The following is a 112543-nucleotide window of genomic DNA, read 5'->3' on the forward strand; positions in this document are numbered from 1 at the left end:
AGGCAGCGGCCGTAACCATTGCAGTCGAGGCCAAAGCTCTGCCACACCTGACCCACATCGGGCAGGGTCTGGGCATCGTCGCGATTGACCAGAATGTGTTTGGAGTGCTGATGGATCTCCATCTTGGCGGCGCGATAGTCGGCCATGCCCTGATAGCGATCCATGTGATCTTCGGAGAGGTTCAGCACCACGGAGGCGGCAGCACGCAGGCTGTAGGTGGTCTCGAGCTGGAAGCTGGAGAGCTCCAGCACGCAGAGATCCATCGGATGCTTGAGCAACTCCAGCGCCGGTGTACCGATATTACCGCCCACTCCGACATTGAGTCCCGCCTCGGCAATCATCTCGCCCACCAGGGTAGTGACGGTGCTCTTGCCGTTGGAGCCGGTGATGGCGATGACCGGGGTCTGGGTCTCGCGGACAAACAGCTCGATATCCCCGATGATCTGCACGCCACGCTCGGCGGCGGCTTTCAGTTCGGGGGTCGCCAGCGCGATACCCGGGCTCGCGACGATCATGTGCGCCTGCTTGAGCAGCGCCTCGTCGAGCCCATGGATCAACTCCACTTCCGGCGGCAGTTGATCCTTGCCGGGCGGGTTGGCGCGGGTATCCATCACCAGTGGCGTGACGCCACGGCCGAGGAAGTAATCGACACAGGAGAGTCCGGTTTTGCCCAATCCGATGATGATGACCATGGTCTTACCTCACCTTCAGGGTGGCAAGACCCAGCAGCACCAGCACGAGGGTGATGATCCAGAAGCGCACGATGACGCGCGGCTCCGGCCAGCCCTTCTTCTCGTAGTGGTGATGGATCGGCGCCATGCGGAAGATCCGCACGCCGCGCAGTTTGTATGAACCCACCTGCAGGATCACCGAGACGGTCTCCATCACGAAGACACCGCCCATGATCACCAGCAGGAACTCCTGACGGACCAGCACGGCGATGGTGCCAAGCGCGCCGCCCAGTGCCAGGGAACCAACGTCCCCCATGAAGACCTGGGCCGGATAGGTGTTGAACCAGAGGAAGCCCAGACCCGCCCCGACGATGGCAGTACAGACGATCACCAGCTCGGAGGTATAGGGCACGTAGGGAATGTGCAGGTAGTTGGCAAAGTTGACGTTACCGGTGGCCCAGGCGATCAGGGCAAAGCCCCCTGCCACCATCACGGTCGGCATGATGGCCAGGCCGTCAAGACCGTCGGTCAGGTTGACCGCGTTGGAGGTGCCGACGATGACAAAGTAAGTCAGCACGATAAACATCAGGCCAAGCTGCGGCATCACATCCTTGAGGAAAGGCACCACCAGCTGGGTCTGCCCCTCATGGGTTGCAGTCGCATAGAGGAACACCGCCACCGCGAGCGCTACCGCGGATTGCCAGAAGTACTTCCAGCGTGCGATCAGACCGTCGGTATTCTTGCGCACCACCTTGAGGTAGTCGTCGGCAAAGCCGATGGCGCCGTAGGCTCCGAGCACAAACAGCACCAGCCAGACATAGGGGTTGTCGAGGCGGCACCAGAGCAGTACAGACGTGAAGATCGCAGCAATGATCATCAGGCCACCCATGGTCGGGGTGCCCCGCTTGCTGAGGTGGGACTCGGGACCGTCGTTGCGGATCACTTGGCCGAATTTCAGGATCTGCAGGCGGCGGATCAAGCGCGGCCCCATCCAGAGGGCAACCCCCAGTCCGGTGATAATCGACAGGATGGCGCGAAACGTCAGGTAGGAGAAGACGTTGAAGAAGGTGAAGTGCGGGGTGAGCAGTTCAGCCAGCCAGACTAGCATGTGGCTGACTCCTGATGGCCTTTGACCATCTCGACGATATCTTCCATGCGGGAGCCACGGGCCCCCTTGACCAGAATCGAAATTTCCTGATGTGTATTTATCATTTGCGCAAGCACTTCAAACAACGATGCCTTGTTATCGAAATGTCGGCCCGCCGCGGCATCTGCGGTGTGGCGACTCTGTTCCCCCACTGTCAGCACGGCATCCAGGCCGCGCTCGCGGGCATGACGGCCAACCCGGGCGTGTTGCTCGGCAGACTCCTCACCCAGTTCCCGCATATCACCGAACACCAGCACCTTGAAGCCACCCATGGCGGTCAGGGTATCGATGCCCGCCAGCACGGATTCCACGCTGGCATTGTAGGTATCATCCACCAGGGTCAGACCGCCCCAGCGCTGGACGCAGAAGCGTCCCTTGACCGGCGCCATCTGCTCCAGCCCCGCTTTGACACAAGCGAGGGATGCGCCGAGGGCCAGACAGCCCGCGGCGGCAGCCAGCGCATTCGCCACGTTGTGGCGACCCGGGATCGCCAGAGTCAGGCTCAGCTCGCCCTGCGGGGTCACCATCACGAACTCGGCGCAGCCTTGCTCGTTGAGCGCCATGTCGCGCGCGTGGAACGGCTGGCTCTGATCTTCGATAGAGAAAGCGCACTGAATGCCGCGCTCCCGCCACTTCGGCCAGAATTCGTTGTCGGCATTGACGATGGCGGTGCCACCCTCGCTCAACCCCTCAAAAATTTCGCTCTTGGCGTGGAACACCCCTTCCAGCGAGCCGAAGCCCTCCAGATGGGCCGCCGCCACGTTGTTGATGATGGCGGCATCGGGTTTGGCCAGTGAAGTAGTCCAGGCGATTTCGCCAGGATGGTTGGCACCCAGCTCCATCACCGCAAACTTGTGCTGCGGCTCGAGGCGCAGCAGGGTGAGCGGCACGCCCACCTCGTTGTTGAAGTTGCCAGCGGTGGCCAGCACCTCCCCTTCGTTGCGCAGGATGGCGGTCGCCATCTCCTTCACCGTGGTCTTGCCACAACTGCCGGTAATGGCCAGCACTTTCGGATTGATGCGCTCGCGCACCAGCTTGCCGAGTCGGCCCAGCCCCTTGAGGCTGTCGGCCACCACCAGCTGGGGGATGGCCAGCGGCAGCTCGCGCTCGACCAGCAGGGCAGAGGCCCCTGCCTGAACGGCCTGCTCACAAAAATCATGGGCATCGAAGCGCTCGCCGCGCAGGGCAACGAACAGGGCACCCGCGCCCAGAGTGCGGGTGTCGGTACTGACGACGGTGATCTCGCCATCGTCACCAATCAGACGGGCATCGAGTACCTGCGCCAGCTCGGCAAGCCTGAGGGTCATCATGTGAATGACTCCAATAATGTGTGCAAGGCGGCCGCGACGGTTTCCCGGTCGCTGTAGTGCCGCTTGTCGGTTCCAATGATCTGATAATCCTCGTGGCCCTTACCGGCCACCAGGATGATGTCCTGTTTGCTCGCCTGACCGATGGCCAGCGCAATCGCCTTGACCCGGTCGTGCTCCACCTGCACCGCAGCAGGATCGCGAAGCCCCGCCACCATGTCGGCCATGATCCGGGCCGGCTCCTCGGTACGGGGATTGTCGTCGGTCAGGATCACGCGATCCGCATACTGTTCGGCCATGGCCGCCATCATGGGGCGCTTGCCGCGATCGCGGTCGCCACCACAGCCGACCAGACACCAGAGCTGGCCTGTGCAGTGCACCCGCAGGGCCTGCAATGCCTTTTCCAGCGCATCCGGGGTGTGGGCGTAATCGACCACCGCCAGCGGCGTATCGCCACCGCCAAAACACTCCATGCGACCGGTCACCGGCTGCAATTGAGGCGCAGTCGCCAGCAGCTCGTGGAAGTCGTAACCGAGCACCAGCATCACGCCCATCGCGGCCAGCACATTGCTGACGTTGAAGCGCCCGAGCAAGGGGGCGGATAATACACCATTCCCCCAGCTGGAGTTAATCTGCGCGCGAAAACCTTGCTGGTGAAAATCGAGCTGCTGCGCCGTTAATTGACGACCAGAATGGTGTTCAATCGGGCCATCCACACTGAAGGCCACCGCAGCCGGGTATTTTTCGAGCCACCTGGCACCCAACTCGTCATCCTGGTTGATCACCGCATTCGACTCATCGACCAGTTGCAGCAACTGCTCCTTGGCGGCGCCATAGGCTTCCATGGTGCCGTGATAGTCGAGGTGATCCCGGCTCAGGTTGGTGAAGACAGCGGCGGCAAACGGCAGCGCGGCGACACGGTGCTGCACCAGACCGTGGCTGGAGACCTCCATCGCCACCAGATCCGCCCCCTGCTCTTGCAGGGCCGCCAGATTGGCTTGTACCTGCACGGCGCTGCCGGTGGTGTTTTCCGCTTCGATCAGATGGCCAAACAGGCCGTTGCCGATGGTGCCCATCACGCCGGCCTTGCCACCCAGCAGGGTGCGCCAGTTGGCGACCAGCAGCGCGGTGGTGCTCTTGCCGTTGGTGCCGGTGATCCCGACCAAAGCCAGTTTTTTTGCTGGCTGGTCGTAGAAATAGCCGGAGAGCGCAGAGAGGTGAACGGGCAGATCCCGCATCCCGATACAGGGAACGGAAACCGCTGGCGCGATAAATTCACCATCCTCCTCAAACACAACAGCGGTCGCTCCCTGAGCCACCGCCTTTTCGATAAACCGTCTGCCATCCACCTGATGACCACGAATGGCCACGAAGAGCGAGCCGCGGCCGACCCGCCGACTATCCAGCTGGATATCGGTCAGGGTGAGCGCCGGCGCCTGGATACCGAAGGGGCGCAGTAATACATCAAGTGCGCGGGACAAGAGAGGCCTCCGTACGGGCAAGTTTGGTGGGCACCACTGGCGGCACCGCATCGGGACGAATATTGAAGAGCTGCAGCACCCCGCCCATGGCCTCTGCAAACGGCGGGGTCGCCACGGCGCCGCCATAATAGGCGCTGCCTTTTGGCTCGTTGATCACCACCACCATAACGAAACGGGGATCACTGGCGGGTGCGAAACCGGCAAACCAGGCCATGTAATCCTTGCCGTAGCCACCGGCGACGGCGACCTTGGCGGTACCACTCTTGCCGCCGACCCGATAGCCCGGGATCTTGGCTTTCGGAATGGCGTTGTCGACCACATACTCGAGCGCCTGCAACATGGCAGAGGCGTTGTTGTGGTCGATCACCTGCTCACCCTTGGGCGGCGTGGTCACCTTGACGATAGAGAGCGGCACCCGTTTGCCCTTGTTGGCCAGGGTGGCATAGGCGGAAGCCAGCTGCAGCGGAGTGACCCGCAGGCCATAACCGAACGAGAGGGTCGCCCGCTCGATATCGGACCAGCGACGACGCTGGGGCAGCATGCCGCTGCTCTCGCCCATCAGCCCGCTGCCGGTATCCATCCCGAAACCGAACATGCTGAGGGTGTTGATCATCTCCTGCGCCGGCATCCGCAGCGCGATGCGCGACATACCGATGTTGGAGGAGTAGCGCAGGATGTCGTAGAGGTTGGTCGCCTTGTGGATACTGACGTCCTTGATCTGCTTTGCCCCGATAAAGAGCGGCCCGCCCTGAATGGTGTCTTTCCAGCTGGTCACGCCAGCCTGCAAGGCACTGAGCAAAATCAATGGTTTGATGGTAGAACCCGGCTCGTAGGTATCGGTCACCACCCGGTTGCGCACCCGGAAGCTCTGGTACTGGCCGCGGTTGTTCGGGTTGTAGGAGGGGGTGTTGACCATGGCCAGCACTTCACCGGTCTTGATATCCAGCATCACCATGGAGCCGGAGGTCGCCTTGTTCTCGTCGGTTGCCCGCTTGAGCGCGCGGTAGGCCAGCGCCTGCACCCGCTGATCGATACTGAGTTGCAGATCGTTGGCGTTCTTGCCCTCTTTGACGAGGCCAAGTCGCTCGATGACTCGTCCCTGACGATCCTTGCGCACCCGCATCTCGCCGGGCGTCGCAGTCAGCCACTCGTTGTAGCTGCGCTCAATCCCTTCAATACCGCTGCCATCGATATTGGTCACCCCCACCAGATGGGCGCTGATCTCGCCGGTCGGGTAGAAGCGGCGCGCTTCGGGACGCAGGTAAATGCCACCCAGCTTGAGCCCCTTGATATATTCCGCCACGGCAGGGGTCACCTGACGCTGCAGATAGACGAAGCGCTTGCTGGGGTTGGCAATGCGGTGTTTGAGGGTATTGATGTCTAGCTTGAGCACGGCGGAGAGCGCCAGCCAGGCTCGCTCATTATTGATGGCACCGGATTCGTGGACGGTCTTGGGATCGGCCCAGACTGCTTCGACCGGTACCGAAACCGCCAGCTGCTCGCCGTTGCGATCGGTGATCATGCCGCGCACCGCCTGGGTGGAGGTGGTTCGCAGGGAGCGCATGTCCCCCTCCTGACGCAGACGATCCGGATTGATCACCTGGATCCAGGCCAGACGCAGGATCAGACCCACAAACGCGATGCCGATAAACACCGCAAGCGTGCGAAAGCGCCACGGATAGATCGATGGCGCTTTGACAGTCGCTTTGGCAGCTTTGGCTGTAGCCTTGCGTTTCATGGTTGGGTAATTACCTTCTCGGTGGTCACCAGCGGACGCCCCATCTGCAACTTGTCCATCGCCAGACTCGCCACCCGGGAGTGTTCAGCCAGGGTGCCCTGCTCCAGCAGCAGATGGCGCCATTCGATATTGAGGCGATCCTCTTCTGCCATCAGATCGTTCTGCTGGGCCGTCAGACCTCGGGTCATGTTGGTCACCAGAATCACGGCAAACGCGGTCACCAGCACGGCGACCGACAGAAAAATCTGCAGCTTGTGCCGCCAGAGATCGGCAACGATCTCCTTGGCCAGATGAACACGCACTTCGCTCATCGCTTACTCCGCCAGCCGCTCGGCAACGCGCAGCACCGAGCTACGTGACCGGCTGTTTTCAGATACTTCATGATCAGAAGGCTTGAGCGCCTTGCCGACCGACTTCAATTTGCGACCGCCAGCGAGCTGAGCCTCGGTCAACGGAATGCCGTAAGGCACTTCCGGCCCCTTCTCGTGCTTGCGGATAAAATGCTTCACCAATCTGTCTTCCAGCGAATGGAAGCTGATCACCGACAGACGGCCGTGCGGTGCCAGCACCTCCAGCGCACCGTTGAGCGCGGTTTCGATCTCGTCCAGCTCGCTGTTGATATAGATGCGGATGGCCTGGAAGCTGCGGGTTGCCGCATGCTTGCCCTTCTCCTTGCTCGGATTGACCCGGGCAATCATCTCCGCCAGTTGACGGGTACGCACATAAGGTTCGGTCACGCGGTCATGCACGATGGCACGGGCGATCTTCTTGGCAAAACGCTCTTCACCGAAGGTCTTCAGCACCCAGGCGATGTCATCCACATCGGCCTTGGCCAGCCACTCGGCGGCGCTCTGGCCGGAAGTGGGGTCCATCCGCATATCGAGCGGACCATCTTTCATGAAGCTGAAGCCGCGCTCGGCATCATCCAGCTGGGGTGAAGAGACCCCCAGATCCAGCAGGAAGCCATCCACCTTGCCCAGTAAACCGCGCTCATCCAGATAGGAAGCGATGCCGGAGAAGGGACCATGCACGATTTCGAAACGGGGATCCTGGATCTTGGCCGCTTCGGCGATCGCCTGCGGATCGCGGTCGATGGCGATCAGGCGGCCATTGGGGCCAAGGTGCTGCAGGATCAGACGAGAATGACCACCACGGCCAAAAGTACCGTCGACGTAGACACCGTCCGGCTTGATGGCCAGACCTTCAACGGCTTCGTGCAGCAGCACTGTGATGTGTTCAGCGGCTTGGGTCATTTATAAAGAGAAATCCTGTAGTCGTGGTGAGCTTGCCCAATCGTCCCCGGGCAGACCCAAGATGTCGTCATTGACCTGTTGTTGCCAGCGGGCTTCATCCCACAACTCAAACTTGTTGAGCTGGCCCACCAGCATGATTTTCTTGTCCAGCCCCGCATGGTTGCGCAGTGGCTGACTGAGCAGCAGACGGCCATTGCCATCCAGCTCGCATTCGGTTGCATGTCCCAGCAGCAGTCGCTGCAAACGGCGCTCTTGCGGATTCATGCTGGAGAGGGTCTTGAGCTTGCGCTCGACCTCTTCCCATTCAGTCAGGGGATAAAGCAGCAGACAGGGATGGGCAATATCGATGGTGCAGACCAGCTGGCCGTCGCTTTCATCGCGCAGCCAATCACGGAATTTGGTCGGAATAGCCAGCCGCCCTTTACTGTCCAGGCTGATGGCATGAGCGCCACGCAACAAATTGCAGTCCCTGAAGGTGAGTGAGCAGGCAGATTGCCCCTCTAAAAACCACTTTGATCCACTTTTCCCCACGTTGAAGTTTAAGGACGTGCAGGGGGCTTTTCAAGCAAGGAGATGGGACAGAGGGAACATATTGACGCAGCATTTGCATACTGCGGATTGAGTGGGTTGATTTTCCACAAGTTATTTGGCGTTAAACTCTGGTGATTAATTGAAATAAGTGAATGAACTGAGAACAGACACAATATGCGGGTGCGAACAGCCATCCGGTGTCCTATCACTATCTATCGCTGCCATTGCGCTAAATACGAGACTATTCGACTGATTTAAAACATATAATTTCATTCAACATGGCGAGACAAAAAATATCCGACCAACAAAGCCATATTTTCTCATGCATAAAAAAGAGCCCCGCGATAAATCGCGAGGCTCTTCGGAATGAGGTCGGAGTCGGCCTGTAAGCCGGGTTCTGTACCGGGTTGCCCCGGGTAGCAATCATTCCTCTAGGCCAGCAATCGCTCGCTGGCTCAAGCAACCTACCCGCCCCCAACGCGGGCCGCGCCAATAGGGGCCTATTTGGTCTTGCTTCGGGTGGAGTTTACCGTGCCACGAACTGTTGCCAGTCGCGCGGTGCGCTCTTACCGCACCCTTTCACCCTTACCTGATCCCTTGCGGGCCATCGGCGGTCTGCTCTCTGTTGCACTGGTCGTAGGCTCACGCCCCCCAGGCGTTACCTGGCACCCTGCCCTATGAAGCCCGGACTTTCCTCCCCTCCGCCCGTCTGTCCCGAGGGACACAACGACGAAGCAGCGATTGCCCAGCCAACTCCGAGCGCGGATTATAGCCTTGCGATACACACGGGGTAAACCGGCAATTCCCGTTTACAGCCATTTATCGCGCTTTGACCCCCGTTGACAGGCTGAATGCTTGCCGGTTCGGGGGATTGCACAGGTCAGAAAACAGTCTGCTGGCCTATTTCATCGGCTCAATGGTGTTCGAGACCGTATTTGTAGAGGGCATTTTTCTTCACGCCGTGGATCTCGGCGGTCAGGGCAGCCGCTTTCTTCAGTGGCAGTTCGGCTACCAGCAGCCCCAGAGTGCGGATCGCCTCGGCCGGCAGATCCTCTTCATCTTTGGAGGCGCCAGCCACCACCAGCACGATCTCACCGCGGCAGCGGTTGTCATCCTCACCGAGCCAGGTCAGCATTTCGGACGCTGGTAGACCGTGGATCGACTCAAAGGTCTTGGTCAACTCGCGGCACACCACCACCTGGCGCTCGCCGAGAATGCGAGCAATCGCTTCCACCGTATCCTTCACCCTGCGTGGCGACTCGTAAAACACCAGCGAGCGGGTGTCTTCGATAACCGCTTGCAGACGATCGTCGCGTCCCTTGCTCTTGGCGGGCAGAAAACCTTCAAACGCAAAGCGATCGGTGGGCAGACCAGCGGCGCTCAGGGCGGTGATGGCGGCACAAGGGCCAGGCAGCGGCACCACCTTGACCCCGGCTTCACGACAGCGGGTGACCAAGTGATAACCGGGGTCGCTGATGAGCGGAGTGCCGGCATCGGAGACCAGCGCAACACTCTTGCCCTCTTTGATCCGGCCGATCAGCACATCGGCCTTCTGCTGCTCGTTGTGATCGTGCAGGGCGAAGGTCGGCACCGAGATTTGGTAGTGGCTGAGCAGGATACCGCTATGACGGGTATCTTCTGCTGCCACCAGATCGACACTGCGTAAAATATCCAATGCACGCTGGGTGATGTCCGCCAAATTGCCGATCGGAGTGGGGACTATATACAGGGTTGGGATGTCACTCATGGGATCTCCGAGTGCCCCGACAATTGTGTCGCCATATTGGCCCGTTTACACTATGGGGAACTTCAACACTGGTCGGGGAATGAACTTGAACCGGGTTACAAAGCAGCTAAGTGTATCACGACTCTTCGGCATCATACTCGCGGCAGTACTGCTCGCCGCCTGTGCGTCGGAGCCCAATCAACCGTCAGGGCAGTCAGGCATGCCCTCTGCGTTCTCCAATCTGACCAAGAATGCCCAGTGGTATCTTGAGCAGGTGGACCCGGCCAAGCCGGCTGAAGCCTTTACTTGGCAGATGCTGGCGGCACGCAGCTATCTGGCGCTGGGCCAGGCCAAACCGGCCTCGGCACTGTTCCAACAATTGCAGAAGCAGGCCAAGGAGCCCGCCCAGAAGGCGCAGCTGCAACTGCTGCAAGCCCATCTGTTGCTGGCGCAGGGCCACGCCAATCAGGCGCTGATCCTGCTGGAAGGCAAACCCGAGGTGGTGCTGGATGCCGATACCCAGAAGAATTGGTATCGCCAGCGCGTGGTGCTACAGCTCGACATCAACAACAAGTTTGGCGCAGCCAAGTCGTTGATTGCACTGGAACCCTACCTCAATCAGAGCGAGCAGGCCACCAACCATCAGCAGATCTGGTCGTTGCTCAAAAGCATGACCCCCTCCACCCTGCAAGCACTGGAAGAGGCACCGGCTCCTGATGTGACTACCGGCTGGTTGCGACTGGCGGCACTGGTCAACGAGTTTGGCGCCCAGCCGAACCTGCTGGCGCGGCAGCTGGCAGGCTGGAAACGCGACTTCCCCAACCATCCGGCTCAGAAAGATATGCCGGCAGGATTGGGCGATCTGGCTACCACTGCCAGCACCTCGGTACAGCAGATCGCCGTGCTGCTGCCCCTCTCCGGTAATCTGGAGCCGCAGGGCGCCGCCATCCGCAACGGTATGCTGATGTCCTACAAGGAGAATCAGGGGCAATTTACCCTGAACTTCTACGACACCCAGAGCAAGTCGACCGGCGATCTTTACAAGCAGGCGATTCAGGAAGGGGCGGACATGATCATCGGCCCGCTGCTGAAAGACCGGGTCGAGGAGCTGCTCAAGGCCAATCCGAGCGTGCCGGTGCTGGCGCTCAACGAGCTGGACAAGCCGATCGTCAACGATACCACCTACTACTTCTCTCTCTCTGCCGCCGCAGATGCCGCGCAGGCAGCCCAGTACCTCTACACACAGGGCTACCGCAAACCGCTGCTGATCGCCGCTCAGGGGCGGATCGGTTACAGCAGTATCAAGGCGTTCGAGCAGAGCTGGGCCACCCTGAGCCAGGATAAACCGGTCGTTGCCACCTTCGGTGCCCGCAACGAAGTTCAGGGGATGGTCAAGAATGCCCTGAGCGGCCGCTCTACCGCCCGTGCTGGTGAAGTGGTGCAACTCTCTGATGCCGCACCGCGCAGCATCGATGCCGTTTACGTGGTGGCCAACAGCCTGGAAACCCGGATGATCAAGCCCTACGTGGATGTCTCGGTCAATCCGATGGGCAGCCTGCCCATCTACACCAGCTCCCGTGGCTACGACAGCGCTGCCACCGAGGTCGCCTCCGAGCTCAATGGCATGCATATCGCCGATATGCCGCTGCTGCTTGGCGGCTACGAGAAACAGCGCGAGCAGATCGCCCTGCTCTGGCCGCAGACCCAGGGTGACCTGCTGCGGCTGTTTGCCATGGGTTACGATGCCGTCAGCCTGGCAGAGAACCTGCAGCAGATGCGCAAGGTGGGTGGCATTCAGCAGGCTGGCATGAGCGGTCAGCTGAGCGTGGATGCCCAGGGCAATATCGTGCGGATGCTGAGCTGGGGTACTTACCAGAACGGCAAACTGGTCGACGAGAACGCCGTTCAGCAGCTGGAGGAGCCCTCCAATGAAGGAACTATGGAAACGGATGCGCCAGCAGTTGCCGAGCCTGTTCTCCTCACCGACGAGCAAGGGACAGCACTTTGAACAAGTCGCTGAACGCTGGTTGCAGGCCCGGGGCCTGCAACCGGTAGCGCGCAACTACCGCTGTCGTGGCGGTGAAATAGATCTCATCATGCACCAGGGCCAGACCCTGGTGTTTGTTGAGGTGCGCTACCGGGCCACAAGCAGCCATGGCGGGGCCGCCAGTTCGGTCACCCGCAGCAAACAGCACAAGATCATGCTGGCAGCGCGCCACTATTTGAAGCAACATGCCATCAACGAGGCCAATCAGGCCTGCCGATTCGATGTGATTGCGTTCGAGGGCGACCAGCCAGCCTGGATCCAGAACGCATTTTAAGAGGACCCTATGACTGACCGCATCAAAGAGAACTACACCGAAAGCATCCAGACCAAGATAGCCGCCGCCGAGGCGCTGCCGGATGCCATCCATACTGCAGCCCAGATGATCACCATCTGCCTGCTCAATGGCCACAAGGTGCTGGCATGCGGTAACGGTCCTTCTGCCGCACTGGCGCAACTGTTCATCTCCGAGCTGGTCAACTGCTACGAGACCCAGCGCCCCTCCCTGCCCGGCATGGCCCTGACGCCCGACATGGCGACCATCAGCGCCATCGCCACCGATCACGGTTTTGAAGAGGTCTACGCCAAGCAGATCCGCGCGCTAGGCCAACCCGGCGACATTCTGGTGGTCATCACCACCTCCGGCCACAGCCGCAGCCTGATCAAGGCTGCCGAGGCCGCCCTCTCCCGCGACATGACCATAGTGGTGCTGAGCGGGGGTGACGGTGGCGAAATGGCAGGTCTGCTCGGTCCGAATGATGTGGAGATCCGCGTGCCATCCGCCCGTCGGCCTCGCATTCTGGAAGTGAACCTGTTGACCCTGCACTGCCTGTGTGATCTCATCGACCAGACACTTTTCCCGCAACAGGAAGATTGAAACCATGAAAAAGCACACTATCCTGCTCGGTCTGCTGGTGAGCAGCCTGCTGCTGCAAGGCTGCGCAGCCGTGGTTGTTGGCGGCGCCGCAGGGACTGCCAAGGCCTCTGGCGATCGCCGAACACTGGGCGCGCAGTGGGATGACCAGACCATCGAGCTGAAAGCGGCCAATCTGCTGGCCGACAACAAACCGCTCAGCGCAGCCAGCAAGATCAGCGTCTATAGCAACAATGGCCGCGTGTTGCTGGTCGGCCAGACACCTTCTGACGTTTACAAGATTGAGGCGGGCAAAATTGTCAGTCGCATCGAAGGGGTCCGCCACGTCTACAACGAGTTGCGCCTTGGCCAGCCCGCCAGCTTCACCACTCGCAGCAATGATTCCTGGATCACCTCCAAGGTGAAGGCCGACATGTTCGGTACCAAGAACTTCGACAGCACCAAGGTCAAGGTGGTCACCGAGAATAGCGAGGTGTTCCTGATTGGGCTGGTGACGCGTCAGGAGGGGGAACAGGCAGTACAGATTGCCCGCCACGTTGAGGGCGTGAAGCGCGTGATCAAGGCCTTCGAGTTCGCCCAGAACTAAAACCACGCGGCATAAAAAAACGCAGCCAATCGGCTGCGTTTTTTATTTGATCACTTTCAGGGTCGGACGACCGCTGGGGCGCGGCGGTTCCGGCTCAGGCTCCACCGGCGCTTCGGCCTGTTCCAGCCAGATGTCATAACCCGGCTCGGGCGGGAACATGGTGCCCACGCCGTTCTCCCGGGCATGGATAGCCAGCACGGCCGCCATCGGGATATAGACCTGCTGGGATACCCCGCCAAAGCGGGCGCTGAAGCTGATGGCCTCATTATCCATATGAAATTGCATCACGGCACGGGGCGCAATGTTCAATACAATCTGACCATCCTGGGCAAACTGCATCGGCACCATCACATGAGGAATGTTGACGTTGACCACCAGATGGGGGGTCAGGTCATTGTCCAGCAACCAGTCAAAGAACGCCCGTAACAGGTACGGGCGGCTCGGTGTCATTGTCGGTTCCATGCTCATACGCCAGAACGGATCTCGCGCTCGGCTTCGGTCAGAGAGGCCTGGAAGGATTCACGCTCGAACAGACGAACCATGTAGGCCTTCAGCTCTTTGGCGCCACGACCGGTCAGGTCGATGCCAAGGCTCGGCAGACGCCACAGCAGCGGTGCCATGTAGCAATCCACCAGACCGAACTCTTCGCTCATGAAATAGGGCATTTCACCGAAGATCGGCGCGATGGCCAGCAGGTTGTCACGCAGTTCGTTGCGTGCCGCTTCAGCATCGGTACCGGCCATGATCTTGTCGGCCAGGGAGTACCAGTCCAGCTCGATGCGGTGCATCATCAGACGGCTGTTACCACGAGCAACCGGGTAAACAGGCATCAGGGGCGGATGCGGGAAGCGCTCGTCCAGATACTCCATGATGATGCGTGAGGTATAGAGTGCCAGCTCACGATCCACCAGGGTCGGTACAGAGTTGTACGGGTTCAGCTCGGCCAGCTCATCCGGCAGATTGGCTGGGTCAACCTGGCAGATATCCACGCTAACACCCTTCTCCGCCAGGACAATACGCACCTGATGGCTGAACATATCGTTGGCACCGGAAAACAGCGTCATTACCGAACGCTTATTGGCAGCTACAGCCATTGAACCCTCCCGTCATAAAAAAGCAGAAACGGCAATGAAGCATCTTGGTCTTCATTGCCGTGCATTATATTACCCGTATCTGGTCGCTTAGTGAACGTCGCGCCAGAATTCCTTCTTCAACAGCACAGTGAAGATGAAGAAGATCACGATGAAGCCAAGCACCCAGAAGCCCATACGTTCACGCTCCTGTTGTACCGGTTCAGCCGAGTAGACCAAGAAGTTTACCAGATCCAGCACCGTCTGATCATACTCTTCGTTATTCATTTCACCATTGCCGTCAGATTTGATGCTGACAACCTGATGGGTTTCCACGCCATCGACCGTGTGAGTGGCAAACTCGGCGCGCGGGGTTCCCTGCAACGGCTCCAGTACATGGGGCATGCCCACGGACGGGAATACGGCGTTGTTCACCCCGAACGGACGGGTTTCATCCACATAGAAGGAGCGCAGATAGGTGTAGATCCAGTCTGCACCACGCACCCGGGCAACCAGCGTCAGATCGGGAGGCGGCGCACCAAACCACTTGGCGGCGTCCTTCTCCGAGACCGAGTTTTCCATCAGGTCACCAATCTTGGCGCCATTGACGATCAGATTGTCAGCCATCAGATCGGCCGGGATCCCCAGATCCTCTGCCACCCGGTTGTAACGCTGGTACTGGGTGCTGTGGCAACCAAAGCAGTAGTTCATGAAGGTGGCGGCGCCACGCTGCAGAGAAGCCTTGTCGCTCAGGTCATAGTTGGCCTTGTCCAGATGCACGGCCCCGGTATTGGCAAACACCAGTGAAGGCAGCAGGGTCAGCACTGCAAATATTATTCTTTTCATTTAAATGTCACCCTCTCCGGCAGCGGCTTGGTGCTTTCGTTCTTGCTATAGAAGAACAGCAGGACGAAGAACCCGAAATAACCCAAGGTACAAATTTGGGCAATCAGCGTCAGAGTCGGCGTCGACGGCAGCACCCCGAGGATCCCCAGAATCACGAAGCACACCACAAACTGGGCAATGTTCAGTTTGTGCAGCTTGCTGCGATAGCGCACCGAGCGCACTTTGCAGCGATCCAGCCACGGCAGCAGGAACAGCACCACAATGGAGAGGCCCATCATGATGACGCCAAGCAGCTTGTCCGGCACCGCCCGCAAAATGGCGTAGAACGGCGTGAAGTACCACACAGGCGCAATATGCGCCGGGGTCTTAAGCCCGTTGGCCACTTCAAAGTTCGGCTTCTCGAGGAAGTAACCCCACATATCCGGCTTGAAGAAGATGATGGCGCAGAAGAAGAACAGAAAGCCTGCCACACCGATCATATCCTTGACGGTGAAGTAAGGGTGGAACGCCACCGCATCCAGCGGCCAGCCGTTTTCGTCCTTGTGCTTCTTGATGTCGATACCATCCGGGTTGTTGGACCCTACCTCATGCAGCGCCAGAATGTGCATGGCAACCAGCATCACCAACACCAGCGGCAACGCGATGACGTGCAGCGCGAAGAAGCGGTTCAGGGTCGCGCCGGAGATGACGTAGTCACCGCGGATCCACAGGGTCAGATCGTCACCGATGACCGGAATGGCGCCAAACAGCGAGATGATGACCTGGGCACCCCAGAATGACATCTGGCCCCAGGGCAGCAAGTAGCCCATAAAGGCTTCCGCCATCAGTACCAGGAAGATCAGCATGCCGAAGATCCACAGCAGTTCACGCGGCTTCTGGTAAGAGCCATAGATCATGCCGCGGAACATGTGCATGTAGACCACGATGAAGAATGCAGACGCGCCGGTTGAGTGCATGTAACGCAGCAGCCAGCCGTACTCCACATCACGCATGATGTACTCCACGGAGGCAAACGCACCTTCCGCGGAGGGGTTGTAGTTCATGGTCAGCCAGATACCGGTGATGATCTGGTTGACCAGCACCAGCATGGCCAGCGAGCCAAAGAAGTACCAGAAGTTCAGGTTCTTCGGTGCCGGATACTTGGCCATATGGTCGTTGTACATGGCCGTGAGCGGGAATCGATAATCGATCCAGCCCATCAGTTTACTCAACATGGTCAGGCCTCCTTGCCATCGGCACCGACCTGAATGGTGGTGTCATTAATGAATTGATAGGGCGGAATGACCAGGTTCAGCGGTGCAGGCACCCCCTGGAACACACGGCCGGCCATGTCGAACTTGGAGCCATGACACGGGCAGAAGAAGCCGGACGTGACGCCCTGCACCTGCTCGCCAAAGCTGTCAGGCAGATAGGAAGGTGAACACCCCAAGTGGGTGCAAATACCGACCGCGACAAAAATTTCGGGCTTGATCGATCTGTACCCGTTATGGGCATAGTCAGGCTGCTGTGGCTCTTCAGATGAGGGATCCCGCAGCTTGTCATCATGGGCAGCCAAGGCATCCAGCGTCTGTTTGGTGCGTTTCACCACCCAGACAGGCTTGCCTCGCCACTCGACACGGATGAGCTGACCCGGTTCCAACTTGCTGATATCGACTTCAACCGGCGCCCCGGCTGCTTTGGCCTTGGCACTCGGATTCCATGACTTTATAAACGGCACTGCGGTAAACGCAGCTCCTACCCCACCAACGGCAACCGTTGACCAGGTAAGAAATCTGCGGCGACCGGTATCAACTGGCGCATTGCTCATCCAAAAACTCTCCCATGTGGACTCCGCACATTCTTATAGTGTCCCTGTTCCCCATTTTTCCCGTGACAACAGCGGCGGAAGCTGGATTTACAATTGCCACAGAAAACAGGGGAAATTTTAAAGAAAAGATAACAACTTGACAAGAAAGAGCGGTGAGCAATGAAAACAATAAAGAAACAATTTTTTGTCTTTTGTGACGCGTGGTTAGCATTGATGTCGGTAATATTACCAATAAAAAAAGCCTGGCGGCTGCCAGGCTTTTTTGACACTCGAAAGAGTGAGTACCAAAAGCGAATTAACGCTTGGAGTACTGCGGACGCTTACGAGCTTTGTGCAGACCGACTTTCTTACGCTCAACCTTACGGGCATCGCGAGTAACAAAGCCAGCTTTACGCAGTTCGGAACGCAGGGTTTCGTCGTACTGCATCAGAGCACGAGTGATACCGTGGCGGATCGCACCAGCTTGACCGGAGATGCCACCACCGTTAACGGTGATGTACAGATCCAGTTTCTCGGTCATCTCAACCAGTTCCAGCGGCTGACGAACTACCATGCGGGCAGTCGGACGGCCGAAGTACTGCTCCAGGGAGCGCTGGTTGATTACGATCTTGCCGCTACCCGCTTTGATAAATACGCGAGCAGTGGAGCTTTTGCGACGGCCGGTACCGTAGTATTGATTTTCTGCCATGTTGCCAGTTCCCGATTAGATATCCAGTACTTGAGGTTGCTGAGCAGCATGAGCATGCTCGGCGCCTGCGTAAACTTTCAGTTTACGGAACATGGCACGGCCCAGAGGACCTTTCGGCAGCATGCCTTTGACGGCTGCTTCGATTACCATTTCCGGTTTACGCTGAATCAGCTTGTCGAAGCTGATTGACTTGATACCACCCGGGAAACCGGAGTGAGCGTGGTACATTTTGTCGGTAAATTTCTTACCGGTTACGTGTACCTTCTCAGCGTTTACAACGATGATGTAATCACCGGTGTCAACGTGCGGAGTGTATTCAGCTTTGTGCTTACCACGCAGACGAGCAGCGATCTCGGTTGCGATACGACCCAGAGTTTTACCTTCTGCGTCCACAATGTACCAGTCACGTTTTACGGTTTCTGGCTTGGCAACGAAAGTTTTCATTAAGTTAAACCCAATTACCTGTTACAGACCCAATTGCTTATGGGGGCTCTCCCACAAACAACAAACGATGGCCTACCTGTACCCCTTCGAATACAAGTAAAGCTTAAAGTGTTGCTGTCTTATCGACAGCTGTAACGTGGGCCGGGCGATTATAAGTGAAGTTGCCTTAAATATCACCTGCTAATTTCACTGCCATGAAGCTAGCAAATGTCGCCCGGCCCTACCTGCCGCAGATGCCCATCCGACTGGCAGGCGCGGTATTGTGACTAAGGAAGGTGCACTCTGGCAAGGTATTCGTGCGATTGCATTTCCTGAAGCCGCGAAAGACAGCGTTTGAATTCGAAATTCAGCAGCCCTTCGCCGTAGAGTTCTGCCACGGGAACCGCCGCCGACATGATGAGCTTGACGTGCCGTTCGTAGAACTCATCGACCATGGCGATGAAGCGGCGAGCCGCGTCATCCGTGCCTGTGCCCATTGGCTGCACATTGGCCAGCAAGACGGTATGGAACAGCCTAGCCAGTTCGATATAGTCGTTCTGGGAGCGAGGAGTACAGCAAAGTTGCTCGAATTCCATATAGAGCACCCCTTCCCCCATCCCCAGTGACGTCAGCTGACGATGATTGACCTCGAACGTCCCTTCGCAAGCCGAGTGACCACCGGTTAATTGCTGAAAATAGTGGTCGAGATTGGCTTTTGCCTGCAAATCCAGCGGGCAGTGATAAATCTCGGCTTGTTCCAGCGTACGCAGGCGATAGTCGATACCGCCATCCACGTTAAGTACCTCGCAATGGCGCTCGATAAGCTCGATAGCTGGCAGAAAACGGGCTCGCTGCAGCCCGTTGCGATAAAGATCTTGCGGCGGAATATTTGAGGTGGCAACCAGTACGACACCGTGACCAAACAACTCCTGGAACAGTGTGCCCAGCAGCATGGCGTCGGTGATGTCTGAGACAAAAAATTCGTCGAAACAGATGATGTCTGTCTCGCTGGCAAGCTTGCTGGCCACCAGCTTGAGCGGATCGGACTGCCCGCTCAGCCCCTGAAGTTCATCATGAATGCGGTGCATGAAGCGGTGGAAGTGGCTGCGCATCTTGCGCGTCCCCGGCAGGCTGTCAAAAAAAGTATCCATCAGCCAGGTCTTGCCTCGGCCCACTCCGCCCCACATATAGATACCCAGGACGGGCTCCGGCGGCTTGGGCTTTTGCAGCCAACCCAGCAGCCCTCGAGATCTGGTCGGAGTCGGGCGCCGTAGCAAATCCTGATACAGTCGCTCCAGCCTGCTGATGGCCATCCCCTGCGCGGGGTCGGCCACAAAGCCGGGGCGCAGCAGATCCTGCTGGTATTTTTGCTGCGGTGTCATCCTTGAGCGCCTCTCCAAGTCCCTGAATCGAGGACAAAATGGTATCACGGCCTCAGGACGCACGGTATAGTGCCATCAAGGCATGGCGGTTATGACGACCGCATAAACCCATACTGTTTTAGCTGTAACAAGGAGCATCTATGAGTCTGTTAACTGGGATCCTGCTGGCTGTCGCGGCCTTGATTATCGGTATCGTTCTCGGCCGTTTTTCGGTACGTAGCCGCGATGCTGGCCGTCTGGAACAGGAACTGAAAAAGGCCCACAAGGAGCTCGAGAGTTATCAGGGCCAGATCAACACCCACTTCGCCGACAGTGCCGCCCTGATGGAACAACTGGCCGAGCAGTATCAGACCCTCTATCGCCACATGGCCGAGCAGAGCAAATTCCTGGCCAAAGCGCAGGAGCCCCTGTTCCGCGAGTCATTGGTAGAAGAAGCCCCAGCCAATGTCGCAGAAGAGCCGGGCGTTCCGCCTCGCGACTATGCGGGCGCCTCTTCCGGACTGCTCAAACAACCAAACTAGTTCCTCGCGGAACTAATTGGCCAGTCCCGTGGTCTGACCTTGACGATTGCAATGCAACTTTTTCTGGGAGCTGTTTTTCATATGCGTAAACCTCTTTCCATGCTCAGTGTGCTAGCCCTCAGTGTCGGTATCGCCATGTCTGCGGCCCCTGCTCAGGCTGCACTGCCTTCCCTGTTAGGCTCAAATCAGGAGATGCCAAGCCTGGCGCCCGTTCTCGAACAGGTCACCCCGGCTGTGGTCAATATCTCGGTTTCTGGCAAAAAAATTACCCGTCAGCGTCTGCCGGAACAGTTCAAGTTCTTCTTCGGCCCCAACATGCCCGACGAACAGGTGAGCGAGCAGCCGTTCCAGGCGCTCGGCTCCGGTGTCATCGTCGATGCCAAGAAGGGTTACGTGATCACCAACGCCCACGTGGTGCACGAGGCGGACGAGATCAAGGTCAACCTGAAGGATGGCCGTGAGTATGCGGCCAAGAAGATCGGTGAAGACAAACAGTCCGACATCGCCCTGCTGCAAATCAAGGCCGAGGATCTGGTGCAGATCAAGTTCGCCGACTCCGACGAGCTGCGGGTGGGTGACTACGCGCTGGCCATCGGCAACCCGTTTGGTCTGGGTCAGACCGTCACCTCAGGTATCGTCAGCGCGCTCGGTCGTAGCGGCCTCAACATCGAGAATCTGGAAAACTTCATCCAGACCGATGCAGCCATCAACTCCGGTAACTCCGGCGGCGCCCTGCTCAACCTGCGCGGCGAGCTGATCGGTATCAACACCGCAATTCTGGGCCCGAACGGCGGCAACATCGGCATCGGCTTTGCCATCCCCTCCAACATGGTGCGGGATCTGACTGAACAGATCGTCAAGTATGGTGAAGTGCGTCGCGGCCAGTTGGGCATTACCGGCACCGAGCTCACCTCCGACATCGCCAAAACCTTCGGTTACAACAAGAAGGATGGTGCCTTCGTCAATCAGGTCATGCCTGATTCGGCGGCCGACAAGGCGGGCATCAAGGCGGGCGATATCATCGTCAGCATCGATGGCAAACCGGTTCGCTCCTTCGGCGAGCTGCGCGCCAAGATCGCCACTATGGGCGCTGGCAAGCAGGTCGAGTTGGGACTGATCCGCGATGGCAAGTCACAAACTGCCAAGGTGACCCTGAAGCAGGCCGATGACAGCGAAGTACGCGCCAGCGCGCTGCATCCGGCATTGGAAGGAGCCAAGCTGAGCACCACTACCGACCCGGTCTCCGGCGTCGCGGTGGCCGACATTGATCCTCGCTCTCCGGCAGCCGCTTCCGGCCTGCAGAAGGGTGACATCATCATCGGGGTCAACCGCTTGCGCATCAACACCCTGGGCGAGCTGACCAAGGCGCTCAAGAACAAGCCTGACGTGCTGGCCCTCAACATCCAGCGCGGCGACTCCTCGCTCTATCTGGTGATCCGCTAACACTCGGGTTGTTCGCCAATCCCTCTATCACCCGCGGCCTTCACCGCGGGTGATTTTTATCCACCGATAGTGTTATTCTCTGCGCGCAGCCTGTACGGATGAGAATGACATGAAAATCCCCCCTTTAGTCAGTTACTTGGGCAAGTCTGTCGGTTTTGGTTTGACCGTCGCGGCGCTGCTGTTGCTGCTGTTTCCCCATTTTCGCGGTGGTGCCCAACTGCCCGGCATCATCACCAATGCCCGTGAACTGAGTTTCTCCTATGCCGCCCATCGGGCAGGCCCTGCCGTCGTCAACATCTACACCCGCAGCTTTGCCCCCAATCAGGGCAATCAGGGGGAGCTACGCCCGCAAGGGCTGGGTTCCGGCGTCATCATGAACCAGCGCGGCTATGTGCTGACCAACTACCACGTCATCGCCGATGCCGACCAGATCATCGTCGCGTTGCAGGATGGCCGGGTATTCAGCGCCGAGCTGGTCGGCACCGATCAGCTCACCGACCTCGCCGTACTCTATATCGAGTCAGACAACCTGCCGGTGATCCCGCAGGATCCGGAGCGACTGCCAGAAGTGGGGGATGTGGTGCTCGCCATCGGCAACCCCTACAACGTCGGCCAGACCATCACCCAGGGTATCATCAGTGCGACCGGCCGTACCGGCCTCTCCAGCATGGGGCCCGACAGCAATGGCCGTCAGGATCTGCTGCAGACCGATGCCGCCATCAACGAGGGGAACTCGGGTGGTGCGCTGGTCAACGGCCGCGGCGATCTGGTGGGCATCAACACCGCCACCTACCACCTCAACGGCAATCAGGAGAGCTACGGCATCAGCTTCGCCATCCCCTACCGGCTGGCAAAACGGATCATGGATGAGCTGATCGCCAACGGCCGGGTGATCCGCGGCTACCTCGGGGTCTCCAGCGTCGAGATCAATCCCATCGTCGCGCGGATGATGAACCTGGGCGACCTGCGTGGCCTGGTGGTGGAGAGTCTGGATCCCAATGGTCCTGCGGCCAAAGGCGGCCTGCAGCGGGGGGATGTGCTACTCAAGATCAACGGAGAAGCCATCAGTGGCGTGCGCAGCGCCATGGACAAGATTGTCGAGAGCCGCCCCGGCACCAAGCTCACCATCTCGGTATTCCGCTCCGGCAAGCCGCTGGAAGTGGTGGTCACCATAGAAGAAGATCTGCGCTATCAGCAGAGAATGGCCAGCTAAGGCGCAGCTCCGGCTGTGGAGCGGCATGCTTGTCATGAGGGAGATTATATTACTGACGAGATAATCGACCGCGACTGGGATTCATCGATGCAACAATGAGGTCGACTACCCCCTGCGGCCATACTGCGAATCCTGAATCATTACACAGCCGATCACTGCATTGCGGATCAGAATAAAAACGAGGAGTGACTACTCCTCGTTGAAGCCGGAGGTGAACAGCTCCACGACGGCGGCCAGGGCCTCGACCTCTTCGGGGCCCTCAACCTGTACTTCCACCTGCCGCCCTTGCGCGGAATCCAGCATCAGCAGGCCGATGATGCTGTCAGCATCTGCCTCCACACCATCTTCATTGCGCAGCAGTACGTGGGCATCGAACCCCTGCACCAGCTCGAACAGCATCATGGCTGGTCTGGCATGAATACCCAGCTTGTTTTTCACTTCAACCGAGGCGGAAACAGTCATCGGGTCGTCCTATTGGTCCGTCAGGATTGGGGGGCACTTTTGTCGAGAGTGCGGTGGCGGATCTGCACATTTTTGCCAAGCAGGCGGAATGCGCTGGCCAACCGTTCTGCAATAAAGACCGAACGGTGCTGACCGCCGGTGCAACCGATGCCCACCGTGAGGTAGCTGCGATTATTGCGCTCCAGATGGGGCAACCAGGTTACCAGCATGTTTTCGATCTGCTGGGTAAACAACATCACATCGGCCTGCGCCGAGAGGTAGTTGGCGACCGGCTCATCCTTGCCGGTAAACGGCTTGAGCTCGGGGATCCAGTGCGGATTGGGCAGGAAGCGGGCATCGAACACGAAGTCGGCATCTTTGGGAATGCCGTACTTGAACCCGAACGACTCGAACACCAGCACCAGCTCGTTCTCTTTCTTGCCGAGCACCCGGGTCTTGATGAGCTCGCTCAGGTCGTGAATGCTGAGGTTGGTGGTGTCGATACGCAGATCCGCAGTTGAAGAGAGGGGCGAAAGCAGGTTGGTCTCTTCCCGAATGGCCTCATCCAGCGACAGCTTGTTGCGTGACAGGGGGTGCAAGCGGCGGCTCTCGCCATAACGCTTCAGCAGAGTGCCGTTGTCGGCATCGAAGAAGAAGCTGGAGAACTTTACCCGCCCTTCATTGCGCACCTGGGCCAGCAGATTTTCCAGTTTCTCCGGCTCGCTCGGCAGGTTGCGCACATCGATACTGACCGCCAGTTTGTCATACTGGCTCTCGACCGAGACAATCAGCTGCGGCAGCAGATTGACCGGCAGGTTGTCCACACAGTAGTAACCCAGATCTTCCAGCACTCGCAGGGCTACCGTTTTACCGGAGCCCGAACGTCCACTTACCACGATTAACTGCATCTTGTTCCCTCACGCCAAAACGGGTGTCTCATCCTTGGCCTGCTGTCAGGCCGAGGTCATGATCTGATAGAGCTCTTCATCGCTGGTTGCCTGGCGCAACTGGCGGCAGACCGCCTTGTCACCGAGCTTGGAAGCCATCAGGGAAAGGGTCTTGAGATGCTGCTTGCACTCGCTTTCCGGCACCAGCAAGGCAAACAGCAGGTCAACCGGTTGATTGTCGATGGCGTCGAAAGGAATAGGATCGGCAAAGGTCATCAGGATCGCGGTTGGCGGGAATTCATCGTCAATACGACCGTGGGGGATCGCAATACCGGCACCGATCCCGGTACTGCCCATTTTTTCGCGGGCCAGCAAACATTCGAACAGCGCCTGACGGGAAGTGCCAAGGCGTTCGGCGGCCAGCTCGCTGATGATTTCGAGGGCGCGTTTCTTGCTGGTACAAGGGACTGCACTCTTGGTGCAGTCCCGACTCAGTATGTGTTCAAGTTGCATAGTTATTTTTTGTTTAACTTATCTTTGTGCTTGATGATCTGCCTGTCCAGCTTGTCGAGCAAGGTGTCTATCGCAGCATACATATCGGCATGTTCAGAGTTGGCAAACACTTCGCCACCGCTGACGTGCAATTTGGCTTCCGCTATCTGGTTCAGTTTTTCCACGCTAAGCACCACATGAACATTGTTGATGTGGTCGAAGTGACGCTCGAGTTTGGCAAATTTGTTGTTCACATAATCACGCAGAGCTTCGGTGATCTCGACATGGTGTCCGGTCAGGTTAATTTGCATAACATCATCCTTTTGTTTTGCCTAAACCAGGCGTTTGCGCTGATTGGAAGGTGGGATAAACAAGGATTCGCGATACTTAGCGATCGTGCGTCTCGCCACCATAATACCCTGTTCGGCCAGCAAATCCGCGATCTTGCTATCACTTAACGGCTTGGCAGGATTCTCTGCCGTCACCAGCTTCTTGATGAGCGCGCGAATTGCGGTCGATGAGCACTCTCCTCCTCCTTCGGTGTTCACATGGCTGGAGAAAAAAAACTTCAATTCGAAGATACCACGGGGGGTATGCATGTACTTCTGGGTCGTCACCCGGGAGATGGTCGACTCATGCATCTCCACCGCTTCGGCGATGTCGTTGAGCACCATCGGCTTCATCGCCTCTTCACCATACTCGAAAAAGCCCTGCTGCTGCTCGACAATGCAACTGGCCACCTTCAGCAGGGTGTCATTGCGACTCTCCAGGCTCTTGATGAACCACTTGGCTTCCTGCAAATGGGAGCGGATAAACTGGGTATCGGTGCTGCTGCGGGCGTTGCGGGCCATGGCGGCATAGGTCTCGTTGACCCTGATGCGGGGAGCGGAATCGGGATTGAGCTCGACCACCCACTTGTTGCCCTTCTTGACCACGGAAACATCGGGGATCACGTACTGGGAGTCGCTCTGGATGATGCCGTTACCGGGGCGCGGCTCCAGCAGCTGGATCAGATCCAGCACCTCCTTGAGGTCGCTCTCCTTGAGTTTGGTCTTGCGGGCGAGGGTACGATAATCGCGGTTGCCGAGCAGCTCCATGTGCTCGAGGATCACCTCCTTGGCCTCATTGAGCCAGGAGGTCTGCGGGTCATACTGCTCCAGCTGGATCAGCAGGCACTCCTGCACCGAACGGGCGGCAATGCCGACCGGGTCGAAATGCTGCACCCGCTTGAGCACCGCCTCGACCTCGTCGAGTTCGACCTCCAGCTCGTCGCTGCCCACCGCCTGTTGAATGTCTTCCAGCGCAACGGTCAGATAGCCGGATTCGTCGATAGCATCGATGATGGCGAGCGCAATGGCGGCATCCACGTCGCTGAACGGGGTGAGTCGCATCTGCCACAGCAGATAATCCTGCAGGTTTTCGGTAGTCTCCCCCTGATAGACGCTATCTTCCCCATCGTGGATGGGGCCGGCGCTCTGGGCGGTGCCGGCGGAGTAGACCTCATCCCAGGTCGTATCCACCGGCAACTCGTCCGGCATCTGCTCCTGAGCCATGGCATCGCTGGAGTCCATTTGACTGTCATCGACCGGCGCTTCCGGTGCGCTCTCCTGCTGCTCGCTCTCTTCCTGCTCCAGCAGAGGGTTGTTTTCGAGCGCTTGCTGAATTTCCTGCTGAAGTTCCAGGGTGGAGAGCTGGAGCAGACGAATCGCTTGTTGTAATTGCGGCGTCATGGTCAGGGACTGACCGAGACGCAACTGTAATGTCGGCTTCATCTACGTCGGGATATCCTTATGTTCAGCGAGGCAGGCGTCAAAGGAAATGAAGGCATGCCCCCTTACTATAGACTGAATTGATCGCCCAAATAGACGCGCTTGACCTGTTCATCGGCGAGGATGTCAGCCGGTGCACCTTCGGCAATCATCTTGCCGTGGCTGACGATATAGGCCTTCTCACATACGTCCAGAGTCTCTCTGACGTTGTGGTCGGTAATCAAGACGCCGAGGCCTCTATCTTTCAGATGCTGAATGATCTTCTTGATGTCTATCACAGAAATCGGGTCAACCCCTGCAAATGGCTCATCCAGCAGAATAAAACGCGGCTCGGCCGCCAGTGCGCGGGCGATCTCGACCCGGCGGCGCTCACCACCGGAGAGGCTCTGACCCAAGTTGTCACGAATGTGGGTGATGTTGAACTCTTCCAGCAGCTGCTGAACCTTGTCCTCACGCTCCTCGCGGCTCAACCCCTTGCGGGTCTGCATCACCCCCATCAGATTGTCGAACACCGACAGGCGACGGAAGATGGAGGCCTCCTGCGGCAGGTAACCGATACCGTTGCGAGCCCGCACATGCATGGGCTGCAGGCTGATGTCCTGATCGTCGATGGTGATGAGACCTGCATCGCGCTGCACCAGCCCGACGATCATGTAAAACGAGGTGGTCTTGCCGGCACCGTTGGGGCCGAGCAGGCCGACAATCTGGCCGGTGCCCACTTCCAGGCTGACGTCACTCACCACCATGCGGCGCTTGTAGCTCTTCTGCAGGCCCACTGCTTTTAACACTGCCATGGTTTATTTTCCCTGCTTCTGCTGATCGGCGGGCTTGTCGAAATTCTCTACCTGATCCGGCAGGAACACGGTCTTGACCCGCTGGTTCGGGCTCTTGCTCTCGGCAATCATCTTCTGTTTGACGATGTCGTAGCGGATCAGATCGCCATTGACCTGGCTATCCTCCTGCTTGAGCTGACCGTTACCGGTGATGGTCACCAGCCGGTTTTTCAGCTCGTAGCGGATGGTGTTGCCATGGGCGTTGACCGGCTTGCCGTTATCCAGGATCTGGAAGAAGGTGGCCGGTTTGCCGTAGGCGGTCATTACCTCGGCCCCTTTCTCGCCGGAACGGGTCACCACCACCTTGTCAGCCTTGATCTTGATGGTGCCCTGATTGATGGTCACATCCTCTTCGAAGGTGATGCGGTTGTCCTGCATCTCAGCCACCTGCTTGACGGCATCGACGTAGACCTTCTCGGCAAAGTCGGACTCTTTGGCGGTCACCGCACTACACAACAACAGGGCTGCGAGGGCCAGATTAGCGTTTTTCATTGAAATAGATTGCATGACCTTGATCCAGTAACTCAAAATATTTGCGGTCCAGATGGCCCTTGAGGCCAACCCCTTGGGTCTGGAAATCCCGACCCAGAATGTTCACTTCCCGGTTGCTGCGCACATCCTGTGTCACCAGATCCAGCTCCAGATAGGGCGTATCGAGCGTGGAGATGAAGGAGGTGGGCAACAGACCATCCAGATGCACCTTGTCCCGCAGGATGACGTTGTCGCCGGTGTTGAGCACGCCAGTTTCGGCGGTGACCTTCCACTCGGCGGCACCTTGCTCGTCATACATGTAGACCACCGGCTTGTCGAAGGTGGCCTGCTCGAGGATCTGATAATACTCGGCGTAGGTCGACTCCAGCCGTTCGGTGCGCTTGCCATTGATATCAAAACGGGTGGTCACCAGATCTTTGGCGACAAAATCCGGCTGATAGTTTTCGATTTTGACGGCGCTCTCCGGCACCAGCTCCACCTTGCCCAACTGCCAGGCGACCAGCGCCACCAGCAGCAACAAGGCGAACAACAGGGTCTGTCTGCTCATACCGAGGCCTCGGGCTGATAGTCGCCGTGGCCTTGCGCCTGCAGAATGAGGTCGCACACCTCGCGCACCGCCCCCATGCCGCCGCCGAGACGGGTGACCAGATCGGCACGGCTCAGCACCAGCGGATGGGCATCGGCCACCGCGATACCCAGGCCACAGGCGGTCATCACCGGCAGATCGATGGCGTCATCGCCCATGTAGGCGGCCTGTTCCGGCGTCAGTCCCAGCTTGGCCAGCAACGCCTCGAAGTGAGGCAGCTTTTTATCGGCCCCCTGCACCACGTGAGCCACCCCCAGGCTTTTCATCCGATCGCTGACGATACGGGAGTTGCGCCCGGTGATGATGGCGATCTCGATCCCGGCATTGAGCAGCGCTCGCATGCCCGCACCATCGCGGGTACAGAAGGTTTTCAGCTCTTCGCCGTTGTTTCCCATGTAGATGAGGCCGTTGGAGAGCACCCCGTCCACATCGCACACCAGCAGGCGGATTTGCGCCGCCTTGTCGTACTGGCTGCGCGTCACCGGACCATAGAGGGTCGGTACGTTTTGCATCAAATGACTCCGGCTTTCAGCAGGTCGTGCATGTTGAAGGCACCGAGCGGGCGCTTCTCTTCATCCACAACCAGTAATCCGTTGATTTTTCTCGTTTCCATCAGCTTGACGGCTTCTGCAGCCATCATCTCTGGGCCTACGGTAACACAGTTGGCGGTCATCACACGGCTGATGGGGGTATGATGGATATCGATCTGCTGGTCGAGAATGCGGCGCAGATCACCATCGGTAAACAGCCCGGCCAGCAGGCCGTTGCCATCGACCACAGCGGTCATGCCGAGCCCCTTGCGACTCACTTCCAGCAACGCCTGACTGATGGTGGCATCGATCCCTACCCGGGGCAACAGCTCGCCGCGATGCATCAGATCGCCAACCCGCAGCAGCAGACGCTTGCCAAGGGAACCGCCCGGATGGGAAAGAGCGAAGTCATCGGCGGTAAAACCGCGCGCTTCCAGCAGGGCGACGGCCAGGGCATCGCCCATCACCAGGGTTGCCGTAGTGCTGGAGGTGGGCGCTAGCCCCAACGGGCAGGCCTCTTTCTCCACCTTGATGCACAGGTGCACGTTGGCCTCTTTGGCCATGGTGGAGGCCGGATTGCCGGTCATGCAGATGAGCGGAATGCCGCGGCGCTTGAGCACCGGCAGCAGGGCCAGGATTTCGTCGCTCTCGCCGGAGTTGGAGATGGCGATGATAAGGTCGCCGCTGGAGATCATCCCCAGATCGCCATGACTCGCCTCCCCCGGGTGAAGGAAGAAGGCTGGCGTGCCGGTGCTGGCGAGGGTGGCGGCGATCTTGCTGCCGATATGACCCGACTTGCCCATTCCGGTGACCACTATCTTGCCACCGCAGCGCAGTACCATCTCGCACGCCTTGTCGAAGGCGTCGTTCAGATACTGATAGAGTCCATCAATGGCTTGCTTTTCTGTGTCCAGCACCGCGCGGGCACTGCGACGAAAATCGAACAGTTCAGACACTTTCTCAGGCTTTACAGACATAAAGACACAGCTCCGGGCCGAAATTAGCTGCGGGATTATAAAAAAGTCTGCCCGGATAAGCGAATCGGATGGTAAGCCCCGCTCCCGATAACGCTCTTTGTTGCAGAAAACTGTCGTGCAAATGGGCTGGCGACCTGTTCAATAGTTGTTCCTTGCTGTTGCTTAGACCTAGACTACCCCATAAAATTCGCACCTCATTTACACCGGATGGACAATTGTTTGAACAATGACCTGATCACCATCTCCGATCTGACCTTCAGTCACGGAGATCGGCTGTTGTATGACGGGATCAACCTGACCATTCCTCGTGGCAAGGTGACCGCCGTCATGGGCCCGAGCGGCATAGGTAAAACCACCCTGCTGCGGCTGATCGGTGGCCAGCTCAAACCGGAGTCCGGTCACATTCTGTTTGACGGGGAAGATATCCCCACCCTCTCCCGCAGTCGTCTCTACGAGGTGCGCAAGCGGATGAGCATGCTGTTCCAGAGCGGCGCCCTCTTTACCGGCATGACGGTCTACGACAACGTCGCCTTCCCGCTGCGGGAGCACTCCGGCCTGCCGGAGGAGCTGATCCACACCATCGTCATGATGAAGTTGCAGGCGGTGGGCTTGCGCGGGGCGGCGAAACTGATGCCTTCCGAGCTCTCCGGCGGCATGGCGCGCCGGGCAGCGTTGGCGCGGGCGATTGCGCTCGATCCCGACCTCATCATGTATGACGAGCCGTTTGTCGGGCAGGACCCCATTACCATGGCGGTGCTGGTCAAGCTGATTAAAGAGCTGAACGATGCCCTCGGCATCACCTCCGTCATCGTCACCCACGATGTGAACGAGGTGCTGACCATCGCCGATTACGCCTACATCATCGCCAATCGCAAGGTGGTGGCGCACGGCACACCGGAACAGCTGCGCGAGGAGCACAATCCCGAAGTCGAGCAGTTCCTCAAAGGATTGCCCGACGGTCCTGTTCCGTTTCATTTTCCGGCAGGCGACCTGCTACAGGATCTGTGATGTTGATAAGTCAAATAAGCAAGCTGGGGCGAGTCGGCGTGCGCGTCATCAGCTCCGTTGGCCGCGCCACCATCATGTTGTTTCATGCGCTGGCGGGCAAACCCGAGCCGCGCAAGCACTTCCCGCTGCTGGTCCAGCAGCTCTATGTGGTGGGCGTGCAGTCGGTGGCCATCATCCTGGTCTCCGGCCTGTTCATCGGCATGGTGCTCTCGCTGCAGGGTTACAACGTATTGAAAGACTTCGGCGCCGAGCAGAGCCTGGGGCCGCTGGTCTCCCTCTCCCTGTTGCGGGAGTTGGGCCCGGTGGTAACCGGCCTGCTATTTGCCGGCCGCGCCGGGTCGGCCCTGACCGCCGAGATCGGCCTGATGAAGGCCACCGAGCAGCTTTCCAGCCTCGAGATGATGGCGGTCGACCCGCTGCGCCGGGTGGTGGCACCCCGCTTCTGGGCCGGTGTCATCAGCATGCCGCTGCTGGCCTTTATGTTCAGCCTGATCGGTATCTTCGGTGGCAAACTGGTTGGCGTGGATTGGCTGGGGGTCGACGAAGGGGGCTTCTGGTCTGCCATGCAGTCCTCCGTCGACTGGGGGGAAGACATCATGCAGGGCGCCATCAAGAGCCTGATCTTCGCTCTGGTGGTCACCTGGATTGCGCTCTTTAACGGCTATGATGCCAAGCCGACCTCGGCCGGGATCAGTCAGGCCACGACCCGTACCGTGGTCCACTCATCCCTCGCCGTGCTCGGCCTGGATTTTATACTCACCGCAGTCATGTTTGGATAAGGTAAAGATGAAGTTCAGCAAAGTAGAATTCCTGGTCGGCACCTTCATGCTGGCTGGCATAGCAGCCATTCTGGCACTGGCCCTGCAAGTGGCCGGTTTGAGCTTCAAACCGGAAGGAGAAACCTATACCCTGCGCGCGCATTTCGATAATATCGGCGGCCTGAAAGTCCGGTCGCCGGTCAAGGTCGGCGGCGTGGTGGTGGGTCGGGTCAGCGATATAGCACTGGATCCGAAAACCCAGGTGCCCGAAGTGACCCTGATGATGCAAAAGAGTGCCGGTGAGTTTTCCGAAACCAGCTCGCTCTCCATCCTCACTTCGGGTCTGCTCGGCGAGCAGTACATCGGCCTGATGCCCGGCTTCAGCGATGAGGAGATGGGCACCGCCATGCTCAAAGACGGTGACCTGATTGAAGACACCAAATCCGCCATCGTGCTGGAAGATTTGATTGGCAAGTTCCTCTACAGCCAATCCTCCGACAGCAAATCAGACAGCAAGAAGGAGTAATCATGTTCAAGAAAATCGCCCTGCTGCTGGGCCTGATGACCAGCATGCTCTTTTCCCTGTCTACCCAGGCCGCAGTCGATGCCACCGACCCCAACGCGCTGGTGGATCAGGCTGCCAAGCAGACCTTTGCCCGCCTGAAAGCCGATCAGGCCCAGGTGAAGAGCAATCCTGATCACCTGCGGGTGATCATCCGCGAAGAGCTGCTGCCCTATGTGGACAACCGCTTCGCCGCCTACAAGGTGCTTGGCAACCAGATTAAAGAGACCACCGAAGCGCAGCGCAATGCCTTCGTCGAGGTGTTCACCGAGTACATGGTGAGCTCCTACGCCGACGCGCTGGCCCATTTTGACAAGCAGACCGTCAAGGTCGAACCGGGCAAAGCCCCCAGCGGCAACATCACCGCCGTCAACGTCAGCGTGAAAGAGGCCGGCAAGCCGGACATCTTCCTCGAGTTCAAGCTGCGCAAGAACAACAAGACCGGCGAGTGGAAAGCCTTCGACATGGTGGCAGAGGGGATCAGCCTGCTCTCCGCCAAACAGAGCGAGCTCGGCGGTTTGATCCGCCAGAACGGCATCGATGCGGTGATCGCCCAGTTGCGCGAACACAACGCCAAGCCACTGGTGCTCAAGTCATGACCCTCTGCGGTGATCTGCAGGCGCCACAGGTCAATGACCTGTGGCAACGCCGTGCCGACTGGTGGCAGGATGACCGGCTCGATCTCGGCGGCGTCACCACCCTCGACTCCGCCGGACTGGCACTGCTGGTCAAATGGGCCAAAGCCGCATTAGCGCGAGGCGCCACACCGCTACTGGTGGGCGCCTCCAGTGATTTCTATACCCTGGCCAACCTCTACGGGGTGGCCGGGCTGTTTCAGTCAACCCCGCTCACAACCGAGGACGCATAATGCAAGTCTCTGAAATTGAAGCGATACTCCTTGAGGCTCTGCCATTGTCCGAAGTCCATGTCAAAGGGGACGGTAGTCACTACCAAGTGATCGCCGTCGGTGACATGTTTGACGGCATGAGCCGGGTCAAGAAGCAGCAGGCCATCTATGCCCCGCTGATGGACAAGATCGCCAGCAACGCCATTCACGCCCTCTCAATCAAGGCGTTCACCGACGCCGAGTGGAAACGCGAACGTAAATTCCTACTGCCCTCCTGATTTGGTAACGAAGTAAAAATGGACAAATTCAAAATCGATGGTCGTTGCACTCTCAACGGCGAAGTGACCATCTCCGGCGCCAAAAACGCCGCCCTGCCGATCCTGTTCGCAACCCTGCTCTGTGATGAAGAGGTACACCTCTCCAACGTGCCGCGCCTGAAAGATGTGGGCACCACCATCAAGCTGCTGGAGATGCTGGGCGCGACCACCAAGGTCAACGGCAACGTTACCGTGCTGACCGGTGCGGTGAACAACCACGTCGCCCCCTACGAGCTGGTGAAAACCATGCGCGCCTCCATCCTGGCGCTGGGCCCGCTGGCCGCACGTTTCGGTGCTGCCGACGTCTCCCTGCCCGGCGGTTGCGCCATCGGTGCCCGTCCGGTCAACCTGCACGTCCACGGCCTGGAGCTGATGGGTGCCAAGATCACCATCGAAGATGGTTACATCAAGGCCCGTGTCGATGGCCGCCTGAAAGGCGCCCACATCCTGATGGACATGGTTTCCGTCACCGGTACCGAAAACCTGATGATGGCTGCGACCCTGGCTGATGGCCGTACCGTTATCGAAAACGCCGCGCGCGAGCCGGAAGTGGTCGATCTGGCCAACTTCCTAAATACCCTGGGTGCCAAGATCCAGGGCGCGGGCACCGACACCCTGACCATCGACGGTGTTGAGCGTCTGCACGGTGGCAACTACAGCGTGCAGCCTGACCGCATCGAAACCGGTACCTTCCTGGTGGGCGCCGCGGTCACCGGTGGCAAGATCACCTGCCGCAAGACCGACCCGACCCTGCTGGAAGCGGTACTGGTCAAGCTGGAAGAGGCTGGCGCCCTGATTGAGAAGGGTGAAGACTGGATCACCCTCGACATGACTGGCCGCACCCTCAAGCCGGTCACCATCAAGACCGCACCCTACCCGGCCTTCCCGACCGACATGCAGGCACAGTTCACCGTGCTGAACGCCGTCGCCAAAGGCACCGGCATGGTCACCGAGACCATCTTCGAGAACCGCTTCATGCACGTTCCCGAGCTGGTACGGATGGGTGCAGACATCGAACTGCAGGGCAATGTGGCTATCTGCCGTGACACCGAGCAACTCAAGGGTGCCCAAGTGATGGCGACCGACCTGCGCGCCTCTGCCAGTCTGGTGCTGGCCGGCTTCGTGGCCGAAGGCTCCACCATCGTCGACCGTATCTATCACATCGACCGTGGCTACGAAGACATCGAGCACAAACTGCAAGGCCTCGGCGGCCGCATCGAGCGCATCAAGGGCTGATAACCCCCTGATCGCAGGCCGATAAAAAGGCCCCCTCGCGTTGGCGAGGGGGCCTTTTTCATGGTTTCGGTTCTGTTGAAACCGGGATCAGTGACCCGCCAGCTTCATATTTTCCACCAGCACCGAGCCGGTCTTGAGGCTGGAGCGCTCATCTTCGTCACTGCCCACCGCCACGATGTGGCTGAACATCTCGGCCAGATTGCCAGCGATGGTGATCTCCTCGACCGGATAGGCGATCTCGCCATTCTCGACCCAGAAACCGGCAGCGCCGCGGGAGTAATCGCCATTGACGATATTGACCCCCTGCCCCATCAGCTCGGTCACCAGCAGGCCGGTGCCCATCTCTTTCAGCATGCCCTGAAAGTCCTGGCCGGAGTTGGAAACCTGCCAGTTGTGAATGCCACCGGCATGACCGGTAGTGGTCAAGCCTAGCTTGCGGGCGGAGTAGGAGGTGAGCAGCCAGCTCATCAGCTCGCCGTTACGGATGATATCCATATCGCGGGTACGCACCCCTTCGCCATCGAACGGGGTACTGGCGAACCCGCCCAGCAGATGGGGGAACTCCTGAATGGTGAGCCACTCGGGCAAGATCTGCTTGCCCAGCTTGTCGAGCAGGAAGCTCGACTTGCGATAGAGGTTGCCGCCGCTGATGGCCATCACCAGATGGCCCCACAGGCCGGAGGCGGTATCGGGGTGGAACAGCACCGGCGCATGGCGGGTGGAGATCTTGCGGGCGCCGAGGCGGGAGACGGTACGCTCAACGGCTTCGTCGGCGATGCGCTGCGGACTCCAGAGCCCGTCGAGGGTACGGCTGGAGGAGTAGCCGTAATCCCGCTGCATGTCGCCATCATGCTCGCCGATCAGCACGCAGCTCAGGGAGTTGCGCGAGGCCGCGTAGCCTTTGACAAAGCCATGGCTGTTACCATAGACCTTGATGCCGAGATGGCTGGAGAAACCGGCTCCGTCGGAGTGCTTGATGCGGGCATCGCGGCCGAGCGCCAAGCGTTCGCACTCGATGGCCAGCTCGATGCCGCGCTGGGGATCCAGTTCGATTTGGTGACACAGTTGCAGGTCGGGGGCATCCCAGGCCAACAGCTCGGCATCAGCCAGACCGGCGCAATCATCAGCCGAGGTGTGGCGGGCAATCTCGATGGCCGCTTCAACGGCGGCACGAATGGCAGGTTTGCTCAGATCGGTGGTCGAGGAGGATCCCTTGCAACCATCGCGATAGACGGCGATGCCGAGGGCACCATCCTTATTGAATTCAATGCTTTCCAGTTCACAACCCCGGGTATTCACCGACAACCCGGTCTGCTTGCTGATGGAGACTTCGGCCAGCGAGGCGCCCAGTCCCTTGGCTATCTCCAGGGCTTCGGCAACCACGGCCTCGAGATGGGCTTGATCCTGGCGGATTTGGTCTTGCTGATCCATAACTCACATCTATATGAAAGAAGGAAAGGGGGGTAAGCATATCAGACCCCTGCGCCCAGCGGGAGAAGCTGGTAACATATCCACCAAACGTGAATGACAGGAATCAAGAGACCGATGAGTCAATATCAAGACGACAACGAGTTCGAAGACTGGGGCCCGAGCAAGAGCCAGCTAAAACGCGACGCCGACGCCCTGCAAAAAATGGGCGATGAGCTGGTCAGCCTTAGCCACAGCGAACTGGAAAAAGTGCCGATGGACGAAGAGCTGGCTGATGCGATCGAGCTGGGGCGCAAGCTCAAGCCGAAGAAAGACGAATCCTATCGTCGCCATCTGCAGTTCATCGGCCGTCTGATGCGCAGCCGCGACCCGGAGCCGATCATCGAAGCCCTGTCGATCTTCAAGAATCGTCACTCCACCGTGAATGCCCGCCTGCATCGACTGGAACAGTGGCGTGAGCGCCTGATCACCGAAGGTGACAGCGCCCTCAACGAGCTGATGTCCCAGTTCCACGATCTGGATCGCCAGAAGCTGCGCCAGCTGATCCGTTCCGCCAACAAGGAGCGGGAGCTGAACAAGCCACCGGTCGCCTATCGCGAGATGTACCAGTATCTGCGCGGCGAGATCGAAGATCTGCTGTGATCCCCGAAACACGCCTCCCCTTGCGGAGGCGTGTTTCTATTGATGTCTTTGCCCCTCCCCATTCCCCGCCATCCCTGCGCGTTTAATATATCCACCATTAAGGCGACACGGCCACGACACCCCATCTGAACAGCCCAGTTAAATCGCCACTTCAGAGCAGGCCAAAACAAACTCGTTAACAATTTGGCATCATTTTGTTTGACATATTGAACGGCCTTGGCAGACTGGAGAGAGGATCCAGGCTGTTGCTGCCCAGGCTGACCGACGATTCTGCCACCCTGCCCGACGCCGGATCCCATGACCATGCCTTGAGGCATGCCCTTGCCCGGTCGGTTTGCAAGGGCCTACCCAAGGCGCAGGATGAGACTTCAACGCCAAGGATAATCAAGGTGCCCTATGCCAAATCCCCTGCCTCCCGCTACCCGTAAAAAACCGGTCGTGCTGATGACAATGGGCGCCCAGCCCCGTAACGGCCACGCCTATCAGGTGATGACCCACAAATACATCATGCCGCTGGTCGACATCAGCGACTGCGTCCCGCTGCTGGTGCCCACCTGTTGCGGCACCGCCGATCTGGAGCAGTATCTGGATCTGGCCGATGGGGTCTATCTGAGCGGCGCCGGTTCCAACATCGACCCGGCCCTCTACGGCCAGGAGAACCTCACGCCAGAGAAACAGCAGGACAGGGATCGCGACCTGTTCGATCTGCCGCTGATCAAAGGAGCGCTGGCCCGTGGTTTGCCGATCCTCGGGATCTGCCGCGGCATGCAGGAGATCAACGTGGCACTGGGGGGAGATATTCATCAGAAGGTCTACAACGAGCCGGGCTATGACGATCATCGGGAGGATGCCGACGATCCGGTCGATGATCAGTATGGGCCGAGCCATCAGATTGAACTGCTGCCGGGCAGCTGGTTTGCCGAGTTGATGGGGGAAGCGCGGATTCCGGTCAACTCCCTGCATGGACAGGGCATCAACCGGTTGGGGAGCGGGCTGGAGCCACTGGCCCACGCAGAAGATGGGCTGATCGAGGCACTTCATGCCCCCACCCTGTCACCCTTCTTGCTGGCAGTACAGTGGCATCCGGAGTGGAAGGCCAATGAAAACCCTCACTCCATCAAGATCTTCCAGGCCTTTGGCGATGCCTGCCGTCAGCACAGTGCATTGATGGCAGGCCGCTAAGCCCCATAGATTCAGTCGCCAAACCCCCGCGCCTTGAGTTTGGGCAGTCCGCCTCGCTCGGGGCGCAGGGTACGGCAGATATCCATCCCCTTGAGCCCACGCTGGATATGGTCAGGGGATTGGCCAAACACCATGCCGTTGCTGCGGTAGAGGTTGTTGTCATCCAGCTCGAACTTCTCGCCCCCGATAAGCAACTGCTCCCGACCATTGATCGTGTCACCGTGCTTGATGGGCACCTTCATATCGGTCAACACCTCGCCGGTGGCACACCCCTCGCGCCAGCGCGCCTCACTGGCGAAAGGGGTAATAGCTATTTCGCGCCAGGAACCATCCCCGAACTCGACCCGGTACTTGTCCGTCAGCAGATCGCAGCCAACCAGTGGCAACAGGGCCATCAAACAGATGATTTTCTTTGAAAATTCCACGTAATCGCACTCCTTTGCCTTGTCCTGCACAGGATAAATAAATTGCCGCCCCAACGCACCATTTCCCCGCACCGCAGCAGCTATGCTGGAGGTAAACCACAATAAGGTGCTGCTATGGCTGGCGATAACTTCACTGCGCTACCGACGCTGATCTGGATTGGCGAACACCCGTTCTGGACCCTGCTCACCCTCTCCCTGATGCTGACCCACTTCTGGCGCCGCCCGGGACAGCGACGGGAGCTGCTCTCCGAGCTCGGCTTCGTGATGATAAGCGCGGTGGTCATCCTGCTGATCCAGCTGGAGGGGGGCTGGTTCAAACTGCCGCTGCCCCATCAACTGCTGGTCGAGATCTCCACCCTGCTGGCCGGCCTGATACTGGTCAAGGTGTGGGGGATCCTGCTGTTCGAGTTTCTGCTCCCTCTCTGCCATGTGCGGATCCCGCGGATCATCGCCGATATCGTCATCACCATCGGATATATCGGCTGGGGTCTGTTTCGCCTCTACGCCTCCGGCATGGCGCTCGGGGAGATAGTCACCACCTCGGCGGTGATCACTGCGGTCATCGCCTTCGCCATGCAGGATACCCTCGGCAACCTGCTGGCCGGGGTCTCCATTCAGCTCGACAACTCCATCGCCATCGGTGACTGGCTGCAAGTGGATACCACCCAGGGCCGGGTGGTGGAGATCAACTGGCGCGCCACCACCATCGAGACCCGCAACTGGGAGACTGTCGTCATCCCCAACAGCCACCTGCTCAAGCAGCGCTTCACCGTGCTCGGCCGCCGTCGGGGCGAGCCGCTGCAGTGGCGACGCTGGGTCTGGTTCGATCTGACGCTGGATACCCTGCCGACCCAGATCATCGCGCTGATTGAGAAATCCCTGCGGGAGACCAAGCTCCCCTGCGTCGCCAAGTATCCGCAACCGGACTGCCTGCTGATGAACGTCGAAGGGGGGATTGCCCGCTACGCGGTGCGCTACTGGCTGACCGATCTGGCTCGCGATGATCCGACCGACTCCATGGTGCGCAGCCTGATCGATGCCGCCCTGCGCCGCAACGATCGCCGCCTCACCCCGCCGATCTTCAACGTATTCATGAGCAAGGAGAAACAACATCAGGATGCGCGCCACAAGCGCCACACCGCCGAGCGTACCGACACCCTGCGCAAACTGCCGTTGTTTGCCATGTTGCAGGAGGACGAGCTGCTCCAGCTGGCCGATCAGGTGAAGTTCGCCCCCTTCGTCAGCGGCGACATCATGCTGGAGCAGGGGGATGTCTCCAGCTGGTTGTTCGTGCTGGTCAAAGGGGAAGCCGAGATGGTGGTCAACGTCGAGGGACGGGAGCTTAAACTGGGCACCCTCAACGCGGGGGACTTCTTTGGCGAACTGAGCCTGCTCACCGGCGAGCCCAGCTCCTTCACGGTACGGGCGGTGGCCACCGTCGAAACCTATCGCATCAATCAGGCGATGTTTCAGGAGCTGGTGATGCAGCGGGAATCGCTGGTCGAGCCCCTCTACCGGGTGCTGAGCGACCGCCAGCAGGAGCAGCGGGCGCTGCTGGAGCGGGAGGCGGAAGCCATGAAACAGCCACCACAACAGCTTGATCTGCTTGATAAACTGATGAAGCTGTTCGGAGGAAGATGACGTAACATGGCGCGATATTGAGGACGTGAAGAGAGAGCCGCAGCCATGTTACTGACCACCCTGGCCCTTGCCGCCAGCCTGCAATTTGATTGCCCTGCCACCATCGAAACTCGCCAGCAGTTGCTGACCCCGCAGCAGGGCTGGCAGGCGTTCACCCGAGATGACGATGGCAAACCGGACGAAACCCTCAGCCACCGGCTCGATAATCTGGCCCTGTTTGACGGAGATCCTGCCGAGCTGGCCCAGCTCAAACCGGATAACGGCGACAACGACGAGATCCACTACTGGAGCCAGCTCGATAGCAGCCTGAGCCCCCTCTATCTGGTCTGCCGCTATCAGAACAGCGCCATCACCCTGCAGCAGACGTTGCCCGCCGGCATCAGTTACTGCCGCATCAACCAGCGCGATCGCTACACCCTGCTCGGGCTGGTTTGCCGCAAATAGCGGTCTTGAACGGTTCCCCATGACGACTATGCACCGCTAGCCATTGCCGCCTGAGCATGGCCACCGCCAACCTCGTCAGAGCAGCAGCTCGGTCAGCTCCTCCAGCGCCGTCAGCTCCACGTCCGGCAACAGTTGCAGCTGTTGCCACGGTTGCTGCCGCTCGTTGAGCCAGGCGGCGCGAAAGCCGTGCAAACGGGCTCCCAGCACATCGGTCTCGGGATGATCCCCGACATGGAGGATCCGCTCCGCTGGTAACTTGAGAGCGCTGCGGGTCTGCTCAAACATATCCGGCGCCGGTTTCATTCTGGCGCCCGCCCCCGCCTTGCAGACCAGCGTGAAGTAGCGATCCAGCCGTGCCTGCGCCAGATCCAGATTGCCGTTGGTGATGACCACCAGCGGATAGCGTTCGGCCAGCCTGGCCAGCAGCTGATGAGTGGACTCGCTCACCTCGATCTTCGAGCGCTCCGCCAGAAACGCAGCAAACACCAGCTCCGCCTCGCGGCTGGCCTGCTGGTCGGCCATCCCCCCCTCGACCATGGCGGCGCGGATGGTCTGCTGGCGCGCCAGACTGACATCGTGGCGCAGCTCGGGGTTGGCCAGCAACACCGCGCGTTTTAGCTCCAGCCAGCGCGGCTTGTCGAGCATGGCGGTGGCCAGATATTCGCTACGCAGATGGCTCAGCATCCACTGCTCGGCGCGCACGATGGCGGGGCCGTTGTCATAGAGGGTGTCATCGAGGTCAAACGAGATGGCAGCAACCGGCTGCCAGCGGCGATAGAAGTGCATGGACTCTCCTCTGCAACGGGGGCTCTGTGCCCGTTATTCATCGTCCTGCGCATCCGGATCACGCTTGGCCCTTGGGTGGGCGCTGTCGTAAACCTTGGCCAGATGCTGGAAGTCGAGGTGGGTATAGATCTGGGTGGTGGAGAGATCGGCGTGTCCCAGCAGCTCCTGCACCGCCCGCAGATCGCCGGAGGACTCCAGCATATGGGTGGCGAAGCTGTGGCGCAGCTTGTGGGGATGGACGTGGGCGTTGAGCGCCTGCTTGTTGCCCCAGCCATCGAGGCGGGCCTGCACCGAGCGGGCCGACAGCCGCTGCTTGCGACTGGAGACAAACAGCGCCTCGCTCTCGTCCCCGGCCAGCAGCGGGCGCACCTTGAGCCATTTCTGCAGCCACTCGACCGCCATCCGGCCGATGGGCAGCACCCGCTCCCGCGAGCCCTTGCCGGTCACCTTGAGCTGACGGTCGTCGAGCTTCAGATCCACCAGATTGATCCCCACCAACTCGGCGAGACGCAGCCCTGAGGAGTACATCAGCTCCATGATTGCGCGATCCCGCACCGCCAGCGGATCCTGCTCGTCGGTGATGTTGAGCAGCTGGTACATCTCGTCCACATCGAGGTTTTTCGGCAGCGGTCGCCCCTGCTTGGGGGTGACGATGCCGCGGGCCGGATTGGCGGTCAGCCGCCCCTGCCGCACCTGCCAGTCGCAAAAGCTGCGCAGGGCAGAGACCTTGGTGGCCAGCGATCGGGGTGCCAGCCCTCCCTTGTGCATCCGGGTCACCAGAGTGCGCACCTGGCTCGCCTCGAGCCGGCCCCAGTCAGCCAGACCCAGCGTCACCAGCTCAGCGGTCATCGCCTCCAGATGGGCTTGATAGTTATTGCGGGTGTGAGGGCTGAGCTGACGCTCGACCCTCAAGTATTCGATAAAGGCCGCCAGCTCTTCCGCCAATGCTGCGGGCAGTGGCGGCGCGACGACGGAAGCCTTGGCGGGCGCCCTGGCCGGTGTTCTAGCCATGAGTCAGCTCGGGCAGACGCAGTTGCAACAAGCGCCCCAGTTGGCCCAGCAGCAAGGTGTCGTTGTGGGGAGTGAAGTGGCTGGGATCCGAGCTGGCGAAAGCCAGCACACCGAGATCGCCGAGCCGCATCAGGGCGACCGAGTTGACCAGCACATCGTGGCCAAACAGCGCCTGTTTCTCGCTCTGGCTCAGGCGGCCAAAGTAGTAATCCTGCCCCGGCAGACGCTGACCCAGCAGGGATTCGAGCTGCTTGCCCTGCGCCAGAAAGCGCTGCTCGGGCCCGCTCAGGGCAAACTTCTTGGGATTGAGCCAGAGCCGCAGCCCGGTCAGGCGCAACCGCTGGACAAAGGCCTTGCCCATCACGGCACTCACCTCGAACAGGGTCTGGCAACCGTACAGCTCGCCGTAGAGATCGGCATAGACCCGGAAGATCCGCTCGTTCTCGCTGGCGATCCCCATCAATTCGGTGATCTCCTGCTCCAGCTGTTCGATCCGCTCGCGCTGGCGCTCCAGCTGGCGCTCGACCAACGAGACCGACCCTTTGCGTTCATGGGGAATGCGGATCCTGTCCAGCACGGCGGCATGGCGTTGGAAAAACTCGGGATAACGGGCCAGGTACTCCAGCACAGTGGCTTCATCCACCGATTGCTCCTGCCGTTTGAGTTCGCTCATAAATTGCTTGATCCATCAGAGAAATGGGGCTCGCTGCCCCGACATCATGGGTAAAGGGGGCCAGCGCCCCCCGTACCTGAACCTTTATCGGCTAAACCTCTATCTGGCCGTCAAACACATGCTCGGCGGGACCTGTCATATAGACCGGCTGACCCGGCCCCTTCCAGGCGATGGTCAGCTTGCCGCCCGGCAGACTGACGGTGACCCGCTCCTTGAGCTTGCCCTGACTGATGCCAATCACCGCCGCCGCACAGGCACCGGTACCGCAGGCCAGAGTCTCCCCCACCCCGCGTTCGAATACCCGCAAGCGGATCTCGGTGGCGTTGACCATCTCCATGAAGCCGACGTTGACCCGCTCGGGAAAACGCTCATGGCGCTCCATGATGGCGCCCAGCGTCTCGACCGGCGCATCGGCGACCGACGGCACCTCGATGACACAGTGGGGATTGCCCATGGAGACCACGCCACACATCACGGTATGCTCCTGCGCCCGCAGCAGATAGGTTTTCTCTGCCTTCTGGGCCCGGAACGGGATCTTGCCCGGCTCGAACTGGGGCACCCCCATGTTTACCGTGACCTGATTCTCCCCCTCCAGCTGCAACACGATGCGACCGCGGGCGGTGCTGACCGCGATGCGATCCCGGTTGATCAGCCCCTTGAGGCGCACGAAACGGGCAAAACAGCGGGCGCCGTTGCCGCACTGCTCCACCTCGCTGCCATCTGCATTGAAAATGCGATAGTGAAAGTCGAGTTCAGGGTCATAGGGCGGCTCCACCAGCAGCAGCTGGTCAAAGCCGATCCCGAAGTGGCGATCAGCCATCTTCTTGATGACGTCATTGCTGAAAAATACCTTCTGGGTGACGCCATCCACCACCATGAAGTCGTTGCCCAAGCCATGCATCTTGGAAAAATCTATCAACATCGTGCATTCCTGTGCTGTTAGGGCTGTAAAAATTCACCGACCCAAGGGTCGTCAAGCGCCATGAAGTCGTTGTCCAAAGCCCCATGCATCCTGGAACAATCTATCAACATCGTGCATTCCTGTGCTGTCAGGGCTGTAAAAACTCACCGTCAACCGTTATGAAATCATTGTCCCAGCCTGCGCCATCAGGGCAGCAGGTGCTCACCGCGCCAGAGATCGGCCAGCTGCTCCCGCTCGCGGATCAGGTGCGCCTCGGTGCCATCCACCAGCACTTCGGCAGCGCGGGGACGGGTATTGTAGTTGGATGACATGGTAAAGCCGTAGGCTCCGGCCGAACGCACCGCCAGCAGGGAACCCTCAGCGATGGCCAGAGTGCGATCCTTGCCGAGGAAGTCACCGGTCTCGCACACCGGCCCCACCACGTCATAAAGCGCCGGAGCGTGACCGGCGCGGCTATCCACCTCGATGATGTTCATCCAGGCGCCGTAGAGCGAGGGACGCAGCATGTCGTTCATGCCGGCATCGATCAGCGCGAAGTTGCGGGTCTCGCCCGGCTTCAAATACTCAACCCGGGTCAGCAGCACGCCGGCATTGGCGACGATGGCGCGGCCCGGCTCGAACAGCAGGGTCAGATCCCGACCCGCCAGTTTCTGCTTCAGCGCTTCGGCATATTCGGTCGGATGGGGTGGCTGCTCGGAACCGTAGTTAACCCCGAGACCGCCGCCCACATCCAGATGATGGATATGAATCCCTTCTGCAGCCAGACCGTCGATCAGCCGCAGCAACTTGTCAGCCGCTTCCATAAAGGGATTCAATTCGGTGAGTTGCGAGCCGATATGGCAATCCACCCCGACGATCTCGATGTTCGCCATCGCGGCCGCCTTGCGGTAGATGTCAGGCGCCAGCTCGATGGGAATGCCGAACTTGTTCTGCTTGAGGCCAGTGGAGATATAGGGGTGAGTACCGGCATCAATATCCGGATTGACCCGCACCGAGACGCGAGCCTTCTTGTCCATGCTGCCCGCCACCCGATTGAGGCGCTCCAGCTCGGCTTCCGACTCCAGATTGAAACAGAGGATCTCTTTTTCCAGCGCCAGACGCATCTCGGCTTCGCTCTTGGCCACGCCGGAGAAGACCACTTTGCCCGGATCACCGCCCGCCGCCAATACCCGCGACAGCTCGCCACCGGAGACAATGTCAAACCCCGAGCCCAGACGGGCCAGCAGGTTGAGCAGCGCCAGGTTGGAGTTGGCCTTCACCGCATAGCAGATCAGATGGGGAATATCGCCAGCGGCCTGGTCGAAGGCGTGCCAGTGGCGCTCGAGGGTCGCACGGGAGTAGGCGTAAAGCGGGGTACCGTACTGCTCGGCAAGCTGTTGCAGCGAGGTTTGCTCGGCCTGAAGCTGGCCGTCGGCGTCGTAGTTAAAGTGATCCAAGGGGGCGGTTCCTTCCTAGAATGGGTGCGGCATTAGTGCGGCGCGGCCTCGGTGGCAGCCTCGGAGGTCGCAGGCGGTGCTGCTTGCGGTGTACTCTGGCTCTGTGGCTGCTCGGGGGGCGGCATATAGAGCGGCCCCTTCAGACCGCACGCGGCCAACCCGAGGGACAGAAGAGTGGCAAGCAGACACTTGGTGAACTGGGTGATCATAATGGTTCGCTGCGAAAAAATTTTTGGCCCTCTATAATCGCACTCACATTGTTAAAAGCAACAGGATAAACCGATGAAGGATCACGAGTATCACGCCCTGACCGACGCCTTTTTCCAATATGTGGAAGACACCCTCGACGAGGGGTATCCGGATATCGACTGCGAACGCAACGGCGGCGTATTGACCCTCTCTTTCGAGAACAAGACCAAGGTCATCATCAACAAGCAGGAGCCACTGCACCAGATTTGGGTCGCCACCCGCGAGAACGGCTTCCACTTCGACCTGCAGGGTGACACCTGGATCGACAACCGCTTCGGACACGAGCTCAAGGCGCTGTTGAGCAAGTCCTGCACCGCCCAGGCTGGCGAAACCGTGGTGTTCCCATGATCGACCTGCACCCGCAGGGCGCCCGTCACGCGGTGATCTGGCTGCACGGGCTGGGTGATTCCGGCGCCGGTCTCGCCCCGCTGGTGGACGCGCTGGACCTGCCCGCCGATCTGCCGGTGCGTCACCTGCTGCCGGATGCCCCCGAGCGATCCATCACCATCAACATGGGCTACAAGATGCGCGGCTGGTACGACATCAAGAGCTTCGAGGATCCCGCCGAGCGGGCCGTGGAGTCTCATGTCCGTGACTCGGCCGACCAGATTGCCACCCTGCTCGATCAGCTGGTGGCCGACGGGTTTGCCCCCGAGCGCATCGTGCTGGCGGGCTTCTCTCAGGGCGGGGTGATTGCCTCCTTCACCGCGCTGCGCTATCAGGCAACGCTGGCAGGCCTGCTCTGCATGTCCACCTATCTGGCCGCCCCCGATAAATTGCTCGGCGAGATGAGCGAGGCCGCTCGCACCCTGCCCATCTGCTACATGCACGGCATCTATGACGATGTGGTGAGCCTGTCGCTCGGTTGGGATGCCAAGAACCGGCTGGAAAGTGCCGGACTCGCCCCCGAGTGGCACGAGTACCCGATGCGCCACGAGATCTGCCGTCCGCAGCTCGGCGATATTCGCAGCTGGCTGCTGGCTCGCCTCGGCGCCTGAGCTACCCCGCAAAAGCAAACGGCCTGCATCTGCAGGCCGTTTTTTATAGCGATTCCAACGGACGGGTCAGCCCACTTCCCGGGTGGGCGGCACCTGCTCGCGCAGAGTGCCCTGACTGCGATAGGGGATCACATCCAGCTCGCCGTTCACTTGCACTATCTCGTAGTACTGGGGCAGGTTGAAGTTGATGAACTGGCCATCATCGCTGAACCGCTCGTGATTGGAGGTGTAGAAGCGGTTGACCCCCGCCACCAGCTCATCCTTGTTGCCGGCGAAGTGCTGGTAGATCTCCACCCGGTTCGCCTCATCGAGGATGTAGATGTTGGTACCCGCATCCCGGGTATCGAAGAAGAACTGCACCAAGCCTTCGCTGGCGTAAGCATCGACGATGCTCGGCAGATGCTGGCTGTGGGTCTTGTCGAGCCGCAGCGGCAGGTGATCCAGCTTGTTGTGGGAGATGTGGCGGTAAAAGTCGATGGCGTTTTCCAGCTTCTTCACCGATACCCCGCGTCGCTCGAAGAAGATGCCGTACTTCTCGCGGCCAAGGGCCATGGTCTTGACCAGCTGCTGCTTGTCGCGGGCAAGGCGCAGGTCGATACACTCTGCCACCAGGGTCTGGAAGCGGGAGCGCACCAGAGAGCGGAAGTGCTGGCTGTAGCAGAACACCTCGATCATCTCGGGGGCGGCCGCATCCTGATGCATCTTGCCAAGGATAGTGGTGAGGGCATCGACCACCGCCTCGTCCCCCTGGAAGTGCAGGGTGCGGATCTCGCTCCAGGAGTTGCGATAGACCAGATCCACCGAGCCCACCAGACACTCCTGATTGCGGCCGAACGAGAAGACATCCACGGTGTTGGCATCAAATTCGATCACCTGACCGACCCAGTGACTGGTCGGGTCCATCTCCAGATTGAGGAAGATGGAGAGCTGACGGATCTCGCACGGCCGACTGAGCGCCAGGTTGGTGGCGAGCGGGTACTTCTCGGGGAAGCAGCCGGAGAGATCGCGACAGAACTGGTGCAGATTATCGATGTGCAGATCCGAGCCCTGATTGAACAGGTGCACCCGCGACTGGGGCGTCAGCAGATCGTTGAAATAGGCCCAGGAGACCAGCTTGCTGATGTAACCGTTGAACTCGAGCGGCGCGCGGCCAATGATATCCACCGGCTCCAGCGAATGTTTGTAGAGATACCAGCCAGCGCGGTTGAGGCGACCGTGGGGCACCTGCACGAAGCTGAGATCCGGCTCGCTCAGATCCGGCGCAATCTTGAGGTTGATGCGCTGCACCTTGCCCGGCAGACTCTCGAATGCGGCGTAGAGCTTGCGCGACAAAATGCCGATATCTTCCGGGTTGATCGACTCGCTGATGTTGTTGCGGCGGGCGAACTGGATCAGGTTGCGGTAGCTCTGCATCAGGGCTTCCAGCAGCTCGGCGTGGGCGATCTTCACCTCTTCGATCTTCCACTCGTGGCGGTGATCGAGTTGATAGAGTTTGTCCTGACTCCAGCCCCAGTAGGAGACCAGCTGGCTCATCTGCTCGCGGCGCCACTCGGGGGAGTGATCATCCTTGGGATGGCTGAGACCGTCGCACACCTTGAGGTAGAAGCAGCGACGCACCAGATCGAGCCGCGCCATGTCGCCGATGGACTTGAGGTAGTTGGTCACCTTGTCCAGCATCAGACAGTAGTTGTCGAGCCGGTAGTGCATCCCCTCGTTGTGCTGGAACCAGTCGCGGCCAGTCATCGACAGCAGACGGGTGTTGGGGTACTCGTGGGAGTAGGCTTCCATCAGCACCGACTTGAGCACCGCCTTGTAGGGGGAGTCGATCCCCTTGTAAAGCTGCCACAGAGCAGAACCGAAATACTCTTCGGCCGGAATACGGTCAAAACTGCCCAGATCGAGCCAGTCGTCCTGCTTGAGCTTGCCGCTCTCGAACAGCTCGTTCACATACTCATCGTAGTGCTCGTCACACTCGATGGGCACCAGATACCAGATCAAGCGCTTGCCCGCGATATGCATGGCACTGCGGTAGAACTCGTCGAGCAGCAGCAGGTGCTGGGCACTGCCGCAGCTCTCCCCCTGCATCTGGGCATCATTGGTCTGGCGGAACTTGTCTTCCGGGATCAGGAAGAAGTTGAGATCGACCCCGCGCTGTTCGGCCCACTTGGAGAGTTGCTGGCACTTCAGCTCCAGCAGATCGAGCCGCTCCTGCGACAAACCGGCCACGTGGCAGACCCAGATATCGAGATCGGAGTGACAGCACTGGCCGATGGAGGAGGTGCTGCCCATGGAGTAGAGCCCCTGAATGGCCCGATCATGGGTGGCAAGACCGCTCTGACAATTGGCGTTGCGGCAAAGGTCATCGATAAAGGCTTGCTGCTCGGCGGTGGCGCTGAAGCTCCAGATGCCATGAGGAACATCACCGGAAACATAACCGGGCAGCAGGGGGTGATTGAAGTGCAGCATGACGGGCAGCAGTTGGAATACCTGCTGCCCATAGCGACTCATGAGGCCTAACGCCCGTTGCGTCTTGAGACGGGTAATGTCGTCATAACGCGCAACCAGCGTATCGATGTGTTCCTGCAATGCCCTGCCTATCACCTAAGTGAAAATGACGCACCAAAAGGGGGATACGTCAAAAAAGTGTGATCATGTTAACAATGCAAACAGCAGTGGTAAACAAGCCTTCCGCTAATCGTCAGATTATTTCTGGTATGACCACAAAAAGTATCAGGAGAAATCGTTAAATTCCAATACATTCAATGAATTAATCATCAGACATGACTTAATGAAAATCATTTTCAGCATGCATTTTTGAGCTTGGCCCCGCTTTTGCCGGCTCCGCCATGAAAGCCCGGGCAAAGGGTGGTAATATCGATTTCCTTCTAAAAATGAAACAACTGATTGATATGGCAGCCCGAACCCTGAAAATTGCCACTCGCAAGAGCCCGCTGGCCCTGTGGCAGGCCAACTTTGTCAAAGACCGGCTCGAAGCCCTGCACCCGCAGTTGCAGGTCGAACTGGTGCCCATGAGCACTCAGGGTGACAAGATCCTCGATACCCCGCTGGCCAAGGTCGGTGGCAAAGGGTTGTTCGTCAAGGAGCTGGAGACCGCCATGCTGGAAGGACGGGCCGATATCGCCGTTCACTCCATGAAAGATGTGCCGGTGGAGTTCCCCGAGGGGCTCGGTCTGCACACCATCTGCGAGCGGGAAGATCCCCGCGATGCCTTCGTTTCCAACCGTTTCAAGGCCATTGCCGAACTGCCGCAAGGGGCCGTGGTCGGCACCTCCAGCCTGCGCCGCCAGTGCCAGCTGCGCGCCGCGCGCCCGGATCTGGTGATCCGCGACCTGCGTGGCAACGTCAACACTCGCCTCGCCAAACTGGATGCCGGTGAGTACGACGCCATCATCCTAGCCGCCGCCGGTCTGAAACGACTGGAGATGGCGCACCGCATCACTGCCTTTATCGAGCCGGAGCAGAGCCTGCCCGCCAACGGTCAGGGGGCAGTCGGCATCGAATGCCGCCTCGACGATGTTGAACTGCACGCCCTGCTGGCGCCGCTGGAGCACGCCGAGACCCGCGCCCGGGTGCTGACCGAACGCGCCATGAATCGCGCCCTGCAAGGGGGATGTCAGGTTCCTATCGGTGCCTACGCACTGGTCGAAGGCGAGCAGATCTGGCTGCGTGGTCTGGTGGGTAGCCCGGATGGCAGCCAGGTGATCCGCGACGAGATCCGCGGTCCGCTGGCCGATGGCGAAGCGCTCGGCGAGCAACTGGCCCAGCGCCTGCTGGCCGCCGGTGCCGACGAAATCCTGGCCGAGGTCTACCGCGCATGACCCCGCTGGTGGTGCGTCCGGCCATTCAGGCCGCCGAGCTGGTGCAGTTGCTGCGCCAGCACGGCCATGCACCACTCTGCTGCCCGCTGCTGGAAACCGTGGCGGGCAGCGAACTCCCTCTCCTGCCCGACCTGCTGCGCAGTGCCGACGTGGTTATCGCCGTCAGCATCCATGCCGTTCATTTTGCACACGATTTTCTGTTGCAAACTGGTCAGACCTGGCCACATATTGAGTACTTTGCGGTGGGTCAGGCCAGCGCAGATGCCTTTGCCGCCATCGGCATCGCGGCGATCTGCCCGGATGACCCGCGCAGCGAAGGGCTGCTGGCCCTGCCCGCCCTGCAGCAGGTAGCAGGCAAACGGGTGCTGATCCTGCGTGGCAATGGCGGGCGGGATCTCATCGCCAGCACGCTGGCCTCACGCGGTGCTCTGGTGCACTATTGTGCAGCCTATGAGCGCCACTACCCCGAGCTGGACGGGGACACATTGACACACCACTGGCAGGCAGCGGGGCTGGACAGCCTGCTCATTACCAGTGGTGAACTGTTGCAACGGCTGCTGGAGCTGGTTCCCGACCACCAGCGGCCCTGGCTTTTTGACCGCCTGCTGGTGGTCCCCAGCCCGCGCGTGGCCGAGATGGCCAGTACAGCGGGCTTTATCCATATCACGATTGCCCAAGGTGCATCCAACCAGGCCCTGACGGCCGCACTGGAACTGAGGAAGATGGAATGACAGAACAACAAGAATCCCAGGTCAAACCCCAGCCGACCGCTGTGGTCAATGGCAGCAAGAGCCGCTCCGGTGCCGTACTGGGAGGGGTCGCCATCCTGCTGGCCCTTGGCCTGACCGGCGGTCTCTATCTGCACGGTCACAAGAACGCCGTTGCCCAGCAGGCCGAACTGGCCCAGCTCAAGCAGCAGCTGGCGAGCGCCCTGAGCAAGATCGACCAGACCAGCAGCAAGGATGCCGAGCAGCTGGCCGCGCTGGATCAAACCCAGCAGCGGCTGCAAGGGGAGATGCAGGGCCTGCAGAATCGGGTACTGGATCTCAACGACAAGCGCCCCAACGACTGGATGCTGGCCGAATCCGAATATCTGGTTCGAATGGCGGGCCGCAAGCTGTGGCTGGAACATGACCTCGTCTCCGCCATCACCCTGCTCGGCAACGCTGACGAGCGGATCGCCGCCCTCAACGATCCCAGCCTGATGCCGATCCGCAAGGCGCTGGCCGAGGATATCGCCAAGCTCAAGGGGATGCCGCGCATCGACCGCGAGGGGCTGACCCTCAAGCTGGCTGCACTGTCCGACCAGATCGAGCTGCTGCCCCTCTCCACCGTCAGCATGCCGGAAGCCAAGGCCGAGCCGGATCAGGCGGTCAGCACCAATCCCGACGAGTGGGAGAGCAACCTGAAGAAGAACTGGGTCAAGTTCACCGAGAACTTCGTCACCATCCGTCGCCGCGATGGCGCAGTCGAGGCGCTGCTTTCGCCGCAGCAGGAGATCTTCCTGCGTGAAAACCTCAAGACCAAGCTGTTGCAGGCCCAGCTCTCCGTCTATCGCGAGCAGCAGGCGCTCTACGAAGACAGCCTGGACAAGGCCCAGCGCTGGCTGACCCAGTATTTCGATACCGACAACAGCGCCACCCGCTACATGCAGGGCGAGATCGACAAGCTCAAGGGTGAGCAGATCCAGATCGACTATCCGGCCCAGTTCAAGACCCAGGCCATGCTGGAACAGGTGCTGACTGAACGCCTGCAACGCATTCTGGCCAGCAGCTGAGGAGGGCACCATGATCCGTATAATCATTCTGGTTGCCGTGATGGTCGCAGGGCTGATCTTTGGCCCGCAAGCCTCCGGCAACAAGGGCTATGTGCTGATTGCCCTTGGCAATTACACCATCGAATCTTCCGTCACCAGCGCGGTGATCCTGGCCGTGCTGTTCTACGGCGCCCTGCTGATCGTCGAGTGGCTGCTGGGTCGGGTATTCGGCCTGCGCCGCAAGACCCTCGGCTGGTACGGTTCGCGCCGCCGCCGCAAGGCCAATCAGCAGACCGTTGCCGCCACCCTGGCGATGGCCGAAGGACAATACAGTCAGGCTGAAAAGCTGCTGATCAAGGGGGCCAGCAACAGCGACACCCCGCTGCTCAACTACCTTAGTGCCGCCAAGGCCGCGCAGGCCCGTGGTGACGACGCCCGCCGGGATCAATACCTGCAAAAAGCGCAGGAGGAGAACCCCAAGGCCGAGCTGGCGCTCACCCTGACCCAGACCCAATTGCAGATCGAGCAGGGGCAGTACGATACCGCACTGGCGATGCTGGAGTCGGTCTACGCCCTCAACCCGCGCCACCCCATGGTGCTGGATCAGCTGCGTCAGGTGCATCTGGCCCGTCAGGACTGGAGCGCCCTGTGCGACCTGATCCCGGCACTGCACAAGGTGGGCAAGCTGACCCCGAAACAGGAAGAAGATCTGCTGAAACAGGCCTGGTGTGGCCGCCTGCAACAGGCTGCCGGCAGTCTCGAAACCATCAAGGCGGTATGGCAGGATCTGCCGCGCAAGCTGCGCCTTGAGCCGGAACTGCTGGCCTGCTACGGCGATCTGCTGCGCCAGCTCGGTGCCGACAACGAGGCCGCCACCCTGTGGCAGGAGGCGCTGCGCAAACAGCCGATGCCGCAGCTGCTGGCTCGCCTGCCCAAGCTGAAACTCGACAGCTACCAGCCGCTGCTGGCACTGCTGCAAAAACAGCAGGGGCAACCGGATGTAGACACCGCACTGGCCCAGCTCTATCTGCTGGCCGGTCAGCTGGACGACGCCCAGAAGCTGCTGGAGCAGGAAGTGGAGCGGGCGCCGAACGCCGCCGCCTACCACGCCCTCGGCCAGCTGATGGACAAGCGCCGCCTCACCAACAAGGCCAACGAGTACTATCGTCAGGCACTGGCGCTGGCGGGGATCTGATCCCCGGCGAACTGAAACGCGAGAGGCCGCATGATGCGGCCTCTTTTTTTATCTCTTCGCCCGCCCTCGTCAGGTGGTGAGCCGCTCCAGCTCGCCGATCAGCCAGATGGCCTCGGCGCGGTGGCTGCCGCACACATCCATCATGGGGCGAAAACCGCCGCACACCGCCGGTCGCTCCGGTTGACCGAAGATCTTGCAGCCAAGGGCGCTATCGAGCTGGATACAGGGGACGCCAGCCGGTTTGCCATCTGGCATGCCGGGAATGGCACTGCTGATACTGGGGGCGATGCAACAGGCAGCGCAGCCGCTACGACACTCCATACACTCCACTCCTTTGGGACGGTCCGAGCCACCATAGCCGAAGCGGCGGCACAAACGTAGCTGGCGCACAACAAAAAGCCCGACCGCACGGGCGATCGGGCTTCAGGCAACACAGCCGGTTCAGCGAGCCATCATCACAGGATGATGTCGCGTACCACGCTGTCTTTGCGTTCCAGGTAATGGATCGACTTGATGCGACGGATGGTACGGGATTTACCACGGATCAACAGAGTCTCGGTGGTCGCCATCACGCCATCGCTGGTGATACCGTCCAGCAGATCACCCTTGGTGATGCCGGTGGCGGAGAAGATGACGTTGTCATTCTTCGCCATGTCTTCCAGCTTGAGCACCTTGTTCACATCGATACCCAGCGCTTCGCAGCGGGCAATTTCCTGCTCGCCCAGCGCACGCACTTCCGGGCTGTCGCCCTTGACGCGGTGACGCGGCACCAGACGGGCCTGCATGTCGCCATCCAGCGCGCGGATCACCGCAGCGGAGATTACCCCTTCCGGTGCGCCGCCGATGCCATACAGCATGTCGACTTCGCTGTCCGGCAGACAGGTGAGGATGGAGGCAGCAACGTCACCATCAGGAATGGCGAACACCCGCACGCCCAGACCCTGCATCTCCTTGATCGCCTTGTCATGACGCGGCTTGGCCAGCGTAATGACGGTCAGACGGGAGAGCGGCTTGCCCAGCGCCTTGGCCACAGACTTGAGGTTCAGCTCGAGAGCCTGATTCAGGTCGATGGCGCCTTTGGCCTTGGGCCCGACGATCAGCTTTTCCATGTACATGTCAGGCGCTTTCAGGAAGGAACCCTTGTCGCCCACCGCCAGTACGGCCAGCGCGTTGGCCTGACCCATGGCGGTCATGCGGGTACCCTCGATGGGATCGACCGCGATATCCACCGCGTCGCCGTGTCCGGTACCGACCTTCTCGCCGATATAGAGCATCGGCGCTTCATCAATTTCACCTTCGCCGATAACAATCTCACCATCGATCTCGATCTGGTTGAGAATGTGGCGCATGGCCGCTACGGCCGCACCATCAGCGATATTCTTGTCACCACGTCCGAGCCACTTGTAGCCAGCCAGTGCAGCCGCTTCCGTCACTCGGGAAAACTCGATTGCCAGTTCACGTCTCATCGCATATCCAACCTATGGAGCTCGAAAACGGGCGGCATTCTACCACAAGGGCAAACCTTTGCGCACAAAAGTAGCCGTTGCGGGCAAGAATGTAGCCAATTCATCCAAATGCAATCCAACTGCCATCGACTCTTCACCCAACTGTCACCCCGCTGTCATCCCTGCTGCCTAGCATGGCCCCGTCTTCAAAACAAAAGCTTGCAACACAAGGGATTAAGATGAAAAAGCTGACTGTAGTGGCACTGGCTCTGACCGCAACCTTCCAGGCTCAAGCCGTTGAAGTGTATAAAAATGACACCGCCATGCTGGATCTCTATGGCCGTATCTACGCCGGTCAATTCTTCGGTGACAAGAAAGAAAACGTCGATACTACCAACCCGAATGGCACCAAGGATTACAGCGCCAAGCAAGGGGCCAACCAGTTTGTCCGCTTCGGCGCCAAGGCCGAGACCCAGATCCAGAGTGGTCTGAAGGCGCTGGCCCAGTACGAAGTGCAGATGTACATCAACGACAGCGAGAAGACCATCAGCGAGAGCTCCGACAACCTGCGTACCCGTCTGGCATTCGCCGGTGTGGGCGCTGACTGGGGCACCGTGACCTTCGGTCGCCAGAAAGGGGCCCCGGGCTTCCTGGCCGACTGGACTGATGTCTCCCTCTCTGACGGCTACGGCAACGACGCGCTGGGAGCCAAGACCGACACCTTCGCCACCAACCGTGCCGGTTCCGTGCTGAAATACTCCGGCCTGTTCAATGGCTTCCAGCTCGACACCAGCTACAAGTTCGACGGTGGTGACACCGAAGAGACCACCAGCAAGGATAGCGACGCGGCCTACGGTGCTGCCGTGGCCTACACCTTCCCGTTCAACCTGTCACTGGGTACCGCCTACAACGTCGGTATCCGCGACAAGAGCGGTGAAGAAGATGCCAAGCTGTGGCTGATCTCCGCCAAGTTCGACAACAAGGCCGCCTACGCCGCCCTGAGCTATGCCGATGGCAGCGACTTCCTGGCGACCGGTACCGATCACACCGGTTGGGAAGCCGCACTGGGCTACAACTTCGAGAACGGCTTCGGTCTGATGGCGCTGTGGAACAAGCAGGAGCAGGACAAAGCCGGTACCAAGAAAGACAACGTGGATTACTACACCCTGGGTGCCCAGTACAAATTCAACAAGAACCTGCGGGTGATTGGCGAGTACCGCATCAACAATCTGGACAGCGTTGCCGGCAAGGCGACGGCCAACCAGGATGACTTCCAGCTGGCTGCCCGCTACGACTTCTAATCGAAGTTTTGCGGATACCCAAAGCGCGATGGCTTGCCATCGCGCTTTTTGCTGCGCGCCATTCACGACCGGAGAAAGTGGCCTAGGCTCATCAGACAAGGGTCTGCACGGGAGGTGAGAAAATGAGGGGTCAACTGCTTGTCACACTACTGTTGTTGCTGTCCCTGCCAGCACACGCCCTCTCTATCGCCATGGTGCTGTGGCGCGGCGAAACCGCAGCCGAAGCGGGCTTTCGGTCAGAGCTGACCAGACTTGGCTATCAGGCCACCATCACCACCTATAACGCCGATCAGGATCGCACGGCGCTGGCGACCATGCTGCGCCAGCAGATGCTGCCGAAACTGGCAGAGTACGACTACATCTACACCTTTGGCACCACCGCCACCACCATGACCAAGAGTCTGCTGGCCAACCGCAAACCTCTGATCTTCAACGTGGTCTCCGATCCGGTCGGGGCAGACATCCTCTCGGAAGACAAAGCCCAGAACAGCATGGTGGCCGGGGTGAGCAACATGGTGCCGATGGCGCTGCAACTGGCCAACGCCAGCGAGCATCTGGCCACCAGCAAGCGGCTGCTACTGCCCTTCAACCCGCGGGAGCAGAACACCCTGCTGGTGGCCGATATGTTGCTCAACGAGGCGAAACGCTATCAGTGGCAGATGGTCACCTGGCGGATGGCCCCTGACCCACGGCGGCTGGACAACGAACTTAAGCGGCTGCAACAGGATGCCAAAAACGACATCGTCTTTCTGGCCGCAGACAGCTATCTGCTCTCCATCGCCCCCCGTCTGCTGAATGCACTGAACGAAGCTGCCATCCCCACCATCTGCAGTGCCGAACTGTTCGTCGAGCACGGCTGTAGCGTTGGCACCATCAGCAGCTACGAGGCGCTGGGCAAGATGGCCGCCGGGATCATCCACCGCCACCAGCAGGGAACACAGTTGCAGGATATACCGCTGCAGACCGACCCTCATCCCAAGCTGGTGCTGGGACAACTGGGCAACGCCTCCACGCAGGAGGCGAGCCCCGAAAAGCCGAAGCCTTGATACAGATCTCGGCCAATCAGGCTCCGGGCGGGTATGCTGTTGGCCCCCATCGCCCGAGAGCCTGCCCCCATGAGTACCACCGTCTTTTTTGCCGTTCTGCTGGCCGCCCTGCTTCACGCCAGCTGGAATGCGCTGGTCAAAATTGGCGAAGAGCGGCTGGTGGGGGTCTCACTAGTGGCGATCTTCTCCGGGCTTATCGCCGCCGTGGCGCTGCTGCCCATGGGGCTTCCCTCCGCAGCCGAGCTGCCCTGGCTCGGCCTCTCCATTCTGCTCCATACCGGTTACTGCCTGTTTCTCAGTCATGCCTACAATCAGGGCGATTTTGGCCAGATCTATCCGCTGGCCCGCGGCAGTGCCCCGCTGCTTGCCATGGTGCTCAGTGCCATGCTGCTGGGGGACTACCCCGGCTACGGCGGCATCCTCGGCGCCTGCGTGCTGATCATGGGGGTCTTGCTGATGGCCTGGCGAGGGGGGCAGCAGCGCCTTGGCAGCAAAGCGGTTCGGGCGGCACTGATCACTGCCATGTTCACGGCGACCTATACCCTCTCGGATGGGGCCGGTGCCCGCGCAGGGGGTGAACCTGTGCGCTACACACTCTGGCTCTTTGCTTGTACCGGTCTGGCGATGCTGTTAGTGCTGATCGTCCACCAGAGGCGCAACGCATGGCGCCAGATCCGCCGCCATGCGCTGTCAGGAATGGCAGGAGGCGCCATGTCACTGCTCGCCTACGGGATTGTCATCTGGGCCATGACCCAAGCCCCCATTGGCGTGGTCGCGGCGCTGCGTGAAAGCAGCGTGCTGTTTGCCATGCTGCTCTCGGTCTGGTTGCTGAAAGAGCCGCTCGGGCGCGTGCGACTGACCGCAGCGGCCATCATCACTGGCGGCGTGCTGCTGACCCGGCTGGGATGATGGGACCTGTCACCATTGGCGCGGGTCTATCTGGCAGGATGGTTTAATTCACTCCGCCAATTATTCCGAACACGAATAATGGAAATAAGTGTTGGCCAGGGCGTAAATGTTTACATCCGCAACGTATCAATTAACTGGCAGCTCTGTTTATTTTAGCTGCGGCTTCATTCGGGGAACTTACCTGCCCAGCAGCATTAATGATAAAATCGTTCACAGTTAATTTCGGCAACGCAGACCAATACCGCTCGTGGCCAAGGCCATGCAGCTCCGCCCATACATTCATTGACCGCCTGACGGGTAAGCCAGCCCGGTCAGCGCTGACCCGATCGTGCCAGCCACAACAGGATGACATGGCGCGATAGCGTTATTAATTGGCCCGGTTTCGTCTGTTTAATTTTTGATTACTTTAAATCCAGCACCATCAGGGAGTTTTCAATATGTCAGCAAAAAAGCTGAAGTTGGGTGCCTTTATATTGATGATATTAACATCGGTATTTGGCGTCACTAATATCGGGATTGGCTTCTATCGAATGGGATATGCCGCCATTCCGATGTTCGTGATCGGCGGTCTGTTCTTCTTCATTCCGTTCATCCTCATGATGATCGAGTTTGGCACCGGCTTTCGCAAGGAGGCGGGCGGCATCTTTACCTGGATGCGCCACTCGGTCTCGACCCGATTCGCCTTTATCGGTCTGACCATGTGGTTCGCCTCCTACGTCATCTGGATGTTTGGCAAGGCGCTCTCCATGTGGGTGCCGCTCTCCTTCATGCTGTTTGGCCGCGACATCACCGTCATCCCGGTCACCCTGGGCACCGGCATCGACTTTGGCCCCTTTATTCTGGGGGTCGTCGCCATCGCCCTGGTTGCTACCGTCACCAAGCTCATCACCTTTGGTAGCGCCCGTTTCGCCAAGGTGGCGGCCATCGGCGGTCTCTCCGTGGTGGCGCTCAACGTGTTGTTGCTGGTCGGTGGCGTCTTCACCTTCGCGGTGAGCGGCATGACCCTGCAGGAGCCCCTCACTCAGGCATCACTGGCAGCCTCTCCCAATGCCGCGTTCAACGACATCATCCCCTTCCTCGGCTTCATGGTATTCGCCATCTTCGCCTACGGCGGGGTCGAGGCGATGGCCGGGGTGGCTGACGAGCTGGAAGATCCCGAGCGCGACCTCAAGCGTGGCATCTTCCTCTCCGGCGCCTTCATCGTGCTCTGCTACATCATCGGCTTTCTGGCGGTCGGCTCCATCATGCGCTGGAGCGACTTCCCGGCCGAGGGGATCACCTCACTCTCCGCCCTCTTCATCATCATGCTGGAGCTGGGGCGCCATCTCGGTGGCGAGTGGTTGGGGCAGGTGTTCATGCGCTTTGCCGGGCTGGGCATGTTCCTGAGCTACCTCGGCGCCTTTATCGCCCTCTCCTATGCACCGCTGCGCCAGTTCATCACCGGCACCCCGAGCTACTTCTGGCCGGAGCGCTTCCAGCGCGAGAACGAGAATGGCGTGCGGATTGAAGCGCTCAAGGTGCAAGCCTGGGTGGTCTGTCTGTTCATTGCCGCCAAGTCCATCTTTACCCTGATCAACCCGGAAGGGGCCGCCGCCCTCTATGAGCTGATCATCACCATGACCAACGTCGGCATGACCCTGCCCTACATGTTCCTCATCTACGCCTGGTATCGCTATCGCAACAACCCGGTGCTGGGCAAGGATCTGATCTTCTTCAAGAGCGCGGGTTCCGTGCTGCTGGCCACCATCATCAGCCTGATCCTGGTCGCCTTCGGCAACGTCTTTACCGTGGTCGCCCCCTTTATCTCCGGCGATATCTCCACCGGCGTCTGGACCATCATTGGCCCGCTGCTGTTCGTAGTGATCGCCATGCGCTTCAAGATCAAGCAGGAAGATGCCCACTAAACGGTGAGCAATACTCCATGCCAATCGGGACCGCTCTGGTCCCGATTTTTCTTACTCCGCGATGCCCATGCCCCGGCAAACCCTCACCATGATGTCCTGTCGGCAGCCCCCATAAATAGACTCCAGAGAGGCCATTTTCACCCGCGTTTCGCTGCCAGAGCCCCTTTAACGCCGCAAATTATCAATATCAAGGTGAGAATGATTGTGAAGCGCCAGTTCACGACATATAACTTAGCCAGATATCCCTGTATTTCGTCCGGTAGAGCTGATCATGATGATGCGTTCCCTCCTTCCCCTGTTGCTTGGCGCAGTCATGCTGCCGGCCACTATGGACAGTGCCCATGCCAACCCCTTTTCCGCCAGCAGCAAGAGCAGCAGCGGCTTTCTCGAGCGGCGGGATGTGCCCAACCTCAGCTCGGCTGCCTTCGTGGTGGCCAACCACAGAACCGGCGAGGTGATCTCCGAGCGCAATGGCAACCGGGTGATGCCCATCGCCTCGCTCACCAAGCTGATGACGGCGCTGGTGGTGCTGGATGCCAACCTGCGGCTCAACGAAATGCTCACCGTGACCAATGCCGACATCGACCGTATTAAGGGGACCGGCTCGCGCCTGGCCATCGGTTCGAAGCTCAGCCGCGCCGAAATGCTCCATATCGCCCTGATGTCCTCTGAAAACCGCGCCGCCTCGGCGCTGGCTCGCCACTATCCCGGTGGCCAGCGCGCCTTCGTCGAGGCGATGAATGCCAAGGCCCGCATGCTGGGGATGTGGAATACCCGCTATGCCGACAGCACCGGGCTCAACCCGCGCAATGTCTCCACCGCGCAGGATCTCGCCAAGCTCGCTGCCGCTGCCGCCTCCTATCCGTTGATCCGCCAGTACTCCACCGACCAGCAAAGCTATGTGCGCACCAACAAGCGCCAGCTGCACTACCTCAACTCCAACCGGCTGATCCGCGAGGGGCAATGGGAGTTCACCCTCTCCAAGACCGGCTATATCCGCGAAGCGGGCCGCTGTCTGGTGCTGGGCACCAAGGTCAATCACGAACCGGTGATCATGGTGCTGCTCAATGCCGAAACGACCAACGACCGGGTCGCCGACGCCAAGCGGATCAAAACCTGGCTGGAGAGCTCGGGCAGAACCACTCTGGCAGCCAACCAGAGCAGCATGATGACCCACCAGTAAGCCCGAATCCGCCCTGTCGAAGCGAGGCCCCGCCTCGCTTTTTTTATTTGCGTGGCTGCGCCAAAAAAACGGGAGCCAGCTCCCGTTACAGGTAACACCTCCCGCCATCCCGTTACAAAACGTAACCGCTCAACAACGTGACTCACACGAATAAAATCAATTGGTTGCAAGTAGACTGTGCGGGTTTTAGCGTGCCGTCACAACCCCTGTAACGACGAGCCACCATGCGTATTTCCAGTATCGAGTGCGGGCGGGTGCTGGCCATTCTGGCCGTGATGACCATTCACGTCTCCCCCTTCGCCAATCCGTTCAACCCCGCCCTGTGGGGAAGCGAATCCTGGCTCTGGCTGAGCGGCACCATCAACCAGCTATGCCGCTTTGCCGTACCGCTGTTTTTCCTCTGTGCCGGTTACTTTCTGCAGCCGAGACTGACTCGCGAGGCGCCGCTGACCGTGGCCTGGCGCTACTGCCGCCCCTTGCTGCAGCTCTGGCTAATATGGAGTCTGGTCTACCTGCTGGTGCCGTTCAATCCACTGGATGCCGTGCAGCAGGGCTATCTGGTCTCCCTGCGCGGGCAGTGGCAATTCCAGCTCGCCGACCCCCTCAACGGCTGGCTGGTGGGCGGCATGATCCACCTCTGGTTCCTGCCAGCCCTGATCATGGCGGTGACTCTGCTGGCGCTCTGTTACCGGCTTGGCAGGCCAGTGCTTGCCCTCTGGCTGGGTCTTGGCCTCTACCTGCTGGCGCTGCTGGGGGGCTCCTATGCCAAACCGCTGCTGGGCGCCGAGTGGCCACTGCTCACCCGTAACGGCCCCTTCTTCTCCCTGCTGTTTGTCGCGCTGGGGGCCCTGCTGCGCCAGCGTCAGTGGCAGCCGGATGCCCGCACCGGCTGGCAACTGCTGCTGGCGGGCGTGGCGCTCTATGGATGTGAAGCCTGGGCGCTGCAGCACTTCGCCGCGGTGCCGCTCACCCGCCACGACTTCCTGCTCGGCTCCCTTCCCTGGGCTCTTGGTCTGTTTGGCCTGCTGCTGGCCAACCCCGAGTGGGGCAAAGGCAGCTGGCTGGAACGCCAGGCACCCAAAGTGCTCGGGATCTACTGCCTGCACATGATGCTGGTGGTCTGGCTCTTCATGTTTGGACCGCAGGGCGCATCCATCCCTTGGGAAATTGCCAAGGTGCCGCTGCTGCTGGGAGCGTCTCTGCTGGCCTATCGCCTGCTGGCAGCCCGGCCCCTCACCCGCCGACTACTGCGCACCCACTGAGTCCGGTATCCGGCCCGCCCTATCGGGCCGGATATCTCTTCACGTTTCGTCCCTTTCTCTTCCGCTTCACCCTTTTTCCTCTCGCTTCGTTCTCGCGCTTTTGCTGCAGGGGATCTGCGTTTCAACCGCGCTCTCCCAACCGCAACAACCACCGCCACAGATACCGCCATTTTCACCTTGCTAGATAAATGAAAATCAATATCATTGGCATCCCGCTTTGGCGGGTCAGGCTAATTATAATTAAATCAATATGTTCGAGCCGTCAGGTCGACATCCAAAGAGTCAATATTGAATATGCAGCACCCTCACTTTCACAGAACGCTGGTCTCGCTGGCACTGCTGGGCACCGGCTTCACTGCCCAGGCCGCCGATGAAACCATGACTGTGGTTGGCAAACGCTCCCAGCATCAGGAAGTTGCCACCGCAACCCGTACCAATACGCCAGCCAAGCTGGTTCCCCAGACCATCGACAGCGTCAAGGTCAGCGAGCTGACCGCCTTCGGCCAACCGACGCTGAGTGAAGCCCTGAGCGGCATCCCCGGGGTCAACGCCAGCGGTGACACCCGCTTCGACGGGGTCAATATCCGCGGCTTCAGCGCCAGCAACGACTTCTATCTCGACGGATTCCGCGACGACATGCAGTACACCCGGGATCTCGGCAACATCGAGCGGGTGGAAGTGCTAAAGGGCCCGGCAGCCGTGCTCTACGGCCGCGGCAGCACGGGGGGCATCGTCAACCGGGTCAGCAAGAAGCCACAAAAAGGACAGGAGTCCAGCGTCACCGCCCGGGTTGGCAGTTTTGACAGCCAGCGGCTGGCCGCCGACCTCAATGGCGAGGCGAGTGAGCAGGTGCAACTGCGCCTCAACATGGCGCAAGAGGACAAAGATAGCTTCCGCAACGGCGTGAAGAGCAAGCGCACTCTGCTGGCCCCCTCCGCCAACTGGGAGATCAGCGACAACCTCAACTGGCTGGTGCAGTACGAGCGCAACGAACATGACCGCACCCCGGATCGCGGCATTCCCGGAGTCAATGGCCGACCGGCCGATGTGCCGCGGGAGTATGTCTACAGCGATACCAGTCGCGACTTCATCGATGACGTGGCGCAATCCACCCGCTCCCGCCTCTCATGGGATATCAACGATCAGTGGCAGCTGCGCCAGCAGCTCGGTTACTCCACCCTCGACAGCCAGTTTGACAACACCTATGTCACCAGCGTCAAAGGGGATCAGGTGACCCGCTCCCGCTGGCAGCAGGATCTGAAAGCGAAGAACCTGATCAGCAACACCGAGGCCGAAGGTCTGTTCCAGACCGGCCCGCTGGAACATCGCCTGCTGGTCGGCTTCGAGCAAAACTGGCAGGAGCGCACACCCAAGCTCTACCAGAACGCCACCGCCATCCCGTCCGGCAACCTCTACGACCCGGGCTCGCTGCCCACCTACAATGGCGCCATGAAGCTCTCCAGCGACGCCAAACACAAGGTGCGTGGCAATGGCCTCTATCTGCAGGATCAGCTCAGCCTGGGTGACTGGCATCTGGTGGGCGGGCTGCGCCGTGACGACTTCACCGTCACCAGTCGCCGCTATGACCTCAACAAGGAGGAGAGCATCTCGGTCAACAGCCTGAGCCCGCGCCTCGGTCTGGTGTGGAATCCCCTCGAGGATCACGCCTTCTACACCTCCTACAGCAAGACCTTCACTCCGGTGGGCGGCGAGCTGATCGGCATCACCCCGGGCGACAAGAATAACGGGCTGGAACCCCAGCACACCCGCCTCTACGAAGGAGGTGTGAAGAGTGACTGGCTGAATGGCAAGCTGGCGACAACCCTCTCCCTCTATCGACTGGAGATGTACAACAAGCGCACCAAGGATCCGCTGGATCCCACTAAGGTGATCCTCACCGGCCTGCAGCGCACCGAGGGGGTCGAGCTGAGCGCCCGCGCCGAGCTGACCGACGAGCTCTACCTGCGTGGCGGCTTCGCCATTCAGGATGCGGAACAGGTCAAGGCGGATGCGGATCTGCAGGGCAAGCGCCCGATGAACGTCTCCCGCCAGAATGGCCAGCTCTATCTCGGCTACCAGAGTGGCGAGCAGGGCTGGTTCGGTGAAACCGGCGTGACGGCGGTGGGCGATCGCTTCGCCGACAACGCCAACACCACCACACTGCCCGGTTACGCCCGCTTCGATGCGCGCGCCGGTTATCGCTGGCAGCAGTGGGAAGCCCAGTTGAGCGCCGAGAACCTGACCGATCACGAGTACTTCGTCAGCGCCACCAGTGCCACCCAGATCATGCCGGGCACACCCCGTCAGCTGAGTCTGACTGGCACCTACCGCTTCTGATCCCAGTGACAACCACCCCGACTGGCCAGCCCTTGCTGGCCAGTTTTTTATGAAGCAACCACGATGAAACGCAGAAGAGTTCCCCTTCACAACAACAAATGGGTACGCCGCCTCCATGCCTGGGCCGGTTTTTTTACCCTCGCCCTGATGCTGATGTACGGCATCACCGGCCTCTGGCTGCAACACCGCGCCGTGTTGCCCATCCCCGGCCCCCACACCGACAAATCGAGTGAAGAGATAGTGCTGGAGGCGCCGCTCGCCAGCTCGGAGCAGCTGAAAAGCCTGCTGCAACAGCGTTATCCCGAGACCTTTGCCGACGGGCGAACCATGATCACCCCGGCCCAGACCCTGCCCACCCCGAACGGCCCAATCACGCTGCCCGCCAAATGGGAGATGCGCGGCGTTACCCTCAGCCAGAGCGTGGCCGCCAGCTATGTCGATGGCACCTTGCTGGTGCGCACCGATCTGCAGCAAGCCAACTTTGCCGCCAGCCTCAACCGGCTACATCGCGGCATGGGCACCGGCCTCGGCTGGCAGCTGTTTGGCGACATCGCCGCCCTTGCCCTGCTGCTGCTCGCCCTCACCAGCCTGTTTATGTGGACCAAGCTGCACGGCACACCCAGAGCCATCATCGCGCTGACTCTCGCAGGCACCCTCGGCACCCTGCTGTTTGCCCTGCTGGGATAGCTCGCGACCATGCTACTGCGTAGCAAGGAAATGAAAGAAAACCGCAATAGAAACAGGCCGCTGGCGGTGATGCCGTCAGCGGCTACATCAAGAAAAGGAAATAACGGAGAGCGGGAAAAGAGAAGGGATACCAGACAGCAACGGGAAGCACGGCCTGTTCAGCAGTAACGCACCAATCCGCAGGAACGCCAAAAAACAAAAGGCCATCATTGCTGATGGCCTTTTGTCATGAATTTGATGGTGCCCGGGGTCGGACTCGAACCGACACGGTTATTCACCGGCGGATTTTGAATCCGCTGCGTCTACCGATTTCGCCACCCGGGCAACTGCGAGGGATTATACGAATGGCGCGATGCCATGCAAGGTGTTTTTCGATTGAACACACCCGTTTGTTCATTTATTCAACGCCTTGCCGATGCGGGGCCAGTTACATAGAATGCCGCCATCATCTTAATGGAATAAAAACGATGGCCAAGCCTAAAAAAGTCCAACAAAAATCCCCCTCTCCTGCCACTCAACCATACCCGTCAGCGGGTCTGCTGCGTCGCCTCGGCGCCCTGATCTATGATGCGCTGGTCGTGACCTCGCTGCTGATCATCGCCGGCTTTATCGGCATGGGTGTCGCCAAGCTGTTGCTGGTCACCGGTATGGCAAGCGTACCGGCGGGTGAAGATACCGTCTGGTTGCTGACCCGCCACCACCTGAGCCTGATCTACACCCTCTGGCTCGCCTTTGTCATCTGCGGTTTCTACACTTGGTTCTGGACCCGTGCAGGCCAGACCGTCGGCATGCGCGCCTGGCGGCTGCGCATTCAGAACGAGGATGGCAGCCATATCCGCGTTACCCAGGCGCTGATCCGTCTCGCCACTGCCGCCTTTGGACTGGGCAACCTGATGTGCCTGTTCAACCGCCAGCGCCCGCGGGCATTCCAGGATATCTGGGCCGAGTGCGAAGTTATTGTGCTGAGCAAACAGGAAAATCTGGAGCTGCTGAACAAGTAATATCGATTTAATGCAGCAACGAAAGAGGGCACCAACAGGTGCCCTCTTTGCATTTCCTCATAACCTCGTGCGGATTACTGCTTGCGACTGAGGATGTAGAAGGAGATACCGCCAAACAGCAGACTGGGCGCGACGGCCGCCAGAATGGGCGGTACCGCATAGACCAGACTGATGGGGCCAAACACCCGATCACTCACGTAGACGGCGAAACCGGTCATGATCCCCATCAGCATCCGCGCCCCCATGCTCACCGAGCGCAGCGGGCCGAAGATGAAGGAGGAGGCCAGCAGGATCATCGCCACCACCGAGAGCGGTGACAGCAGCTTGCGCCACATCTCCAGCTTGTAGCGACCGGCATCCTGCTTGTTGGCATCCAGGTAACCAATGTAGTCGAGCAGACCGGAGACCGACAGGTTCTCGGGATCGATACTCACCACCCCCAGCTGCTTGGGCGTCAGCTCCGAGCTCCACTCCATCTTGTCGTGCTGTTCACTGCGGATCTGCGCCGGGTCGTCGAAGCGGGTAACCTGGGTCTGCTTGAGCAGCCAGTGGTGGCGCTCAAACACTCCCTCCTGTGCCTGCACCACATCGATCAGCTTGCGCTCGGGGGTGAAGCGATAGAGGGTGATGCCGGTCAGCGCGCCATCGTTGCGCACCCCGTTGATATTGACGAAGTTGTTGCCATCGCGAGCCCACACCCCGTAGGCGGAAACGGTCAGACGACCTTCGGACAGCGCACCCGCCTTGATGTCATCTGCCATCCGCTTGGCGATGGGGGCCACATATTCCCCCATCAGCCCCACCAGGATCATCAGCGGGATCGCCGTCTTGAGCGCCGCCATCACGATACTGATCTTGGAGCGACCCGCCGCCTGCATCACCACCAGCTCGGAGCTGGTCGCCAGTTGACCCAGACCAATCAGGCCACCCAGCAGCGCGGCCAGCGGGAAGAACAGCACCGCCTCCTTGGGCATGGAGAGCAGCACATAGTAGAGGGCGTTGATCATGTCATAGTTGCCGTCACCGACCGACTTGAGCTGCTCCACATACTTGATGAGCCCCGCCAGACCAACCAGCGTGATTTCACACAGCAGGATCGACATGAAAATGACCCGACCGATATATCTATCGAGAATGCCGAACATCAGCCGAGACTCCTATCTTGCAGCTTCATGCTGCTTTTTTCCTGAAGAGCGATACACCGGGTCGGCATCAAAATGACCCGATTGTCATATCTGTCGAGAATGCCAAACATCAGCGGTAGTTCCTATGTGGCTTCATCATTTTGATTTGTTTATGAAATATTTGCTCTTTACCCCGTTCCACCAGCTGGTGCCCTGCACATTGAGGGGCAAGCCGATAAACAGCAGGTAACCGAGCGGCACCAGGAACATCCCCGGCCAGTAGGGCAGCCGACCGCTGTCAATGGCCGAACGGGCGGCACTGAGCAGCAGGAAGTAGGAGAGATAGAGCATGATGGCCGGCAACAGCTTGGCGTAGCGCCCCTGACGGGGATTGACCCGCGCCAGCGGTACCACCAGCAGGGTGAGCACCGGAATGGAGAGGGGCAGCGAGATGCGCCACTGCAATTCCGCCATCATGGCGTTGTCCTGGGTACCGAACAGTTCCATGGTCGGCTTGGCCGCCGCCTTGCGGTTGGAACGCTCCATCTCCTGCTGGCGGATCACCAGACCATATTCGCGAAAATCGGAGATCTGGAACTGCTTGCCGGAGAAGTTCCCCTCGTAGCGGGAGCCATCCATCAGGGTCAGCCACTGCAGGCCTTTTTCATCGACCGTCACCACCCCTTCGGTCGCCACCACCACCGAGGGAGGATTGTTCCCCTCCGCCCGCTGCAGCACGAAGATCTTTTGCAGTTTTGAGCCGTTGTCGTTCAAATCCTGGATATAGGCAACCAGACGTCCCTTGTCGAGCTCCATAAAGCGGCCTGCCTGCAGGAAGGAGATACCCGGATCCGCCTTGAACTCGTCGATCACCTGATACTCGCGCTCCTTGGCTTGCGGGGCGATCCAGCCGGTGTTGAACGCCGCGACGGCAGCAGTCAGCAAGGCCAGCAACATGGCGCTGCGCATCACGAAACGGTGACTGAAACCGACCGCATGCATCACCGTCATCTCGCTTTCGGCGTAGAGGCGACCATGGGCAAACAAAATGGCTAAAAAGAGACTGATAGGCAGCATCAACAGCGCCATATTGGGCAAGTTGAGCAGCAGCAGGGTGGAGACCAGACGTGTCGGCACCTCGCCATCGGCGGCATCACCGATGATCTTGATAAATTGTTGGCTGACAAAGATAAGCAGCAACACGAATAACACTGCCAGCTGGGTTTTCAGGGTTTCCCTGAACAAATATCGGAAAACGATCACAGTCATTCCCAAGTAAACTTGTGTTTTTAGTCGAATGCCTGAAAAATAGGGCCGTATATTGGATTTTTACCAGTTTGAACTGCGGAGCCTGTGGCTGTTCGCTCCGCCTCTGATACCCCAACAAGCACCGCATTATTCAATAAAAGGTGCCTTTTGTCTTTAGGATGTAGGAGATTCCATGGAGTTCAGTGTAAAGAGTGGCAGTCCAGAGAAGCAACGTAGCGCCTGCGTCGTAGTCGGCGTATTTGAGCCTCGTCGCCTCTCTCCGGTTGCCGAACAACTGGACAAGATCAGCGATGGCTATATCAGTTCGCTGCTGCGCCGTGGCGACCTGGAAGGGAAACCAGGCCAGATGCTGCTGCTGCATCAAGTACCGGGCGTGCTCAGCGAGCGCGTACTGCTGGTCGGATGCGGCAAGGAGCGGGAACTCGACGAACGCCAGTACAAGCAGATCATCAACAAGACCATCACCACCCTGAACGAAACCGGCTCCATGGAAGCTGTCTGCTTCCTCACCGAGCTGCACGTCAAGGGTCGGGATACCTATTGGAAGGTACGCCAGGCGGTAGAAACCACCAAGGCGGGCCTCTACAGCTTTGATCAGTTCAAGACCAACAAGGCCGAACCACGTCGCCCGCTGCGCAAGCTGGTGTTCAACGTGCCGACGCGTCGGGAACTGACCATTGGTGAAAAAGCCATCGCTCATGGTCTGGCCGTGGCCAAGGGTGTGCGGGTCTGTCGCGACGTGGCGAACATGCCGCCCAACGTCTGCAACCCGGCCTATCTCGCCTCCCAGGCCCGTCGTCTGGCCGATGCCTTCGACAACATCACCACCAAGGTGGTGGGCGAGCAGGAGATGGCCGAACTCGGCATGAACTCCTATCTGGCGGTGGCCCGCGGCTCCGACAACGAAGCCATGATGGCCATCATCGAATACAAGGGTCATCCGGATGCCAAGCCCATCGTGCTGGTCGGCAAGGGTCTGACCTTTGACTCCGGCGGCATCTCCATCAAGCCGGCCGACGGCATGGACGAGATGAAGTACGACATGGGTGGCGCCGCCTCCGTGCTCGGTACCATGCATGCGCTGGCCCAGCTGCAACTGCCGATCAACGTCATCGGTGTACTGGCAGGCTGCGAGAACATGCCGGGTGGCAACGCCTATCGCCCGGGTGACATTCTCACCTCCATGTCAGGCCAGACCATCGAAGTGCTCAACACCGATGCGGAAGGTCGTCTGGTGCTGTGTGATGCGCTGACCTATGTGGACCGCTTCGATCCGGAAACCGTCATCGACGTGGCGACCCTGACCGGTGCCTGCGTCATCGCGCTGGGTCACCACACCTCGGGTCTGCTGGCCAACCACAACCCGCTGGCCCACGAGCTGCTCAACGCCTCCGAACAGGCGGGTGATCGCGCCTGGCGTCTGCCGCTGTTTGACGAGTATCAGGAGCAGATCGACAGCCCGTTTGCCGACATGGCCAACATCGGCGGTCGTCCGGCCGGTACCATCACCGCGGCCGCCTTCCTGTCACGCTTCACCAAGAAGTACAACTGGGCCCACCTGGATATCGCCGGGACTGCCTGGAAGAGTGGCAAGGATAAAGGCTCTACCGGTCGTCCGGTGCCCCTGCTGACCCAGTTCCTGCTGAACCGGGCTGGCGTGGATATCGAAGAGAAGGAGTAACTTCCCTGCCCCTTTCGATGAATGTATCGGAAGCCCGGGAGTTGCCCAGTACCACAAGGAAGAGGCCAGCCTCTTCCTTGTTTCATTCTTGAATCAGTGAGTTGCGAGCGGAGAAACATCCCGCAAGCCTCATGAGGCGGTCAACAGTCCGTCACCGCAAAACGGGATCAACCTGATGAGCCAAGTGACCTTTTACCTGATGAGCGAACAGGATGACGCGCAGGCCTCTGCGGTCGAGCGACTGGCCTGTACCCTTGCGGCCGAGTCGTGGGGCGCGGGCCATATCTACCTGTTGTGCGACGATGAGGCGCAGGCCCTGCGCCTCGACGAACTGCTGTGGCAACTGCCGCCGGAGCGCTTCGTGCCGCACCAGCTGCAAGGCGAAAGCGGCATGGCCCCTGTGGAGATCGGCTTTCAGCCGCCGAAACGGCGCTACGCCCGCCTCATCAATCTGGCCACTGCGACACCTTTGTTTGCAGGACACTTCGCTCAAGTGGTAGATTTTGTCCCCACTGATGAAACACAAAAGCAGCAAGCCCGCGAGCGCTACAAGCACTATCGCCAGGCAGGCCATACCCTCGAAATGAGGGATCAGCCCGTCCTTGCCGCACCGGATCCGGCGCAGCCCTGACTGCAACCAATTGATCCATAAAGAATCAACACCAGACTCCATCCATCCAGATTACGGCGAGACCATGGAAAAGACTTTTAATCACAACGCCATCGAACAGGCGCTCTATCAGCACTGGGAAGCCCAGGGTTACTTCAAGCCCCACGGCGACACCAGCAAAGACTCCTTCTGCATCATGATCCCGCCGCCGAACGTCACCGGCAGCCTGCACATGGGTCACGCCTTCCAGCAAACCCTGATGGATACCCTGATCCGCTACAACCGCATGCAGGGCAAGAACACCCTGTGGCAGGCAGGTACCGACCACGCCGGTATCGCCACCCAGATGGTGGTTGAGCGCAAGATCGCCGCAGAAGAGGGCAAGACTCGCCACGATTACGGCCGTGATGCCTTCATCGACAAGATTTGGCAGTGGAAGGAAGAGTCCGGTGGCACCATCACCCGCCAGATGCGCCGTCTGGGCGACTCCGTGGATTGGGAGCGCGAGCGCTTCACCATGGATGAGGGTCTCTCCGCCGCCGTGCAGGAAGTGTTCGTCCGTCTCTACGAAGATGGCCTGATGTACCGCGGCAAGCGTCTGGTGAACTGGGATCCGAAACTCAACACCGCCATCTCCGATCTGGAAGTGGAAAACCGCGAGATCAAGGGCCACATGTGGCACCTGCGCTATCCGCTGGCCAACGGCGCCAAGACTGCCGAAGGCAAGGATTACCTGATCGTCGCCACCACCCGTCCGGAGACCATGCTGGGCGATACCGCCGTGGCTGTGAACCCGGAAGACCCGCGCTACAAGGCGCTGATCGGCCAGCACATCCTGCTGCCGCTGGTGAACCGTCTGATCCCCATCGTCGCCGATGAACACGCCGACATGGAGAAGGGCACCGGTTGCGTGAAGATCACCCCGGCCCACGACTTCAACGATAACGAAGTGGGCAAGCGCCACAGCCTGCCGATGATCAACATCTTCACCCTGGACGCCCATGTGCGTGCCGAGGCCGAAGTGGTCGACACCAACGGCAACCCCTGCACCGCCTACGACGCCGCCCTGCCGGCCGAGTTCGCCGGTCTGGAGCGCTTCGCCGCCCGTAAGGCGATTCTGGCCAAGCTGGAAGAGCTGGGTCTGCTGGACGAGATCAAGGATCACGTGCTGCAACAGCCTTACGGCGATCGCGGTGGCGTGCCCATCGAGCCGATGCTGACCGACCAGTGGTACGTGCGCGTCGCACCGATGGCCAAGACCGCCATCGAAGCGGTGGAAGATGGTCGCATCCAGTTCGTGCCGAAACAGTACGAAAACATGTACTTCTCCTGGATGCGCGACATTCAGGACTGGTGCGTCTCCCGTCAGCTGTGGTGGGGTCACCGCATCCCGGCATGGTATGACGACGCCGGCAATGTCTACGTGGGCCGTGACGAGGCGGAAGTGCGTGCCAAGCACAGCATCCCGTCCGTGACCACCCTGCGTCAGGACGAAGACGTACTCGACACCTGGTTCAGCTCCGCCCTGTGGACCTTCTCCACCCTGGGCTGGCCGAACAACACCGAAGCACTCAAGACCTTCCACCCGACCGACGTGCTGATGAGCGGCTTCGACATCATCTTCTTCTGGATTGCCCGGATGATCATGATGACCATGCACTTCATCAAGGACGAAAACGGCCAGCCGCAAGTCCCGTTCAAGACCGTCTACATCACTGGCCTTATCCGTGACGAAGAAGGCCAGAAGATGTCCAAGTCCAAGGGCAACGTGCTGGATCCGCTCGACATGATCGACGGTATCTCCTTGGAAGACCTGCTGGAGAAGCGCACCGGCAACATGATGCAGCCGCAGATGGCCGAGAAGATCGGCAAGCGTACCGCCAAGCAGTTCCCGGAAGGGATCGAGGCACACGGTACCGACGCCCTGCGCTTCACGCTGGCAGCGCTGGCCTCTACCGGTCGTGACATCAACTGGGACATGAAGCGCCTGGATGGCTACAACAACTTCTGCAACAAGTTGTGGAACGCCTCCCGCTATGTGCTGATGAACACCGAAGATCAGGATTGTGGCTTCAACGGCGGCGAGATGCAGTTCAGTCTGGCGGATCGCTGGATCCAGTCCCAGCTGCAAGTGGCCATTCGTGACTTCCGCACCGCCCTCGATACCTATCGCTTCGATATCGCCGCGGGCGTGCTGTACGAGTTTATCTGGAACCAGTTCTGTGACTGGTATCTGGAGCTGACCAAGCCGGTACTGGGCAAGGGTTCCGAGGCCGAGCAGCGCGCTGCCCGCCACACGCTCGTCAGCGTGCTGGAAACCCTGCTGCGTCTGGCGCACCCGATCATCCCGTTCATCACCGAGACCATCTGGAAATCGGTCGCGCCGCTGGCTGGCGTGCACGCCGACACCATCATGATCCAGGCCTTCCCGGAGTTCGACGCCGCCAAGGTGGACGAAGCCGCGATGGCGGATCAGGAGTGGGTGAAGGAGTTTATCGTCGGCATCCGCAACATCCGCGCCGAGATGAACGTAGCCCCGAGCGTGGCCCTGAACGTGCTGCTCAAGTGCGATGCCAAGGATAGCCAGCGCGCCGGTGACAACGAGGCCTTCCTCAAGTCCCTGGCCCGTCTGGAATCTATCCGCGTACTGGCAGACGGTGAAGTGGCTCCCCTGTCAGTGAAGAAGCTGATCGGCGCTACCGAGCTGATGATCCCGATGGCTGGTCTCATCGACAAGGACGCCGAGCTGGCCCGTCTGGCCAAAGAGGTTGCCCGTCTGGTGGGTGAGTGTGGTCGCATCGAAGGCAAACTCGGCAACGAAGCTTTCGTTGCCAAGGCGCCGGAAGCGGTGATCGCCAAAGAGCGCGAGAAGCTGGAAGATTACCGTCTCCAGCTGACCAAGCTGGAAGCCCAGCAGGCCGAGATCGCCGCCCTGTAAGAGCGCCGCGACCAACCGCTACAGCAAAGCCCCCTGACCCAAGGGGGCTTTTTCATATCCGCGATTCCCGTTTCAGCTCACCAACAGCCAGCCGCAGAAACCGAGATAGAGCAGGCTGACCAGCGCCAGCCGTCCGGCAGTCATCGCCCCCTTTCGGAACCCCCACCAGAGCAAACCGACCGCCAGCAGCGTCACCAGCGAGGAGGCCATCATGGCGCCATCCAGCAGCCAGGGGGTAAACAGCAGACAGAACGCCTTGGGAATAGTGCCCTGAATCATCATGGCCCCGGAGATATTGGCCAGCGCCAGCCTGTTCTTGCCCTGTCGCACCCAGATCAGCACGTTCATCAGCTCCGGCATCTCGGTCGCCACCGGGCTCAGCAGCAGGGCCGCCAGCACCGGCGAGAGGCCAAACAGTTCGCCCATGCTCTCCAGCTGATGGACGAACAGCTGCGCCGCCAGCGCAACCACCACCAGCGCAGCCAGCGTCTGCAGCAGCACCTTGCCAAGGGGCGGGATCCCCGCATCGGGGGCCAGCTTGAGGGGCTCCGGCAACTCGACCTCGTGGCTGTCACTCTGTTTCAACTCGCGCCTTACATAGACGAGGTAGACCAGCACAAAGAGCGGGGCCAGCCAGCTCTTGCCGGTAAAAGCGACCAGACCCAGCGCGGTTGCCACCAGAAAGATCCCCATAAACCAGCGCTGATCCCGGCCAATCTCCCGTTGCACCTCGCCATCGATGGCCCGTTCGGTACGCCCCATGCAAAGCAGCAGGGTGAGACCGACCGCTGCATAGCCGATGGTGGCCAGTACCAGCGGCCCGCCGAGGGCGGCACCGATGCCGATCTCTTGCTGGGCGGTCGTGTTGCCCATCAGCAGGGCGGTGAGGGTCACGATGCACTCGGGCAGCGCCGTACCCAGTGCCGCCAGCAGCGAACCGGTGGCGCTTTGGGATAGTTTGAAGTGGTGGCCGGTCCACTCGATGCCGTTGACGAAGTATTCACAGGCAAGGTAGATGGTGACCGCAGAGACGAGAAATAACAGCAGGGTAATCAACATAATAGATACCGCCAGGCGAGCAGAATAACCGATGGACCCGACATGGCTCGCCCGGCTGGCGTGCATATCGAGGCCAAAGGTCTTGCAGAGCGATAGTGCCTATCGCCGCCCATGCCATGGATGCGAGGATCCAAGAGTGTTGACATGGGCCCGGCCCGGAATGCGAGCGGGTTGCTACTCCCCAATGACTGAGGGGACGTTTTACCAACTCGACCGCCGCCTCACAAGGCAAATTAATGACAACTCATTCAATAAGTTGTAAGGGAATGTAACCTCGCCAGCGCCCCCTCCTCGCCGCCATTGCGCTGTTGGCACACCGATTGCTGTAGGTAGTTCACTATCCACAACAGTTTGGGAAGGATGAACAATGAAACGGTGGATCCAACATTTCTATCAACTGAACCGCCTCAACTGGCTGATGGTCTGGTTGTTGCTCTGCTGCAGCATCATTCTGCTGTTTCCGGCCGGGCTGATGAAAGGGGCCGTCAGCCAGTGGGCTGCGGATCATGCGGCCTGGCTGGGGGTCGGCATGCTGATCGCCATCTCCTACTTCTGCAGTCAGGGCTTCCTGATCGCCTGGGAGTGGGCGTGCGAAGAGTGGCAGGCACGCCGTCAGCAGGACCAGCTGGCCCAGATGATCGGCTTCCTCGACTTCAACGAAAAAGCGGTGTTGCGCGAGTTCGTGCTGCAGCGTAAAAGCGTCATAAACTTGCCGATCACCGAGCCCGCCGTCAAAAACCTGATGGATGCTGGCGTCCTCACCTATGCCTACGGCAAGCCGACCCGGGAGAAGGATGACGAGAACCAGATCCGCGCCCTGATGATCGCCCTGCCCGCCCGACCGCTGCTCACCTACAAGGTGCTGGGGCTGTCGCGTGGCAAGATGAGCGACGAACAGGTGGAGCAGATCATGAACGCCAGACCCAAGTTCGCCCAGAAGGGGTTCCAGCGCTAAACGCCACCCAACCGCCAGATGCAAAAGAGCCGGACACTGTCCGGCTCTTTTGCATCTGCGCGACGTGCTGCACCGCCCCTTCCATCTTCTTGCGCCCTACCCCTTGAGGCTGGAGCAGAAGCTCACATCGGCCACCTTGGTCACCGGATCGAAGCTGTGATAGAGCTCGAAACAGGGTCGATCATCAAATTCGAAACCGGCCGCCACCACCTCCCCGATATGCTGCTGCCAGAGCGCGGGATATTGGGCCGGATCGGTCACGGTGAAACGTGACTGGCCATAACGACCGCCCGCCAGTTGTTGGATCTCCACATTACCGCCGCCTTTGGTACCCGCCGGAACGGTGACGCAGATATCGGTGCGGCACTGCTGGGGTGCGGTGATCTCGGGGTTGTCGTGGTAGATAAAGATCCACTCCCCCTCGGCCAGCCCCTGCTCGGCCGACCACTGGTAGAGCTGGTCACACACCGGCTCGTAGCCAGTGCCGTAAGGGCCGGTCACCCGGATATAGGCCAGCGTGCGCGGCGCCATCTGTTCGGTTTTCATCGGTAGCCTCCTTTCATCGGAACGGCTTTCAGCATAACCAGCCTCACGGGCAACGGCGTGTCCATTCTTGCTCAATTGCAGCAGTGAGGGTTGCTGGCGCAGCGTCCCCGGCGTCATGGCAAACTGCTTGCGAAACGCCTTGGCAAAGGCCTGCGAGCTGGCGAAACCGGCCGAGAAGGCAATCTCGGTCACCGGATCCCGGCTGTAGCAGAGGGAGCGGGCCGCCCGCTCCAGCCGCAGGCGACGCTGCATCTCGGCCGGCGTCTCGCCAGTGACGGCGGTAAAGACCCGATGAAAGTGATAGCTGGAGAGAGAAGCAAGACTGGCCGCTTCGCGGAGGCAGAGCTCGGGATTCTGCTCCAGCGCCCGGATCACCGGGCGCAATCTGGCCTGATAATCGACCATGCCGTTAGCGACTGGCGCCCCCCGCGACTCTGGCCATATAGAACACATCCACATAGCGCCCCTGGCGGAAGGCATAGTCGCGGGCCAGCCCCTCCTGAGTGAAACCGAACTTGCGATAGAGCGCCAACGCCGCTTCGTTATCGACGAAAACCGTCAGCTCAATCCGGTGCAGGTTGAGCCAGTTATCGGCCAGATCCAGCGCCGCAGCCATCAGGGCAGAGCCAACCCCCTTGCCAGCCCAGTCATCCCGTACCCCCATGCCAATACCGGCCACATGCTTGCGTCTCGGATTGGGCTCCACATGCAATGAAATCTGGCCCACCAGCCCCCCATCGCTCTCCGCCACCAAGGCGACCACATCACCATTCTCCAGCCGCTTTTGCCACTGGCTAAGGGGAGGTGTGGGCAGGTGCAACGTGCCCGCCTGGGCATTGGGCATGGCGTAGAGATCCCGCAAGGCGGGGGCATCAGCGGGTTCGGCATGACGGATAGTAATCTGCATATGAGGCTCCTTCTCGAAGCCACCATCATGCAACATCCGGCGCGGTTACACATCCCCTACCCGCACCCATTTGTCTTGCCTATCAAAGGGCGAGGAAAGGCCCATTGGCCGAGCACGGCGCAGATCCGTAGGCTGACCCCATATCAACAAGGAGAGAAGCCATGACTGACAAGACCCTGCACAGCGCCAACGGCGCCCCCGTCGTCGACAACAACAACAGCCTCACCGCTGGCCCGCGCGGCCCCATCCTGATGCAAGATATCTGGTTGATGGAGAAACTCGCCCACTTCGACCGCGAGCGCATTCCCGAGCGGGTGGTTCACGCTAAGGGCTCGGGCGCCTACGGCACCTTTACCGTGACCCACGACATCAGAGCGTTCAGCAAGGCCGATCTGTTCAGCGCCATCGGCAAGCAGACCCCGGTCTTCCTGCGCTTCTCCACCGTGGCCGGTGAGAAGGGCGCCGCCGATGCCGAACGCGATGTGCGCGGCTTCGCTCTCAAGTTCTATACCGAGCAGGGCAACTGGGATCTGGTGGGCAACAACACCCCGGTCTTTTTCATCCGCGATCCGCTGAAATTCCCTGACTTCATCCACACCCAGAAGCGGGATCCGCGCACCAACCTGCGCAGCGCCACCGCCGCCTGGGACTTCTGGTCACGCCATCCGGAATCCCTGCATCAGGTCACCATACTGTTCAGCGATCGCGGCATCCCCAAGAGCCTGCGGGAGATGAACGGCTACGGCAGCCACACCTTCAGCTTTATCAACGATGCCAACGAGCGCTTCTGGGTCAAGTTCCACTTCAAGACCGAGCAGGGCCACAGCTTCTACACCGATGAAGAGGCCGCCACCGCCGTCGGGAAGGATCGGGAGACCAGTCAGGCGGATCTGTTCAATGCCATCGAGCGGGGCGACTTCCCGCGCTGGAAGGTCTATGTGCAGGTGATGCCGGAGGCCGAAGCCCAGACTTACAACATCCACCCGTTCGACCTCACCAAGGTGTGGCCGCACAGTGACTACCCGCTGATCCCGGTGGGCGTGCTGGAGCTCAACCAGAACCCGGACAACTACTTCGCCCATGTGGAGCAGGCCGCCTTTACCCCGGCCAACGTGGTCCCCGGTATCGGCTTCTCGCCGGATCGCATGTTGCAAGGGCGACTCTTCTCCTACGGTGACACCCAGCGCTATCGCCTTGGCGTCAACCACGGTCTGCTGCCGGTCAACGCCCCGCGCTGCCCGTTCCATCACGGTGCCCATCGTGACGGTGCCATGCGGGCAGACAGCAATGGCGGCGCCAGCCCCAACTACCAGCCGAACCGCTTCGGTACCCAGCAGCCGAGCGAACAGCACGAACCGGCGCTGAGTCTGGAAGGGGCCGCCCTGCACTACGATTTTCGTGACTACGACAGCGACTACTACAGCCAGCCGGGCAACCTGTTCCGGATCATGGACGAGGGGCAGCGTTCACGGCTCGCCGCCAACCTGGCCCGCTCCCTTATCAATGTGGAGGATGACGCCATCGTCCAGGCCCAGCTCAAGCACTTCGAGCAGGCCGACCCCGAGTACGCCAAGCGGGTCGAACTGGCACTGGCCGCCCTGCAGCGCTAAGTCGCAAGCAGGCAACATCTGCAAACGCAAAACGGGGGCCTGATGGCCCCCGTTGTTATTCTGCTAACAGTAATAAACGCAAAAACGGAGCCCGAGGCTCCATCTTTTCAATGCTGTATCAATCCCGGACGGAACGTGCTTCATGTTCTTCCCGCTCCCTTGCCAACAAGGGTTTGAACCACCCGTTACAGCAACCAGGCTGTGCATTGGAAGAGTACCGCCGAGCTGGTGATAAATACAAAACGGAGCCCGAGGCTCCGTTTTTCAATGCAGTATCAATCCCTTACGGAACGCGCTTCACGCTCTTCCCGCTCCCTTGCCAACAAGCGTTTGTACCACCAGCTACTGCGACGACGTTGTGCATTGGAAGAGCGACGAGCCATTTCTTAGGTTCCAGCCAAGAGAAGAAAGGAGCTGCATTATGCGACAGGGATCACGTCCATGTCTTTAGCTGGATCAAGAAAAGCCTCACTGACCCACGGAAATCGTCTTCTGATCTTTCGCCCCACGAGTGGCAGGCAACACCACCGCAGGAGAGCGCCAGGCCAGCGGGCCATTGCTCTCGAGATCGTTGAGCGGGCCGCACTCCAGCCAGATATCTCCCTGCAGAATGCGGGCCCCTTCGGAATACTTCTGATCGGCAAACCAGCAGACCCGCTCGGGCAACGAGCCCAGTGGCAACACCAGCTCGGGGCTGGCAGACTCGCCCACTACTGTGGTTTTGGACGCAGCCAGAGCGGGGATGAGCCAGATGGAGGCCAGCAGGCAGAGCAGTAAATTTTTCATGAGAGGGATCCTGTTTCGATGCGGGGCACTCTCGAAGAATCGACCAGCGCTGGGGTTTACTTGACTGACAATCATACTGCCTGCTGGCATTGTGGAACCAATATGGTAGCCTGCCAGCGCCTGCGGGCAGTCTCTCGCTGCCACCCGCAAACTTCCGGTGAATTTGTCACGTCCTGACAAAATATAACCTTATTTATCAAATCGTTATTTGGATATTATCCCAATGCGTATCATGCCGTTGCTTCAGGCGGCCTGCCTGAGCCTGATGTTGTCCGCCTGCGTTGCCCCATTGCTGATGATGAGCCCCACCAGCCAGCTGATGTGGGCCCTGCTCAAGCCGCTGGTCGGCTTTGACCCGAACGAGGTCAATCTGTTCGAACAACCCCTGATCAAGGATCGGATGACCGCCATCCTTGGTCCCAACTACGACAGCACCATGCAGTTGCTCAAGACTGCCGACAAGTTACAGCAGGAGGGGCCGCTTTTCTATGTGGTCTCCGAGTATGCGCCGGTGCCGGATATCGCCAAGCAGGCGGGGATGGTGTGGAACTCGCAAACCAACCAGATGTCGGTATTGCTGCAAAAAGGAGATGGCACCACCCTGACCTTCGGCGAAAATCTGGCGGGCACGGCACCGACATGGCCAACCGCCATGCAGGGCTGGCAGACCCCCACCAGCCAGCTCACCCCAACGGCCAATGCCCTGACCGGCGCGGCAACCAGTCAGAGTGACGCCTCCCCCTTCTCCCTAGGCAGCGCTCTGGGCACAGTGACCCGCGGCGTCACCGGCTCGCTGACCAACAGTGCCAGTCAGGCTATCAGCGGCGCAGCCGCTAAGCAGGCGGTTAGCAGCACCGCCGCCACCGTGACGCAAGAGGCCACCAAGGCCGTTGCCGCACCTGCCAAACAGACCGTCAGCAGCGCCGCAGCAGCAGTGACGCAAGAGGCCACCAAGGCCGTTGCCGCACCTGCCAAACAGGCCGTCAGCAGCGCTACAGCGACCGTGACGCAAGAGGCCACCAAGGCTGTAGCCGCACCAGCCAAACAGGCGGTCAGCAGTGCTACCGCTACCGTGACGCAGGAAGCCACCAAGGCCGTTACCGCTCCTGCCAAACAGGCGGTCAGCAGCGCCGCTGCGACCGCGACGCAAGAAGCTACCAAGGCCGTTGTGGCTCCAGCCAAACAAGCCGTCAGCAGCGCCGCCGCGACCGTGACGCAAGAAGCCACCAAGGCTATGGCTGCACCTGCCAAACAAGCTGTCAGCAGTGCTACCGCGACCGTGACACAGGAAGCCACCAAGGCCGTTACCGCTCCGGCCAAACAAGCCGTCAGCAGCGCGACCGTGACACAGGAAGCCACCAAGGCTGTTGCCACTCCCGCCAAACAGGCGGTCAGCAGTGCTGCCGCCACCGTGACGCAAGAGGCCACCAAGGCTGTGGCCGCACCTGCCCAGCAGGCCGTCAGTGCCGCCGCCCATACGGCCGGAGAGAGTGTCGCCGATGCCGCCAGAGCGGCGGAGGCCAAGGCACGCGCCAAGGCAGAGGCGGAGATGGAAGCCCTGCTCAAATAGACCGACAGGCGACCGCAAGGTGGCCTGTTGTTTTATCGCGCAGCCGGATCATGAACTTATGGCAAAGGCCACATAGACTGTTAGGTAACTACCCGCACAAGGAGTGCACCATGCGCCACCTGCTCTCTGCTCTCGCTTTTCTCGCGCTGTTTATCGCGCTCCCGGCTCCGGCACTTATCTACTATTCGGAGCAGAACATGCCGCTCAATGGCCAGGATAACAAGGGTCAGTCTATCGGGCTGGCAGTCGAGCTGCTGCGCCTGATGTGGCGCGAAATGGGGGTGCCGGAGCAACCGATCCACTTCCTGCCTTGGGCTCGCGGCTGGTATCTGCTGACCCAGCAGCCGGAGGCGGTGCTGTTTACCACGGCACACACCAGGGAGCGGGATCCCCACTTCCTCTGGGTCTGCCCCATCAGCCACTCCAGGGTCTCGTTGGTCGGCCGCAAGCAGGATGCCCCCAAAGTGGCTAGCAAAGCGGATCTCGCCAAGCTGCTGATCGGCGTGATGCAGGCAGATGTGGGGGAGCAGTTGCTGCTCAACCGCGGGATCAGCCCAAGCAATATGATGGCGGTGGAGCGGATGGAGCAGGTGGTACGCCAGCTCATCATGGCCCGTACCGATCTGGTGGCGGGCAACGAGGTGATGTTGCGCCATCAGGCCAAGGCGCTGGGTTTTCCCAGCGAGGATTTTGTCACCGTCGCGATTCTGGAAGAGCAAGACAACTGCTTCGCCTTCAATCTGGCGGCAGACAAACAGCAAATCGCACGTCTGCAACAGGCGCTGGACAAGGTCAGGCAGGGGGATGAATACAAGCAGCTGGTGAAGCGCTACCAGTTGCTCAGTATCCTGCCCGAAACCAATCCCCCCATCCCGCGCCTCGAGTAACTCCGGCCCGCCCTATGGTGGGCTCGTTGTATCTCCCGTCGATGAGACGGGGGATGCCTCTACCGGCGCCGTAATGAGGTGGTTCAGAAAGAAATGGAACAGCTCGGCCCGCGAGCCGAGCCGCAGCTTGCCATAAAGATGTTTGCGGTGATTCTTCACCGTGCCGCTGCCAATCCCGAGTTCGGCGGCAATCGCCTCGGTATTCAGCCCCTGCAGCAGTAATCCCGCCACCTGCCGCTCGCGCCGGGTGAGCCGATCCCCCCCGACACTCGCCATCGCCTGCTCCACCGCACTCCGGAGGCTGATGCTGTCTGGCAGCGCCGTGCTCTGGGCCAGCAAGGGCTGGCTCTGCTGCCACTGTTGGCGACAGAGCGAATGTACCAGCGGGAACAGCTGCTCCAGCCTCGCCAGCTCGTCGCGACTGAGGGTACTGCGCTTGTCGAGTCGCCCCAGAAACAGCATCAGCGTCAGTCCGTCCCGCACCGGCAGGATCAACCCCACCTCCTCCTGCCAGCCGGTGGCCTGATAGAAGTGGTGGCGATATTCGGGATCGAGCCGCCCTTGGGAGACCTGTGCCAGCGTCCAGACGCCGGCAGGCAAACCCTGCTCCAGCGCCTGCATAAAGGGATCCTGACTGAAGTGGCTGGTGAGGTAGCGATCAAACAGCAGAGCCCGCTGATGGTTGAGGTTGTCGTAGAGATAGACGGGCCGCTGCCCCACCCCGAGCAGCAGGGTGCAATCAAACGCCACCTGCTGCTGGATCAGCCGCACCAGCGCCGCAGGAAAGGCGCTGCTGTGCAAGGCATCGACCACCTCGGTCATGCTGCGGGTCAGGGTATCTGTGGTGAATGGCTGGGTCATGGTGGCACGTTTCCGGTGGCGGGGAGCGATTCCCCACTATGGCTGAATGCTAGCACGAGAGTGGCAAAACTGTCCCTTAGGGGACATATCCGCCACCGACCAGAACGGCGAGGATGACGGCTTTTCCCCCTGCTGTTGGAGCACCCATGATCAACCCCCACCTGCTCGATGAGCTGACCGAGCGCGGCCTTGTAGCCCAGAATTCCGACCCGGCGGCCCTGGCCAACCACCTCGCCACCCCGCGCACCGTCTATTGCGGGTTTGATCCCACCGCCGGCAGCCTGCATATCGGTCATCTGGTGCCGCTCTTGATGCTGCGCCGCTTCCAGCTGGCGGGCCACACCCCGGTGGCACTGGTGGGCGGGGCAACCGGCCTTATCGGCGACCCCAGCTTCAAGGCAACCGAGCGCAGCCTCAACAGTGCCGATACCGTGCAGGGTTGGGTCGCCAGCCTGTCGGCCCAGATCAAGGCGCTGTTGCCCGCCGATGAGGGCCTGTCGGCCCCGCAACTGGTCAACAATGGCGACTGGATGGGGCAGATGTCCGCCCTCGATTTTCTGCGCGACATCGGCAAGCACTTCTCGGTCAACGCCATGCTGGCGCGGGAATCGGTGCGCCAGCGGCTGGCCCGGCCGGATCAGGGCATCTCGTTCACCGAGTTCTCCTACGCCCTGCTGCAATCCTACGACTTTGCGGTGCTGCACCAGCGACTCGGCTGCACCCTGCAGATTGGCGGCAACGACCAGTGGGGCAATATCACCAGCGGCATGGATCTCACCCGTCGCCTCCATCAGGCACAGGTGCACGGCATGACCCTGCCCCTTATCACCAAGGCGGACGGCACCAAGTTCGGCAAGACCGAGGGTGGCGCGGTCTGGCTCGATCCGGCGCTCACCTCACCTTACGCCTTCTACCAGTTCTGGCTCGGTACCGCGGATGAGGATGTCTACCGCTTCCTGCGCTACTACAGCTTTATGTCGCTGAGCGAGATTGCTGCACTGGAGGCGGAAGATGCCAAGCGACAGGGGCGCAAGCAGGCCCAGCAGGTGTTGGCAAACGAGCTGACCGAGCTGGTGCACGGCAAGGCGGCGCTGGCGGCGGTACAACGCATCAGCGAGCTGCTGTTTAGCGGCGACGTGGCTCGCCTTGGCGAGAGCGATCTGGCCCAGCTGGCGCAGGATGGCATGCCGAGCAGCACCGTCAGCAGCGAAACAGATCTGGTCAGCCTGCTGATCAACTGCGGTCTGGCGAACTCAAAACGCATCGCCCGCGAGCTGCTGGCAGCGGGCGCCATCAGCCTCAATGGCGCCATCAGGCAGGATGAGCAGCTGAGTGCCAATGATCGACTGTTTGGTCGCTACCTGCTGCTGCGCCGTGGCAAGAAGCAGTATCACCTGGTGGAGTGGCAATAAGCCGCAGGGCGGGGAGCTCAGCCTCCCCGCCTGCGCCGTGCCTATGCTAGGTCAGGCCAGCAACAATCTCTTTTGAATCCTGAGTTGCGATCCCCCTCACAACCTCTCCCGTCAGCAGCCACCATACTGGCACCGGCGAACATGGAGTACGCCACACAATCTGTTCCTCACGAATCAACAAGGATGCTGATGATGAAGAGATGGCTTCTGGTGCTGCTCTGCACCCTGCCCATGCTGGCACACGCCAGCGGATATACCCAGACCCGCTACCCCATAGTGCTGGTGCACGGCTTGTTCGGCTTCGACAAGCTGCTCGGGGTCGATTACTTCTACGGCATCCCCCAGGCCCTGAGCCGGGATGGTGCCAACGTCTACGTAGCGCAGGTGTCGGCCACGGCCAGTTCGGAACAACGGGGAGAGCAACTGCTCGCCCAGGTCGAGCTGCTGCTGGCCGCCACCGGCGCCGAGAAGGTCAACCTGATCGGCCACTCCCACGGCGGCCCCACCATCCGCTATGTCGCCTCGGTCGCCCCCGAGCTGGTCGCCTCCGCCACCAGCGTCGGCGGGGTCAACTATGGCTCCGAGATTGCCGATCTGGTGCGGGCCAATGCCGCCCCCGGCTCTGCCGCCGAGAAACTGGCTGCTGCCGCGGCCCACGCCCTCTCCGGCATGATTTCACTGCTCTCGGGCGGGAGCCCGCTGCCGCAAGATCCGATCGCCGCCCTCGATGCCCTCACCAGCAAGGGTGCCAGCCAGTTCAACCAGCGCTATCCGGAAGGGCTGCCCAGCCAGTATTGCGGCGAGGGGCCGCTGCAGGCCAGCAACGGCGTCTACTACTTCTCCTGGAGCGGGCGCGGCAACCTGACCAATCTGCTGGATCCGGTGGATCCTGCGCTGGCGCTGACCGGCGCCTTCTTCAAGGAGCCCAATGACGGGCTGGTCGGGGTCTGCAGCAGCCATCTCGGCAAGGTGATCGGCACCGGCTACCGGATGAACCATCTGGACGAAGTGAACCAGTCGTTCGGCATCCACCATCTGTTCGAGACCGATCCGGTCACCCTCTATCGCCAGCACGCCAACCGCCTCAAGGAGCTGGGCCTATGAAGATAGTCACCCTGCTCGCCGTGCCCTGCGCCATCACCCTGCTGCTTGGCGGGGTGCTGCTCTGGCCCACTGCACCGACGGCAGGCCCATCATCCGCTCAAGCCAGCCAGCATGCCCAGAGCCACCCGCACGATCCCGAGCAGGAGGCCGCCGATGCCCTGCAGGCGCGCTACCGCACCTTTGTCTCCGCCCAGAGCAGCCTGACGATGCCCACCGAGATCTCCCTCACCAGCCTGCAGATCCTGTTTGACGAGCGGGAGCAACTGCGCCAGCAGAGCTTTACCCCCGCCGAGCAGGCGCAGCTGTTTGGCGAGGATCGACTGATGGAGCAGCTGACCCTGCGCCGCAGGGCGCTGGCTGAGGCGAGAGACAGCGACAAGTCTCAGTTGGCCAGCGAGCTGGATCTCTGGCTGGCAGAGCAGCCGGGCTGGTTTCGCGAGGCGGAGGCCAACAGTCGCCTGCTTGAGGAGTTGCAAGGGCTGGCGCAGATGGACCCGGCCAAACGGGATGCCCTGCTGCTGGAGACGGGAGGGCCGGAAGCGGTGGATCGGATGCGCCAGCTGGAGCAGAACCGGCAGGGATTCGACGAGCAGCTCAGCGGCTTTCTGGCCGAGCTCAGGCAACTGCCGAACGAGGCCCGGGCCGCACAGCATCAAGAGCTGCTGGCCCGCTGGTTCGAGCCCGGACAGTGGCGCCGGGTCGAGGCGCTCACCCGGCTCAAGCTGGGGGAGCCACCAGCCGAATGAGAAGGGGGCCCGCGATGGGCCCCCTTGCTGCTGCGCTTATTGCGGCTTGTTGGCACCCGGCAGCGGCTGCCAGGTGAGGCGGGTTACCTGAGTGCCCTGCACCTCGCACTTGAGGCTCAGCTCCTGCCACCCCTTATCCTGACGCAGGGAGACCTCCCCCTCGATCCCCTGCTCACCAATCTTCAGCTTATCCTGCTCGAAGATCACCTTGTCGCCGTGGGCGAGTTCCATCAGTTTGCCGTTGCAGAGCCAGTGAGCGAGATCCGCCCCCTTCAGCTTGACGCCACCCTTGGCGGCCTTCTGTTCGGCCGTGCTCACAACAAACAGCTTGCTCAGCTCGGCGGACCGCTTGGTGAGCCACTCCTGACGCTGCTGCATGCTCATCTTGCTGACGAACTCGGCGGGCTGGCCCTTCTCGTCCAGCCATTGGGTCAGCTTGCCGCTGTCGTCAAAGGCGAACTGGGCGGCGGGCTCTTTGACCCCGAACAGCTTGCCGCCCTTGAAGTAGTAGCGGCTCTCCCCTTCCAGCTTGCCGAGCTCGTTCATGATGGGCACGGCGATGATGACGGGGGTGCCATCTATCCAGGCCTTGATATCGACGCCGTCATGGCTGAATTGACGGGTATCGAGGGCGCTCTCGGCCCCCTTCTCCATCAGGGTAAACTGCTCGGCGAGAGACGCGGCCAGAGAAGGGAGGGAGCAGAATCCCAGGGTCAGCGCGATCGCTGTGTTGCGCATTGAGTTGTACATAGCACTCCTGTGATGGGCCATCCGGCCCGTGGTTAACTCTCTGTCAGCCAGGCCCGCAGCCCTTCCCGGTGAGCATCGCTCAGGGGCAGGGATTGGCGGGCCCGGTAGTCAAAATGGATCAGGGTCGTTTCGGCGGTGACGGCCAGTTCGCCGCCCTGCCAGGCCTCCTGCCAGACCGTAAATGAGCTGGTGCCGATGCGGCGCACGCCGGTCTTGATGGTGACCGGCTGGCCGTAGAACAGCTCCCGTTTGAACTGCACCGTATAGCCCGCGATGATCAGATGCCAGTTATGCACATCCAGCTCGGGGGAGAAGATCCGGAACAGGGGATCCCGCGCCGACTCGAACCAGACCGCCGGCACCGTGTTGTTGATATGGCCGAGGGCATCCGTCTCTTGAAAGCGGGGTTGGATCTGCATTTCCAGCATGGGTGACTCCTTGTCTCTTTGTTTCCGTCCTTATCCTGTTGATTGGACATCAGTGGCCAATGGGTGGCTGCCGGGCATCATCAGCGGATCAGCATGTTACATGATACTGCTGGCCCAAGGACAGGGATGCCAGCGGCCCTGCGCGACCGGCCAGCGGGTGTCGCAGCGCGGCGGGTTATGGGGCTATGCAAAAAGCAGGCAGTAAAAAGCCCCGCACACCTTGGGTGTGCGGGGCTGGTGCAGCTAACCAAACGGCTCGGGGACTAGCCCAACAGATCGAAGCGATCCGCATTCATCACCTTGTTCCAGGCGGTGATGAAGTCACAGACAAACTTCTCCTTGTTGTCATCCTGGGCATAGACCTCGGCATAGGCGCGCAGCACCGAGTTGGAGCCAAACACCAGATCCACCCGGGTGGCCGTCCACTTCAGTGCACCGCTGTGGCGATCGCGGATCTCGTAGAGATTGCTCGCTTTCGGCAGCCACTGGTAGCCCATGTCGGTCAGGTTGACGAAGAAGTCGTTGCTGAGCACCCCGACCCGATCGGTAAAGACCCCGTGCCCGGTACCGCCGTGGTTGGTGCCGAGCACCCGCATCCCGCCGACCAGCGCCGTCATCTCGCAGGCGGTGAGCCCCATCAGCTGGGCGCGATCCAGCAGCAGCTCCTCCGCCGTCACCACATAGTCCTGCTTCAGCCAGTTGCGAAAGCCGTCGGCCAGCGGATCCAGCACCTCGAACGAGGCCACATCGGTCTGGGCCTGAGTGGCATCGCCCCGGCCCGGCGCAAACGGCACACTCACCGTCACCCCGGCGGCCTGCGCAGCCTGCTCGATGGCGAGGTTGCCCCCCAGCACGATGAGATCCGCGACACTGACGCCACACTCGGCTGCCAGCTTGTCATAGACCGCCAGCACCTTCGCCAGCCGCGCCGGTTCGTTGCCCGGCCAATCCTTCTGTGGCGCCAGCCGGATGCGGGCGCCGTTGGCACCGCCCCGCTTGTCGGAGCCACGGAAGGTACGGGCACTATCCCAGGCGGTAGTGACCCGCTCGCTGATGGATAGGCCGCTGGCGGCAATCCTGGCCTTGACCGCCGCCACGTCATAATCGGCGCGTCCGGCAGGCACCGGATCCTGCCAGATCAGATCTTCTGTCGGCACATAGGGGCCGACATAGCGGCTCTTCGGCCCCATGTCCCTGTGGGTCAGCTTGAACCAGGCGCGGGCGAAGGCGTCGGAGAAGGCCGCCGGATCATCGCGGAAACGCTCGGCAATCTTGCGATAGGCGGGGTCAAATTTGAGCGCCATGTCGGCATCCGTCATCATGGGTTTGCAGCGGATCGACGGGTCCTCCACATCCACCGGCATATCCTCTTCGGCGATATTGATCGGTTGCCACTGATGGGCCCCTGCAGGGGATTTCTGCAACCACCAGTCGTACTTGAACAGCAGATCGAAGTAGCCGTTGTCCCATTGGGTAGGGTGGGTGGTCCAGGCCCCCTCGATGCCGCTGGTCACAGTATTGCGGCCGATACCACGGCTGTGGTGATTGATCCAGCCGAGCCCCTGCTCCTCGAGGCTGGCCCCTTCCGGCTCGGGCCCAAGCTGTTTGGCGTCGCCGTTGCCGTGGGCCTTGCCGACGGTGTGGCCACCGGCGGTCAGCGCCACCGTCTCTTCATCATCCATCGCCATGCGGGCGAAGGTGACCCGCATATCTTGCGCGGTTTTCAGTGGATCGGGCTGGCCATCCACTCCTTCCGGGTTGACGTAGATTAGCCCCATCATCACCGCCGCCAGCGGGTTTTCCAGATCCCGCTCGCCGGAGTAGCGACCACCCGGCTTGCTGCTGGGCGCCAGCCACTCCTGCTCCGAACCCCAGTAGATATCCTTCTCCGGGTGCCAGATATCATCGCGGCCAAAGGCGAAACCGAAGGTCTTGAGCCCCATGGACTCATAGGCCACGGTGCCCGCCAGAATGATCAAATCGGCCCAGCTGATCTTGTTGCCGTACTTCTTCTTGATGGGCCATAGCAGGCGACGGGCCTTGTCGAGGTTGGCGTTGTCCGGCCAGGAGTTGAGGGGGGCGAAACGCTGGTTGCCACTGCCACCGCCGCCGCGGCCATCGGCGATGCGATAAGTCCCGGCCGAGTGCCAGGCCATGCGGATCATCAGACCGCCGTAGTGGCCCCAGTCGGCGGGCCACCAATCCTGACTGTCGGTCATCAGGGCGGTCACATCCTGCTTGAGGGCCGCCATATCGAGCCCCTTCAAGGCTTGCCGATAGTTGAAGCCGGCCCCCAGCGGATTGGTCTTGGTATCGTGTTGGTGAAGAATGTCGAGGTTGAGGCTCTTCGGCCACCACGCCATTCTGGACGTCTCGACCGAGGTGGTTCCCCCGTGCATGACCGGGCATTTTCCTGCGGAACTGTCTGAATTGTTGCTCATCGTTTTCCTCATTTGCTCTGCTGTCCATAACCTGAAACAGCATGGCACAGAGGCGTGACACAAACTGTGCAGCGGCAGCCGCGTTACGGATCTTTCACGCAAGCGGCCACGGAGCACTCGTCAGCCGCGACAGAAATTGGATGAACTATGGCGCCTCTGCGGGCTGATGGGTCGATTCGGGCCGCAGCCAGGCGCTGCGAAAATCGAACCAGCCGAGCGCCGTCATCCGCACCCCGTGCACCCCGACCCGGCTCTCCAGCTCCAGCCAGTGGTGAAACAGCGGCACAAACCAGCTCTGCTGCTGCACCGTTGCCAGCAGAGCGCGGGGGCCGGGCTCGACACCGCTGGCCCGCCACTGCATCAGCCCCTGCCACAGCTCGTGCTGGCTGGCCCAAACCTTGCGCAGCAGCGGGGTGCCCTGCAACCAGACGTAGGGGGCAAAGGGACCGGCATGCTCGAGGTTGAGAGTGCCGAGCCAGAGATCCACGTCTTCATCCTCGCCACTCACCCAGCGGCCGTAATCCAGGGTGCGCACCTCCAGCTCAATGCCCTGCGACCCTAGCAGGCTGCTCATGGCGTTGGCGCACTCGTTGAACTCCAGATGCTGGTTGAAGCAGGCGAGCACCAGGGTCGTCGGCAACTGCGCCGGTGTAGGCAAGGGCGCGGGCAGCGCTTCGCGCCAGTGTGGCAGCAGGCCGAGGGCGCTGGTCCAGCCCCGTTGCAACTCGGGGGCGACCCGCCCCATCAGGGCCACCGGATTGAACAGCTGGCCGAGCCACTGCCGCAGGGCGGGATCCTGCAAGGATCCGGAACGATCGTCCTGCAGCAGGAAGTAGCAGCCCGACTCCAGCTCCGACTCGCCGCGCATGGTGCCGAGCTCCGGGCGGTCGCGCCCAAGTTGCAGGTGGGTCTCCAGTCGCTCTGCCAGTTCAGGCAGCATCCAGATGTCGATCTCGTCGAGCAGGGCGCGCAGGCCGAAGTAGTCGTCAAACGCCGCAAGGCAAAGATGCAGTGGATCGTTGGCGGCGACCCGGTAGGGACCAGTGCCGACCGGTTGCAGGGCAAAGCCCGCCTCTCCCTTGAGCTCCCGCGGCAAGATGGTGGCCACCGGCTCTGCCAGCAGGTGGGGCAGCCAGGGATCCGGGCTGTCGAGATAGAGATCCAGGGTGCGCGGCCAGGGGCTCTCCAGCCGGTCCAGATGGGCAAACAGCGGGCGATCCCGCAGGGCCAGCAGGCTCTCCATCACATCCTCCACCACCAGCTCACGGCCGTGGTGAAAACGCACCGCCGGACGCAGGTAGAAGCGCCAGTGGCAGGGGCCCAGACACTCCCAGTGGTGGGCCAGATCCCCTTCGATTTCCCCATTTTCCTCATTTCTCCGGGTCAGACCGTTGAAGATCTGGCGGCTCAGGTGAATTTCGGAGCGGCGCATCGGGCCGGTGGGCAGCAACTGCGGCAGCGGCCGGTAGTAGGGCACTCGCAGGATCTGGCGCCCTTCGCGAGTGGCCTGACCGAGCTGTTCGATCAGCAGCGGGGTGAGCAGATCGAGGCGATCTTCCGCCAACCGCACCGCCTGCGCCAGCTGGCCCTGACTGAGCAGATCCCGCAAGCGGCGCCGGGTCAAACTCTCCTGACTGTCGAGCAGAGTGAGCCGGGAGCGCCGTCCCCTGCCCGCTTCCGCCGTCCAGTTGAGCCAGCCCTGATCCTGCATCCGCCGTAGCAGCAGACGGGCGTTGCGCGGGGTGCAGCAGAGCAGATCTGCCACCTCGGCGAGGCTGATCTCCCGCTCATCGCTGCCAAGCAGCTGGGCGAGTCGTTGAAATTGCTGGTAGAGGCGACCGGTCGGCATAAAAGAGGAAATCCTGTTGCTGTAAGTCATCAGTTTTTACTTCCGCATTTTAGCTCAATACTGCTGGCGAACGTGAGAACCACCGCACAGGAGCACCATCATGAGCCACGCCAACCCCCTCAAACCGAACCGGATCCAGCAGACTTTGCGCCGTTACTTCAAGCGGATCCTGCCGCGCCCGCTGGCGCTCATCGAGGATCCCATGCAGCAGCTCAACCGCCTGATGCAGTGGGATATGAACCAGATAGATGACAAGGAGTATCGCCGCCGCCTCTGAGTACGGCAGGCCTGCCCGCCACTTGGGACACGCATCCCCTGCGGGCGACATTGCTTTGCCGGATCTTGCTGTTTACATCGGCCACGGGCCTGATAGATTGGACGTCTATCCATCTATAAATGCCCAGCTATAACTGCGACAAGCAACATCCAACAAGGAGTGTGTGATGAAAGATGCGACCCTGGCCCTGCACCACGGCTTTTCCAGCGACCCCACCACCAAGGCGGTCGCCGTACCCATCTACCAGACGGTGGCCTACGAATTCGAGAGCGCCCAGCACGGGGCGGATCTGTTCAATCTGGCGGTGCCGGGCAACATCTACACCCGCATCATGAACCCCACCAACGATGTGCTGGAACAGCGAATGGCCGCGCTGGAAGGGGGGATCGCCGCACTGGTGGTCTCGGCAGGTTCCGCCGCCATCACCTACGCCATTCAGGCGCTGACCGCCGCCGGTGACAACATCGTCTCCACGCCCCAGCTCTATGGTGGCACCTACACCCTGTTCGCCCACATGCTGCCAAGCTTCGGGGTCGAGGTGCGCTTCGCCAAGGATGACAGCGCCGAGGCTATCGCCGCCCTTATCGACGACAAGACCAAGGCGGTCTACTGCGAGAGCATCGGCAACCCGGCGGGCAACATCGTCGATCTGGCTGCGCTGGCCAAGGCAGCCCACGCCCGTGGCGTGCCGCTCATCGTCGATAACACGGTCGCCACCCCAGTACTCTGCAAACCCATCGAACACGGTGCCGACATAGTCGTGCACAGCCTGACCAAATATGTCGGCGGTCATGGCAACTCGCTGGGTGGCGTGGTGGTCGACTCGGGCAAGTTCCCCTGGGCGGATCACGCCGAGCGTTTCCCCCAGCTGACCAAACCCGAGCCCTCCTACCACGGGGTGGTCTATACCGAGGCCTTTGGCCCCGCCGCCTTTATCGGGCGGGTACGCACAGTGCCGCTGCGCAATACCGGCGCGGCGCTGGCGCCGATGAACGCCTTCCTGCTGTTGCAGGGGCTGGAGACCCTGAGTCTGCGCATGGAGCGCCACGTCGACAACGCCCTGCGGGTCGCCAATCACCTCAAGCATCACCCCAAGGTGGCCTGGGTCAGCTATGCCGGTCTGCCGGGTCACCCCCACTACCTGCTGGCGGAGAAGTACATGGCCGGTCGCCCCTCGGCCATTCTCTCGTTCGGCCTGAAGGAGGGTTATGAAGCGGGCGTGCGCTTCTACGATGCGCTGAAGATCTTCAAACGGCTGGTCAATATCGGCGATGCCAAGTCGCTGGCCTGCCACCCCGCCTCCACCACCCATCGCCAGCTGAGCGAAGCCGAGCAGGCCAAGGCTGGCGTGAAACCGGAGATGATCCGGCTGTCGGTCGGGATCGAGGCGATCGAGGACATACTGGCGGATCTGGATCAGGCGCTGGAGGCATAAGTCAGTCAACCAGCGAGCGGGCATCAAGCCCGCTCTTTTTTAGCCATCGGTGAACCGCCCCCCTCGCCCGCTCGTATACCCCATCCTGCCACCGAATCGAGGTCGTTATGATAGTCCTGCACCACCTGAACAAATCCCGCTCCCAGCGCATCATCTGGCTGCTCGAAGAGCTGGGCCAGCCCTATGAGATCAAGGCGTATCAGCGCGATGCAGCCACCTTTCTGGCGCCGCCCGAGCTAAAAGCCATCCATCCCCTCGGCAAGTCGCCGGTCATCGAGTTCGACGGCCAGGTACTGGCCGAATCGGGCGCCATCACCGAGTACCTGATCGCCCGCTACGCCCCCGAGCGGCTGGCACCGGCAGCAGATAGCCCCGACTATCCCGAATATCTGCAGTGGCTCCACTTTGCCGAGAGTTCCGGCATCCTGCCGCTGCTGCTCGACATGTTCGTGCGCAAGGATGGCAGCCCGATGCGCTTCCTGCCGGACTACGCCAAGGCGGAGTGTGCCAAGGTGCTGGGCTACCTCAATGAGGTACTGGCAACCCGCCACTATCTGGTGGGGGATCGCCTCTCCGGCGCCGACATCATGAACTCCTTCCTGGTGGATCTGCTGGCGCAAAGCGGCCAGTTGGCCCACTTCCCGCACCTGCAAGCCTACTGGCAGCGCCTCAATACCCATCCGGCCCGCCTGAAGGCGGTAGAGCTGGAGCGTGAGCTGGATCAGCGCCCCTGACCGAGCGACCACCATGCAAAACGCCCCGACTGTCGGGGCGTTTTGTTATGCAGGCAGAGCGCGGTTTACTTGGCCTGCGGCACCTTGTCCCGGCGCGACTTCCACCACCATCTCAAGCGGATCTGGGAGATCAGCATCCCCGCCAGCATCAGGGCACAACCGGCAATGGCGCGCTCGTCCAGCGTCTCCCCCAGCAGTAACACGCCACCCACGGCGGCAAAGACGGTCTCCAGACTGAGGATGATGGCGGCGTGGGCCGGATGGGCGCCCCGCTGCCCCACCACCTGCAGGGTATAACCCACCCCGACCGACACCAACCCGGCATAAAGCAGCGCCTGCCAACCGGCCACGGCGCCGCTCACAGTCGGGGTTTCGATAACAAAAGCGGTGGCGAGGCTGAGCAGGCCACAGACCACGAACTGCACGCCGGCCAGCTTGATGGGAGCAACCCGGTTGGAGTAGTGATCCACCAACAGCAGGTGAATGGCCCAGAACAGGGCGCCGACCACCTGCAACAGATCGCCAAAGCCGATGGTGAACTCGTCGGTGACGCTCAATACATAGAGGCCCGTCAGGGCAATCAGGGCACCGATCCAGGTATTGAGCCCGCTCTTGTGGCGCAGCAGCAGCCCCAGCACGGGCACCAGAATGATGTAGAGCCCGGTGATGAAACCGGCCTTGGCGGCGGTGGTATAGAGCAGCCCCACCTGCTGCAGGGAGGCTGCGCAGAACAACACCAGCCCGGCCAATACGCCACCGGTCAGCAGTTGGCGATGGTCGCCCGCGACGGCAACAGGTTGTCGGGATTTGAGCCACCAGAGCAGCGGCAGCAGGGAGAGGGCACCGAGCAGAAAGCGCAGGCCATTGAAGGTATAGGGCCCCATGTGATCCATCCCGAGGCGCTGGGCGACAAAGCCCATACCCCAGATGGTGGCAGCCATCAGCAACATCAGATTGGAGCGCATGGCGATTCTTCCTTAAATCGGCGCGTGACGGGTTATCCGATCCAAGATACCCGTCTCTCTACCCTCTTGTCTTTAGAGCGACAGCTGTTTTGTCAGCACGGCCAGCAGGGCAACAAGTATCAGATTGCCTCGCAGTATCCAGACCACCCGGAAGTGCTGCTGAATGGAGATCATCGGCGCCTTGCCCAGACGCAGGGCGCGACGCCAGCGATAGAAGAGGCGACTGGGGTAATCGAGGGAGCCGACAATCAGCAGAAACAGCCCCATTTTGATGCCGTGGGCAGGATGGGCAAAGATCTGCGCCACCGAGCTGGCATGCTCGAGAGCCAGCAGACAACCGGTGGCAAAGATGGAGAAGAGCGCCAGCGCCGCCACCCCATCCGCCAGCAGCAGACGGCGCACCCGCAGCATATTCAGGCCGCGACGAAAGATCAGATACTCGACACAGAGGGCCAGGATCAGCACCGCTATGCTGCCGTAATGGGCCATGAAGAGCAGAGTGTGGTTCAGCATCGGAAAAATCTCATTTTCTGCCTTTAGACGCGCAGGGCTGCATCATATATGCTGGAGCCACCCGAGCAGAAAAGGATGGATTCATGTCTCCCGGCAAGCCCAAGAACACTTGGTCTTTAATCACCCGCATGCGGCTGGGCCTCCTCTTGCTCTTTATCCCCGTATTGCTGCTCGGCAGCATCTACTACCTGCATATGGAGCGCACCCTGCGCCATGAGCAGCAACAGAACCTGATTGCTCGCAACACCCAGTATTTCCATACCCTGATCGAACCCTATCTGGCGACGCTCAAACGCCAGTTTACGCTCATTTATCAGCAGGTAAATTATCAGGATTTCAGCGGCCCGGAGATCCGCAACGGCGAGCGCTACCTGCAGCAATGGCAGGCTTATCACAAGGTGATGGAGCTCGATTATGTCTACGTGGGTACCGAGCATCGCAAGATGCTGATCCACCCCTCCTGGCAGGCCGACGAGAAGTTCGATCCCAGAACCCGCCCCTGGTATCTGCTGGCCGCCAGCCACCCGAACCAGATGGTCTGGACCGATCCTTATTACGACTACACGCTCGGCACCCTCACCATGGCGCTGGCCCGGGTGATTGAAGATCCTGACGGCAAACGGGTTGGCGTGCTCTCGCTGGATACCCAGCTCACCCCCCTCGCCAGCTGGCTCAACGGTCGGCACGAGCAGAGTCATCATCTGGGCAAGGGCTATCAGATCCTGCTCAACCATGACGGGCTGGTGCTGGCCCACCCGGATCGCGAACGGGTATTCAAACCGCTCGCCACCACCGACTGGCTGGCTCGCATGCACGATGATCAGGGCTTCTTCCTCGATGATGCCAGCGGCATGATGGTCTCCTACTACCGCATCCCCGAGCAGCGCTGGATCCTGCTCAGCGTCGAGCCGACCGCCAGCATGCAGCAGGTGATCGACAGCGTTTCCGTCAACGTGCAGCTGATGATTGCCCTCGCCTGCATTCTCTATCTGCTGCTGGCCCTGCTCTGGGCCCGCTACTTCCGCCGCATGCTGGGAGAGATCACCCTGCTGATCCGCGCCAGTCGCTCCGGCGGTATCGCCTACCACGGTAGCCGCATGCTGGAGCTGGCCAAGGTCTATGAAGAGATGGATGCCGCCAGCCAGGACTTTGCCCAGATCCGGCAGCAAGCCAATCAGGACAAGCTCACCGGCCTCTACAACCGCCGCTTCTTCGACGAGTGCCTGCAAAAGCAGCTCAACAGTGGCGCGCCGTTCGGGTTGGTGATGTTCGATCTGGATGATTTCAAACGGGTCAACGATACCCACGGTCATCAGGCGGGGGATGTGGTGCTCAAGCGGGTGAGCAAGCTGGGCATGAATCTGTTTGACCAGTGGGGCTGGTTCTGCCGCTACGGTGGCGAAGAGCTGGTGCTGGTCTTTCGGCTGGAAACGACAATGAGCGAGATCGCCTCCCTGCTGGAAGCATTCCGGCTCGCGGTCGAAAAGCTTGAGTGGCGCGAACCCGATCTCACCGTCACTATCAGCGGCGGGGTGGCCTTCAGTCACTCCGGGCTCTCTGCCAAGGAGCTGGTGGAACTGGCCGACAGCGGGGTTTATCAGGCCAAGCGGGAGGGGAAAAACCGCATCTGCTTCCCCCAGTGTCGTGTCAGCGACCTGATGGATGAAGAACCCCCTCCTCACCTCGATCAGACTCGACGGCATGCCCATTAAGTGGAAGGGGATCCCTGCGGGACACGAAAACCAAGAGAGAGGCAACTGCCTCTCTCTTGGTTTTTATCGCGACTCTTACCGCACGTTAAGCCTGTGTGAGCATGCGACTCAGCGCTGCCACTCCCACACCGGCCAGCCCAGCTCCTCGGCCTGCTGGCGCAGGGCGGGGGCCGGATTGACCGTATGGGGATGGCTCACCGCCCGCAGCATGGGCAGATCGTTGTGGGAGTCGCTGTAACCAAAGCTCCCCTGCCAGAGGTTCTCCCGCCCGGCAAACAGCTGGTTGATGCGGGCCACCTTGCCTTCGCGAAAACTGAGGGTGCCGCGGGTCTGACCAGTCAGCATCCCCTCCTCCTCATCGAGCAGGATGGCGACACAGTGATCCATCCCCAGCATCTTCGCCATGGGGGCCACCAGATGCTCGCCGGAGGCGGATATCAGCACCAGCTCATCGCCCCGCTCCCGATGCCACTCGATACGTGCCAGCCCCTCGGGGTAGAGGCGCTCGCGCAGCACCTGCTCGGCAAAGTGGTGGCACTGCTGGCTGAGCCACTGGCGCGACTTGCCCACCAGCGGCTGCAGGGTGAAAGCCATGTACTGGTGCATATCCATCTTGCCCTGATGGTAGAGGGACATCATCCCCTGCTCCTCGGCAATCATGCTGGCGGGGGCCAGCTCCTCGGCCACCATGTACTCCAGCCAGAGGCTGGCGGAATCCCCGGCAATCAGGGTCTCGTCCAGATCAAACAGTGCCAGTGCCATGAGGGCTCCTTGCGGTAACAACGAAAATGAAACGAGGCGTCATGCTACCTCACAGAGCTGATCCCGGGCCACCGCCAGGGTCACGGCACTGCCGGTGGCCAGCAGATCGCCAGCCGAGCGGTTGAGGCAATCCACTGTCAACAGCCCCACCTCGCACTCCACCTGATAGCGGATCACGTTGCCGAGCAGCTGTTGCTGACGCACGATGCCGGGCAGGCTGGGCTCGCTGCTGGTCGCCCCGGCGGGCAGCAGGGTGATGGACTCCGGCCGCAGCGCCAGCTTGCCCTGAAAACGGGGGCCGAACAGCGACTTGCCCTGCTCGGCGCCAAGCAGGTTGTAGTTGCCGATAAAGCCCGCCACAAACTCGCTGGCGGGGCGGGTATAGATCTGCTCCGGCGTGCCGCTCTGGACGATGGATCCCTTGTTCATCAGGAAGACCCGATCCGACAGGGTGAGCGCCTCCTCCTGATCGTGGGTCACGAAGATGGTGGTGAGCTCGAGGCGCTGCTGGATCTCGCGGATCTGCTGGCGCAGGCTGCGGCGGATGCGGGCATCCAGCGCCGAGAGCGGCTCGTCCAGCAGCAGGATCCGTGGCTGCACCACCAGAGCACGGGCGAGCGCCACCCGCTGGCGCTGGCCGCCGGAGAGCTCGGCCGGATAGCGGCGCTCGAAGCCGGTCAGCTCCACCAATTCCAATGCTTCCTGCACGCTGGCCGAGAGCTCCCGCCCCGGCTGGGGTTTCATCTTGAGGCCGAAGGCGACGTTGTCCCACACCGTCATGTTGGGGAACAACGCATAGCTCTGGAACACCATGCCGATTCCCCGCTTCTGGGGCGCCTGCCAGGTGATGTCTTCACCGGCCACCCGCACCTGACCACCATCCACCGGAGTGAGCCCGGCCAGCGCCCTCAGCAGGGTCGATTTGCCGCAGCCAGAGGGACCGAGCAGGGTCACCAGCTCCCCCTTGCGAATGCCGAATTCAATCCCCTCGAACACCGGAGTATCGCCGTAGGATTTGTGCAACTGATTGACTTCTAAATGAAACATCTTGGATCACCGATGAAATCTATTGGCCGCCCAGGTGAGCAGCAGGGTCAGCAGGAAATAGCTCATCACCAGCGCACTGGTGAAGTGGCCCGAGGTGGCGCGCATGTTGTAGAGGTAGACCTGCAGGGTCTCGTAACGGGTGCCCACCAGCATGTTGGCAAACACGAACTCCCCGAGCAGGAAGGAAAGCGACAGAAACAGCGCCGCCAGCAGCCCCTTGCGCAGGCAGGGGATCACCACCAGCGCGAAGGCGCGGGCACTGCTGGCCCCCAGCAGGTGGGCGGCATCCATCAGATCCCTGAGCGGCACCCCTTGCAGGCTGTTGGCCAGCGCCCGGTACATAAAGGGCAGCACCACGGTGAACCAGGTGCCGATCAGGATCCACGGCGTGCCGACTATGGGCAGCGGACCGTCGGCGTAGATCTGCAGCAGCCCCACCGACGAGACCACGGGTGGCACCGCGAAGGGGAGCAGGATCAGCAGGTTCATCCAGGGATCCAGCTTCGGGAAGTAGTAGGCCACCACCAGCACGGTCGGTACCAGCACTAGCGTGCCCAGCAGCAGGGTGGCGAAGCAGACCAAGAGGCTTCGGCCAAACGCCGCGAGAAAGCGCGGATCGCCCCACAGCTTGAGATACCAGTCGAGAGTGAAGCCATCCGGCAGCAGGGTCGCCCCCCAGCGGGTGGAGATGGAGTAGAGAAAGGTAGCCAGCAGCGGCAACAGCAGGGTGGCAACCAGTCCACCCAGCACCCACTTGGGCCAGCGCGGCGTCAAATCATGCATGGGATTGCCCCTTGTTCACATAGCTCTTTTTCAGCAGCCACTGGTTGGCGGCCGTCACTACCCCCAGCAGCACCATCAGGATCACCGCCAGCGCCGCCGCCATATTGGGCTCGAGGAAGATGTCGCCGGAGACCAGACTGGCCACCCGGATGGTCACCAGATTGAAGTTGCCGGTGGTGAGGGCGTAGGCGGAGGCATAGGCCCCCACCGCGTTGGCAAACAGGATGATCAGGGTGCCGAGCAGCGCAGGCGTCAGCACCGGCAGCGCCACGTGCCACACATACTGCCCCTTGCTCGCCCCCAGCAGCGCGGCCGCTTGCGGCCACTCATCCTGCAGCGCATCGAAGGCCGGATAGAGCAGCAGCAGGGCGAGCGGGATCTGGAAGTAGGTGTAGATGAGGATAAGGCCCGACCCCGAGTAGAGGTTGAAGCCGTCGATCCAGCCCCAGGATTTCAACAGCAGGGTCACCGCACCATTGATGCCGAGAATGATGATGAAGGCGAACGCCAGCGGCACCCCGCTGAAGTTACCGGTCATGGTGACAAAGGCCAGCAGCAGCCGCTTGACCCGCTCGCCGCTGTGGCGCAGCGCCGCCGCCCCCAGCGTACCGATGGCAAGCCCCGCCAGACTGGCGATACCGGCGATGCGCAACGAGTTGCCGAACGATTGCAGGTAGAAGGGAGAGCTCAAAATCTCCCGATAGTAGTCGAGGCCCCAGCCATCCGGGGTCTGAAAACTGCCCACCAGCACCCACACCATGGGGGCGAGCTGGAACAGGATCATCAACAGGACAAACGGCAGCAGCACCAGCGCGGGCAGCCAGTGGCGGCGCGCCTTGTGCTTGGTTGCCACGGGTTGATCCACCAGGATCTCGGTGGTTGCAGGCATCATCAGTGCACCTCGCGCATAAAGGCGGTCTTGAGCAGCGGGGGAGCCACCGGCTTGTCGTGGGGAATGCCCAGCAGATCGGCCATCAGGGCGCAGAGCTGGGTCTGGGCGATCACCACCCCATCCGGCCAGCGCTCGATAAAGGCATCGCCAAACAGCCAGAGCGGCACCGTGCGCTCTTCGGACAGGGTGCCGCCGTGGCTCAGATCGTTGTTCATGCCGTGATCCGAAGTGATCACCACCTGATACCCCTCCGCCAGCCACTGGGGCAGCAGGTCGGCCAGCAGGCTGTCCATCCGGCGCGCCTGATTGCGGTACTGGCGTGAATCGAGGCCAAACTTGTGGCCGGCGTCATCCACCCCCATCGGGTGGATCAGCAGAAAATCGGGATCGTACTGGCTACGCAGCCACTCCCCATCCATCAGCAGATGGCTGTCGGGGTAGTTGTCATCCCAGTAGAAGCAGCCGTGCTGGATCGGCAGCTGCTCGTCATGGGTATAGCGATCACGAGCCGCCTGCCAGGGGCTCTGGTTGTAAAGTTCGCTCACCCAGTAGTAGGCCGCCGCTGCGGTGCGTTTACCCGCGGCGCGGGCCAGATGGAAGATGGAGTCATGCAGACTGAGACGACTCACCCCGTTGTGGGTGATGCCGCTCGCCACCGGCGGCACGCCGGTCAGGATGCACTCGTAGAGGGGTCGGGAGAGAGACGGCAGAGCAGCATTCAGGGTCGTATGCAGGCCCCGCCCCGCCTCCACCATGCCACCGAGGTAGCCCATGGTGTGGGCTACCTCGGCTGCCAGACCATCCACAAGTACCACTATCACCTTGTGTTGCACTGGATTCCCTTACTGCATGTTGATCATGACGGTTTCTTGCCACTGACGCGGCAGGGCTTTGGAGCTCTGCTCCCAGGCGGCGTGATCCTGCACCGGCTTGGCATTGGCATACTGCTCGGCCGGCAGCAGCTTGGCCTTCACGTCATCCGGCAGCGCAACGTTGCTGCGGATCGGGCGGGCATAGCCACGGGCCAGGTTGATTTGACCGGCATCGGAGAGGATGTATTCACGGGCCAATTTGGCGGCGTTGGGGTTCTTGGCCCACTTGTTGATGATGGTGGTGTAGCCGGCGATGACGGAGCCGTCGCTCGGGATCACCACGTCAAACTTCTTGGGGTCGATCTGGTCGCGGTAGTTCAAGGCGTTGAAGTCCCACAGCACCCCCACTTCCACCTCGCCCTTCTCGATGTTGGCGATGGTCGGGTCGTTCAGCGACAGGCGACCCTGTTTGGCCAGCTGACCGAACAACTCCAGCGCGGGCTTGAGGTTCTTCTCGCTGCCGCCGGTGGCATAGGCCGCCGCCAGCACGCCGTTGTTGGCTTGAGAGGCCACGCCCACATCACCCAGGGTCACCTTGTAGTCGCCCCCCAGCAGGGATTGCCAGCTGGTGGGGGCCGCCTTGACCAGATCCTTGTTGATCAGGAAGGCGATGGTGCCGGTATAGGCCAGCATCCAGTGACCGTCCGCATCTTTGGCCCAGTTGGGAATATCGGCCCAGGTGGAGGGTTTGTAGGGCTGGGTCACCCCCTGCTTGACCGCCACCGGACCGAAGGCGCCGCCCACGTCGCCGATGTCGGCGGTGGCATTGGCCTTCTCGGCGGCGAACTTGGCGATCTCCTGCGCCGAGCTCATGTCGGTATCCTGATGCTTGATGCCGTAGATGCTGCCGAGCTGCTGCCAGGTATCCTTCCAGTTGGCCCAGCTGTCGGGCATGCCGATACTGCTGAGTTGCCCCTCGCCGCGAGCGGCCTTCTCGAGATCCGCGATATTGTCGGCTGCAAAAAGTGGTTGGCTGATGGCCACCAGGGCCAGTGCACTTGCGATCACGCTTTTCATCATCCCATCCCTCTGGACTAGGTCAGTTAAGGTTCGAGAGGGATGCTAGAGGGGAAATATGACGGTGGCGGGGCGCTTTGATGGCAGTTTGATGACAATCACCCTGTCACGCCGCTGTCATCCTGCGCGGTTACAACTCTGAACCCGAGTGAGGCAGGACTATTCCAGCAAGGGCTGAACCAACAAGGGCCAGGCCAGCCCGCACAGCCAGAATGAGCGACAGGGATACGAGCGTGATTGAACCGAGATTGAGCGAACGGGTAGCGGCCGATGGCCGCGCCTCCAAGTGTGAACAGATTTGCCAGACCCTGCGCCGCTATATCGACAGCGGCCAATTGGGGGCCGGGCAACAGCTACCCGCAGAACGGGCGCTGAGCGAGCGATTCGCCACTACCCGCATCACCATCAAGGAGGCGCTCTCCAGCCTCGAAGCGGATGGCCTGATCTACCGGGCCGAGCGGCGCGGCTGGTTCGTGGCGCCGCCCCGCCTCACCTACGATCCCGCCATCCACACCCACTTTCACCAGTGGATCGGCGAGCAGCAACGCACCGCCGAAACCCGGGTGCTGGCCCACGGCAGTGCGCTGGCCAGCAGCGAACTGTGCCGCTGGATGGGGCTGGATCCTTTTACCCCGCTCTATGAAATTCGCCGCCAGCGGCTGATCGATGGCCGCCCCGTGCTCCACGTCAGCCATCACCTGCTGGCGAGCCGCTTTCCCGATATCGCCAGTGCGCCGCTGGCCAGCTCCCTCACCGAGCTCTATCAGCAGCGTTATGGCATAGGCCAGGGCGGGGCGAGTCTCGAGATCACCCCCTCGGCGGCGCGGGGCGCCATCGCCCGTGCCCTCAATCTGGCGGAAGGGAGCGCAGTGCTGCGGCTGGTGCGGGTCAACTATGACGAGCGAGGGGGGCTGGTGGATTGCGATATCGAGCACTGGCGACCGGATGCGATCCGCATCTGTCTCGATACGCGGGCGTTGCAACCGGCCACAGGGAGATTGCAGACCGTTCAACTCACGGAATAATCGGACGCCAACACAGCGGATCCCACAGGATCCGCCGGGATCAGTTGTCGATATTGGGGATCATGTCGTCGAAGCTCTGATAGCCGCAGTCGGCCAGTTGCAGCGACATGGTGTAGGTCTTGGCGTGCTCCTGCTGGCCGATGGCGGGGCGGTTGAGCTTGATCTCCTGATGCCAGTACTCCTTCATCCGGTCGATCAGCGCCATCGCCTCCCCCTCGTTGAGGTGCAGCTGACAGAGTGCCATATAGTTGTTCGACTTGTGCATGTTCTCCACCAGATACTCCCCCAGCACCGACATCGCCTGCCGCGCCTGCTGGCGGGCGAAGCGGCTGTGCTGCTCGAAGCTGATCCGCTCGCTGATGAGGAAGTGGTAGCTGTTATCGATACCGAGCTGCAAAATGCCGAGCTTCTCCAGCTTGCGCAGATAGAGGTAGCAGGAGGCATCGGTCAGGCCGTACTCCCGCTTGAGATCGATCAGCGTCTTGTCGCGCCAGAAGATATTGGCGAGAAAGGCGTAGAGCCCCGGCTCGTTGTGAAACGCCTCGTCCTGCTCCTGGGTAAAGACGGCGCGGCGGCTCTGGGCGTCCTGAGTGCGATCCAGCAGCTCCTCGAACGAGAGTCCCACCAGATGGCAGATCTCCAGCAGGGTATCGAACGGCAGGGAGGGCTTGTTCATCATCCGCTTCACGGTCGCGATGGAGACGCCCATCGCCTCCGCCAGCGTCTGATAGCGGATCCCCTTGTCGGTCAGGGTCTTCTTCAGGGTGTCGAGAATATTGTTGGCCAGGGTCTGGCTGTAGGTCATGCCACTCTTCCTTGTTATCGCACTTTCATTGCATGGTTATGCCGAGTCAGCTTCTGACCTGTTTTTACCTTCAAGGCTCAGATATTGACACCGAAAAAACAGCCTAGAGAAAAAATCGCCGCATATTCCCGTGAGGACAGACCAGTTGAACGATGAGGTCGCAGAATGTGACACCAGACAGTGCATATCTTTCAACCCGCAAACATTTTGCTAGTGCTGCATAGAACATCGCGCATAATCGAAACGTATCGAATTCAAGACCCTTCCTGGTTGAGAAATCGATTGTTTGCTTCCAAATTTTTATCTTTTAAACCGCAAGGTTTTTTCTCTTTCCTGGCATTGAGCGGGCTTGCAAAAGCACCGCTCTTTTCTTTTGCCCGCATCCGGCGATAAAAGCAACACCCGCCCCCTCTCCCATCGCGCAAATCGCTATTGCCACCCGCTATCGGGCACAAAAAAAGCGCCTGCCGAGGGCAGACGCTTGCATCCTGGTTTCAGCAATCAGATATAGCGGATCGCGGTCAGCACCATCACCACCGCCATACTCGCCATCATGGGGACGAAGGTGCGTTTCACCACATCCACCGGACTCAGATTGGCGATACCGGCGACCGTGATGATCACCCCGGCCACCGGCGAAATGGTGCGGCCAATCCCGGCGGCAAACAGGATCGGCACCAGCAGCAGCAGCGGGTTGATGTCGAACTGGCCGGAGACCAGCGGCACGATGGGAATAAAGGCCATCACCGGGGCGTTGCCCGAGCCGGTGATAAAGGCGGTCAGCAGGATAAAGAGCGAGAAGACCAGCGACAGCCCGAGCGGATTGAGATCGAACGACTTGGCCAGCTCGATCAGCTGGGTGATGGCGCCGATATTGGTGAGACCGGCGGAGAAGAACTCGGCCGCCAGCATCAGGGTCAGCACGCTGCCAAAGATCATACCGGTGCCGGTCAGCCACGCCTCGAAGTTGGCGAACGCCTTGTTGAGAGAGCGGTAACGCAGCGCCTCGATAATGATGCAGAGCGTCATGGTGGACATCATGGCCACCGGAATGGTCATCTTGATGGCGCTGACAAACAGCTCGGAGAAGCCGAACAGAAAGACGAAGGGGATCACCGGCAACAGAGCGTAATAACCCGGCGTGTTCTCGTGTTTCGCCTCCAGTTCGTGCAGATACTTGCCCCGCTCGGCTGCCGCATCGTGGCCATCTTTGCGGTCACAGTGGCGCTGCCACATGATGTTGACGAACGGAATGGTCACCAGCAGTGCGATCTGGAACAACAGCTGATGGTTCACCACGAACGGCATCACCTCGATATTGATCGCCTTGGCCCCGATCACCGCATTGATCTGGCCGGGGCCAAACTCCCACGCGGTGGGGATAACGATGGTCGCCACCGCCGTCTTGGCGCTGATCCCGGCGTTGCGCAGCAGCGGATAGAGGGTGCCCATCAACAGCAGGGAGAGCGAGGTTGCCCCGGTGATAAAGACATAGAGGATAGAGACCAGCAGCAGGATGATCGCCAGCAGCAGATAGGGGTTCTTCAGCGCCATGATGGGGCGCGATGTGGCCTTCACCAGTGCCGCCGAGGCGCCAATCTGGTTGAGGTAGGTCGCCACCCCGGCGATCGCCACCAGCGTCAGACCGGTCGAGGCGAGGCGGGAGTTGGTCACCATGGCGAACTTCTCCCACAGGTCGAAGAACCAGAAGCCCTGACTGTTTTCGGCTGGCAGGATCGACGAGATCCCCGCCCACTGGGCATACGCCAGCAGCACCAGACCCGCGGTCAGCAAGGTCGCCTGCGGATTGAACCGCTTGAGCATGGCGTAGGCAACCAGCCCCACCACCACCAGAATCAAGATTGTTGACATAAACATACCCCTGTTACTGCACGATTGCGGCCCAATCACAGCGAAGATGACTTCTGACAATTGGGATTCGGGAGGGTATCAGTGACAATCTGAAAATAGAATTGGCTGGTGTGATCACCACCGCAATAAACAATATTTCGGCAACCATCTGCTGCGACAAAAATATATTGCTAACACAATCACGGCATGCATGATGCGGGGATGGTCGCACTTATTTATTTGCGACTGTGCGGCGCTTCATAAAATAGAGAATGTGCTCATCATCGCTATTTTCAGCCGGAAAACACAGCTCCTCTCTCCTGCTCCCGCCGCGCCATGCCGCCCCTCTCCAACCAGCCATCAGGGTTGGCAGACAACAGCATCACCTCTCGGCCGACAGCACCATGACGAGCCGTTCCGGCCAGCGGGCAAGATGCGCAACTGACAGCAAAAGAGACTACGTATGAACAAAAATACAGCAATAAACCGTGATTGCTGAATCGGCTTTCAGAGCAAAAATGCAATGAGCGGCAAAAAAGTAGCGTGTCCCTCCTCGCGAGGCCACGCACAAAAAACCGGCAAACCGTTGACAATCGGCACGATTGACAAACGATTAATTAACGAGCGCTTGGTGATCGACCGGGGCAGACCGGGGCAGAAAAATAGCCAGCCAGATCAAGCGCGTCACGCCAATATCGCACCAAATAACCGCCAAAAAATATTTCGCCTTATTTTAGTCACTTATAAATAAAGTGATAGCTCTAAACAAACCATTATTTGAACAGCCACAAACAGCTCGCCATTTATATCCAGTCATTAACTGGTCAGCGATGGGTTGTTATTATCAAACGGTCTCTCTATACTGCGCGCCCTCTGATATAGAGACCCGATGGAATATAAATAAGCTTCATGGATGAGGCCATTCAATCACACGCAGTTCGCATTAACAGGGCAAATCCATCCATGAACAAGTTCAATAAAGTTGCAATGCTCTCTCTGCTCGGCCTGACCTTCAGCGGTGCCGCTTGCGCCCAGGGCTGGTATGTCGGTCTGGACCTCGCCACCTCCAATATGGATCTCGATGGCGCAGCCCAACAGGCCTATGACGCCAAGATCATCGATGACCAGCTCGATGGCGGCAGCCTGATCGTCGGTTACGACCTCAACCACTGGTTGGCCATCGAAGGGGGCCTGCACGCCCAGCAGATGAGCCAGCTGATGTGGGTCAACGCTCCGGGCCTGACCGGCTTCACCGACACCACCATCGACACCCGCAGCATCAGCCTGGCCGCCAAGCTGAGCCAGCCACTGGCCTGGGGCTTCAGCGCCTACGCCAAGCCAGGCATCGCCTACACCAGCACCGAAGTGGAACTCATCGGCAGCGGTGCCATGCTGGGCTACCGCGTTCAGGGCAACCTCAACGAGACCAAAGGCACCCTGCACCCCAATCTGGAAGTGGGTCTTGACTACGCCTTCAACGACCACTTCTCGGCAGGTATCGGTTACGAGCGCCAGTTCAACGCCCTGAGTCTGGGTGACGAGCACTACTCTCTGGATACCCTTAAGCTGGGCCTGCGCTACCACTTCTAAGTCGCACCGCCCCGACCGTGTGCTGATGCGCAAAGCGCAGATACAAAAGGGCCGCAGGTTGCAATCCTGCGGCCCTTTTTACTGCTCTTCTTCCACACGCTGCGCCGTTAGCAGATCTGGTCTTTGCCCAGTTGCTTGGCCTGATAGAGCGCCCGATCGGCACGCACCATCAGGCTCTCTTTATGCTCATCCTGCTGATACTCCGCCAGCCCGAAGCTCATGGTCGCAGGGGCATGGGGGCAGATGGACTCGCTCGCCATCAATGCCTGCAGCTTGGTCGCCACCACCATGGCATCCTCGCGGTTCGTATTGGGCAACAGCACCATAAACTCGTCGCCGCCCCAGCGAGCCAGCAGATCGATCTCGCGGATATGGCTGCGCACCAGCGCCACTATGTTGATCAGGGTCTGATCCCCGGCGTTGTGGCCATAGCGGTCGTTGATCTGCTTGAAGTTGTCCACATCCATGGCGATCACCGTAAAAGGCAGATGGAAGCGGCGAGCCCGCTCGCACTCCAGCTGCAGCGCCCGCTCCAGCCGGTAACGACTGGCGGCACCGGTCAGGGCATCGGTCTCCGCCAACTGACGATTCTCCTCCACCCGCAGTTTCAGCTCCTCGTTGAGCCGCACCAGCTCGGCAGTGCGATCCGCCACCTGCTGCTCCAGCGAGTGGTTGCGCCGCTCCAGCTGCTCCAGCAACAGCTTGCTGGCATGGATATCGCGGTGGGCGCCGATCATCCGCGCCACAGAGCCATCGGGATTGCGCTCTATGATGCGGCCACAATCCTCAATCCACAGGTAGCTGCCATCCCGACAGCGACAACGATACTCGGCACAATATTCGGAAGCCTGGCCGCTCAGACAGGCATCGAATTTGGCCATCACCCCGGGCAGATCGTCGGGGTGGATCACCCCCTCCCAGGTGAAGACGGTATTGCCGAGGGTGTGCGGCTCGTAGCCCAGCATCCGGTACCAGCCGGGGTTGCGATAGACAAAACCGGTATTGGCATGCCAATCCCAGATGCCATCGCTGGTCACCTCCAGAATGCCATGCACCACGGCCTCGCTGACATCCGAGATCCTGATCGTGTCACTGTCCTGCACCATAGCAGTTATCCTTGTTCTTCCGCCCCGCGCCACCACGGGGAATCGCTCTGTTGTCGTGAGGCGCTACCTTGGCATATTGCAACAGATCTGTCAGCCAGAACCCCACCGCACCACCGTTTCCCCGGTTATCGGCCACTCACGGCGCAGGCTGAATCAGGGTGGCCATAAGTGTGGCTCAAGCGCGCCCCATTTACCGGATTTAACTCACGATTCAGTCATTTGGGGGATAGGAAAAATGAGGGGATACACTGGAGCAACCACAGAGGTCAATCGGCCAGAGTCAGCCGATAAAAATCCGTCTCCTGATGTTTCGGATTGGGGCGCAGAAATACCCAGCCAAAGCGCCGGTAATGATTCAAGGCCCGCACATTGGTACGACTCACGGAGAGGATCGCCCATTTACAACCCGCTCCCAGCAACTGCTGGCGAATATAGGCCTGCAACTGCGCGGCCAGCCCGCAGCCACGATATTCGGGGAACAGATAAATCAGCTGCACATAACCGGTCTCGGGCTCATCGGAAAAACTGCGAAACTCCAGCTGGCCCACCCGTTGTTCACCCGCCCAGACATGAAGGTAGTGCCATTGCGTTTGCCCTAGCCTTTCGCGGATCCGCTCCCGATAGCCGTCGATAAAGTCGGCAAAGCCGTCATGGGTATGAAAACTGCAAAAATAGGCATCCCTGCGCGCCTGCACACAGAGTTCGTAATCCCGATCCAGATCGATGGTGTTAAATTCAAGTCTCAAGCAATGACATCCTGTCGTGGGTAAGTAGGGTGTAATAATCGCAGCGCATTACACCTTTTGGCAGATAAATAGCAGCGGTGCAATTCACTTCGTTCTTTGCACCCTACTCGCCCTCATCCTGCCCTCTCCCGGAGGGAGAGGGGATAAAACAGCATCGGAAATATGATCGTCAGCCGTGTAGGTTCGATTAGCGAAGCGTAATCGGACAGCGGTAACGGCATTACTCCCTTCTCCCGTTTATTAGAAAAGGAGGAGAAGGGTCGGTGATGAGGGGGAGGAAAAAGAGATTACGCGATAAACGTTGGGCTTCGCTACGCTCAGCCACAACCTACACAATCGGTAGGTTGGTGCTGAGCCTGCGAAGGCCAACATCCAAGATATAAAGATATCAACATTAAATAGCGGTTAACTCTTTTTAGAAATGAATGCGAATGCAGCATTTCTCATGTAAGTTTGATCTAGTATATAAACCAATATAATAAAACCAAATAACATGCTGAAACACTGAAATATCTTATCAAAGGAGAAGTGTGATGTTATTAAAAATACAGCAAAAGAAAATAGAAATGATGTCAACATTATTATTAACAACACCCAATAATATGAACCACTACTTCTGGTTGGCTTAGGTATAGTTTCTTTAGAGAGCATTACGACGCCCTTGAGCTTTTCTGACTCCGGACTTTGCTCTAAAAAATACTCTCTAATATTATTGGTTATATGGAAATGTTCTATTTGAGTGCGCCGCAACCTGGCAATTATAAGAACAAAGAAAAAACCAAGCATTACGCATACTAATAAAGAAACAACAGAAATCCACAGCCAAGGCACGCCTAGAAAATCATCGTCAACATCTTTTTTTACTATGACTGATACAGTTGCCAAGGCAATACTACTCAACCAGGGTGAGAGCGTGAACATTTTGTTAAATTTCACCCAGTTTTTTGAGACCCGCATTGAGTACCGTTTCCAGATATTCACTGCTCATTCCTGCGATTTTTTGCTTCCGTCTTACGCTCGCCTTGCGTGAAGTCTCGGCCCTGAGCATGTTCAGCCCCATGTGCCGGATGCACGCCAAAATCTCTGCGGCATCACCGCGATAAATCGGGCAATCATCCTCGCCCATCGTGACGTCCAGCACCCAGTGCAGGCTATTTTCGATGGCCCAGTGCCCACGCACCGCTCGCGCAAACTCATCCTGCACCAACGCTTTGGAACTGATGAAATAACGCTGCTCTATGGTAATTTTTTGCATATTTTCAACGCGATAGGAGATGGCCACGCCAATGCTGTGCAACTGTTTCCAATGAGGAAACTGGGCGGCCAACTCGCCCGCCGCCATGACATGGTACTCACGACCATCGATGCGGCCATGAGCCTTCTCAAGCGTCATCGTCTCTGCGCATAACGGGGTGGCCGCCAGCGGGGCGAGGGCCTGTCGAACCGCCTCGAACAACTTGGGTTGGTTGCCTTTGACGGCCAATAAGTAATCGCCACCTTGCTGAAGGATGGTCTCGGCGATCTCGGTCTGGCACCCCATCGCATCGATGGATACCAGGCAGCCTTTGATGTCGAGCAGCGCCAGCAACTCGGGAATAGCGGTAATTTCATTGGACTTGGCGTCGGTTTTTATCTGTCCGAGCACCAGCTTATTGGCGGCGGCATAGGCACTGACCATGTGAATGGTCGACGTTCGATCCTCACGGTCATAGGAACTGCGCAGGGTTTTGCCATCGATAGCGACCAGGGCGCCATCGGTGTGCTGGTTAATGGCTTGAGTCCACCGCACAAAGGCGGCCTGAAACGGCTCTGGTTTGATGCCGGAGATGATCCTGGCAATGGTGTCATGGACAGGAATGCCGTTTTTAAACAGTCCCTTGGATTGAAACCAGGGAAGATGAACCTCGCCGAAATCCTCAATATCTTCCCAGCCCTCAGCCCCGCCGATCACGGCACAGACGGTGAGAAACAGGACATCGTAGAAGGGATAATAAATCTTGGCATGCTGGCGAGGGTCGTGAATATTGTCGAAGAACTGAGCGAAAACGGCATCAATAGACATGAGAGCACTCCTGAAAAGGAGCATGAGATCACAGCCGGATCACCAGGTCAAATTTCAGGGTGAGGATGTGAGCAAATTGTTAACTATGGAAATCATGGAAATTATCATTTTTTGGATTTCATGCGCATTTTTTGAGCTGAAATGACGTGCAGTGACGATTAAAAAGTGTGAAGGCGATCCTGACTATAAAGTTAACTGCATATCACAGGCCTATAAGTATTTGTTTTGTAGGCAAAAAACTATTTTTAATTTTTAACAAAATGTTCACGATCTCGCCCTGACTACTCAACGCAATAAAAAATTGAGTTAACTTGCTTCTCATATCATCTACATGATAAGTAAGATTTTGAGCTGAGTCATATTCCTTAAATAAAAAGTCATCCATATTTTTCTTTCTCATACTGCCACCCATAACATTAAAGCTCTATGTATCTTCGCCCACTCGGAACAAATAATTATTTCCCTAGAAGATAGTATCTTATTATGGACGCGAATTATTATATATAGTTATTTATTCTGTAATCACCAAGTAAAACAGCGGTAAATCCCTTTACCGCCATCCAATAGCTCACTCCCCCAACCTCTCCGCCAATCCGGAATAACGCTCGGTCTTTTTCCGTACCGCTTG

At 60.0% G+C, this 112543-nt stretch carries 113 protein-coding genes, 1 tRNA gene, 1 other RNA gene and 1 riboswitch (2 of these 116 only partly in view); of the genes, 50 read left to right on the top strand and 65 right to left on the bottom strand.

Going from position 1 to position 112543, the window contains the following annotated elements; all coding sequences use genetic code 11:
• From murD to rsmI, 10 genes are all read right to left on the bottom strand, one after another.
• Positions 1-692: the 5' portion of a UDP-N-acetylmuramoyl-L-alanine--D-glutamate ligase gene (gene murD, locus I6G90_RS14025; RefSeq protein WP_197928000.1), read on the bottom strand. 592 nt of this gene lie to the left of the window's left edge; only the first 692 of its 1284 coding nucleotides appear in the window; it begins with the start codon at positions 690-692; its stop codon lies off the left edge, out of view.
• Between the two features lie 4 nt (positions 693-696).
• Complete coding sequence (gene mraY, locus I6G90_RS14030) at positions 697-1779, bottom strand: phospho-N-acetylmuramoyl-pentapeptide-transferase (protein WP_005355120.1); 1083 nt, start codon at positions 1777-1779, stop codon at positions 697-699.
• Entirely contained in the window at positions 1773-3128 is a 1356-nt protein-coding gene (locus tag I6G90_RS14035) for a UDP-N-acetylmuramoyl-tripeptide--D-alanyl-D-alanine ligase (RefSeq protein WP_197928002.1), read from the bottom strand. Before I6G90_RS14035 ends, mraY begins: the two co-directional genes overlap by 7 nt.
• Complete coding sequence (murE, locus tag I6G90_RS14040) at positions 3125-4657, bottom strand: UDP-N-acetylmuramoyl-L-alanyl-D-glutamate--2,6-diaminopimelate ligase (RefSeq protein ID WP_197928004.1); 1533 nt, start codon at positions 4655-4657, stop codon at positions 3125-3127. The genes I6G90_RS14035 and murE overlap by 4 nt, the downstream gene beginning before the upstream one ends.
• Positions 4590-6344 (bottom strand): penicillin-binding transpeptidase domain-containing protein, encoded by a 1755-nt coding sequence (locus I6G90_RS14045; protein ID WP_139406669.1) that lies wholly within the window; start codon positions 6342-6344, stop codon positions 4590-4592. The genes murE and I6G90_RS14045 overlap by 68 nt, the downstream gene beginning before the upstream one ends.
• Entirely contained in the window at positions 6341-6655 is a 315-nt protein-coding gene (gene ftsL / locus I6G90_RS14050; protein WP_042058665.1) for a cell division protein FtsL, read from the bottom strand. The genes I6G90_RS14045 and ftsL overlap by 4 nt, the downstream gene beginning before the upstream one ends.
• A gap of 3 nt (positions 6656-6658) precedes the next feature.
• Entirely contained in the window at positions 6659-7597 is a 939-nt protein-coding gene (gene rsmH / locus I6G90_RS14055; RefSeq protein ID WP_005336168.1) for a 16S rRNA (cytosine(1402)-N(4))-methyltransferase RsmH, read from the bottom strand.
• Positions 7598-8056 carry a division/cell wall cluster transcriptional repressor MraZ gene (mraZ, locus tag I6G90_RS14060; RefSeq protein WP_042655670.1) on the bottom strand — a complete coding sequence of 153 codons (459 nt, stop codon included), beginning with the start codon at positions 8054-8056 and terminating at the stop codon, positions 7598-7600.
• A 442-nt stretch (positions 8057-8498) separates the two neighbouring features.
• Positions 8499-8885: RNase P RNA component class A (rnpB, locus tag I6G90_RS14065), an RNA gene on the bottom strand.
• Positions 8886-9041: 156 nt separating this feature from the next.
• On the bottom strand, positions 9042-9875 hold the full coding sequence (rsmI, locus tag I6G90_RS14070; protein WP_197928006.1) for a 16S rRNA (cytidine(1402)-2'-O)-methyltransferase: 834 nt from the start codon (positions 9873-9875) through the stop codon (positions 9042-9044).
• Between the two features lie 199 nt (positions 9876-10074).
• Between rsmI and I6G90_RS14075 the strand changes: the two genes are divergently transcribed.
• From I6G90_RS14075 to dolP, 4 genes are read left to right on the top strand one after another with little or no spacing between them, the layout of a single operon-like run.
• Positions 10075-11862: a penicillin-binding protein activator gene (locus I6G90_RS14075; protein WP_232254361.1), complete on the top strand. Its 1788-nt coding sequence runs from the start codon at positions 10075-10077 to the stop codon at positions 11860-11862.
• The gene (locus tag I6G90_RS14080; protein ID WP_197931202.1) at positions 11804-12175 is read left to right on the top strand and encodes a YraN family protein; all 372 of its coding nucleotides are present in this window, start codon (positions 11804-11806) and stop codon (positions 12173-12175) included. Before I6G90_RS14075 ends, I6G90_RS14080 begins: the two co-directional genes overlap by 59 nt.
• Positions 12176-12184: 9 nt before the next feature.
• The gene (locus I6G90_RS14085; protein ID WP_005336275.1) at positions 12185-12775 is read left to right on the top strand and encodes a D-sedoheptulose-7-phosphate isomerase; all 591 of its coding nucleotides are present in this window, start codon (positions 12185-12187) and stop codon (positions 12773-12775) included.
• Between the two features lie 4 nt (positions 12776-12779).
• A complete protein-coding gene (dolP, locus tag I6G90_RS14090) occupies positions 12780-13358 on the top strand; it encodes a division/outer membrane stress-associated lipid-binding lipoprotein (RefSeq protein WP_042655666.1) in 579 nt (192 codons plus the stop codon).
• 42 nt (positions 13359-13400) lie between these two features.
• Here dolP and I6G90_RS14095 read toward each other — a convergent pair whose 3' ends face one another.
• From I6G90_RS14095 to zapE, 8 genes are all read right to left on the bottom strand, one after another.
• Positions 13401-13826: a ClpXP protease specificity-enhancing factor gene (locus tag I6G90_RS14095; RefSeq protein WP_005336278.1), complete on the bottom strand. Its 426-nt coding sequence runs from the start codon at positions 13824-13826 to the stop codon at positions 13401-13403.
• Positions 13823-14452 carry a stringent starvation protein SspA gene (sspA, locus tag I6G90_RS14100; RefSeq protein ID WP_042012397.1) on the bottom strand — a complete coding sequence of 210 codons (630 nt, stop codon included), beginning with the start codon at positions 14450-14452 and terminating at the stop codon, positions 13823-13825. Before sspA ends, I6G90_RS14095 begins: the two co-directional genes overlap by 4 nt.
• 87 nt (positions 14453-14539) lie before the next feature.
• On the bottom strand, positions 14540-15274 hold the full coding sequence (locus I6G90_RS14105) for a cytochrome c1 (RefSeq protein ID WP_042655665.1): 735 nt from the start codon (positions 15272-15274) through the stop codon (positions 14540-14542).
• A complete protein-coding gene (locus I6G90_RS14110) occupies positions 15271-16488 on the bottom strand; it encodes a cytochrome b (RefSeq protein WP_019444835.1) in 1218 nt (405 codons plus the stop codon). Before I6G90_RS14110 ends, I6G90_RS14105 begins: the two co-directional genes overlap by 4 nt.
• A 2-nt stretch (positions 16489-16490) precedes the next feature.
• Complete coding sequence (gene petA, locus I6G90_RS14115) at positions 16491-17081, bottom strand: ubiquinol-cytochrome c reductase iron-sulfur subunit (RefSeq protein WP_005336284.1); 591 nt, start codon at positions 17079-17081, stop codon at positions 16491-16493.
• Positions 17082-17376: 295 nt separating this feature from the next.
• Positions 17377-17769 carry a 30S ribosomal protein S9 gene (gene rpsI, locus I6G90_RS14120; RefSeq protein ID WP_005336286.1) on the bottom strand — a complete coding sequence of 131 codons (393 nt, stop codon included), beginning with the start codon at positions 17767-17769 and terminating at the stop codon, positions 17377-17379.
• A 15-nt stretch (positions 17770-17784) separates the two neighbouring features.
• Positions 17785-18213, bottom strand: coding sequence for a 50S ribosomal protein L13 (gene rplM, locus I6G90_RS14125; protein ID WP_005336289.1), 429 nt, complete (start codon positions 18211-18213; stop codon positions 17785-17787).
• Between the two features lie 266 nt (positions 18214-18479).
• Positions 18480-19574, bottom strand: a complete 1095-nt coding sequence (zapE, locus tag I6G90_RS14130; protein ID WP_197928010.1) for a cell division protein ZapE — start codon at positions 19572-19574, stop codon at positions 18480-18482.
• 140 nt (positions 19575-19714) lie between these two features.
• Here zapE and I6G90_RS14135 point away from each other — a divergent pair, with 140 nt between their 5' ends.
• The 3 genes from I6G90_RS14135 to degS all read left to right on the top strand — a co-directional run bounded on the left by I6G90_RS14135 (position 19715) and on the right by degS (position 22751).
• Entirely contained in the window at positions 19715-20095 is a 381-nt protein-coding gene (locus I6G90_RS14135; protein ID WP_005356646.1) for a YhcB family protein, read from the top strand.
• A gap of 81 nt (positions 20096-20176) precedes the next feature.
• The gene (locus I6G90_RS14140; protein ID WP_005336295.1) at positions 20177-21538 is read left to right on the top strand and encodes a Do family serine endopeptidase; all 1362 of its coding nucleotides are present in this window, start codon (positions 20177-20179) and stop codon (positions 21536-21538) included.
• Between the two features lie 109 nt (positions 21539-21647).
• Positions 21648-22751, top strand: coding sequence for an outer membrane-stress sensor serine endopeptidase DegS (gene degS / locus I6G90_RS14145; RefSeq protein WP_197928012.1), 1104 nt, complete (start codon positions 21648-21650; stop codon positions 22749-22751).
• 189 nt (positions 22752-22940) lie between these two features.
• On the opposite strand, the gene npr is transcribed toward degS, so the two are convergent.
• The 10 genes from npr to I6G90_RS14195 all read right to left on the bottom strand — a co-directional run bounded on the left by npr (position 22941) and on the right by I6G90_RS14195 (position 29758).
• Positions 22941-23213, bottom strand: coding sequence for a PTS phosphocarrier protein NPr (npr, locus tag I6G90_RS14150; protein WP_005336318.1), 273 nt, complete (start codon positions 23211-23213; stop codon positions 22941-22943).
• 20 nt (positions 23214-23233) lie between these two features.
• A complete protein-coding gene (rapZ, locus tag I6G90_RS14155; protein WP_197928014.1) occupies positions 23234-24100 on the bottom strand; it encodes an RNase adapter RapZ in 867 nt (288 codons plus the stop codon).
• Between the two features lie 45 nt (positions 24101-24145).
• Positions 24146-24592, bottom strand: coding sequence for a PTS IIA-like nitrogen regulatory protein PtsN (ptsN, locus tag I6G90_RS14160; protein ID WP_042061522.1), 447 nt, complete (start codon positions 24590-24592; stop codon positions 24146-24148).
• 2 nt (positions 24593-24594) lie between these two features.
• Positions 24595-24882, bottom strand: coding sequence for a ribosome hibernation promoting factor (hpf, locus tag I6G90_RS14165; RefSeq protein WP_005336323.1), 288 nt, complete (start codon positions 24880-24882; stop codon positions 24595-24597).
• Between the two features lie 21 nt (positions 24883-24903).
• Entirely contained in the window at positions 24904-26343 is a 1440-nt protein-coding gene (locus tag I6G90_RS14170) for an RNA polymerase factor sigma-54 (RefSeq protein ID WP_197928016.1), read from the bottom strand.
• Between the two features lie 65 nt (positions 26344-26408).
• Positions 26409-27134: an LPS export ABC transporter ATP-binding protein gene (gene lptB / locus I6G90_RS14175; RefSeq protein ID WP_005336333.1), complete on the bottom strand. Its 726-nt coding sequence runs from the start codon at positions 27132-27134 to the stop codon at positions 26409-26411.
• Between the two features lie 3 nt (positions 27135-27137).
• Positions 27138-27665 carry a lipopolysaccharide transport periplasmic protein LptA gene (gene lptA, locus I6G90_RS14180; protein WP_197931203.1) on the bottom strand — a complete coding sequence of 176 codons (528 nt, stop codon included), beginning with the start codon at positions 27663-27665 and terminating at the stop codon, positions 27138-27140.
• Positions 27652-28212: an LPS export ABC transporter periplasmic protein LptC gene (lptC, locus tag I6G90_RS14185; protein WP_042655661.1), complete on the bottom strand. Its 561-nt coding sequence runs from the start codon at positions 28210-28212 to the stop codon at positions 27652-27654. Before lptC ends, lptA begins: the two co-directional genes overlap by 14 nt.
• The gene (gene kdsC, locus I6G90_RS14190) at positions 28209-28763 is read right to left on the bottom strand and encodes a 3-deoxy-manno-octulosonate-8-phosphatase KdsC (protein WP_197928018.1); all 555 of its coding nucleotides are present in this window, start codon (positions 28761-28763) and stop codon (positions 28209-28211) included. The genes lptC and kdsC overlap by 4 nt, the downstream gene beginning before the upstream one ends.
• A complete protein-coding gene (locus I6G90_RS14195; RefSeq protein WP_042655659.1) occupies positions 28763-29758 on the bottom strand; it encodes a KpsF/GutQ family sugar-phosphate isomerase in 996 nt (331 codons plus the stop codon). The genes kdsC and I6G90_RS14195 overlap by 1 nt, the downstream gene beginning before the upstream one ends.
• 207 nt (positions 29759-29965) lie before the next feature.
• Between I6G90_RS14195 and mlaF the strand changes: the two genes are divergently transcribed.
• The 7 genes from mlaF to murA are packed head-to-tail and all read left to right on the top strand — an operon-like array spanning position 29966 to position 34486.
• Positions 29966-30766, top strand: coding sequence for a phospholipid ABC transporter ATP-binding protein MlaF (gene mlaF, locus I6G90_RS14200; RefSeq protein WP_058053466.1), 801 nt, complete (start codon positions 29966-29968; stop codon positions 30764-30766).
• Complete coding sequence (gene mlaE / locus I6G90_RS14205) at positions 30766-31545, top strand: lipid asymmetry maintenance ABC transporter permease subunit MlaE (protein WP_111806417.1); 780 nt, start codon at positions 30766-30768, stop codon at positions 31543-31545. The genes mlaF and mlaE overlap by 1 nt, the downstream gene beginning before the upstream one ends.
• Before the next feature lie 7 nt (positions 31546-31552).
• Positions 31553-32050, top strand: coding sequence for an outer membrane lipid asymmetry maintenance protein MlaD (gene mlaD, locus I6G90_RS14210; protein WP_058053468.1), 498 nt, complete (start codon positions 31553-31555; stop codon positions 32048-32050).
• Positions 32051-32052: 2 nt separating this feature from the next.
• Entirely contained in the window at positions 32053-32685 is a 633-nt protein-coding gene (locus I6G90_RS14215) for an MlaC/ttg2D family ABC transporter substrate-binding protein (protein ID WP_197928020.1), read from the top strand.
• On the top strand, positions 32682-32954 hold the full coding sequence (locus I6G90_RS14220; RefSeq protein ID WP_182933065.1) for an STAS domain-containing protein: 273 nt from the start codon (positions 32682-32684) through the stop codon (positions 32952-32954). Before I6G90_RS14215 ends, I6G90_RS14220 begins: the two co-directional genes overlap by 4 nt.
• A complete protein-coding gene (gene ibaG, locus I6G90_RS14225; RefSeq protein ID WP_005306001.1) occupies positions 32954-33211 on the top strand; it encodes a BolA family iron metabolism protein IbaG in 258 nt (85 codons plus the stop codon). The genes I6G90_RS14220 and ibaG overlap by 1 nt, the downstream gene beginning before the upstream one ends.
• An 18-nt stretch (positions 33212-33229) precedes the next feature.
• Complete coding sequence (gene murA, locus I6G90_RS14230) at positions 33230-34486, top strand: UDP-N-acetylglucosamine 1-carboxyvinyltransferase (RefSeq protein ID WP_042655653.1); 1257 nt, start codon at positions 33230-33232, stop codon at positions 34484-34486.
• An 87-nt stretch (positions 34487-34573) separates the two neighbouring features.
• Here the strand turns inward: murA and pmbA are convergent, their stop codons facing one another.
• Entirely contained in the window at positions 34574-35917 is a 1344-nt protein-coding gene (pmbA, locus tag I6G90_RS14235) for a metalloprotease PmbA (protein ID WP_197928022.1), read from the bottom strand.
• A gap of 114 nt (positions 35918-36031) precedes the next feature.
• Between pmbA and yjgA the strand changes: the two genes are divergently transcribed.
• Both yjgA and I6G90_RS14245 read left to right on the top strand, forming a co-directional pair.
• Positions 36032-36556: a ribosome biogenesis factor YjgA gene (gene yjgA, locus I6G90_RS14240; RefSeq protein ID WP_287867916.1), complete on the top strand. Its 525-nt coding sequence runs from the start codon at positions 36032-36034 to the stop codon at positions 36554-36556.
• A 396-nt stretch (positions 36557-36952) separates the two neighbouring features.
• Positions 36953-37738, top strand: a complete 786-nt coding sequence (locus tag I6G90_RS14245; RefSeq protein ID WP_197928026.1) for a gamma-glutamyl-gamma-aminobutyrate hydrolase family protein — start codon at positions 36953-36955, stop codon at positions 37736-37738.
• 11 nt (positions 37739-37749) lie between these two features.
• On the opposite strand, the gene I6G90_RS14250 is transcribed toward I6G90_RS14245, so the two are convergent.
• On the bottom strand, positions 37750-38133 hold the full coding sequence (locus I6G90_RS14250) for a hypothetical protein (protein ID WP_197931204.1): 384 nt from the start codon (positions 38131-38133) through the stop codon (positions 37750-37752).
• A 144-nt stretch (positions 38134-38277) separates the two neighbouring features.
• Between I6G90_RS14250 and I6G90_RS14255 the strand changes: the two genes are divergently transcribed.
• Both I6G90_RS14255 and I6G90_RS14260 read left to right on the top strand, forming a co-directional pair.
• Complete coding sequence (locus tag I6G90_RS14255; RefSeq protein ID WP_182933067.1) at positions 38278-39804, top strand: mechanosensitive ion channel family protein; 1527 nt, start codon at positions 38278-38280, stop codon at positions 39802-39804.
• 45 nt (positions 39805-39849) lie between these two features.
• Positions 39850-40248 carry an STY0301 family protein gene (locus I6G90_RS14260; RefSeq protein WP_197928028.1) on the top strand — a complete coding sequence of 133 codons (399 nt, stop codon included), beginning with the start codon at positions 39850-39852 and terminating at the stop codon, positions 40246-40248.
• A gap of 75 nt (positions 40249-40323) precedes the next feature.
• Here I6G90_RS14260 and I6G90_RS14265 read toward each other — a convergent pair whose 3' ends face one another.
• The 6 genes from I6G90_RS14265 to lptM form a co-directional block, all read right to left on the bottom strand.
• Positions 40324-41034, bottom strand: coding sequence for an HAD-IA family hydrolase (locus tag I6G90_RS14265; RefSeq protein ID WP_197928030.1), 711 nt, complete (start codon positions 41032-41034; stop codon positions 40324-40326).
• A gap of 33 nt (positions 41035-41067) precedes the next feature.
• Complete coding sequence (gene xerC, locus I6G90_RS14270; RefSeq protein WP_197928032.1) at positions 41068-42045, bottom strand: tyrosine recombinase XerC; 978 nt, start codon at positions 42043-42045, stop codon at positions 41068-41070.
• Entirely contained in the window at positions 42038-42718 is a 681-nt protein-coding gene (locus I6G90_RS14275; protein ID WP_058053479.1) for a DUF484 family protein, read from the bottom strand. The genes xerC and I6G90_RS14275 overlap by 8 nt, the downstream gene beginning before the upstream one ends.
• Before the next feature lie 91 nt (positions 42719-42809).
• A complete protein-coding gene (gene dapF / locus I6G90_RS14280; protein WP_042061560.1) occupies positions 42810-43640 on the bottom strand; it encodes a diaminopimelate epimerase in 831 nt (276 codons plus the stop codon).
• A gap of 185 nt (positions 43641-43825) precedes the next feature.
• Positions 43826-45076, bottom strand: coding sequence for a diaminopimelate decarboxylase (lysA, locus tag I6G90_RS14285; RefSeq protein ID WP_197928034.1), 1251 nt, complete (start codon positions 45074-45076; stop codon positions 43826-43828).
• A gap of 32 nt (positions 45077-45108) precedes the next feature.
• Positions 45109-45285: an LPS translocon maturation chaperone LptM gene (lptM, locus tag I6G90_RS14290; RefSeq protein WP_074045189.1), complete on the bottom strand. Its 177-nt coding sequence runs from the start codon at positions 45283-45285 to the stop codon at positions 45109-45111.
• A gap of 73 nt (positions 45286-45358) precedes the next feature.
• Here lptM and cyaY point away from each other — a divergent pair, with 73 nt between their 5' ends.
• Both cyaY and I6G90_RS14300 read left to right on the top strand, forming a co-directional pair.
• Positions 45359-45673 carry an iron donor protein CyaY gene (gene cyaY, locus I6G90_RS14295; RefSeq protein ID WP_042655643.1) on the top strand — a complete coding sequence of 105 codons (315 nt, stop codon included), beginning with the start codon at positions 45359-45361 and terminating at the stop codon, positions 45671-45673.
• Positions 45670-46323, top strand: a complete 654-nt coding sequence (locus I6G90_RS14300) for an alpha/beta hydrolase (protein WP_197928036.1) — start codon at positions 45670-45672, stop codon at positions 46321-46323. The genes cyaY and I6G90_RS14300 overlap by 4 nt, the downstream gene beginning before the upstream one ends.
• A gap of 66 nt (positions 46324-46389) precedes the next feature.
• On the opposite strand, the gene I6G90_RS14305 is transcribed toward I6G90_RS14300, so the two are convergent.
• Positions 46390-48909 carry a class I adenylate cyclase gene (locus I6G90_RS14305; protein WP_182969928.1) on the bottom strand — a complete coding sequence of 840 codons (2520 nt, stop codon included), beginning with the start codon at positions 48907-48909 and terminating at the stop codon, positions 46390-46392.
• Between the two features lie 323 nt (positions 48910-49232).
• On the opposite strand from I6G90_RS14305, the gene hemC reads away from it, so the two are divergent.
• The 4 genes from hemC to I6G90_RS14325 are packed head-to-tail and all read left to right on the top strand — an operon-like array spanning position 49233 to position 53113.
• Positions 49233-50162 (top strand): hydroxymethylbilane synthase, encoded by a 930-nt coding sequence (gene hemC / locus I6G90_RS14310; protein ID WP_139740585.1) that lies wholly within the window; start codon positions 49233-49235, stop codon positions 50160-50162.
• Entirely contained in the window at positions 50159-50893 is a 735-nt protein-coding gene (locus tag I6G90_RS14315) for a uroporphyrinogen-III synthase (RefSeq protein ID WP_197928038.1), read from the top strand. The genes hemC and I6G90_RS14315 overlap by 4 nt, the downstream gene beginning before the upstream one ends.
• On the top strand, positions 50890-51939 hold the full coding sequence (locus tag I6G90_RS14320; RefSeq protein ID WP_076495577.1) for a uroporphyrinogen-III C-methyltransferase: 1050 nt from the start codon (positions 50890-50892) through the stop codon (positions 51937-51939). The genes I6G90_RS14315 and I6G90_RS14320 overlap by 4 nt, the downstream gene beginning before the upstream one ends.
• Before the next feature lie 10 nt (positions 51940-51949).
• Complete coding sequence (locus I6G90_RS14325) at positions 51950-53113, top strand: heme biosynthesis HemY N-terminal domain-containing protein (protein WP_197928040.1); 1164 nt, start codon at positions 51950-51952, stop codon at positions 53111-53113.
• 69 nt (positions 53114-53182) lie between these two features.
• Here the strand turns inward: I6G90_RS14325 and I6G90_RS14330 are convergent, their stop codons facing one another.
• Together I6G90_RS14330 and glpX are read right to left on the bottom strand one after the other, a co-directional pair.
• A complete protein-coding gene (locus tag I6G90_RS14330; RefSeq protein WP_005336384.1) occupies positions 53183-53434 on the bottom strand; it encodes a YkgJ family cysteine cluster protein in 252 nt (83 codons plus the stop codon).
• A 134-nt stretch (positions 53435-53568) separates the two neighbouring features.
• Positions 53569-54579 carry a class II fructose-bisphosphatase gene (gene glpX / locus I6G90_RS14335; protein ID WP_042061575.1) on the bottom strand — a complete coding sequence of 337 codons (1011 nt, stop codon included), beginning with the start codon at positions 54577-54579 and terminating at the stop codon, positions 53569-53571.
• A 218-nt stretch (positions 54580-54797) separates the two neighbouring features.
• Here glpX and I6G90_RS14340 point away from each other — a divergent pair, with 218 nt between their 5' ends.
• From I6G90_RS14340 to I6G90_RS14375, 8 genes are all read left to right on the top strand, one after another.
• On the top strand, positions 54798-55859 hold the full coding sequence (locus I6G90_RS14340; protein WP_197928042.1) for a porin: 1062 nt from the start codon (positions 54798-54800) through the stop codon (positions 55857-55859).
• Between the two features lie 122 nt (positions 55860-55981).
• Positions 55982-56905 carry an ABC transporter substrate-binding protein gene (locus I6G90_RS14345; RefSeq protein WP_197928044.1) on the top strand — a complete coding sequence of 308 codons (924 nt, stop codon included), beginning with the start codon at positions 55982-55984 and terminating at the stop codon, positions 56903-56905.
• 33 nt (positions 56906-56938) lie between these two features.
• Positions 56939-57814 carry a DMT family transporter gene (locus tag I6G90_RS14350; protein ID WP_139406575.1) on the top strand — a complete coding sequence of 292 codons (876 nt, stop codon included), beginning with the start codon at positions 56939-56941 and terminating at the stop codon, positions 57812-57814.
• Between the two features lie 437 nt (positions 57815-58251).
• A complete protein-coding gene (yjeM, locus tag I6G90_RS14355; RefSeq protein WP_197928046.1) occupies positions 58252-59718 on the top strand; it encodes a glutamate/gamma-aminobutyrate family transporter YjeM in 1467 nt (488 codons plus the stop codon).
• Between the two features lie 271 nt (positions 59719-59989).
• Entirely contained in the window at positions 59990-60901 is a 912-nt protein-coding gene (gene pbpG / locus I6G90_RS14360; protein ID WP_042061586.1) for a D-alanyl-D-alanine endopeptidase, read from the top strand.
• Positions 60902-61125: 224 nt separating this feature from the next.
• A complete protein-coding gene (locus I6G90_RS14365; protein ID WP_197928048.1) occupies positions 61126-62163 on the top strand; it encodes an acyltransferase in 1038 nt (345 codons plus the stop codon).
• Positions 62164-62457: 294 nt separating this feature from the next.
• Complete coding sequence (locus I6G90_RS14370; RefSeq protein ID WP_197928050.1) at positions 62458-64500, top strand: TonB-dependent receptor; 2043 nt, start codon at positions 62458-62460, stop codon at positions 64498-64500.
• Positions 64501-64563: 63 nt separating this feature from the next.
• Complete coding sequence (locus tag I6G90_RS14375) at positions 64564-65187, top strand: PepSY-associated TM helix domain-containing protein (protein WP_197928052.1); 624 nt, start codon at positions 64564-64566, stop codon at positions 65185-65187.
• Between the two features lie 238 nt (positions 65188-65425).
• On the opposite strand, the gene I6G90_RS14380 is transcribed toward I6G90_RS14375, so the two are convergent.
• Positions 65426-65511, bottom strand: a tRNA-Leu gene (locus tag I6G90_RS14380).
• Positions 65512-65654: 143 nt separating this feature from the next.
• On the opposite strand from I6G90_RS14380, the gene I6G90_RS14385 reads away from it, so the two are divergent.
• Positions 65655-66188, top strand: a complete 534-nt coding sequence (locus I6G90_RS14385; RefSeq protein ID WP_005336420.1) for an RDD family protein — start codon at positions 65655-65657, stop codon at positions 66186-66188.
• A gap of 74 nt (positions 66189-66262) precedes the next feature.
• Here the strand turns inward: I6G90_RS14385 and lptG are convergent, their stop codons facing one another.
• Entirely contained in the window at positions 66263-67333 is a 1071-nt protein-coding gene (gene lptG / locus I6G90_RS14390) for an LPS export ABC transporter permease LptG (RefSeq protein WP_042061597.1), read from the bottom strand.
• 135 nt (positions 67334-67468) lie between these two features.
• Positions 67469-68581 (bottom strand): LPS export ABC transporter permease LptF, encoded by a 1113-nt coding sequence (lptF, locus tag I6G90_RS14395; RefSeq protein ID WP_162518073.1) that lies wholly within the window; start codon positions 68579-68581, stop codon positions 67469-67471.
• 172 nt (positions 68582-68753) lie between these two features.
• On the opposite strand from lptF, the gene pepA reads away from it, so the two are divergent.
• The 3 genes from pepA to I6G90_RS14410 all read left to right on the top strand — a co-directional run bounded on the left by pepA (position 68754) and on the right by I6G90_RS14410 (position 73810).
• Positions 68754-70262, top strand: a complete 1509-nt coding sequence (gene pepA / locus I6G90_RS14400; protein ID WP_033138248.1) for a leucyl aminopeptidase — start codon at positions 68754-68756, stop codon at positions 70260-70262.
• A gap of 175 nt (positions 70263-70437) precedes the next feature.
• Positions 70438-70893 carry a DNA polymerase III subunit chi gene (locus tag I6G90_RS14405; RefSeq protein ID WP_075113329.1) on the top strand — a complete coding sequence of 152 codons (456 nt, stop codon included), beginning with the start codon at positions 70438-70440 and terminating at the stop codon, positions 70891-70893.
• 64 nt (positions 70894-70957) lie between these two features.
• Complete coding sequence (locus tag I6G90_RS14410) at positions 70958-73810, top strand: valine--tRNA ligase (protein ID WP_182938423.1); 2853 nt, start codon at positions 70958-70960, stop codon at positions 73808-73810.
• A gap of 72 nt (positions 73811-73882) precedes the next feature.
• Here the strand turns inward: I6G90_RS14410 and I6G90_RS14415 are convergent, their stop codons facing one another.
• A complete protein-coding gene (locus I6G90_RS14415) occupies positions 73883-74869 on the bottom strand; it encodes a sodium:calcium antiporter (protein ID WP_197928054.1) in 987 nt (328 codons plus the stop codon).
• An 87-nt stretch (positions 74870-74956) separates the two neighbouring features.
• Positions 74957-75064: riboswitch (yybP-ykoY riboswitch) on the bottom strand.
• Between the two features lie 172 nt (positions 75065-75236).
• On the opposite strand from I6G90_RS14415, the gene I6G90_RS14420 reads away from it, so the two are divergent.
• A complete protein-coding gene (locus I6G90_RS14420) occupies positions 75237-75824 on the top strand; it encodes a superinfection exclusion B family protein (protein ID WP_005336432.1) in 588 nt (195 codons plus the stop codon).
• 96 nt (positions 75825-75920) lie between these two features.
• Here the strand turns inward: I6G90_RS14420 and I6G90_RS14425 are convergent, their stop codons facing one another.
• Together I6G90_RS14425 and I6G90_RS14430 are read right to left on the bottom strand one after the other, a co-directional pair.
• Positions 75921-76775 carry an AraC family transcriptional regulator gene (locus I6G90_RS14425; RefSeq protein ID WP_197931205.1) on the bottom strand — a complete coding sequence of 285 codons (855 nt, stop codon included), beginning with the start codon at positions 76773-76775 and terminating at the stop codon, positions 75921-75923.
• A gap of 4 nt (positions 76776-76779) precedes the next feature.
• Positions 76780-77277, bottom strand: coding sequence for a GNAT family N-acetyltransferase (locus I6G90_RS14430; RefSeq protein WP_197928056.1), 498 nt, complete (start codon positions 77275-77277; stop codon positions 76780-76782).
• A 161-nt stretch (positions 77278-77438) separates the two neighbouring features.
• Between I6G90_RS14430 and I6G90_RS14435 the strand changes: the two genes are divergently transcribed.
• A complete protein-coding gene (locus I6G90_RS14435) occupies positions 77439-78887 on the top strand; it encodes a catalase (RefSeq protein ID WP_197928058.1) in 1449 nt (482 codons plus the stop codon).
• A 468-nt stretch (positions 78888-79355) separates the two neighbouring features.
• On the opposite strand, the gene I6G90_RS14440 is transcribed toward I6G90_RS14435, so the two are convergent.
• The gene (locus tag I6G90_RS14440) at positions 79356-79673 is read right to left on the bottom strand and encodes a DUF1496 domain-containing protein (RefSeq protein ID WP_197928060.1); all 318 of its coding nucleotides are present in this window, start codon (positions 79671-79673) and stop codon (positions 79356-79358) included.
• 223 nt (positions 79674-79896) lie between these two features.
• On the opposite strand from I6G90_RS14440, the gene I6G90_RS14445 reads away from it, so the two are divergent.
• Both I6G90_RS14445 and I6G90_RS14450 read left to right on the top strand, forming a co-directional pair.
• Complete coding sequence (locus I6G90_RS14445) at positions 79897-81243, top strand: hypothetical protein (RefSeq protein WP_197928062.1); 1347 nt, start codon at positions 79897-79899, stop codon at positions 81241-81243.
• A 110-nt stretch (positions 81244-81353) separates the two neighbouring features.
• A complete protein-coding gene (locus I6G90_RS14450; RefSeq protein ID WP_197928064.1) occupies positions 81354-82130 on the top strand; it encodes a substrate-binding periplasmic protein in 777 nt (258 codons plus the stop codon).
• A gap of 12 nt (positions 82131-82142) precedes the next feature.
• Here I6G90_RS14450 and I6G90_RS14455 read toward each other — a convergent pair whose 3' ends face one another.
• On the bottom strand, positions 82143-82991 hold the full coding sequence (locus I6G90_RS14455) for a helix-turn-helix transcriptional regulator (RefSeq protein WP_197928066.1): 849 nt from the start codon (positions 82989-82991) through the stop codon (positions 82143-82145).
• Positions 82992-83137: 146 nt separating this feature from the next.
• Between I6G90_RS14455 and tyrS the strand changes: the two genes are divergently transcribed.
• The 3 genes from tyrS to I6G90_RS14470 all read left to right on the top strand — a co-directional run bounded on the left by tyrS (position 83138) and on the right by I6G90_RS14470 (position 86253).
• The gene (tyrS, locus tag I6G90_RS14460) at positions 83138-84403 is read left to right on the top strand and encodes a tyrosine--tRNA ligase (RefSeq protein ID WP_197928067.1); all 1266 of its coding nucleotides are present in this window, start codon (positions 83138-83140) and stop codon (positions 84401-84403) included.
• Between the two features lie 192 nt (positions 84404-84595).
• A complete protein-coding gene (locus I6G90_RS14465; RefSeq protein ID WP_197928069.1) occupies positions 84596-85507 on the top strand; it encodes a lipase family alpha/beta hydrolase in 912 nt (303 codons plus the stop codon).
• Complete coding sequence (locus I6G90_RS14470) at positions 85504-86253, top strand: lipase secretion chaperone (RefSeq protein WP_197928070.1); 750 nt, start codon at positions 85504-85506, stop codon at positions 86251-86253. Before I6G90_RS14465 ends, I6G90_RS14470 begins: the two co-directional genes overlap by 4 nt.
• Positions 86254-86289: 36 nt before the next feature.
• Here I6G90_RS14470 and I6G90_RS14475 read toward each other — a convergent pair whose 3' ends face one another.
• The 4 genes from I6G90_RS14475 to sgrR form a co-directional block, all read right to left on the bottom strand.
• Complete coding sequence (locus I6G90_RS14475) at positions 86290-86991, bottom strand: hypothetical protein (protein WP_197931206.1); 702 nt, start codon at positions 86989-86991, stop codon at positions 86290-86292.
• A gap of 44 nt (positions 86992-87035) precedes the next feature.
• Entirely contained in the window at positions 87036-87431 is a 396-nt protein-coding gene (locus I6G90_RS14480) for an acyl-CoA thioesterase (protein WP_040095454.1), read from the bottom strand.
• Positions 87432-87694: 263 nt separating this feature from the next.
• Complete coding sequence (gene katG, locus I6G90_RS14485; protein WP_197928072.1) at positions 87695-89872, bottom strand: catalase/peroxidase HPI; 2178 nt, start codon at positions 89870-89872, stop codon at positions 87695-87697.
• A gap of 145 nt (positions 89873-90017) precedes the next feature.
• Entirely contained in the window at positions 90018-91721 is a 1704-nt protein-coding gene (gene sgrR / locus I6G90_RS14490; protein WP_197928074.1) for an HTH-type transcriptional regulator SgrR, read from the bottom strand.
• A 100-nt stretch (positions 91722-91821) separates the two neighbouring features.
• Between sgrR and I6G90_RS14495 the strand changes: the two genes are divergently transcribed.
• The 3 genes from I6G90_RS14495 to I6G90_RS14505 all read left to right on the top strand — a co-directional run bounded on the left by I6G90_RS14495 (position 91822) and on the right by I6G90_RS14505 (position 94167).
• Positions 91822-91998 carry a hypothetical protein gene (locus I6G90_RS14495; protein WP_101323416.1) on the top strand — a complete coding sequence of 59 codons (177 nt, stop codon included), beginning with the start codon at positions 91822-91824 and terminating at the stop codon, positions 91996-91998.
• Between the two features lie 166 nt (positions 91999-92164).
• Entirely contained in the window at positions 92165-93433 is a 1269-nt protein-coding gene (locus tag I6G90_RS14500) for an O-acetylhomoserine aminocarboxypropyltransferase/cysteine synthase family protein (protein ID WP_182938434.1), read from the top strand.
• A gap of 107 nt (positions 93434-93540) precedes the next feature.
• Complete coding sequence (locus I6G90_RS14505) at positions 93541-94167, top strand: glutathione S-transferase family protein (RefSeq protein WP_197928076.1); 627 nt, start codon at positions 93541-93543, stop codon at positions 94165-94167.
• A gap of 65 nt (positions 94168-94232) precedes the next feature.
• On the opposite strand, the gene I6G90_RS14510 is transcribed toward I6G90_RS14505, so the two are convergent.
• Together I6G90_RS14510 and I6G90_RS14515 are read right to left on the bottom strand one after the other, a co-directional pair.
• The gene (locus I6G90_RS14510) at positions 94233-95132 is read right to left on the bottom strand and encodes a DMT family transporter (protein ID WP_182933096.1); all 900 of its coding nucleotides are present in this window, start codon (positions 95130-95132) and stop codon (positions 94233-94235) included.
• Between the two features lie 72 nt (positions 95133-95204).
• Positions 95205-95645 (bottom strand): DUF2214 family protein, encoded by a 441-nt coding sequence (locus tag I6G90_RS14515; protein WP_197928078.1) that lies wholly within the window; start codon positions 95643-95645, stop codon positions 95205-95207.
• A gap of 83 nt (positions 95646-95728) precedes the next feature.
• Between I6G90_RS14515 and I6G90_RS14520 the strand changes: the two genes are divergently transcribed.
• Positions 95729-97357: a sensor domain-containing diguanylate cyclase gene (locus tag I6G90_RS14520; protein WP_232100211.1), complete on the top strand. Its 1629-nt coding sequence runs from the start codon at positions 95729-95731 to the stop codon at positions 97355-97357.
• 108 nt (positions 97358-97465) lie between these two features.
• On the opposite strand, the gene I6G90_RS14525 is transcribed toward I6G90_RS14520, so the two are convergent.
• Genes I6G90_RS14525 through I6G90_RS14550 form a run of 6 tightly spaced genes read right to left on the bottom strand, consistent with a single transcriptional unit; the run spans position 97466 to position 102730 of the window.
• Positions 97466-98119 carry an HAD family hydrolase gene (locus I6G90_RS14525; protein WP_197928080.1) on the bottom strand — a complete coding sequence of 218 codons (654 nt, stop codon included), beginning with the start codon at positions 98117-98119 and terminating at the stop codon, positions 97466-97468.
• Positions 98120-98158: 39 nt separating this feature from the next.
• Entirely contained in the window at positions 98159-99166 is a 1008-nt protein-coding gene (locus I6G90_RS14530) for an ABC transporter ATP-binding protein (RefSeq protein ID WP_197928082.1), read from the bottom strand.
• A gap of 6 nt (positions 99167-99172) precedes the next feature.
• The gene (locus I6G90_RS14535) at positions 99173-99949 is read right to left on the bottom strand and encodes an ABC transporter permease (RefSeq protein WP_197928084.1); all 777 of its coding nucleotides are present in this window, start codon (positions 99947-99949) and stop codon (positions 99173-99175) included.
• Entirely contained in the window at positions 99942-100841 is a 900-nt protein-coding gene (locus tag I6G90_RS14540) for an ABC transporter permease (protein ID WP_197928086.1), read from the bottom strand. The genes I6G90_RS14535 and I6G90_RS14540 overlap by 8 nt, the downstream gene beginning before the upstream one ends.
• Positions 100841-101674 carry an alkaline phosphatase family protein gene (locus I6G90_RS14545; RefSeq protein WP_197928088.1) on the bottom strand — a complete coding sequence of 278 codons (834 nt, stop codon included), beginning with the start codon at positions 101672-101674 and terminating at the stop codon, positions 100841-100843. The genes I6G90_RS14540 and I6G90_RS14545 overlap by 1 nt, the downstream gene beginning before the upstream one ends.
• Before the next feature lie 9 nt (positions 101675-101683).
• On the bottom strand, positions 101684-102730 hold the full coding sequence (locus I6G90_RS14550) for an ABC transporter substrate-binding protein (protein WP_197928090.1): 1047 nt from the start codon (positions 102728-102730) through the stop codon (positions 101684-101686).
• 212 nt (positions 102731-102942) lie between these two features.
• On the opposite strand from I6G90_RS14550, the gene I6G90_RS14555 reads away from it, so the two are divergent.
• Positions 102943-103755, top strand: a complete 813-nt coding sequence (locus I6G90_RS14555) for a UTRA domain-containing protein (RefSeq protein ID WP_197928092.1) — start codon at positions 102943-102945, stop codon at positions 103753-103755.
• 40 nt (positions 103756-103795) lie between these two features.
• Here I6G90_RS14555 and I6G90_RS14560 read toward each other — a convergent pair whose 3' ends face one another.
• Together I6G90_RS14560 and dcuC are read right to left on the bottom strand one after the other, a co-directional pair.
• The gene (locus I6G90_RS14560; protein ID WP_005336490.1) at positions 103796-104560 is read right to left on the bottom strand and encodes a helix-turn-helix domain-containing protein; all 765 of its coding nucleotides are present in this window, start codon (positions 104558-104560) and stop codon (positions 103796-103798) included.
• Between the two features lie 501 nt (positions 104561-105061).
• On the bottom strand, positions 105062-106432 hold the full coding sequence (dcuC, locus tag I6G90_RS14565) for a C4-dicarboxylate transporter DcuC (protein ID WP_042061647.1): 1371 nt from the start codon (positions 106430-106432) through the stop codon (positions 105062-105064).
• 502 nt (positions 106433-106934) lie between these two features.
• Between dcuC and I6G90_RS14570 the strand changes: the two genes are divergently transcribed.
• Together I6G90_RS14570 and I6G90_RS14575 are read left to right on the top strand one after the other, a co-directional pair.
• Positions 106935-107162, top strand: coding sequence for a hypothetical protein (locus I6G90_RS14570; protein WP_197928094.1), 228 nt, complete (start codon positions 106935-106937; stop codon positions 107160-107162).
• A gap of 212 nt (positions 107163-107374) precedes the next feature.
• Entirely contained in the window at positions 107375-108001 is a 627-nt protein-coding gene (locus I6G90_RS14575) for a porin family protein (RefSeq protein ID WP_197928096.1), read from the top strand.
• Positions 108002-108108: 107 nt separating this feature from the next.
• Here I6G90_RS14575 and I6G90_RS14580 read toward each other — a convergent pair whose 3' ends face one another.
• The 4 genes from I6G90_RS14580 to recD all read right to left on the bottom strand — a co-directional run.
• The gene (locus I6G90_RS14580; RefSeq protein WP_197928098.1) at positions 108109-109107 is read right to left on the bottom strand and encodes a sensor domain-containing diguanylate cyclase; all 999 of its coding nucleotides are present in this window, start codon (positions 109105-109107) and stop codon (positions 108109-108111) included.
• Between the two features lie 266 nt (positions 109108-109373).
• Positions 109374-109853: a GNAT family N-acetyltransferase gene (locus I6G90_RS14585; RefSeq protein WP_197928100.1), complete on the bottom strand. Its 480-nt coding sequence runs from the start codon at positions 109851-109853 to the stop codon at positions 109374-109376.
• A gap of 925 nt (positions 109854-110778) precedes the next feature.
• On the bottom strand, positions 110779-111915 hold the full coding sequence (locus I6G90_RS14590) for an ISAs1-like element ISAs12 family transposase (protein ID WP_021141311.1): 1137 nt from the start codon (positions 111913-111915) through the stop codon (positions 110779-110781).
• Positions 111916-112483: 568 nt separating this feature from the next.
• A protein-coding gene (recD, locus tag I6G90_RS14595) for an exodeoxyribonuclease V subunit alpha (RefSeq protein ID WP_197928102.1) crosses the window boundary here: on the bottom strand, positions 112484-112543 show its 3' portion. It continues 2004 nt past the right edge of the window; 60 of the gene's 2064 nt are visible here — the last part of the coding sequence; its start codon lies off the right edge, out of view; its stop codon occupies positions 112484-112486.

Origin of the sequence: Aeromonas allosaccharophila (assembly GCF_016026615.1) — a bacterium.
Taxonomy (GTDB): domain Bacteria; phylum Pseudomonadota; class Gammaproteobacteria; order Enterobacterales; family Aeromonadaceae; genus Aeromonas; species Aeromonas allosaccharophila.

Coding starts and splice junctions, on each gene's coding strand:
- mraY (WP_005355120.1), bottom strand. CDS start 1,779: ATGCTAGTCTGGCTGGCTGAACTGCTCACCCCGCACTTCACCTTCTTC.
- I6G90_RS14035 (WP_197928002.1), bottom strand. CDS start 3,128: ATGATGACCCTCAGGCTTGCCGAGCTGGCGCAGGTACTCGATGCCCGT.
- murE (WP_197928004.1), bottom strand. CDS start 4,657: ATGCGGTGCCGCCAGTGGTGCCCACCAAACTTGCCCGTACGGAGGCCT.
- I6G90_RS14045 (WP_139406669.1), bottom strand. CDS start 6,344: ATGAAACGCAAGGCTACAGCCAAAGCTGCCAAAGCGACTGTCAAAGCG.
- ftsL (WP_042058665.1), bottom strand. CDS start 6,655: ATGAGCGAAGTGCGTGTTCATCTGGCCAAGGAGATCGTTGCCGATCTC.
- rsmH (WP_005336168.1), bottom strand. CDS start 7,597: ATGACCCAAGCCGCTGAACACATCACAGTGCTGCTGCACGAAGCCGTT.
- rsmI (WP_197928006.1), bottom strand. CDS start 9,875: ATGAGTGACATCCCAACCCTGTATATAGTCCCCACTCCGATCGGCAAT.
- I6G90_RS14075 (WP_232254361.1), top strand. CDS start 10,075: ATGCCCTCTGCGTTCTCCAATCTGACCAAGAATGCCCAGTGGTATCTT.
- I6G90_RS14080 (WP_197931202.1), top strand. CDS start 11,804: ATGCGCCAGCAGTTGCCGAGCCTGTTCTCCTCACCGACGAGCAAGGGA.
- I6G90_RS14085 (WP_005336275.1), top strand. CDS start 12,185: ATGACTGACCGCATCAAAGAGAACTACACCGAAAGCATCCAGACCAAG.
- dolP (WP_042655666.1), top strand. CDS start 12,780: ATGAAAAAGCACACTATCCTGCTCGGTCTGCTGGTGAGCAGCCTGCTG.
- I6G90_RS14095 (WP_005336278.1), bottom strand. CDS start 13,826: ATGAGCATGGAACCGACAATGACACCGAGCCGCCCGTACCTGTTACGG.
- sspA (WP_042012397.1), bottom strand. CDS start 14,452: ATGGCTGTAGCTGCCAATAAGCGTTCGGTAATGACGCTGTTTTCCGGT.
- I6G90_RS14105 (WP_042655665.1), bottom strand. CDS start 15,274: ATGAAAAGAATAATATTTGCAGTGCTGACCCTGCTGCCTTCACTGGTG.
- I6G90_RS14110 (WP_019444835.1), bottom strand. CDS start 16,488: ATGTTGAGTAAACTGATGGGCTGGATCGATTATCGATTCCCGCTCACG.
- petA (WP_005336284.1), bottom strand. CDS start 17,081: ATGAGCAATGCGCCAGTTGATACCGGTCGCCGCAGATTTCTTACCTGG.
- rpsI (WP_005336286.1), bottom strand. CDS start 17,769: ATGGCAGAAAATCAATACTACGGTACCGGCCGTCGCAAAAGCTCCACT.
- rplM (WP_005336289.1), bottom strand. CDS start 18,213: ATGAAAACTTTCGTTGCCAAGCCAGAAACCGTAAAACGTGACTGGTAC.
- zapE (WP_197928010.1), bottom strand. CDS start 19,574: ATGACACCGCAGCAAAAATACCAGCAGGATCTGCTGCGCCCCGGCTTT.
- I6G90_RS14135 (WP_005356646.1), top strand. CDS start 19,715: ATGAGTCTGTTAACTGGGATCCTGCTGGCTGTCGCGGCCTTGATTATC.
- I6G90_RS14140 (WP_005336295.1), top strand. CDS start 20,177: ATGCGTAAACCTCTTTCCATGCTCAGTGTGCTAGCCCTCAGTGTCGGT.
- degS (WP_197928012.1), top strand. CDS start 21,648: ATGAAAATCCCCCCTTTAGTCAGTTACTTGGGCAAGTCTGTCGGTTTT.
- npr (WP_005336318.1), bottom strand. CDS start 23,213: ATGACTGTTTCCGCCTCGGTTGAAGTGAAAAACAAGCTGGGTATTCAT.
- rapZ (WP_197928014.1), bottom strand. CDS start 24,100: ATGCAGTTAATCGTGGTAAGTGGACGTTCGGGCTCCGGTAAAACGGTA.
- ptsN (WP_042061522.1), bottom strand. CDS start 24,592: ATGCAACTTGAACACATACTGAGTCGGGACTGCACCAAGAGTGCAGTC.
- hpf (WP_005336323.1), bottom strand. CDS start 24,882: ATGCAAATTAACCTGACCGGACACCATGTCGAGATCACCGAAGCTCTG.
- I6G90_RS14170 (WP_197928016.1), bottom strand. CDS start 26,343: ATGAAGCCGACATTACAGTTGCGTCTCGGTCAGTCCCTGACCATGACG.
- lptB (WP_005336333.1), bottom strand. CDS start 27,134: ATGGCAGTGTTAAAAGCAGTGGGCCTGCAGAAGAGCTACAAGCGCCGC.
- lptA (WP_197931203.1), bottom strand. CDS start 27,665: ATGAAAAACGCTAATCTGGCCCTCGCAGCCCTGTTGTTGTGTAGTGCG.
- lptC (WP_042655661.1), bottom strand. CDS start 28,212: ATGAGCAGACAGACCCTGTTGTTCGCCTTGTTGCTGCTGGTGGCGCTG.
- kdsC (WP_197928018.1), bottom strand. CDS start 28,763: ATGCAAAACGTACCGACCCTCTATGGTCCGGTGACGCGCAGCCAGTAC.
- I6G90_RS14195 (WP_042655659.1), bottom strand. CDS start 29,758: ATGTCTGTAAAGCCTGAGAAAGTGTCTGAACTGTTCGATTTTCGTCGC.
- mlaF (WP_058053466.1), top strand. CDS start 29,966: ATGGACAATTGTTTGAACAATGACCTGATCACCATCTCCGATCTGACC.
- mlaE (WP_111806417.1), top strand. CDS start 30,766: ATGTTGATAAGTCAAATAAGCAAGCTGGGGCGAGTCGGCGTGCGCGTC.
- mlaD (WP_058053468.1), top strand. CDS start 31,553: ATGAAGTTCAGCAAAGTAGAATTCCTGGTCGGCACCTTCATGCTGGCT.
- I6G90_RS14215 (WP_197928020.1), top strand. CDS start 32,053: ATGTTCAAGAAAATCGCCCTGCTGCTGGGCCTGATGACCAGCATGCTC.
- I6G90_RS14220 (WP_182933065.1), top strand. CDS start 32,682: ATGACCCTCTGCGGTGATCTGCAGGCGCCACAGGTCAATGACCTGTGG.
- ibaG (WP_005306001.1), top strand. CDS start 32,954: ATGCAAGTCTCTGAAATTGAAGCGATACTCCTTGAGGCTCTGCCATTG.
- murA (WP_042655653.1), top strand. CDS start 33,230: ATGGACAAATTCAAAATCGATGGTCGTTGCACTCTCAACGGCGAAGTG.
- pmbA (WP_197928022.1), bottom strand. CDS start 35,917: ATGGATCAGCAAGACCAAATCCGCCAGGATCAAGCCCATCTCGAGGCC.
- yjgA (WP_287867916.1), top strand. CDS start 36,032: ATGAGTCAATATCAAGACGACAACGAGTTCGAAGACTGGGGCCCGAGC.
- I6G90_RS14245 (WP_197928026.1), top strand. CDS start 36,953: ATGCCAAATCCCCTGCCTCCCGCTACCCGTAAAAAACCGGTCGTGCTG.
- I6G90_RS14250 (WP_197931204.1), bottom strand. CDS start 38,133: ATGGCCCTGTTGCCACTGGTTGGCTGCGATCTGCTGACGGACAAGTAC.
- I6G90_RS14255 (WP_182933067.1), top strand. CDS start 38,278: ATGGCTGGCGATAACTTCACTGCGCTACCGACGCTGATCTGGATTGGC.
- I6G90_RS14260 (WP_197928028.1), top strand. CDS start 39,850: ATGTTACTGACCACCCTGGCCCTTGCCGCCAGCCTGCAATTTGATTGC.
- I6G90_RS14265 (WP_197928030.1), bottom strand. CDS start 41,034: ATGCACTTCTATCGCCGCTGGCAGCCGGTTGCTGCCATCTCGTTTGAC.
- xerC (WP_197928032.1), bottom strand. CDS start 42,045: ATGGCTAGAACACCGGCCAGGGCGCCCGCCAAGGCTTCCGTCGTCGCG.
- I6G90_RS14275 (WP_058053479.1), bottom strand. CDS start 42,718: ATGAGCGAACTCAAACGGCAGGAGCAATCGGTGGATGAAGCCACTGTG.
- dapF (WP_042061560.1), bottom strand. CDS start 43,640: ATGTTGATAGATTTTTCCAAGATGCATGGCTTGGGCAACGACTTCATG.
- lptM (WP_074045189.1), bottom strand. CDS start 45,285: ATGATCACCCAGTTCACCAAGTGTCTGCTTGCCACTCTTCTGTCCCTC.
- cyaY (WP_042655643.1), top strand. CDS start 45,359: ATGAAGGATCACGAGTATCACGCCCTGACCGACGCCTTTTTCCAATAT.
- I6G90_RS14300 (WP_197928036.1), top strand. CDS start 45,670: ATGATCGACCTGCACCCGCAGGGCGCCCGTCACGCGGTGATCTGGCTG.
- hemC (WP_139740585.1), top strand. CDS start 49,233: ATGGCAGCCCGAACCCTGAAAATTGCCACTCGCAAGAGCCCGCTGGCC.
- I6G90_RS14315 (WP_197928038.1), top strand. CDS start 50,159: ATGACCCCGCTGGTGGTGCGTCCGGCCATTCAGGCCGCCGAGCTGGTG.
- I6G90_RS14320 (WP_076495577.1), top strand. CDS start 50,890: ATGACAGAACAACAAGAATCCCAGGTCAAACCCCAGCCGACCGCTGTG.
- I6G90_RS14325 (WP_197928040.1), top strand. CDS start 51,950: ATGATCCGTATAATCATTCTGGTTGCCGTGATGGTCGCAGGGCTGATC.
- I6G90_RS14330 (WP_005336384.1), bottom strand. CDS start 53,434: ATGGAGTGTCGTAGCGGCTGCGCTGCCTGTTGCATCGCCCCCAGTATC.
- glpX (WP_042061575.1), bottom strand. CDS start 54,579: ATGAGACGTGAACTGGCAATCGAGTTTTCCCGAGTGACGGAAGCGGCT.
- I6G90_RS14340 (WP_197928042.1), top strand. CDS start 54,798: ATGAAAAAGCTGACTGTAGTGGCACTGGCTCTGACCGCAACCTTCCAG.
- I6G90_RS14345 (WP_197928044.1), top strand. CDS start 55,982: ATGAGGGGTCAACTGCTTGTCACACTACTGTTGTTGCTGTCCCTGCCA.
- I6G90_RS14350 (WP_139406575.1), top strand. CDS start 56,939: ATGCTGTTGGCCCCCATCGCCCGAGAGCCTGCCCCCATGAGTACCACC.
- yjeM (WP_197928046.1), top strand. CDS start 58,252: ATGTCAGCAAAAAAGCTGAAGTTGGGTGCCTTTATATTGATGATATTA.
- pbpG (WP_042061586.1), top strand. CDS start 59,990: ATGATGATGCGTTCCCTCCTTCCCCTGTTGCTTGGCGCAGTCATGCTG.
- I6G90_RS14365 (WP_197928048.1), top strand. CDS start 61,126: ATGCGTATTTCCAGTATCGAGTGCGGGCGGGTGCTGGCCATTCTGGCC.
- I6G90_RS14370 (WP_197928050.1), top strand. CDS start 62,458: ATGCAGCACCCTCACTTTCACAGAACGCTGGTCTCGCTGGCACTGCTG.
- I6G90_RS14375 (WP_197928052.1), top strand. CDS start 64,564: ATGAAACGCAGAAGAGTTCCCCTTCACAACAACAAATGGGTACGCCGC.
- I6G90_RS14385 (WP_005336420.1), top strand. CDS start 65,655: ATGGCCAAGCCTAAAAAAGTCCAACAAAAATCCCCCTCTCCTGCCACT.
- lptG (WP_042061597.1), bottom strand. CDS start 67,333: ATGTTCGGCATTCTCGATAGATATATCGGTCGGGTCATTTTCATGTCG.
- lptF (WP_162518073.1), bottom strand. CDS start 68,581: ATGACTGTGATCGTTTTCCGATATTTGTTCAGGGAAACCCTGAAAACC.
- pepA (WP_033138248.1), top strand. CDS start 68,754: ATGGAGTTCAGTGTAAAGAGTGGCAGTCCAGAGAAGCAACGTAGCGCC.
- I6G90_RS14405 (WP_075113329.1), top strand. CDS start 70,438: ATGAGCCAAGTGACCTTTTACCTGATGAGCGAACAGGATGACGCGCAG.
- I6G90_RS14410 (WP_182938423.1), top strand. CDS start 70,958: ATGGAAAAGACTTTTAATCACAACGCCATCGAACAGGCGCTCTATCAG.
- I6G90_RS14415 (WP_197928054.1), bottom strand. CDS start 74,869: ATGTTGATTACCCTGCTGTTATTTCTCGTCTCTGCGGTCACCATCTAC.
- I6G90_RS14420 (WP_005336432.1), top strand. CDS start 75,237: ATGAAACGGTGGATCCAACATTTCTATCAACTGAACCGCCTCAACTGG.
- I6G90_RS14425 (WP_197931205.1), bottom strand. CDS start 76,775: ATGGTCGATTATCAGGCCAGATTGCGCCCGGTGATCCGGGCGCTGGAG.
- I6G90_RS14430 (WP_197928056.1), bottom strand. CDS start 77,277: ATGCAGATTACTATCCGTCATGCCGAACCCGCTGATGCCCCCGCCTTG.
- I6G90_RS14435 (WP_197928058.1), top strand. CDS start 77,439: ATGACTGACAAGACCCTGCACAGCGCCAACGGCGCCCCCGTCGTCGAC.
- I6G90_RS14440 (WP_197928060.1), bottom strand. CDS start 79,673: ATGAAAAATTTACTGCTCTGCCTGCTGGCCTCCATCTGGCTCATCCCC.
- I6G90_RS14445 (WP_197928062.1), top strand. CDS start 79,897: ATGCGTATCATGCCGTTGCTTCAGGCGGCCTGCCTGAGCCTGATGTTG.
- I6G90_RS14450 (WP_197928064.1), top strand. CDS start 81,354: ATGCGCCACCTGCTCTCTGCTCTCGCTTTTCTCGCGCTGTTTATCGCG.
- I6G90_RS14455 (WP_197928066.1), bottom strand. CDS start 82,991: ATGACCCAGCCATTCACCACAGATACCCTGACCCGCAGCATGACCGAG.
- tyrS (WP_197928067.1), top strand. CDS start 83,138: ATGATCAACCCCCACCTGCTCGATGAGCTGACCGAGCGCGGCCTTGTA.
- I6G90_RS14465 (WP_197928069.1), top strand. CDS start 84,596: ATGAAGAGATGGCTTCTGGTGCTGCTCTGCACCCTGCCCATGCTGGCA.
- I6G90_RS14470 (WP_197928070.1), top strand. CDS start 85,504: ATGAAGATAGTCACCCTGCTCGCCGTGCCCTGCGCCATCACCCTGCTG.
- I6G90_RS14475 (WP_197931206.1), bottom strand. CDS start 86,991: ATGCGCAACACAGCGATCGCGCTGACCCTGGGATTCTGCTCCCTCCCT.
- I6G90_RS14480 (WP_040095454.1), bottom strand. CDS start 87,431: ATGCTGGAAATGCAGATCCAACCCCGCTTTCAAGAGACGGATGCCCTC.
- katG (WP_197928072.1), bottom strand. CDS start 89,872: ATGAGCAACAATTCAGACAGTTCCGCAGGAAAATGCCCGGTCATGCAC.
- sgrR (WP_197928074.1), bottom strand. CDS start 91,721: ATGCCGACCGGTCGCCTCTACCAGCAATTTCAACGACTCGCCCAGCTG.
- I6G90_RS14495 (WP_101323416.1), top strand. CDS start 91,822: ATGAGCCACGCCAACCCCCTCAAACCGAACCGGATCCAGCAGACTTTG.
- I6G90_RS14500 (WP_182938434.1), top strand. CDS start 92,165: ATGAAAGATGCGACCCTGGCCCTGCACCACGGCTTTTCCAGCGACCCC.
- I6G90_RS14505 (WP_197928076.1), top strand. CDS start 93,541: ATGATAGTCCTGCACCACCTGAACAAATCCCGCTCCCAGCGCATCATC.
- I6G90_RS14510 (WP_182933096.1), bottom strand. CDS start 95,132: ATGCGCTCCAATCTGATGTTGCTGATGGCTGCCACCATCTGGGGTATG.
- I6G90_RS14515 (WP_197928078.1), bottom strand. CDS start 95,645: ATGCTGAACCACACTCTGCTCTTCATGGCCCATTACGGCAGCATAGCG.
- I6G90_RS14520 (WP_232100211.1), top strand. CDS start 95,729: ATGTCTCCCGGCAAGCCCAAGAACACTTGGTCTTTAATCACCCGCATG.
- I6G90_RS14525 (WP_197928080.1), bottom strand. CDS start 98,119: ATGGCACTGGCACTGTTTGATCTGGACGAGACCCTGATTGCCGGGGAT.
- I6G90_RS14530 (WP_197928082.1), bottom strand. CDS start 99,166: ATGTTTCATTTAGAAGTCAATCAGTTGCACAAATCCTACGGCGATACT.
- I6G90_RS14535 (WP_197928084.1), bottom strand. CDS start 99,949: ATGCATGATTTGACGCCGCGCTGGCCCAAGTGGGTGCTGGGTGGACTG.
- I6G90_RS14540 (WP_197928086.1), bottom strand. CDS start 100,841: ATGATGCCTGCAACCACCGAGATCCTGGTGGATCAACCCGTGGCAACC.
- I6G90_RS14550 (WP_197928090.1), bottom strand. CDS start 102,730: ATGAAAAGCGTGATCGCAAGTGCACTGGCCCTGGTGGCCATCAGCCAA.
- I6G90_RS14555 (WP_197928092.1), top strand. CDS start 102,943: ATGAGCGACAGGGATACGAGCGTGATTGAACCGAGATTGAGCGAACGG.
- I6G90_RS14560 (WP_005336490.1), bottom strand. CDS start 104,560: ATGACCTACAGCCAGACCCTGGCCAACAATATTCTCGACACCCTGAAG.
- dcuC (WP_042061647.1), bottom strand. CDS start 106,432: ATGTCAACAATCTTGATTCTGGTGGTGGTGGGGCTGGTTGCCTACGCC.
- I6G90_RS14570 (WP_197928094.1), top strand. CDS start 106,935: ATGAGCGGCAAAAAAGTAGCGTGTCCCTCCTCGCGAGGCCACGCACAA.
- I6G90_RS14575 (WP_197928096.1), top strand. CDS start 107,375: ATGAACAAGTTCAATAAAGTTGCAATGCTCTCTCTGCTCGGCCTGACC.
- I6G90_RS14580 (WP_197928098.1), bottom strand. CDS start 109,107: ATGGTGCAGGACAGTGACACGATCAGGATCTCGGATGTCAGCGAGGCC.
- I6G90_RS14590 (WP_021141311.1), bottom strand. CDS start 111,915: ATGTCTATTGATGCCGTTTTCGCTCAGTTCTTCGACAATATTCACGAC.